At 72.9% G+C, this 110157-nt stretch carries 107 protein-coding genes and 4 tRNA genes (1 of these 111 only partly in view); 47 read left to right on the forward strand and 64 right to left on the reverse strand.

Annotation, left to right across the window (positions count from 1 at the left end; translation table 11 throughout):
* Positions 1-71: 71 nt before the first annotated feature.
* Positions 72-1331 (reverse strand): PQQ-dependent sugar dehydrogenase, encoded by a 1260-nt coding sequence (locus ACQZ2A_RS10785; RefSeq protein ID WP_430210636.1) that lies wholly within the window; start codon positions 1329-1331, stop codon positions 72-74.
* Positions 1332-1401: 70 nt separating this feature from the next.
* Positions 1402-1740: an MGMT family protein gene (locus ACQZ2A_RS10790; protein ID WP_430210639.1), complete on the reverse strand. Its 339-nt coding sequence runs from the start codon at positions 1738-1740 to the stop codon at positions 1402-1404.
* 72 nt (positions 1741-1812) lie between these two features.
* Between ACQZ2A_RS10790 and ACQZ2A_RS10795 the strand changes: the two genes are divergently transcribed.
* From ACQZ2A_RS10795 to ACQZ2A_RS10805, 3 genes are read left to right on the forward strand one after another with little or no spacing between them, the layout of a single operon-like run.
* Positions 1813-3030 carry a pyridoxal phosphate-dependent aminotransferase gene (locus ACQZ2A_RS10795; protein WP_430210640.1) on the forward strand — a complete coding sequence of 406 codons (1218 nt, stop codon included), beginning with the start codon at positions 1813-1815 and terminating at the stop codon, positions 3028-3030.
* 4 nt (positions 3031-3034) lie between these two features.
* Positions 3035-3445 carry a fluoride efflux transporter FluC gene (locus ACQZ2A_RS10800; protein ID WP_430210643.1) on the forward strand — a complete coding sequence of 137 codons (411 nt, stop codon included), beginning with the start codon at positions 3035-3037 and terminating at the stop codon, positions 3443-3445.
* Positions 3442-3801, forward strand: coding sequence for a fluoride efflux transporter FluC (locus ACQZ2A_RS10805; protein ID WP_430210645.1), 360 nt, complete (start codon positions 3442-3444; stop codon positions 3799-3801). Before ACQZ2A_RS10800 ends, ACQZ2A_RS10805 begins: the two co-directional genes overlap by 4 nt.
* A gap of 138 nt (positions 3802-3939) precedes the next feature.
* Here ACQZ2A_RS10805 and ACQZ2A_RS10810 read toward each other — a convergent pair whose 3' ends face one another.
* Together ACQZ2A_RS10810 and ACQZ2A_RS10815 are read right to left on the reverse strand one after the other, a co-directional pair.
* Entirely contained in the window at positions 3940-5679 is a 1740-nt protein-coding gene (locus ACQZ2A_RS10810; RefSeq protein ID WP_430210648.1) for a S8 family serine peptidase, read from the reverse strand.
* Between the two features lie 131 nt (positions 5680-5810).
* Positions 5811-6467, reverse strand: coding sequence for a hypothetical protein (locus tag ACQZ2A_RS10815; protein ID WP_430210650.1), 657 nt, complete (start codon positions 6465-6467; stop codon positions 5811-5813).
* A gap of 39 nt (positions 6468-6506) precedes the next feature.
* Between ACQZ2A_RS10815 and ACQZ2A_RS10820 the strand changes: the two genes are divergently transcribed.
* Positions 6507-6698 (forward strand): hypothetical protein, encoded by a 192-nt coding sequence (locus ACQZ2A_RS10820; RefSeq protein ID WP_430210653.1) that lies wholly within the window; start codon positions 6507-6509, stop codon positions 6696-6698.
* A 96-nt stretch (positions 6699-6794) separates the two neighbouring features.
* Here the strand turns inward: ACQZ2A_RS10820 and ACQZ2A_RS10825 are convergent, their stop codons facing one another.
* From ACQZ2A_RS10825 to ACQZ2A_RS10850, 6 genes are all read right to left on the reverse strand, one after another.
* On the reverse strand, positions 6795-7289 hold the full coding sequence (locus tag ACQZ2A_RS10825) for an SRPBCC family protein (RefSeq protein ID WP_430210656.1): 495 nt from the start codon (positions 7287-7289) through the stop codon (positions 6795-6797).
* The gene (locus tag ACQZ2A_RS10830) at positions 7286-7633 is read right to left on the reverse strand and encodes an ArsR/SmtB family transcription factor (RefSeq protein WP_430210657.1); all 348 of its coding nucleotides are present in this window, start codon (positions 7631-7633) and stop codon (positions 7286-7288) included. Before ACQZ2A_RS10830 ends, ACQZ2A_RS10825 begins: the two co-directional genes overlap by 4 nt.
* A gap of 140 nt (positions 7634-7773) precedes the next feature.
* Positions 7774-8400 (reverse strand): hypothetical protein, encoded by a 627-nt coding sequence (locus ACQZ2A_RS10835; protein ID WP_430210660.1) that lies wholly within the window; start codon positions 8398-8400, stop codon positions 7774-7776.
* Positions 8397-9272, reverse strand: a complete 876-nt coding sequence (folP, locus tag ACQZ2A_RS10840) for a dihydropteroate synthase (RefSeq protein WP_430210663.1) — start codon at positions 9270-9272, stop codon at positions 8397-8399. Before folP ends, ACQZ2A_RS10835 begins: the two co-directional genes overlap by 4 nt.
* Entirely contained in the window at positions 9269-10207 is a 939-nt protein-coding gene (locus ACQZ2A_RS10845; RefSeq protein WP_430210666.1) for a glucosyl-3-phosphoglycerate synthase, read from the reverse strand. The genes folP and ACQZ2A_RS10845 overlap by 4 nt, the downstream gene beginning before the upstream one ends.
* Positions 10207-10704, reverse strand: a complete 498-nt coding sequence (locus ACQZ2A_RS10850) for a DoxX family protein (RefSeq protein ID WP_430210669.1) — start codon at positions 10702-10704, stop codon at positions 10207-10209. The genes ACQZ2A_RS10845 and ACQZ2A_RS10850 overlap by 1 nt, the downstream gene beginning before the upstream one ends.
* Before the next feature lie 76 nt (positions 10705-10780).
* Between ACQZ2A_RS10850 and ACQZ2A_RS10855 the strand changes: the two genes are divergently transcribed.
* Positions 10781-11518, forward strand: coding sequence for a hypothetical protein (locus ACQZ2A_RS10855; protein WP_430210672.1), 738 nt, complete (start codon positions 10781-10783; stop codon positions 11516-11518).
* A gap of 19 nt (positions 11519-11537) precedes the next feature.
* Here ACQZ2A_RS10855 and ACQZ2A_RS10860 read toward each other — a convergent pair whose 3' ends face one another.
* Entirely contained in the window at positions 11538-11819 is a 282-nt protein-coding gene (locus ACQZ2A_RS10860) for a DUF427 domain-containing protein (protein WP_430210674.1), read from the reverse strand.
* Between the two features lie 114 nt (positions 11820-11933).
* Here ACQZ2A_RS10860 and ACQZ2A_RS10865 point away from each other — a divergent pair, with 114 nt between their 5' ends.
* On the forward strand, positions 11934-12716 hold the full coding sequence (locus tag ACQZ2A_RS10865) for an isocitrate lyase/PEP mutase family protein (RefSeq protein WP_430210676.1): 783 nt from the start codon (positions 11934-11936) through the stop codon (positions 12714-12716).
* Positions 12717-12734: 18 nt separating this feature from the next.
* Here the strand turns inward: ACQZ2A_RS10865 and ACQZ2A_RS10870 are convergent, their stop codons facing one another.
* The 4 genes from ACQZ2A_RS10870 to ACQZ2A_RS10885 all read right to left on the reverse strand — a co-directional run bounded on the left by ACQZ2A_RS10870 (position 12735) and on the right by ACQZ2A_RS10885 (position 15714).
* Entirely contained in the window at positions 12735-13034 is a 300-nt protein-coding gene (locus ACQZ2A_RS10870) for a putative quinol monooxygenase (protein WP_430210678.1), read from the reverse strand.
* A gap of 79 nt (positions 13035-13113) precedes the next feature.
* Positions 13114-13608 carry an SRPBCC family protein gene (locus tag ACQZ2A_RS10875; protein WP_430210680.1) on the reverse strand — a complete coding sequence of 165 codons (495 nt, stop codon included), beginning with the start codon at positions 13606-13608 and terminating at the stop codon, positions 13114-13116.
* 88 nt (positions 13609-13696) lie between these two features.
* Positions 13697-14569, reverse strand: coding sequence for a peptidase inhibitor family I36 protein (locus ACQZ2A_RS10880; RefSeq protein WP_430210682.1), 873 nt, complete (start codon positions 14567-14569; stop codon positions 13697-13699).
* Positions 14570-14778: 209 nt separating this feature from the next.
* The gene (locus tag ACQZ2A_RS10885; protein ID WP_430210685.1) at positions 14779-15714 is read right to left on the reverse strand and encodes an acyl-ACP desaturase; all 936 of its coding nucleotides are present in this window, start codon (positions 15712-15714) and stop codon (positions 14779-14781) included.
* Between the two features lie 152 nt (positions 15715-15866).
* Between ACQZ2A_RS10885 and ACQZ2A_RS10890 the strand changes: the two genes are divergently transcribed.
* Positions 15867-16310, forward strand: a complete 444-nt coding sequence (locus tag ACQZ2A_RS10890; RefSeq protein ID WP_430210686.1) for a ferritin-like domain-containing protein — start codon at positions 15867-15869, stop codon at positions 16308-16310.
* Positions 16311-16381: 71 nt separating this feature from the next.
* On the opposite strand, the gene ACQZ2A_RS10895 is transcribed toward ACQZ2A_RS10890, so the two are convergent.
* Genes ACQZ2A_RS10895 through ACQZ2A_RS10920 form a run of 6 tightly spaced genes read right to left on the reverse strand, consistent with a single transcriptional unit; the run spans position 16382 to position 21180 of the window.
* A complete protein-coding gene (locus ACQZ2A_RS10895; RefSeq protein WP_430210689.1) occupies positions 16382-17029 on the reverse strand; it encodes a GTP cyclohydrolase II in 648 nt (215 codons plus the stop codon).
* Positions 17019-17726, reverse strand: coding sequence for a RibD family protein (locus ACQZ2A_RS10900; protein WP_430210690.1), 708 nt, complete (start codon positions 17724-17726; stop codon positions 17019-17021). Before ACQZ2A_RS10900 ends, ACQZ2A_RS10895 begins: the two co-directional genes overlap by 11 nt.
* Positions 17723-18640 carry a lysylphosphatidylglycerol synthase domain-containing protein gene (locus ACQZ2A_RS10905; RefSeq protein ID WP_430210693.1) on the reverse strand — a complete coding sequence of 306 codons (918 nt, stop codon included), beginning with the start codon at positions 18638-18640 and terminating at the stop codon, positions 17723-17725. Before ACQZ2A_RS10905 ends, ACQZ2A_RS10900 begins: the two co-directional genes overlap by 4 nt.
* Before the next feature lie 19 nt (positions 18641-18659).
* Entirely contained in the window at positions 18660-19778 is a 1119-nt protein-coding gene (locus ACQZ2A_RS10910; protein WP_430210695.1) for a glycosyltransferase family 4 protein, read from the reverse strand.
* Between the two features lie 5 nt (positions 19779-19783).
* Positions 19784-20194, reverse strand: a complete 411-nt coding sequence (locus ACQZ2A_RS10915) for a 6-pyruvoyl trahydropterin synthase family protein (protein ID WP_430210698.1) — start codon at positions 20192-20194, stop codon at positions 19784-19786.
* The gene (locus ACQZ2A_RS10920; protein ID WP_430210699.1) at positions 20182-21180 is read right to left on the reverse strand and encodes a zinc-dependent alcohol dehydrogenase; all 999 of its coding nucleotides are present in this window, start codon (positions 21178-21180) and stop codon (positions 20182-20184) included. The genes ACQZ2A_RS10915 and ACQZ2A_RS10920 overlap by 13 nt, the downstream gene beginning before the upstream one ends.
* 95 nt (positions 21181-21275) lie before the next feature.
* On the opposite strand from ACQZ2A_RS10920, the gene ACQZ2A_RS10925 reads away from it, so the two are divergent.
* The 7 genes from ACQZ2A_RS10925 to ACQZ2A_RS10955 all read left to right on the forward strand — a co-directional run bounded on the left by ACQZ2A_RS10925 (position 21276) and on the right by ACQZ2A_RS10955 (position 28818).
* Positions 21276-23477 carry a CDP-alcohol phosphatidyltransferase family protein gene (locus tag ACQZ2A_RS10925; protein WP_430210702.1) on the forward strand — a complete coding sequence of 734 codons (2202 nt, stop codon included), beginning with the start codon at positions 21276-21278 and terminating at the stop codon, positions 23475-23477.
* Between the two features lie 77 nt (positions 23478-23554).
* The gene (locus ACQZ2A_RS10930; protein WP_430210705.1) at positions 23555-23953 is read left to right on the forward strand and encodes a hypothetical protein; all 399 of its coding nucleotides are present in this window, start codon (positions 23555-23557) and stop codon (positions 23951-23953) included.
* A gap of 34 nt (positions 23954-23987) precedes the next feature.
* Positions 23988-24500 carry a sigma-70 family RNA polymerase sigma factor gene (locus ACQZ2A_RS10935; protein WP_430210707.1) on the forward strand — a complete coding sequence of 171 codons (513 nt, stop codon included), beginning with the start codon at positions 23988-23990 and terminating at the stop codon, positions 24498-24500.
* The gene (locus tag ACQZ2A_RS10940) at positions 24497-25189 is read left to right on the forward strand and encodes an anti-sigma factor family protein (protein ID WP_430210709.1); all 693 of its coding nucleotides are present in this window, start codon (positions 24497-24499) and stop codon (positions 25187-25189) included. Before ACQZ2A_RS10935 ends, ACQZ2A_RS10940 begins: the two co-directional genes overlap by 4 nt.
* An 84-nt stretch (positions 25190-25273) precedes the next feature.
* A complete protein-coding gene (locus tag ACQZ2A_RS10945) occupies positions 25274-25726 on the forward strand; it encodes a hypothetical protein (RefSeq protein WP_430210711.1) in 453 nt (150 codons plus the stop codon).
* On the forward strand, positions 25723-26835 hold the full coding sequence (locus ACQZ2A_RS10950; protein WP_430210713.1) for an FAD-dependent monooxygenase: 1113 nt from the start codon (positions 25723-25725) through the stop codon (positions 26833-26835). The genes ACQZ2A_RS10945 and ACQZ2A_RS10950 overlap by 4 nt, the downstream gene beginning before the upstream one ends.
* An 81-nt stretch (positions 26836-26916) precedes the next feature.
* The gene (locus tag ACQZ2A_RS10955; RefSeq protein ID WP_430210715.1) at positions 26917-28818 is read left to right on the forward strand and encodes a potassium transporter Kup; all 1902 of its coding nucleotides are present in this window, start codon (positions 26917-26919) and stop codon (positions 28816-28818) included.
* 42 nt (positions 28819-28860) lie between these two features.
* Here the strand turns inward: ACQZ2A_RS10955 and ACQZ2A_RS10960 are convergent, their stop codons facing one another.
* Positions 28861-29205: an STAS domain-containing protein gene (locus ACQZ2A_RS10960; RefSeq protein ID WP_430210717.1), complete on the reverse strand. Its 345-nt coding sequence runs from the start codon at positions 29203-29205 to the stop codon at positions 28861-28863.
* Positions 29206-29480: 275 nt separating this feature from the next.
* Here ACQZ2A_RS10960 and ACQZ2A_RS10965 point away from each other — a divergent pair, with 275 nt between their 5' ends.
* The 3 genes from ACQZ2A_RS10965 (at position 29481) to ACQZ2A_RS10975 (ending at position 31768) form a co-directional block, all read left to right on the forward strand.
* Positions 29481-29885: an ATP-binding protein gene (locus ACQZ2A_RS10965; RefSeq protein ID WP_430210720.1), complete on the forward strand. Its 405-nt coding sequence runs from the start codon at positions 29481-29483 to the stop codon at positions 29883-29885.
* A 393-nt stretch (positions 29886-30278) separates the two neighbouring features.
* Complete coding sequence (locus ACQZ2A_RS10970) at positions 30279-30956, forward strand: helix-turn-helix domain-containing protein (RefSeq protein WP_430210722.1); 678 nt, start codon at positions 30279-30281, stop codon at positions 30954-30956.
* Positions 30953-31768, forward strand: coding sequence for a nucleotidyl transferase AbiEii/AbiGii toxin family protein (locus tag ACQZ2A_RS10975; RefSeq protein ID WP_430210723.1), 816 nt, complete (start codon positions 30953-30955; stop codon positions 31766-31768). The genes ACQZ2A_RS10970 and ACQZ2A_RS10975 overlap by 4 nt, the downstream gene beginning before the upstream one ends.
* A 672-nt stretch (positions 31769-32440) precedes the next feature.
* Here the strand turns inward: ACQZ2A_RS10975 and ACQZ2A_RS10980 are convergent.
* Positions 32441-33787 carry a hypothetical protein gene (locus ACQZ2A_RS10980; protein WP_430210726.1) on the reverse strand — a complete coding sequence of 449 codons (1347 nt, stop codon included), beginning with the start codon at positions 33785-33787 and terminating at the stop codon, positions 32441-32443.
* Between the two features lie 195 nt (positions 33788-33982).
* Here ACQZ2A_RS10980 and ACQZ2A_RS10985 point away from each other — a divergent pair, with 195 nt between their 5' ends.
* Positions 33983-35419 carry a hypothetical protein gene (locus tag ACQZ2A_RS10985; protein ID WP_430210728.1) on the forward strand — a complete coding sequence of 479 codons (1437 nt, stop codon included), beginning with the start codon at positions 33983-33985 and terminating at the stop codon, positions 35417-35419.
* 212 nt (positions 35420-35631) lie between these two features.
* On the opposite strand, the gene ACQZ2A_RS10990 is transcribed toward ACQZ2A_RS10985, so the two are convergent.
* Complete coding sequence (locus tag ACQZ2A_RS10990) at positions 35632-36876, reverse strand: DUF262 domain-containing protein (RefSeq protein WP_430210730.1); 1245 nt, start codon at positions 36874-36876, stop codon at positions 35632-35634.
* A complete protein-coding gene (locus ACQZ2A_RS10995) occupies positions 36866-37408 on the reverse strand; it encodes a hypothetical protein (protein ID WP_430210733.1) in 543 nt (180 codons plus the stop codon). Before ACQZ2A_RS10995 ends, ACQZ2A_RS10990 begins: the two co-directional genes overlap by 11 nt.
* Before the next feature lie 619 nt (positions 37409-38027).
* Between ACQZ2A_RS10995 and ACQZ2A_RS11000 the strand changes: the two genes are divergently transcribed.
* Both ACQZ2A_RS11000 and ACQZ2A_RS11005 read left to right on the forward strand, forming a co-directional pair.
* Positions 38028-39701 (forward strand): Eco57I restriction-modification methylase domain-containing protein, encoded by a 1674-nt coding sequence (locus tag ACQZ2A_RS11000; RefSeq protein ID WP_430210735.1) that lies wholly within the window; start codon positions 38028-38030, stop codon positions 39699-39701.
* A gap of 8 nt (positions 39702-39709) precedes the next feature.
* Positions 39710-40579 (forward strand): hypothetical protein, encoded by an 870-nt coding sequence (locus ACQZ2A_RS11005; protein ID WP_430210738.1) that lies wholly within the window; start codon positions 39710-39712, stop codon positions 40577-40579.
* 196 nt (positions 40580-40775) lie between these two features.
* Here ACQZ2A_RS11005 and ACQZ2A_RS11010 read toward each other — a convergent pair whose 3' ends face one another.
* From ACQZ2A_RS11010 to ACQZ2A_RS11020, 3 genes are all read right to left on the reverse strand, one after another.
* A complete protein-coding gene (locus tag ACQZ2A_RS11010) occupies positions 40776-42065 on the reverse strand; it encodes a tyrosine-type recombinase/integrase (RefSeq protein ID WP_430210741.1) in 1290 nt (429 codons plus the stop codon).
* Positions 42055-42252: a helix-turn-helix domain-containing protein gene (locus ACQZ2A_RS11015; protein ID WP_430210743.1), complete on the reverse strand. Its 198-nt coding sequence runs from the start codon at positions 42250-42252 to the stop codon at positions 42055-42057. The genes ACQZ2A_RS11010 and ACQZ2A_RS11015 overlap by 11 nt, the downstream gene beginning before the upstream one ends.
* A gap of 228 nt (positions 42253-42480) precedes the next feature.
* Positions 42481-42553 (reverse strand) — tRNA-Arg (locus ACQZ2A_RS11020).
* 250 nt (positions 42554-42803) lie between these two features.
* Between ACQZ2A_RS11020 and ACQZ2A_RS11025 the strand changes: the two genes are divergently transcribed.
* Positions 42804-44627, forward strand: a complete 1824-nt coding sequence (locus tag ACQZ2A_RS11025; RefSeq protein WP_430210745.1) for a phosphoenolpyruvate carboxykinase (GTP) — start codon at positions 42804-42806, stop codon at positions 44625-44627.
* A gap of 72 nt (positions 44628-44699) precedes the next feature.
* Here ACQZ2A_RS11025 and ACQZ2A_RS11030 read toward each other — a convergent pair whose 3' ends face one another.
* Entirely contained in the window at positions 44700-45332 is a 633-nt protein-coding gene (locus ACQZ2A_RS11030) for a hypothetical protein (protein WP_430210748.1), read from the reverse strand.
* Positions 45333-45501: 169 nt separating this feature from the next.
* Between ACQZ2A_RS11030 and ACQZ2A_RS11035 the strand changes: the two genes are divergently transcribed.
* Both ACQZ2A_RS11035 and ACQZ2A_RS11040 read left to right on the forward strand, forming a co-directional pair.
* A complete protein-coding gene (locus ACQZ2A_RS11035) occupies positions 45502-46245 on the forward strand; it encodes a response regulator transcription factor (RefSeq protein ID WP_430210750.1) in 744 nt (247 codons plus the stop codon).
* 13 nt (positions 46246-46258) lie between these two features.
* Positions 46259-47767 (forward strand): ATP-binding protein, encoded by a 1509-nt coding sequence (locus ACQZ2A_RS11040; protein WP_430210753.1) that lies wholly within the window; start codon positions 46259-46261, stop codon positions 47765-47767.
* A gap of 94 nt (positions 47768-47861) precedes the next feature.
* Here ACQZ2A_RS11040 and ACQZ2A_RS11045 read toward each other — a convergent pair whose 3' ends face one another.
* Complete coding sequence (locus tag ACQZ2A_RS11045) at positions 47862-48353, reverse strand: GNAT family N-acetyltransferase (RefSeq protein WP_430210755.1); 492 nt, start codon at positions 48351-48353, stop codon at positions 47862-47864.
* A gap of 82 nt (positions 48354-48435) precedes the next feature.
* Between ACQZ2A_RS11045 and ACQZ2A_RS11050 the strand changes: the two genes are divergently transcribed.
* Entirely contained in the window at positions 48436-50535 is a 2100-nt protein-coding gene (locus tag ACQZ2A_RS11050; RefSeq protein ID WP_430210757.1) for an ArnT family glycosyltransferase, read from the forward strand.
* Positions 50532-51032, forward strand: coding sequence for a GtrA family protein (locus ACQZ2A_RS11055; protein ID WP_430210760.1), 501 nt, complete (start codon positions 50532-50534; stop codon positions 51030-51032). The genes ACQZ2A_RS11050 and ACQZ2A_RS11055 overlap by 4 nt, the downstream gene beginning before the upstream one ends.
* Here the strand turns inward: ACQZ2A_RS11055 and ACQZ2A_RS11060 are convergent.
* Complete coding sequence (locus tag ACQZ2A_RS11060; protein ID WP_430210763.1) at positions 50987-51454, reverse strand: hypothetical protein; 468 nt, start codon at positions 51452-51454, stop codon at positions 50987-50989. The genes ACQZ2A_RS11055 and ACQZ2A_RS11060 overlap by 46 nt on opposite strands.
* A gap of 144 nt (positions 51455-51598) precedes the next feature.
* Between ACQZ2A_RS11060 and ACQZ2A_RS11065 the strand changes: the two genes are divergently transcribed.
* Positions 51599-51688, forward strand: a tRNA-Ser gene (locus tag ACQZ2A_RS11065).
* Between the two features lie 276 nt (positions 51689-51964).
* Here the strand turns inward: ACQZ2A_RS11065 and ACQZ2A_RS11070 are convergent.
* The 4 genes from ACQZ2A_RS11070 to ACQZ2A_RS11085 all read right to left on the reverse strand — a co-directional run bounded on the left by ACQZ2A_RS11070 (position 51965) and on the right by ACQZ2A_RS11085 (position 55957).
* On the reverse strand, positions 51965-52708 hold the full coding sequence (locus ACQZ2A_RS11070; RefSeq protein ID WP_430210766.1) for an SDR family oxidoreductase: 744 nt from the start codon (positions 52706-52708) through the stop codon (positions 51965-51967).
* Positions 52709-52742: 34 nt separating this feature from the next.
* On the reverse strand, positions 52743-53558 hold the full coding sequence (locus ACQZ2A_RS11075) for a carbohydrate ABC transporter permease (protein WP_430210769.1): 816 nt from the start codon (positions 53556-53558) through the stop codon (positions 52743-52745).
* The gene (locus tag ACQZ2A_RS11080) at positions 53555-54487 is read right to left on the reverse strand and encodes a carbohydrate ABC transporter permease (RefSeq protein WP_430210772.1); all 933 of its coding nucleotides are present in this window, start codon (positions 54485-54487) and stop codon (positions 53555-53557) included. The genes ACQZ2A_RS11075 and ACQZ2A_RS11080 overlap by 4 nt, the downstream gene beginning before the upstream one ends.
* Before the next feature lie 105 nt (positions 54488-54592).
* A complete protein-coding gene (locus ACQZ2A_RS11085) occupies positions 54593-55957 on the reverse strand; it encodes an ABC transporter substrate-binding protein (RefSeq protein WP_430210775.1) in 1365 nt (454 codons plus the stop codon).
* A gap of 263 nt (positions 55958-56220) precedes the next feature.
* On the opposite strand from ACQZ2A_RS11085, the gene ACQZ2A_RS11090 reads away from it, so the two are divergent.
* Complete coding sequence (locus ACQZ2A_RS11090; protein ID WP_430210778.1) at positions 56221-57252, forward strand: helix-turn-helix domain-containing protein; 1032 nt, start codon at positions 56221-56223, stop codon at positions 57250-57252.
* Between the two features lie 6 nt (positions 57253-57258).
* Here ACQZ2A_RS11090 and ACQZ2A_RS11095 read toward each other — a convergent pair whose 3' ends face one another.
* Together ACQZ2A_RS11095 and ACQZ2A_RS11100 are read right to left on the reverse strand one after the other, a co-directional pair.
* Positions 57259-58722 (reverse strand): mannitol dehydrogenase family protein, encoded by a 1464-nt coding sequence (locus tag ACQZ2A_RS11095; RefSeq protein WP_430210779.1) that lies wholly within the window; start codon positions 58720-58722, stop codon positions 57259-57261.
* 184 nt (positions 58723-58906) lie between these two features.
* Positions 58907-60358, reverse strand: a complete 1452-nt coding sequence (locus ACQZ2A_RS11100; RefSeq protein WP_430210782.1) for an LCP family protein — start codon at positions 60356-60358, stop codon at positions 58907-58909.
* 160 nt (positions 60359-60518) lie between these two features.
* On the opposite strand from ACQZ2A_RS11100, the gene ACQZ2A_RS11105 reads away from it, so the two are divergent.
* A complete protein-coding gene (locus ACQZ2A_RS11105) occupies positions 60519-62402 on the forward strand; it encodes a penicillin-binding transpeptidase domain-containing protein (RefSeq protein ID WP_430210785.1) in 1884 nt (627 codons plus the stop codon).
* A gap of 115 nt (positions 62403-62517) precedes the next feature.
* On the opposite strand, the gene ACQZ2A_RS11110 is transcribed toward ACQZ2A_RS11105, so the two are convergent.
* The 5 genes from ACQZ2A_RS11110 to ACQZ2A_RS11130 all read right to left on the reverse strand — a co-directional run bounded on the left by ACQZ2A_RS11110 (position 62518) and on the right by ACQZ2A_RS11130 (position 66466).
* Positions 62518-62721: a cold-shock protein gene (locus ACQZ2A_RS11110; RefSeq protein ID WP_430210788.1), complete on the reverse strand. Its 204-nt coding sequence runs from the start codon at positions 62719-62721 to the stop codon at positions 62518-62520.
* 195 nt (positions 62722-62916) lie between these two features.
* A complete protein-coding gene (locus ACQZ2A_RS11115; RefSeq protein WP_430210791.1) occupies positions 62917-63312 on the reverse strand; it encodes a universal stress protein in 396 nt (131 codons plus the stop codon).
* A gap of 109 nt (positions 63313-63421) precedes the next feature.
* Positions 63422-64255: an ATP-binding cassette domain-containing protein gene (locus ACQZ2A_RS11120; protein WP_430210794.1), complete on the reverse strand. Its 834-nt coding sequence runs from the start codon at positions 64253-64255 to the stop codon at positions 63422-63424.
* 79 nt (positions 64256-64334) lie between these two features.
* Entirely contained in the window at positions 64335-65360 is a 1026-nt protein-coding gene (locus ACQZ2A_RS11125) for an ABC transporter permease (protein ID WP_430210796.1), read from the reverse strand.
* 2 nt (positions 65361-65362) lie between these two features.
* Positions 65363-66466: a substrate-binding domain-containing protein gene (locus ACQZ2A_RS11130; RefSeq protein ID WP_430210797.1), complete on the reverse strand. Its 1104-nt coding sequence runs from the start codon at positions 66464-66466 to the stop codon at positions 65363-65365.
* Positions 66467-66634: 168 nt separating this feature from the next.
* Between ACQZ2A_RS11130 and ACQZ2A_RS11135 the strand changes: the two genes are divergently transcribed.
* A complete protein-coding gene (locus tag ACQZ2A_RS11135) occupies positions 66635-67636 on the forward strand; it encodes a LacI family DNA-binding transcriptional regulator (RefSeq protein WP_430210799.1) in 1002 nt (333 codons plus the stop codon).
* Positions 67637-67662: 26 nt separating this feature from the next.
* On the opposite strand, the gene ACQZ2A_RS11140 is transcribed toward ACQZ2A_RS11135, so the two are convergent.
* The 3 genes from ACQZ2A_RS11140 to ACQZ2A_RS11150 are packed head-to-tail and all read right to left on the reverse strand — an operon-like array spanning position 67663 to position 69472.
* On the reverse strand, positions 67663-68079 hold the full coding sequence (locus ACQZ2A_RS11140; protein WP_430210802.1) for a GNAT family N-acetyltransferase: 417 nt from the start codon (positions 68077-68079) through the stop codon (positions 67663-67665).
* 32 nt (positions 68080-68111) lie between these two features.
* Positions 68112-69080: a DUF1206 domain-containing protein gene (locus ACQZ2A_RS11145; protein WP_430210805.1), complete on the reverse strand. Its 969-nt coding sequence runs from the start codon at positions 69078-69080 to the stop codon at positions 68112-68114.
* Positions 69077-69472, reverse strand: coding sequence for a cupin domain-containing protein (locus ACQZ2A_RS11150; protein ID WP_430210807.1), 396 nt, complete (start codon positions 69470-69472; stop codon positions 69077-69079). The genes ACQZ2A_RS11145 and ACQZ2A_RS11150 overlap by 4 nt, the downstream gene beginning before the upstream one ends.
* Positions 69473-69571: 99 nt before the next feature.
* On the opposite strand from ACQZ2A_RS11150, the gene ACQZ2A_RS11155 reads away from it, so the two are divergent.
* Positions 69572-70939 (forward strand): SDR family NAD(P)-dependent oxidoreductase, encoded by a 1368-nt coding sequence (locus tag ACQZ2A_RS11155; protein ID WP_430210809.1) that lies wholly within the window; start codon positions 69572-69574, stop codon positions 70937-70939.
* Between the two features lie 102 nt (positions 70940-71041).
* On the opposite strand, the gene ACQZ2A_RS11160 is transcribed toward ACQZ2A_RS11155, so the two are convergent.
* From ACQZ2A_RS11160 to ACQZ2A_RS11170, 3 genes are all read right to left on the reverse strand, one after another.
* A complete protein-coding gene (locus ACQZ2A_RS11160) occupies positions 71042-72634 on the reverse strand; it encodes a phytoene desaturase family protein (RefSeq protein ID WP_430210811.1) in 1593 nt (530 codons plus the stop codon).
* A 31-nt stretch (positions 72635-72665) separates the two neighbouring features.
* Positions 72666-73862, reverse strand: a complete 1197-nt coding sequence (locus tag ACQZ2A_RS11165) for a zinc-dependent alcohol dehydrogenase (RefSeq protein WP_430210813.1) — start codon at positions 73860-73862, stop codon at positions 72666-72668.
* A 523-nt stretch (positions 73863-74385) separates the two neighbouring features.
* A tRNA-Ser gene (locus ACQZ2A_RS11170) sits at positions 74386-74472 on the reverse strand.
* Positions 74473-74568: 96 nt separating this feature from the next.
* Here ACQZ2A_RS11170 and ACQZ2A_RS11175 point away from each other — a divergent pair.
* The 6 genes from ACQZ2A_RS11175 (at position 74569) to ACQZ2A_RS11200 (ending at position 80966) form a co-directional block, all read left to right on the forward strand.
* The gene (locus ACQZ2A_RS11175; protein ID WP_430210815.1) at positions 74569-74946 is read left to right on the forward strand and encodes a hypothetical protein; all 378 of its coding nucleotides are present in this window, start codon (positions 74569-74571) and stop codon (positions 74944-74946) included.
* Positions 74947-75022: 76 nt separating this feature from the next.
* On the forward strand, positions 75023-75385 hold the full coding sequence (locus ACQZ2A_RS11180; RefSeq protein ID WP_430210817.1) for a protoporphyrinogen oxidase: 363 nt from the start codon (positions 75023-75025) through the stop codon (positions 75383-75385).
* A 183-nt stretch (positions 75386-75568) separates the two neighbouring features.
* Positions 75569-77350, forward strand: a complete 1782-nt coding sequence (locus tag ACQZ2A_RS11185) for a S8 family serine peptidase (RefSeq protein WP_430210818.1) — start codon at positions 75569-75571, stop codon at positions 77348-77350.
* A complete protein-coding gene (locus ACQZ2A_RS11190; RefSeq protein ID WP_430210820.1) occupies positions 77347-77934 on the forward strand; it encodes an RNA polymerase sigma factor in 588 nt (195 codons plus the stop codon). The genes ACQZ2A_RS11185 and ACQZ2A_RS11190 overlap by 4 nt, the downstream gene beginning before the upstream one ends.
* Positions 77931-78413, forward strand: a complete 483-nt coding sequence (locus ACQZ2A_RS11195; protein ID WP_430210821.1) for a carboxypeptidase regulatory-like domain-containing protein — start codon at positions 77931-77933, stop codon at positions 78411-78413. Before ACQZ2A_RS11190 ends, ACQZ2A_RS11195 begins: the two co-directional genes overlap by 4 nt.
* 78 nt (positions 78414-78491) lie before the next feature.
* A complete protein-coding gene (locus ACQZ2A_RS11200) occupies positions 78492-80966 on the forward strand; it encodes a CHAT domain-containing protein (RefSeq protein WP_430210822.1) in 2475 nt (824 codons plus the stop codon).
* Here the strand turns inward: ACQZ2A_RS11200 and cysE are convergent.
* Together cysE and cysK are read right to left on the reverse strand one after the other, a co-directional pair.
* Positions 80959-81555, reverse strand: coding sequence for a serine O-acetyltransferase (gene cysE, locus ACQZ2A_RS11205; protein WP_430210823.1), 597 nt, complete (start codon positions 81553-81555; stop codon positions 80959-80961). The genes ACQZ2A_RS11200 and cysE overlap by 8 nt on opposite strands.
* 2 nt (positions 81556-81557) lie before the next feature.
* Positions 81558-82487 carry a cysteine synthase A gene (gene cysK / locus ACQZ2A_RS11210; RefSeq protein ID WP_430210825.1) on the reverse strand — a complete coding sequence of 310 codons (930 nt, stop codon included), beginning with the start codon at positions 82485-82487 and terminating at the stop codon, positions 81558-81560.
* A 282-nt stretch (positions 82488-82769) separates the two neighbouring features.
* Here cysK and ACQZ2A_RS11215 point away from each other — a divergent pair, with 282 nt between their 5' ends.
* On the forward strand, positions 82770-86783 hold the full coding sequence (locus ACQZ2A_RS11215; RefSeq protein ID WP_430210827.1) for a heterodisulfide reductase-related iron-sulfur binding cluster: 4014 nt from the start codon (positions 82770-82772) through the stop codon (positions 86781-86783).
* A gap of 410 nt (positions 86784-87193) precedes the next feature.
* On the opposite strand, the gene ACQZ2A_RS11220 is transcribed toward ACQZ2A_RS11215, so the two are convergent.
* The 4 genes from ACQZ2A_RS11220 to ACQZ2A_RS11235 form a co-directional block, all read right to left on the reverse strand.
* Entirely contained in the window at positions 87194-88111 is a 918-nt protein-coding gene (locus ACQZ2A_RS11220) for an ABC transporter substrate-binding protein (protein WP_430210829.1), read from the reverse strand.
* Between the two features lie 127 nt (positions 88112-88238).
* Complete coding sequence (locus ACQZ2A_RS11225) at positions 88239-89006, reverse strand: ABC transporter permease (protein ID WP_430210830.1); 768 nt, start codon at positions 89004-89006, stop codon at positions 88239-88241.
* Complete coding sequence (locus ACQZ2A_RS11230; RefSeq protein ID WP_430210833.1) at positions 89003-89650, reverse strand: ABC transporter permease; 648 nt, start codon at positions 89648-89650, stop codon at positions 89003-89005. Before ACQZ2A_RS11230 ends, ACQZ2A_RS11225 begins: the two co-directional genes overlap by 4 nt.
* 1 nt (position 89651) lies before the next feature.
* Positions 89652-90791, reverse strand: coding sequence for an ABC transporter ATP-binding protein (locus ACQZ2A_RS11235; protein ID WP_430210836.1), 1140 nt, complete (start codon positions 90789-90791; stop codon positions 89652-89654).
* A 106-nt stretch (positions 90792-90897) separates the two neighbouring features.
* Here ACQZ2A_RS11235 and ACQZ2A_RS11240 point away from each other — a divergent pair, with 106 nt between their 5' ends.
* Positions 90898-92313 carry an MFS transporter gene (locus ACQZ2A_RS11240; protein WP_430210838.1) on the forward strand — a complete coding sequence of 472 codons (1416 nt, stop codon included), beginning with the start codon at positions 90898-90900 and terminating at the stop codon, positions 92311-92313.
* Here the strand turns inward: ACQZ2A_RS11240 and ACQZ2A_RS11245 are convergent.
* Together ACQZ2A_RS11245 and dcd are read right to left on the reverse strand one after the other, a co-directional pair.
* Positions 92276-93004 (reverse strand): alpha/beta hydrolase, encoded by a 729-nt coding sequence (locus ACQZ2A_RS11245; RefSeq protein ID WP_430210840.1) that lies wholly within the window; start codon positions 93002-93004, stop codon positions 92276-92278. The genes ACQZ2A_RS11240 and ACQZ2A_RS11245 overlap by 38 nt on opposite strands.
* Before the next feature lie 164 nt (positions 93005-93168).
* Complete coding sequence (gene dcd / locus ACQZ2A_RS11250) at positions 93169-93744, reverse strand: dCTP deaminase (RefSeq protein ID WP_430210843.1); 576 nt, start codon at positions 93742-93744, stop codon at positions 93169-93171.
* 107 nt (positions 93745-93851) lie between these two features.
* Between dcd and ACQZ2A_RS11255 the strand changes: the two genes are divergently transcribed.
* From ACQZ2A_RS11255 to ACQZ2A_RS11265, 3 genes are all read left to right on the forward strand, one after another.
* A tRNA-Gly gene (locus ACQZ2A_RS11255) sits at positions 93852-93922 on the forward strand.
* 536 nt (positions 93923-94458) lie between these two features.
* Positions 94459-94929 carry an anthrone oxygenase family protein gene (locus ACQZ2A_RS11260; RefSeq protein WP_430210846.1) on the forward strand — a complete coding sequence of 157 codons (471 nt, stop codon included), beginning with the start codon at positions 94459-94461 and terminating at the stop codon, positions 94927-94929.
* A gap of 120 nt (positions 94930-95049) precedes the next feature.
* The gene (locus ACQZ2A_RS11265; RefSeq protein ID WP_430210847.1) at positions 95050-96369 is read left to right on the forward strand and encodes a D-alanyl-D-alanine carboxypeptidase/D-alanyl-D-alanine-endopeptidase; all 1320 of its coding nucleotides are present in this window, start codon (positions 95050-95052) and stop codon (positions 96367-96369) included.
* 18 nt (positions 96370-96387) lie between these two features.
* On the opposite strand, the gene ACQZ2A_RS11270 is transcribed toward ACQZ2A_RS11265, so the two are convergent.
* A complete protein-coding gene (locus ACQZ2A_RS11270) occupies positions 96388-96924 on the reverse strand; it encodes a hypothetical protein (protein WP_430210849.1) in 537 nt (178 codons plus the stop codon).
* Positions 96921-98396 (reverse strand): DUF6177 family protein, encoded by a 1476-nt coding sequence (locus tag ACQZ2A_RS11275; RefSeq protein ID WP_430210851.1) that lies wholly within the window; start codon positions 98394-98396, stop codon positions 96921-96923. The genes ACQZ2A_RS11270 and ACQZ2A_RS11275 overlap by 4 nt, the downstream gene beginning before the upstream one ends.
* 126 nt (positions 98397-98522) lie before the next feature.
* Between ACQZ2A_RS11275 and ACQZ2A_RS11280 the strand changes: the two genes are divergently transcribed.
* The 6 genes from ACQZ2A_RS11280 to ACQZ2A_RS11305 are packed head-to-tail and all read left to right on the forward strand — an operon-like array spanning position 98523 to position 102600.
* On the forward strand, positions 98523-98858 hold the full coding sequence (locus ACQZ2A_RS11280; RefSeq protein ID WP_430210853.1) for a hypothetical protein: 336 nt from the start codon (positions 98523-98525) through the stop codon (positions 98856-98858).
* A 25-nt stretch (positions 98859-98883) separates the two neighbouring features.
* On the forward strand, positions 98884-99192 hold the full coding sequence (locus ACQZ2A_RS11285; protein WP_430210855.1) for a pore-forming ESAT-6 family protein: 309 nt from the start codon (positions 98884-98886) through the stop codon (positions 99190-99192).
* A 30-nt stretch (positions 99193-99222) separates the two neighbouring features.
* Positions 99223-99585: a DUF6507 family protein gene (locus ACQZ2A_RS11290; protein WP_430210858.1), complete on the forward strand. Its 363-nt coding sequence runs from the start codon at positions 99223-99225 to the stop codon at positions 99583-99585.
* Positions 99585-101546, forward strand: a complete 1962-nt coding sequence (locus ACQZ2A_RS11295; RefSeq protein ID WP_430210861.1) for a hypothetical protein — start codon at positions 99585-99587, stop codon at positions 101544-101546. Before ACQZ2A_RS11290 ends, ACQZ2A_RS11295 begins: the two co-directional genes overlap by 1 nt.
* A complete protein-coding gene (locus tag ACQZ2A_RS11300) occupies positions 101528-102085 on the forward strand; it encodes a hypothetical protein (RefSeq protein ID WP_430210864.1) in 558 nt (185 codons plus the stop codon). Before ACQZ2A_RS11295 ends, ACQZ2A_RS11300 begins: the two co-directional genes overlap by 19 nt.
* A 23-nt stretch (positions 102086-102108) precedes the next feature.
* Positions 102109-102600, forward strand: coding sequence for a DUF6301 family protein (locus tag ACQZ2A_RS11305; protein WP_430210867.1), 492 nt, complete (start codon positions 102109-102111; stop codon positions 102598-102600).
* 19 nt (positions 102601-102619) lie between these two features.
* Here ACQZ2A_RS11305 and ACQZ2A_RS11310 read toward each other — a convergent pair whose 3' ends face one another.
* The 6 genes in view from ACQZ2A_RS11310 to ACQZ2A_RS11335 are tightly spaced (at most 14 nt apart) and all read right to left on the reverse strand, a layout consistent with a single transcriptional unit that may run on beyond the window.
* The gene (locus ACQZ2A_RS11310; protein ID WP_430210869.1) at positions 102620-103585 is read right to left on the reverse strand and encodes an ADP-ribosylglycohydrolase family protein; all 966 of its coding nucleotides are present in this window, start codon (positions 103583-103585) and stop codon (positions 102620-102622) included.
* Entirely contained in the window at positions 103585-103977 is a 393-nt protein-coding gene (locus ACQZ2A_RS11315; protein ID WP_430210872.1) for a hypothetical protein, read from the reverse strand. The genes ACQZ2A_RS11310 and ACQZ2A_RS11315 overlap by 1 nt, the downstream gene beginning before the upstream one ends.
* 10 nt (positions 103978-103987) lie before the next feature.
* Positions 103988-107605 (reverse strand): type VII secretion protein EccCa, encoded by a 3618-nt coding sequence (eccCa, locus tag ACQZ2A_RS11320; protein WP_430210875.1) that lies wholly within the window; start codon positions 107603-107605, stop codon positions 103988-103990.
* Entirely contained in the window at positions 107602-108645 is a 1044-nt protein-coding gene (locus ACQZ2A_RS11325; RefSeq protein ID WP_430210878.1) for a hypothetical protein, read from the reverse strand. Before ACQZ2A_RS11325 ends, eccCa begins: the two co-directional genes overlap by 4 nt.
* 14 nt (positions 108646-108659) lie before the next feature.
* Positions 108660-109994, reverse strand: a complete 1335-nt coding sequence (locus ACQZ2A_RS11330) for an EsaB/YukD family protein (RefSeq protein ID WP_430210881.1) — start codon at positions 109992-109994, stop codon at positions 108660-108662.
* On the reverse strand, positions 109991-110157 hold the 3' portion of the coding sequence (locus tag ACQZ2A_RS11335; RefSeq protein WP_430210884.1) for a hypothetical protein. 148 nt of this gene lie beyond the right edge of the window; 167 of the gene's 315 nt are visible here — the last part of the coding sequence; the start codon falls outside the window, past its right edge; it ends in the stop codon at positions 109991-109993. Before ACQZ2A_RS11335 ends, ACQZ2A_RS11330 begins: the two co-directional genes overlap by 4 nt.

Raw genomic sequence — 110157 nt, forward strand, 5'->3', positions numbered from 1 at the left:
CCCCCCCCCCCCCCCCCCCCCCCCCCCCCCCCCCCCCCCCCCCCCGGAACAGCGGGGGCGCCGGCCCGGCGTCAGGTGCGGGGGGTGATGCGGAGCAGCTGGTCGTCGTCGCCGTTGCTGGTCGTCACGTACAGGGCGCCGTCGGGGCCGAGACGGGCCGCGCGCAGCCGGCCGAAGGGCCCGTTGGTCGCCTTCGGGATGGCGACGTCGGCGACCGACCCGTCCTCCTTCAACGTCAGCACGAGCATCTTGGCGCCCTTGAGCGCCGTGACCACGAGCGCGCCGTCGAAGGCCCCCCACTGCTCGCCCTCGAGGAACTCCGCCGCGCAGACCGCCTGCGTCGTGCGCCCCGACTGCCACACCGCGCCCACCGCCTTCGGGTAGCGCTTCGTGTCGGTCATCGGCACCGACTCGTCGTACCCGCCGACGCTGCCGCCCTGGGCGGGGTCCCAGCCGTAGTTCGCGCCCGCGCGGATGACGTTCACCTCGTCGTTGTTCGACGGCCCGTGCTCGGCCGTGAAGATCTTCCCGGTGCCCGGCTGGAGCGCGACCCCCTGGATGTTGCGGTGCCCGTAGCTGGTCAGGTACCGCTGGTTCTCGTTCTTCGCGTCGGCGAACGGGTTGTCCGGCATCGGTTTCCCGGTGTCGAGGTCGAGACGCAGGGTCTTGCCGCCGAGGCTCGTCAGGTCCTGGGGGATGCTCCCCACTGCGGTGTCTCCTGTGCCCACCACCAGGGCACCGGTGGCGTCCAGCTCGGGGCGGCACCCCGAGTGGCGACCGGTCGAGATCGGCAGCCCGTCGAGGAGCGTGCGCACCCGCTCGGCCGACCGACCGTTCGCGGCCAGCCGCCAGGTGACGAGCCGGATGTCGTCCGGCTCCCCGCCGCGGGCGTGGGTCTGGCAGGTCGTGAACTCGCGCGAGGAGGTGAAGTCGGGGTGCACGACCATCCCCATCAGGCCGCCCTCGCCGTTGACGTAGAGGTCGTCCAGGTCGGCGGACACCCGGGTGACCTTCGCCCCCTCGCGCAGCGACGACACGCGCGAGATGCGGCCCGAGCGCTCGGTCACCAGCGCCGTGCCGTCCGGCAGGAAGCCGATGTCCCAGCCGTTGTCGAGGCCGCCGGCGACCACCTCGACGTCGAGCGCCGGCACCGTCGTGCTGCGCGGGGCCGGGCTCGGTGAGGCCGGTGCGGGGCTGCTGGAGGAGGCGGTGGCGCTGGGCGCGGCGGGCACCTCGCCGTACCCGTCGTCGTCGCCGGACGAGCAGCCCGTGAGAGCGACCGCCCCCACGGCGAGGAGGGCGGCGGACCTGCGGACGGAGGGTCGACCCATGCCCCAGTCTCACATCCACGCGGCGTTGCCGGCGCCGGGAGGACCGGATGTTCGACGCCGCCGGCGCCGGTCAGCGCGGCAGGTCGGCGACGGCGCGCTCGTAGGCGGCGGCGAGCGCGCGCAGGTCGGCCCGGTGCTCGGCGATGCTGCAGCCGCGGCCGTTGCGCTTGAGGAGGATCCCCTCGTCGGCCCACGTCTGCCGGGCCTCGTCGAGCAGGTTCACCGGGAGGTCGCCGTAGCTGTTGGTCACCCGCCACCACGAGACGTTGCCGCCGAACGCCTTCATGATCGAGCCCACTTGGCGCGGCCCGATGCCGACCAGCGCCGCGACGTCGCCGTAGGACACGACGCGCCCGCGCGGCACCTGCTCCACGGCCCGCAGCACCCGCTCCACGACGACGTCGTCCACGGCCCGAGTCTGCCGGACCTGCCGGGGCGAAACGTCCGCGCGGGCCCCGCGCCCCCCTGACACACTGGCCCCATGCGTCGGATCGTCCAGAGCCAGAAGCTCCAGAACGTGCGGTACGACGTGCGGGGGCCCATCCTCGTCGAGGCCCAGCGGCTCGAGGCCGAGGGGCACAAGATCCTGAAGCTGAACATCGGCAACACCGCCCCGTTCGGCTTCGAGGCACCCGAGGCCATCGTCGCCGACATGGTGCACAACCTCCCCGAGAGCCAGGGCTACGCCGACTCGCGCGGCATCTACTCGGCCCGCACGGCCGTCGCGCAGTACTACCAGTCGCGAGGGTTGCGGGACACCGGCGTCGAGGACGTCTTCATCGGCAACGGTGTCTCCGAGCTCATCACGATGGTCCTCCAGGCCTTCGTCGACGACGGCAACGAGGTGCTCGTACCGGCGCCCGACTACCCGCTGTGGACCGGCGCGGTGTCCCTCTCCGGCGGCACCCCCGTGCACTACCGGTGCGACGAGTCGAACGGCTGGAACCCCGACCTCGAGGACATCGAGGCCAAGATCACCCCGAACACGCACGCCATCGTCGTCATCAACCCGAACAACCCCACCGGGGCGGTGTACTCGGAGGAGACGGTGCGCGCGCTCGTCGACATCGCGCGGCGCCACGACCTCGTCGTGATGGCCGACGAGATCTACGAGAAGATCCTCTTCGACGACGCCGTGCACCACCACGCCGCGACCTTCGCCGGCGACGACGTCCTCTGCCTCACCTTCAGCGGGCTGTCCAAGGCCTACCGCGTGTGCGGGTACCGCGCCGGCTGGGTGATGATCTCCGGGCCGAAGCACGTCGCCGAGGACTTCCTCGAGGGGCTGACGCTGCTGTCGAACATGCGGATGTGCGCCAACGTGCCTGCGCAGCACGCCATCCAGACCGCGCTCGGTGGGTACCAGTCGGTCAACGAGCTCATCGGTCCCGGCGGGCGGTTCCGCGAGCAGTCCAAGCTGGCGTGGCGGCTGCTCAACGAGATCCCGGGGGTGTCGTGCGTCGAGCCGCAGGGCGCGCTGTACTGCTTCCCGCGCCTCGACCCCGAGGTCTACCCCATCGAGTCGGACGAGGCGTTCGTCATCGACCTGCTGCGGGCCAAGAAGATCCTCGTGACCCACGGCACCGGCTTCAACTGGTTCGCGCCGGACCACTTCCGGCTCGTGACCCTGCCCGACGAGGAGGTGCTCACGGAGGCCATCGGCCGCATCGCAGAGCACCTCGCCACATTGCGGGCCTGACCGGATGGCCTCTGCCGCAGCGCTTCCCGATGCCCGGATGCTGGGTGTCGTGGCCGCCGGCGGCATCATCGGGTCGCTGGGGCGGTGGCTGGTCGGCCTGGCCCTGCCGCACCCGGCCGGCGGCTTCCCCTGGTCGACGTTCCTCGTCAACGTCACCGGCGCCCTCGCGATGGGGCTGCTCGTCGCCTACCTCGTCGACCGTCCGGGGGCGCACCGGCTGCTCCGCCCGTTCGTCGGCGTCGGCGTGCTCGGGGGATGGACGACGTTCTCGGCGCTGGCCGTCGACGCCGTGCAGCTGGCGGCCGGGAAGCACGTCCAGCTGGCTCTCCTCTACGTCGCGGCGACCTTCCTCGTCGGGACGCTGGCCGTCGCGGCGGGCATCGTCGGTGGTCGCAAGGTGTGGCCCGGGCCGTGACCGCCACCCACGCCCTGCTGGTCGCGCTCGGCGCCGCCGTCGGTGCCCCGTTGCGGCTCGTCGTCGCGCACTGGACCCGCGAGCGGCTCGGGGAGGCGCCACCCGTCGGCACGCTGGCCGTCAACGTCGTGGGGTCGCTCGTGCTCGGGGTGCTCGTGGGTGACGCCGTGGGCGGGGCGACGCTGGCCCTGGTCGGCACGGGGTTCTGCGGCGCCCTGACCACCTTCTCGACCCTGGCGCTCGAGCTGTGGGACGCCCTCGACGACGACCGCCCCGTCGCGGCCGCGACGACCCTCGGGCTCTCGCTCGTGCTCGGCATCGGGGCAGCCGCCCTCGGCTACGCCCTCACCACCTGACCCGTTCCGGGGTCGAGGGCGGAGGTGGTCGCCACAGCGACCACTTCCGCCCTCGACCCAGAGAGGAGCGGGGACGACCGAGAGCGCCGCCCGTCCCACGAGAGCGGGACGGGCGGCGCCGGTCAGAGCGGTCGGTCCTCAGTGGCCGTGCCCGTGGTGGTGGTCACGGGCGATGACCCCGGTCGCGCTGACGATGCCGGCGCCGTAGAAGGAGTTGAACTCCGTGGTGCCGTTGCAGGTGGCGGTGTACTCCGCGCTGCGGCCCACGTCCTCGTAGGACTGGACGCCACCCGCCGGGCAGGCGTGGTCGGTGGCGGTGCCCATGAGGATGCGGCGCACGGTGTCCGGGGCCAGCCCGAACTCGCCGTGCCGCTGCGAGCGCCCGTGCGCCGAGACGGCGAGCGCCGCGACGCCGGCCGCGTGCGGCGAGGCCATCGAGGTGCCCTGGAGGTACTGGTAGTACCCGCACACCTGCTTGCCCTTGACCTTCGCGCAGTCCTTCATCGTCCCGGCCGCCACGCCGTCCGGGGTGATGTTGCCGTCGGCGTCGACCTGGCCCTCGGCCTGCATCACGTTGAGCGGTGCGGTCGAGAGGATGAGGTTGCCGTTGGTGCGGTAGGTGTCGGTGCCGAGGCCGTCACGGAACCAGCCGCCCGGGGCCGCGACCTCGAGCTCGCCGGAGCGCAGGTCGGTCGCCCAGTTGGAGTAGTCCGCCTTGCGCGTCGACGGGCCGACGGAGGAGACGCCGATGACGTGCGGCCCCTCGACGGGCAGGTCGAAGCAGGTGGCGTTGTCGATGGTGCGCGGGTGCTCGGTGCCGCCGGGGTAGTCGGGGCTCGAGGTGTCGGTGCGCGGGTTCGAGATGTCGTCGTTGTCGTTGCCGAGCGCGCCGACCATCGTCACGCCCTTGCGGTGCGCGTAGTTGAGCGCCTTGGTCATCGACTTGATGATGAGGTCCTGCTCGGCGGCCTGCTCCGGGGTGTCCTCGGGGGCGCCGCCGATGCAGTTGTAGGCCCACGGGTCGACGTAGAACGACATGTTCACGACGTCGATGCCGGTGTCGCCGGCGTAGGTGAGCGCGTTGACGGTCGGGGTGAGGAAGAAGTAGCCGCTGTCCTGGCCGGCCCGGACGTTGACCAGGTCCACGTCGGGGGCGACACCGGAGACACCGATGCCGTTGAGCGCGGCGGCCATCGTGCCGGCGACGTGCGTGCCGTGGCCGTCGTCGTCGTGGTCGGCCGGGTCGACGCAGCCCGCGTACTCGCAGGGACCGTCGATGTCGGGCATGTCGGTGGTGAAGTTCCGCGACAGCCTCCGGTCGAAGTTCGCCGCGAGGTCGGGGTGGCTGCCGTCGACGCCCGTGTCGATGACCCCGACCTTGACGCGCTTGTCACCGAGCTCGGTGCGGTGGGCCTTGTCGGCTCCGATGAGCTTCATGCCCCAGAGGTAGGAGTCGAGGGGGTCGGCCTTGGCGCCCTTCGGACCCTTGCCGTGGTCGCGGTCAGAGCCCTTGCGGAGCTCGGAGGCGCGCTCGCGGGTGACGCGGTCCTTGGTCGGCGCGGCGTCGGGCGTGCGGCCGATCACGCCGTCGCGGGCCGCGGCGGCGACGCCGGGCATCGAGCGGGCCGAGGCCGCGAAACCGGCCCTGGTCGACTCGACCGAGACCAGGCCGATGTCCGTGTTCACCGACGTCACGGTGGCGCCGGCCTTCGTGAGCCGCTGGGCCAGGGCCTTGGCGTCCGTGCCGTCCGCGGCCAGGACCGCGTACCCGGTGCGCGCGGTCGTGCCCGTGGCCGCGGCCTCCTGGCCCGATGCCGTCGCGGTCGTCGCCGTGAGGGCGCTCGCGGCCAGGGCCACGGCACCGGTCAGGGCGACCATGCGAGATCGTCGCATTCGATGTCTCCTCCGTCGGGTGGGCGCGTCGTTGCGCCCGCCCCGAACCGTAGGCCCACCAGCGGGGCGGCGGGAAGATCGCGACGGCTGCGCCTCGAGCGATCCTGAGGGAGGTCTCAGCCGGCCGGGGAGGCCACCTCGACCTCCGTGCCGTAGGCCCAGCCGTCGGCGAGGGGGAGGCTGTCGCCGCTCCAGAACCGGCCCGGGTCGTACCAGTTCGTCGGCACGTCCGGCCGCAGGATGCCCATGTCCTCGAGGGTGGCGGCCACGACCTCGGCGCAGTACGCGTCTTCGGGTCGCAACCCCTTGCGGGACAGCGCCTTCTTGGACAGGTGGGCGTCCCGGCCGCGCAGCCAGCGCCAGCCGAGCCGAGCGGTCGAGGGGAAGGAGACGCCGTCGAGTCGGGCGATGGTGCGCAGGACGGCGTCCTCCTGCTCGCGGGCGGCTGAGGGCTCGAGCTGGCGGACCCACGCCCGCTGGCCGTAGCGCACCTGCCAGGTGGTGACCGCCTCGGCGAGGTCGTGCAGCTGGACCCCGCGGTGGTGGTCGCCGGTCCAGTGGTCGCGCATCGAGCGGCCGAGCTCGGCGTGCCACATCAGCGGCGGCAGGTCGTCGAGGACGACCGCCATCCCCACGTGGTTGACGGGGGCGTTGCTCGCGGCCTGGATGACCCGGTCGGCGACGGTGCCGCCGCGGAAGATCCACAGGTCGCCCGTGCGGGTGGCCGCGACGGCCTCGTCGAAGGGGACGACGGTGGGTCCGGTGCGCGCCATGGGGCCAGTGTGCCGGGTGCGGCTCGCTAGGGTGAGCGCGTGGACCCCAACCGCCGGTGGAAGCTGCTCGGACTGGCCGGCCTCGCCGGTGTCGTCGCGACGGGCGTGCTCGTGGCCCGCGACGAGCGGACCCGCCGCGCCTACACCCCCGACGAGGTCCGCGACCGGCTCCAGCAGCGCCTCGACGAGGCCCGCCGCTCCGACACCGACGGCGCCGACAGCAGCGCCTGACGCCTGGCCCCTCGCACCTCACCGTGAACGTGGGTGACATCCTTCGGCCGGCCGAAGGATGTCACCCACGTTCGCGCCGGGGGCGCTGATGGCGGGTCAGCGGGTGGCGTCGGCGCGCGCGTCGGCGAGGAGGGCGTCGAGCTTCTCGTAGCCCTCGGCCATCCCGCCCTCCATGCCCGAGTCGACCATCGCGTCCCGCCCCTCGACGGTGCGCCCGATGCTCCGCCCGTGCAGGCGCGTGCGCCCGCCGCCGAGGTCCTCGAAGTGGAGGAACTCGAGCGCGATCTCGTCGGGCATCCCCTCGAACTCGAAGGTCTGGACGATCAGCTCGTCGTCGCGGACGGTGTGGAAGGCGCCGCGGAAGGCGTACTCGCCGCCCTCCGGCGCGCGGTGGACGTACCGGTACCCGCCGCCGTCGGAGAAGTCCCAGTGCGGGACCTCCATCTCGTAGCCCTGCGGGCCCAGCCAGCGGCGGACCTTCTCCGGGTCGCGGTGCGCGTCGAAGACGGCGGCCACGGGGGCGTCGAACTCGCGGGTGAAGTCGATCCACGGCACGCCGGCCGGGACGTCGAGGGTGAGTGCGTTGCTCATCGTGCTGCTCCTCCGGTGTCGTCGCGCGGCTCGGCGAGCAGCGCGTCCAGGCGACGGAACGACTGCTCGTGGGCGAGCCGGTAGCCGTCGATCCACGCCGTGAGCCGCTCGAGGGCGTCCGGCGCGAGGTGGACGGGACGCCGTTGCGCCTCACGCCCCTTGGTGACCAGGCCCGCGTGCTCGAGGACCTGGATGTGCTTCGAGACGGCCTGGAGGGAGATCCCGAAGGGCTCGGCGAGCTCGTTGACCGTGGCCGGCCCGCGGCTGAGCCGGGCGATGATCGCCCGACGCACGGGGTCGGCGAGGGCTGCGAAGCCCCGGTCCACCAGCTCGTCGTCGTTCATGCCAATACTCAACCACACCGTTGATCAACCGTCAAGTTGATAAAGACTCGCCCGACACCCTTCGCCGGCGGACGTGTGTGGACTCGCCGCGGATTCACGGCGCGTTCACACACGTTCGCGGTGGGGGAGGTGCGGGGGCGTCAGGGGGTGGTGAGGACCGCGACGACGTGGAGGACGCCGAACGGGTCCTCGCTGTACACGTCCCCCGCGACGACCCCGGGCCGTTCCGCGAGGACCGCAGCGGCGACCTGGAGCGGGGCCCTGCCGTGGACGAGCAGCTCGGCGCAGAGCGCGGGGTCGAGCGCGAACAGGGCATCGGGATCGGCATCACGCAGGGCGCCCACGAGCGCCTCGTCGACCACGAGGGCCCGTTCGTCGAGGTGGCCCGGGGCCTTCTCGCCGCGGCGCGCACTGCCGTCGGCGACCACCACGAGCGTCGCGCCGGGGGATGCCGACGCGAGCTGCTGCCCGAGCGCCCGGCACTCCTCGAGCGAGGCATCCCAGGCGACGGTGACGACGTCGGCCACCCGCGCTCCGGTGAGCCCGGCCAGGTGGGTCCCGACCCGCTGGCCGAGGGGCGGGCGGGTCCCGCGCTGCTCACGGTCGGTGGCGACGACGAGGACGACACCGTCCGACCCATCGCCCTCCCCCGCCGACCGGATGGCCTCGACCGCCCTCTCCCGCAACGCCGCTGCGGCGTCGGTGCGCCCGGTGTACTCGGGCAGGAGCATCGGCGCACTGGGGACGAAGACCACCGAGCGGCTCACGCGAGCCCCCTCGTGGTGCGGGCCGGGGGCAGCTCGCCGGCGACGACGGACACCATGTCGAGGACCTGCCGTGTCTCGATGACCTCGTGCACGCGGTAGACCTGGGCCCCCTGCCAGGCGCACAGGGCGGTGGCCGCGAGGGTGCCGGTCAGCCGTTCCCCGACGGGGAGGTCGAGCGACTCACCCACGAAGTCCTTGTTGGACAACGAGACCAGCACCGGCCAGCCGAGCGACGTCAGCTCGTCGAGGCGCCGCGTCACCTCGAGCGAGTGCCAGGTGTTCTTGCCGAAGTCGTGCGCGGGGTCGATGACCACCCGCTCGCGCTCCACGCCCATCGCCACGGCCCGCTCGGCCTGGCGCAGGAGCGAGGCCCGGGCGTCGGCGACGACGTCGTCGTACTCGATGCGGTGCGGCCGGGTCCGCGGCGTGACGCCCCCCGTGTGCGTGCACACCAGAGCCGCACCGAACTCGGCTGCCACGGCGGGGAGCTCGGGGTCGGCACCACCCCAGGCGTCGTTGATGAGGTCCGCCCCGACCTCGCAGACGGCTCGCGCCACCTCGCTGCGCCAGGTGTCGACGCTGATGACGAGGTCGGGGTGCTCGGACCGGACCTGCTCGACGAACCCGACGACCCTGCGCTTCTCCTCCTCGGCGTCGATCTCGGCACCCGGCGCCGCCTTGATGCCCCCGATGTCGACGATATCGGCGCCCTGCTCGGCGACCATCCGCACCCGCTCGAGGGCGGCATCCTCGGCCCAGCTGACGCCCTTGTCGTAGAACGAGTCCGGCGTGCGGTTGACGATGGCCATCACGAGTCGGGCCGTGGCCGGGTACTCGTGCCGACCGAGCCGGAGCACCGCCCCGCGGGTCATGGCCGCACCGCCGTCGCCGGGTAGCCCTGCACCGACACGGCAGGAGGACGCTCGGAGAGGTCGACGTCGGTGGGTCGGGGCACGAACCCTTCCGGCGCGCGGTCGTACTGCGTGAGCGTCGCGCGGCGGGCCTGCTCCCCGGTCGGCCGTCCCAGCCGCGCCTCCACGGCAGCAAGCACCTGGACGGCCATCGGGCCGAGGGTGTCGTGCCGGTGGTGACGGTGCGTGCGCCGCCCGAGGTCGACCTGCGCCACGGCCTCGGCCCCGAACGCGGCCGCGGTGTCGACGAGAGCAGCGATCTCGACCCCGTAGCCGACCGGCAGGGAGAACCGCTCGAAGGCCGAGCGCCGCACCGCCCACTCCCCCGCGAGCGGCTGGACGAGGCCGGCCAGGTCCGGGTGGTGCAGCGCGAGCAACGGCCGGGCGACGAGCTCGGTCACGCGTCCGCCGGTCTCGGCCTCGCGGCCGTCGGCGTCGAGCAGCGGCCGGTCGTAGACGGCCTTGACCAGCGCGACACCGGGGTCGGTGAGCAGGGGTCCGAGCAGCCCACTGACGAAGTGCGTCCCCCACTCGATGAGGTCGGCGTCGAGGAAGACCAGCACGTCACCTGTGGTGACGTGCAACGACTTCCAGAGCGCCTCGCCCTTGCCCCGGGCCGCGCCCAGCTCCGGCAGCACCTCGGCCGCCGCGAACACCGTCGCGCCCGCGGCACGGGCCACCTCGGCGGTGCGGTCGGTGGAGTCGGAGTCGATGACGACCAGCTCGTCGACGAGCGGCACCTCGTCGACCCAGGCCCGGCGCACCCCTGCGACGACGTCGCCGACGGTCGCCTCCTCGTCGCGTGCCGGCACGACGACGGTGACGGTGGTCGAGCCCTTGGCCGCGAGGAGCTCCTCGGGCGCCGGCGCGGGGCCGGCGACGGTGCGGACCGGCATCAGGCCTCGTCGGCGACCGGTCGGCGGAACACGGCGAGCAGCCCACCGGCGGCGGCGAGCCCGCCGACCGCCGCGACCACACCCCAGACCGGGCCGGACAGCGGCAGCCCGAGGGCCTCGTCGAGCGACCAGGCCCCCGGCCCGGTCACGGCGAGCGCGACGGCGGCCATCGCGACGAGGAGCACGTACTCCCAGCCGCCCTTGAAGACGAAGTAGCCCTTGCCCCGGTGGTCGGTGAGGGCGGCGACGGCCATCAGCCCGACGAACGCGGCGGCGGCCGGGCCGGTGAGCAGGCCGAGGGTGACGAGCGAACCCGCCACGAGCTCGGTGCCGGCGGCGAGCCGGGCGTGCAGCCACCCCGGGCGCAGCCCGAGCGACTCGAACCACCCGGCGGTGCCCGAGAGCCCGCCCCCGCCCCACACCTTGTTGGCTCCGTGGAGCACGAGCATCGGGCCGAGGGCCAGCCGCAGCACGAGCATCCCGAGGTCGACGTCCATGGGGGCAACTGTAGGTCGCCGCCCCGCGCCTCCCGGACCGGCCGCCCCCGACCCTCGACACCGCTAGCGTGAGCCCATGGAGGAGGCCCGGACCCCGCGGCCCCGCGCGCCCGGCCGCGGCCTGGACCGGCTGCAGGCCGCACCGGTCATCGAGACCGTCGAGCGGCTGCACCGGCGGATCGACGCCCGCTTCGCCACCCGCGGACTCAGCGACGTCGCCGCCGAGCTCACCGTCCTCGCGCGCGACGTGGCCGAGGGGTCGGTGGCCATCCGTGGCCGGCTGCGCGTGACGCGGCTCGGCTCGCGCGTGCTCGTCGGGGTCGTCGCCGTGGCGGCGCTCGTCACCCTCTGGGTCGCCCTGCGCGACGCGGTGTCGGGCGGACCGGACCGCGGCTTCGAGTGGCTGCCCATCGTCGAGAGCGCCGTCAACGACCTGGTCTTCACCGCCATCGCGGTCTGGTTCCTCGTCGCGCTGCCCTCGCGGCTCGAGCGTGGGCGCCTCCTCGGCCTCCTGCACCGCCTGCGCTCGCTGGCGCACATCATCGACATGCACCAGCTGACCAAGGACCCGGAGCGGCTGCGCGACGGCTACGAGCCCACCGACGCGTCGGTCGACCCCGGGCTCGGACGCGCGGACATGGAGCACTACCTCGACTACTGCTCCGAGCTGCTCAGCCTCGTGGGCAAGACGGCGGCCCTGTGCGCCGAGGAGTCCCGCGACGACGTGGTCCTCGCGACGGTCGCGGGCGTCGAGCGGCTGACGACGGAGATGTCCAGCAAGATCTGGCAGAAGATCTCGCTGCTGCCCGACTGACGTCGGGCGCGGCGACGGGTCAGGCGGTGACCTCGACGCCCTTCCAGAACGCGTAGTGACCGGTGATCTCGCGGGCGGCGTCCTTCGGCTCGGGGTAGTACCAGGCGGCGTCGGCGTTCAGCTCGCCGTCGACCTCGATGCCCTGGTAGCTCGCCGTACCCTTCCACGGGCACACCGTGTGCGTGTCCGAGGGCCGCAGCAGGTCCCCCCGCACCGACTCGGCGGGGAAGTAGTGGTTGCCCTCGACGACGACCGTGTCGTCGCTCTCGGCGACGACGACGCCGTTCCAGATGGCCTTCATGTCGGCTCCTCACGTGGTGTCCGCACTGACTCCCCTGCCAACACCCGGGCCACCGGGCCTCTTCCCACCGCGCGCGGGGTTGTCCGCCGCCGCGTGCCGGGTGACGATGGCCCGGTGACCCAGGACACCGCCGCCCGCGCCTCCCACCTGCTCTCCCTCCACCGCGCCCCCGAGCTGCTCACCGTCGTCAACGTCTGGGACGTCGTGAGCGCCCGCGTCGTCGCCGACGTGCCGGGGACCGCCGCCCTCGCCACCGCGTCGCACTCGATCGCCGCGATGCTCGGCTACGAGGACGGCGAGAACATCCCGGTCGACGAGATGCTCGCCGCCGTCGACCGCATCGTGCGCGCCACCGACCTGCCCGTCACCGCCGACCTCGAGTCGGGGTACGGCGATGCCGGGGGCACCGTGCGCCGCGCCATCGACCTCGGGGTCGTCGGCGCCAACATCGAGGACGGGATGCGCCCGCTCGCGGACTCCGTGCGCGCCGTCGAGGCCGTGATGGAGGCCGCCCGCGACGCCGGCGTCCCCGACTTCTGCCTCAACGCCCGCACCGACGCGTTCGTCAAGGACGAGGGCCGTTCTCCCGAGGAGTGCCTCGACGTCGCGATCAAGCGGGGACGGGCCTACCTCGACGCCGGCGCGCCGATGGTGTTCGTGCCGCGCGCCGCCGAGCGGCCCCACGTCGAGGCCCTCGTCGAGGCCTTCGGGCCGCAGCGGCTCACCCTCATCGGCATCCCCGGCACCCTGCCGCTCGCCGAGCTGCAAGAGCTCGGGGTCGCGCGGGTCTCCTACGGGCCGTGGTCGCAGCGGGTGGCGCTCACCGCGCTGCAGCAGCTCGTCGAGGGCGTGCACGAGGGCCGCGGGCTCCCCGAGGGGACCCGCCCGCTCAACTGAGGCCCGGGTCGGTCCCGGTCAGTCCGCCACCACCGGCACGAGCGGGTGGATGGCGATGTCCCCCGCCAGCGCGCCGTCGGCGGCGGCCATGGCCGCGGCGATGTGCGGCGTGCCCATGTGCGCGTCGAGGGCGGCCTGGTCGGTCCAGCGCTCGACCGTGACGAACACGCCCGGCGCGGAGACCGACTCGTACAGGTCGTAGGCGAGGCACCCCTCCTCCGCGCGCGTGGCGGCGACGAGCGTCTCGAGCGCGGACCGGATGGCCTCGACGTGCTCGGGGGCGGCGGGGATGGTGGCGATGACGTGCAGCTCGCTCATCGGGGACCTCTCTGTCCGGGGCCCTCAGGGTAGGTCGCGCGGGGGCGCTGCGGACCTCTCCGGTCGGAGGATGCCCGGGTCAGGCCTGCTCGGCGAGCTCCTTGAAGGTCAGCAGCTGGCGGCGGGCCATCACGAGGTCACCGACCGCGACGAACGGCGCGAACGCCCTCCCCCGGCCCATGACGACCTTGAGCAGCAGCCGGGTCGAGCCGTCGGGCTGCGGCACGAGCCGGTAGGACATCAGCGCGCCGAGGATGCGGCCGGTGAGCTCGCGGCCCTCGTCGACGGCGACCACCTCACCCGTCGGGCGGCCGGCGGCGCGGGTGAACGGCTCGCCCACCTCCGGAGCAGGGAGGTCCAGCAGCGCTCGGGGAGAACGGCGCCCGAGGTTGTCGATCCAGTCGTAGGAGTAGGGCGCCACGCGGATCTGGCCGACCCAGGGCCACACGTGCTCCGCGGGTGCTGCCACGGTCACCCCGCGCCACGCGGCCAGGACGGGGCGGGGCACCAGGTCGTCGCAGCCGAACCGGAGGGCCACCTCCTCGTCGGTCACGCCCCAGCGGTCGCCGATCACCGCTCCATCGTCGCAGCCACGGGGTAACGGACGCACCGCGACCCGGGCTCCCCCCTCGAGAGCCCGGGCCGGTGGTGCGACCGGTGGGTCAGTTCACGGTGTAGCCGCGCGCCCGCCAGAAGCTGTTCGGGTTGGGGTTGTCCAGCGTCGGGTCGTTCACGCTCTTGGCCGCGAGGGTCTTGCGGCCGAGGCGCATCTCGACGTGGGTGTGCACCGCGGAGCCGGCACCGCGGGCCGCCTCGTCGGCGATGACCTGCCCCTTGGTGATGGCGTCGCCCGTGTCCACCGAGTCACGGGGGTTGGTGTGGAGGTAGATGATCGTCTTGTCGAACTGCGCGTTGTAGACGGCGATCGTCGACAGACCGGTGCCGCCCTCGACGACGTTCGTCACGGTGCCCCCGAGGAGTGCGCGCACGTCGGCACCGCTGCCCTTGGCGAAGTCGATGCCCTCGTGCCGTCCCGGCGTCGTGTGGTAGCCGTCGAACCCGGTGGTCAGGCGGCCACCGCCGCCCACGTAGAGGGCGGTGGACATGGCGACGGTGGTCGAGGTGCCGTCGTCGTTGAACCGGTGCGAGGCGTTCTGGTTCTTCAGCGTGGCGCTGAGGTTGACCTTCGCGCCCGCCGCGAACGTCTGGTGGGAGCCCGCGTAGCCGCTGTTGAAGTAGAGGGTCACCGGCTTGCCGGTGCGGTTCCAGGCGGCTGCGGCGTTGTTCTTGACGCACTGGTCCTTGCCGGCGCCGGCGCCCTTGAACTCGTAGCACCCCGGCTGCGACGCACCGTAGTCCGAGATCGACCCGGTGAAGTCCGAGACCGACCCCTGGTGGTCGCTGTTGTAGTAGAGGCAGAACTCCCCCGTCTGGCACACCCCGTCCCGGCCTGCGGCCTGCGCGGCGGGTGCGGCGGCGACGGCCGTCCCGACGATCGCGGCGGCGAGGCCGGCGTACGCGAGCTTGCTCCTCATGACGTCAACTCCTTCGGCACCCGGAGGGTCGGTGGCGCGACACAGCGCGCCGGCAGGGCCCCGGGTGCATCGTGATGTGTTCGCGCACAACGGTTTCCCCCACCGTTGTCGCGGCGGGTCCGGGGGTCCGGACCCGCACGACGATCGAACCACGGCCGTAGCGACGACGTCCACCGCCACGGATGGGGAGCACTCCCCGTACGGCAGGCTCAGCCGGTGCGGCGGGCCGCGAGCTTGGCCGCGCGCTCCTCGCGCTTCTCGACGAACCGGGTGGCCTCCGCGTCGAGGGCGGAGACCGCCGCCGCGAGCTCGTCGCGGGCCTTCTCGCCGTCGGCGTCCAGTCCTTCCAGCTCCCAGATCCCCCACTGCCGCAACAGCGGGGCGACGATGTCGTCGTGGTGGATGCGCAGGTCGTAGATGCCGGCCATCGCCATCTGCACCGCCTTGCGCCCGAAGCCGGGGATGATCGAGCCCGGCATCTGGAACGACACGACCTCGTCGGTGATGGCGCGCATCGTCTGGTTCGGGGTCAGCTCGAGGGCGGCCTGGATGATGTTGCGATAGAAGATCATGTGGAGGTTCTCGTCCTTGGCCACCCGGATGAGCAGCTTCTCCGCGACGGGCTCCTCGGTGAACCGACCCGTGTTGCGGTGCGACACACGGGTGGCCAGCTCCTGGAACGACACGTACGCGCAGACGTTGAGCAGCGGCTTGTCGCCGGAGTCGTAGCCGGTCTCCATCGTGTCCATGCGCGCCCGCTCGAGCTCGTCGGGGTCGACACCGCGCGTGACGAGGAGGTAGTCGCGGATGCAGAAGGCGTGCCGGCCCTCCTCCGCGGTCCACCGGTTGACCCAGGCGCCCCACGCGCTGTCCCGGCCGAAGGCGCGCTCGATCTCGCGGTGGTAGCTCGGCAGGTTGTCCTCGGTGAGCAGGTTGACCTCGAGGGCGGTGCGGGCGATGGGCGAGAGCTGGGACTGCTCGACCGACCAGGGCTCGCCGCCGAGCTCCTTGAAGTCGCGCCCGAGGGACCAGGGCACGTACTCGTGCGGCATCCACTCCTGGGCCGCGCCCAGGTGCCGGTTGAGGTTCTCCTCGACGGTGGGCTCGAGCGCGGCGAGCAGCCGGGCACTGTCGAGTGTGGCCATGGGTCCTCCTCGTCCGGCGAACGCGCGGGCCGCGCCCACCCCCTGCCTACACCCTCCCGACCCCCGGGGCCAGAGATGCGGACGTGTGGGAACGCCGGGGCAGTGGGTAGGGGGCCGGTGACCGTACCCACCGAAGGCAAGGAGCACGACAGATGTCGGCAGACGAGAACGTGGCCAAGGAGCTCGTGGAGACCCTCCGCGACGGCGAGAAGGGCTTCGCCTCCGCGGCGGAGAAGCTCCGCGACGGCGAGAACCCCGAGGTGGCGACGATGCTGCAGCGGTTGTCCGACCAGCGGGCCGGCTTCGCCCGCGAGATCGTCGAGCTGGGCCACGACTACGGCGACGACGTCGACGAGAGCGGCACCGCCACCGCTGCGCTGCACCGCGGCTGGCTCTCGCTCAAGGACGCCCTGACCGGTGACGACGCCTCGGGCGTCCTCGGCGCCGCCGCCACCGGTGAGGACCACGCCGTGTCCGAGTACGAGAAGGCCCTCGAGGCCGACCTCAGCGACGGCTTCCGCACCGTCGTGCAGCGCCAGCACGCGGCGGTGCTCGCCGCCCGCGACGAGGTCAAGGCGCTGCAGCAGGCCACCTGAGCGGAGGGGTGACGACGGCGGGCCGCATCGAAGCGGCCCGCCGTCGTCGTGTCCCGGCCGCGACGCCCCCGTCACCGGCCTCGGGCGCCGAGGACCGCCTCCCCCTCGCCGAGCGCGAGCGTGTGCTCGCCGCGGCGGGCCTTGGCCGTGAGGTACCGGGCGTTGTCGTCGGTCAGGTGCACACCGGTCGGGACCCGCCGGACGACCTCGACCCCGTGCGCGATCAGCTGGCGCGCCTTGTCCGGGTTGTTGCCGAGGAGGTCGAGCCGCCCCACCCCGACGGTGCGGAGCATCTGGGCGGCCACGGCGTAGTCGCGCTCGTCGGCACCGTGGCCGAGGGCGATGTTGGCGTCGTACGTGTCGAGCCCGAGGTCCTGGAGGACGTAGGCGTCGAGCTTCGTGTAGAGGCCGATGCCCCGCCCCTCCTGGCGCAGGTACAGCAGCCAGCCGCCGACGTCGGTGATGCGCAGCAGCGCCTCGGCGAGCTGCGGACCGCAGTCGCAGCGCCGGCTGCCGAGGGCGTCGCCGGTAAGGCACTCACTGTGGAGGCGCACCAGCGGTGTGCCGGAGGGGCTCCCAAGGCGCAGCGCGAGGTGCTCGCGACCGTCGACGAGGCCGTCGAAGGTGACGACGCGCGCCACCGTCGTCGACCCGTCGGCCAGCGCGACGGGCAGGTCGACCTCGGCCCGCACCAGGGCGGTGGGCAGCTCACGGGACACGTCCCACCTCCGGTTCCTCGCACCGCTCCGACAGCGCGTACCTCGACACCACGACGTCCCCCACGGCAGCGACCCCGACGAGTCGCGCGCGCCGGGCCGCGTCCCACGCGAACGCCCCGCCGCCGACGAACCGCGGACCGGTACCGGCGCCGACGAAGACCGGCGCCAGGGCCAGGTGCAGCTCGTCGGCGACCCCCTCGACGAGGCACTGCGTGAGGACCGAGCGACCGCCCTCGACGAGCAGCCGGGTGATGCCGCGCGCGTCGAGCGCGCGGGCGACCCCCTCCATCGAGACACGGTCCCCACCGTCGAGGACGGTGGCGCGCCCGCCGAGCCGGCGCCTCGCCCGCCCGACGACCGCGGAGGGGCACAGCACCAGCTTCTCGCCGCCGGTGGTGAAGAACGGTGCGTCGGGGTCGAGGTCGGCGCCCTCCGTGACGGTCACCTTGACAGGCGTCTCCGGCACCCCCCGCGCCACCCGGGCCGCGCGGCGTCCGGGGTCGCGGACGACGAGCCGCGGCCGGTCCATCCGCACCGTCCCCGCTCCGACGAGCACGGCGTCGCACCCGGCCCGGACCGCGTCGACCCGGTCGAGGTCCTCGGCGCCCGAGAGGACGAGCCGGTCCGGTCCCGGCGAGTCGAGGTGGCCGTCGAGGGACACGCAGGCGCTCAGGACGACGTAGGGCCGGTCGCTCACGTCGGCACCCCCGCCCGCACCGGAGCCGGCCGCTGGACGAGCACGGCCGCGCCCGGCAGCGCCGCGACGAGGGTGAGGACGCCGTGGACGGCCGCGACCGTGACCCCCGTGGCGGCACCGAGCCCGGCGGCCGCGAACAGCAGGGCCGCCGCCCCCTCGCGCGGGCCCCAGCCGGCGAGGTTGGCCGGCAGCGTGGAGGCGAGGAGGACGACCGCCAGCAGCGGGAGCGCCTGTGCCGTCCCGAGGTCCACCCCGACCGCGCGCAGCGCGGTGACCATCACGAGCAGGTGCCCGAGGACCGCCGCGACCGAGAGCGCGCCCACGGCCGGCAGCACGCCGGCGCGCCGAAGGGCACCGGCCTCCGCGGCCAGCACGCCGAGGCGAGGGGAGGCCGCCCGGCGTCGGACCACGAGGACGCCCGCCACTGCCAGCCCGACGAGGGCGCCCGCGACCAACCGTGACGTGGAGCCGCCGCGCAGGGGCGACGGCTCCACGAGCACCACGACGGCGGTGACGAGGACGAGCGCGGCGAAGCCGGCCGCCCTCTCCCACACCACGGCCCGGGCGGCGCGGCCACGGGCCTCGACCCGCGTCCCGTGGCGCCAGGCCCGCTGGACGTCCCCGAGGACGCCTCCCGGGAGGGTGACGTTGAGCAGCTGCGCGCGGAAGCACGCCGCCGTCGCCTCCCGCGCCTCGAGCGGCAGGCCGAGCGCCCGGGCCACGAGGACCCACCGTCGCGCGCAGGCGACGGTGACCGCGGACTCGACGACCAGCGCCACGACCACGGCGCCGGCGGTCGTGTGCGTCACCGCGTCCCGGAAGGGTGCGGCGCCGACCCGCGAGACGACGAGCGCCAGCACCCCGGCGGCCACGCCGAACCGGAGGGCACCCGTCACCGAGGGAGGCAGCGCCACCGTGACCCCTTTCCTCGTCCTACCCGCTCACCACGGCTGCGGGCGTCGTACGGTTCACCGGGGGTCGGGGCGCGGTCTCGCGCAGGACGTCGGCGACGGCGGCCGCCGTGGCCGCCCATCCCCCGAGCCCGTCGCGGCGCTCGAGCGCGGCCCGCCGCAACCGGTCACGCAGCGGGGCGTCGGTGAGCCAGGACCGGAGCGCGTCCGCGAGGGCATCGGGGTCCGCCGGCGGGACGAGCAGGCCGGGCACGGCACCGGACGGCGCCCGGCCCAGCGCCTCGGGGACCCCGCCGACGTCGCTCGCCATGACGGGGACCCCGCGCGCCAGCGCCTCGGTCGTGACCATGCCGTAGACCTCGCGGAGGGTGGGGTGCACGAGCAGGTCCGATGCGTCCAGCACGGCACCGACGGCGGCGCGTGGCATCGCCCCGGTCAGCCGCACGCGCCCGTCGAGGTCGTGCTCGTGCACGAGGCGCACCACCTCGCCGACGAACCCGGGGTCCCGCCCGAGCGGGCCGACGAGCCGGCAGGTCCAGTCGAGGTCGCGCACCCGCGCGAGGGCACGCACCAGCACGTCCTGTCCCTTCGCCGGGACCACCGCCGCCACGCAGGCCAGAGACCGGCCAGCAGGGGACTGCGGCGCGAGCGAGGAGCCGTGGACGCCCGGAGCGGCGGCGTGCACGGGGGTGTCGAGCCCGGGATGGCGCTCGCCGAGCCACCGGCGGGCCCACTCGCTCGTCGTGAGCACCGCCGCCGCGGCCCCGAGCATCCGCCGCTCGTCGTCGACCACCCCCGGTCCACCGCCGGCGAGGGACCGGGGCAGGTGGAGCAGCGGGACGATGCGCAGCCGGGGTGCCTCCCCCACGACCACGTCCTCGGCCCCGACGGTCAGCAGCCCGTCGACGAGCACGACCGAGCCCGCGGGCAGCGCGGCGAGGCACGATGCGAGCCCGCCGGTCCGCGCTGCCGCCGGACCCCCAGCGGGCACGCGGTGCCGGTGCAGCTCCCACCCGGCGGCCGCGAGCCCCCGCGCGAGCTCGACGTCGTAGACGTTGCCCCCGCTGGGGGCGGCCGGGTCATCGACCTCGGCGGGCACCACGAGGTGGGCCACCCGAGGCGGGTCGGCGGCGGCCGGCATCGGCGTCACTCCCCGTCGCGCAGCGACCGGCGGTAGCCCGCGCTCGCGACCGGCGACTCGCCGAGGACGACCTCGAGGTCCCGCAGGTGCCGCGTGTCCGGCCCCAGGCCCCCGGCCGCGACCCGCCCGGCGAGCCGGTCGGCCACGGTGCGCGCCAGCACCTCGGTGGTCGTCAGCACACCGGCGAAGGCGGGGTCGTCGTCGAGGTTGCGGTGGTCCAGGTCGGCGAGCACGGCACGCAGCTCGCGCGCCAGCGCCCCGATGTCGGCGACGACTCCGTGGGGGTCGAGGTCAGCGGCCCTCAGGGTCACGTCGACGACGTAGGTGGCGCCGTGGACCCGTTGCGCCGGACCGAAGAACGGGTCCGGGAGGCTGTGGGCGACCATCGTGTGGTCGCGGACGGTCAGGCTGAACACGACGGGTCCTCCCGGGCGTGACGGACGGTGTGCATCAGGCCGGGCAGCGTCCCGGCCGCGAGCCGGCGCACGACGTCGGGGAGCTCCTCGGCCACGGACTCCCCCGCCAGCAGGTGGTCGAAGACGCTGTCCCGCAACAGGTCCAGGGCGAGGGCCCGGCGGCCGGCGGGGTCCCACCGACGCCGCGCCCCGGGCGGGATGGTGCCGACCTGGCTGGAGCGCAGGTCGAGCCGCCGGGCGTGGAAGGCACCCCCGAGCGGGAGGCACACCTCGCGGTCCCCGTGCCAGCTCGCCTCGACGACGGTCGCGTCGGCGGCCGCGAGGTCGAGGGCGAGCCGCAGGCCCTCCGCCGTCCCGCTCGCGTGGACCACCACGTCGTGCTCGCGCGGGGCACCGGCCGCGAGGGCGAACCCCACGCCGAGCGCCGTCGCCACGGACGCCCGCGCGGGGTCGACGTCGACGAGGGTCACCCGCGTCCCGGGCGTGCGCGCCAGCAGGACGGCCACGCAGCAGCCGACCGGCCCGGCACCCACCACGGCCACCCGGTCCCCGGCCATCACGCCGGCGTCCCACAGCACCGTGACCGCGGTCTCGACGATGCCCGCGAGGACGGCCCGCCGGGTCGGCACGTCGTCCGGGACCACCGTCACTGCGGACGCCGGGACGACGAACCGGTCCTGGTGGGGGTGCAGCACGAAGACCCGCCGCCCCCGGAGGGCCGCCGGTCCGCACTCGGCGACCCCCACCGCGAGGTACCCGTACTTGACCGGCCACGGGAAGTCCCCGGCCTGGAACGGTGCCCGCATCCGCGTGTGCTCCGACGCCGGGACGGCGCCGCGCGCGACCAGCGCCTCCGTCCCGCGGCTCACGCCGGTGACGAGGGTCCGCACGAGCACGTCGTCGGGACCGGGGTCGGGGAGCCGCTCCATCCGCAGCTCGCCCCTGCCGGGCCCGGTCAGCCAGAACGCCCGCGCCTCGAGGACCACCGGGACTCCTCTCCTGGCCGATGACGGTGAACCGAGCGGGCACCGCCCCCGTCTCGCAGGTGGAGCGATGTCCTCACCCCCACGACGGAGGAAGCGTGCGACCGGTTCACCTCGGCCCGGCCGACCTCGTCACGGGCGTCCGCGCCCTCCTGACGCTGGTCGTGGCCGTGCTCGTGGCCGGGCCGCTGCTCGGTGTCGGCGCGGCCACGCCCCGGACCGCCGTCGTCGTGCTCGGCACCCTCGCGCTGCTGCTCGACGGCGTCGACGGCGCCGTGGCCCGGCGTACCGGCACCGTGACCCCGTTCGGCGCGCGCTTCGACATGGAGACCGATGCGGCCCTGGTGCTCGTCCTCAGCGTCCTCGCGGCGAGCGACCTCGGGCTGTGGGTCCTGCTCATCGGCCTGGCCCGCTACCTGCTCCTCGTCGCGCAGCGGCTCGTAGCCCGGCTGCGCTCCCCGCTGCGTCCCCGCTACTGGCGCAAGGTGGTCGCCGTTGCCCAGGGGGTCGCCCTGCTGGTGACGGTGAGCGGGCGGGTCGACCCGGTGCTCTCGGCGGCCCTTCTCGCCGCCGCGCTCGCCGCCCTCGGCGTCTCCTTCGGCACCGAGGCGGTCGAACGCCTCGGGTGGCGTCCTGGAGTGCGGCGCCCGTGGCTCGGGGCGCTCGGGTCGGGGGCGGCGGTCGTGGTGGTCTGGGCCGCCCTCGTGGCGCCGGCGGCGCTCGGGGTGGCGGGTGGTCGCGTCGCGTGGTCGTGGGGCGCGGCGGGCCTCCCCGTCGAGGGGCTCCTGCTCGTCCTCCTCGCCGTGCTGCTGCCGTGGCGGGCCGGCCGGGCCGTGGCCGCCGGGGCCGGCCTCGTCGCCGGGTCGCTCCTCGTCCTCACCGCCCTCGACGTCGCCTTCCCGCTCGTGCTCGACCGCCCCTTCGACCTCCTGGGCGACTGGGGATACCTCGTCTCGGCCGTGGGGGTGCTGGCCGCGTCGGAGGGAGCGGGAGCCGCCGGCGCGCTGCTCACCGGGGCGGCCCTGGCACTGCTCGGCGTCGTGGCGCTCGTCGTGGGCGCTGCCCTGCGGCTGGCCCGCGACGCCCACCGGGTGCGGCGCGGAGCGACCCCGTTCGTCGTCGGGCTGACCAGCATCGCGCTGGTCTCCGGCGGCGTCGCCACCGGCCCCGGTCGCTCGTGGCGGATGGTCACCGCGCCCACCGCCACCGCCGTCGCCGACCGCTCGGAGGCGCTGCTCTCGGCCCTCGGGGACCCGGCCCGGTTCGGGCGCGCGCTGGCCGCCGACCCCTGGGAGGGACGGCCCACGACCGGCCTGCTCGCCGGACTCGAGGGGCACGACGTCGTCGTCGTCTTCGTCGAGAGCTACGGCCGCATCGCCCTGCAGGACAGCACGATCGAGCCCGAGATCGATCGTGAGCTGGCCGGCGGCACCTCGCAGCTGGCCGCCTCCGGATGGTCCGCCCGCAGCGCCTACCTCACCTCGCCGACCTTCGGGGGCGGCAGCTGGCTGGCCCACTCGACGCTCGAGTCGGGGGCGTGGGTGGACAGCCAGCGGCGCTACGACCAGCTGACCCGCACGGGTCACCTGACGCTCGCGTCCGCGTTCCACCGGGCCGGGTGGCGCACCGTCATCGCCTCGCCGGCCACGACCCGGGACTGGCCCGAGGCGCGGTCGTTCTACGGCGTCGACGCCCTGTACGACGCACGCACCAGCGGCTACGCCGGTCCGACGTTCGGGTACGCCCCGGCGCCGGACCAGTACACGCTCGCCCACCTCTCGCGCACCGAGCTGACGCCGGGGCCCCGCACCCCGGTCATGGCCGAGGTCGACCTCGTCACGAGCCACCACCCCTGGTCGCCGGTCCCGCAGCTCGTGCCGTGGGCGGACGTCGGGGACGGCTCGGTCTTCGCCACGCAGGACACGAGCACGCACGACGTCCTCACCGACCCCGCGAGCGCCCGCCGCGCCTACGCCGACTCGCTCCGGTACAGCCTGCGGACCCTCACCTCGTGGCTCGGGACGGTCGTGGACGACGGCCTCGTCGTCGTGCTCGTCGGGGACCACCAGCCGCACCACCTCGTCAGCGGCCCCGACCCCGGCCGCGACGTCCCGGTGAGCGTCCTCGCCCGCGACCCCGCCGCCCTGCGGGCCCTCGACGGCTGGGGATGGCCCCACGCACTGCGTCCGCCGGACGACGCCCCCGTCGAGCGGATGGACGCCCTGCGCGACCGCATCCTGCGGACCTTCTCGCAGCCCCCCGCCGCTCCGCCCCCGCCGGCCTCCGGACCCGCGAGGTGAACCGCACGCCCCGCCACGACGTGTCCCCACCATGAGGTGTCCCACGTCCGGGACGCCCCCGGCGACGGGAGAAGGACATGACGGCACGATCGATCGGCGCCGCGGCGGCAGTGGTCTCCGCGGCCATCCACCTGTGGCTCTGGTTCGACGGGGTGCGCGAGCAGGGGGTCGTGGGGGCCCTGTTCCTCGTCAACGTCGTCGCCGGGGTGGCCATCGCGGTGATGCTGCTCCGCTCGGCGTCGTGGCTGCCGCTCCTGCTCCTCGGCGGCTTCGGGGCCGCGACCCTCGGGGCGTTCGTCATCGCCTCCACGGTCGGGCTGTTCGGCATCCACACCGAGTGGGCGGGGTTCGCCGTGTGGGTCGCCACCGTCTCGGAGTTCGCCTGCGTCGTCTGCGCCGCGCTCGCCGCGACGAAGGAGGGGCACATTGGGCACGCCGGGGTCCATCATGGTCACCGGGCCGGGACGGCCGGCTGACGCCCCGAACCCCCGGACCGTGGGACGGAGCACCGTGACCGACGACCAGGACGAGCTGATGCGCGCGTTGCACGCCGAGCACGCCTCCGCGCTGTGGGGGTACTGCCTGCGGCTCGTCGAGCACGACCACGCCCGGGCCCACGACATCTGCCAGGAGACCCTCGTGCGCGCGTGGCAGCACCCCGAGGTCCTCGAGCGCGGCCCGGGGCCGGTGCGCGGCTGGCTGTTCACCGTGGCGCGCAACCTCGTCATCGACGAGTGGCGGCACCGGAAGGTCCGTCCCGAGACCCTCACCGACACCCCGCCCGAGCCGGCCGATGACCAGGACCGGGTCGACGCGCTCCTGCAGGGCTGGGTGGTCGCCGAGGCGATGACCCACCTGTCGCAGGACCACCGCAGCGTGCTCCACGAGTGCTACCTCCAGGGTCGCTCGGTCGCCGACGCCGCGCGGCGCCTCGGGGTGCCCGAGGGAACCGTCAAGTCCCGCACCCACTACGCCCTGCGCGCGCTGCGGCTCGCGCTCGAGGAGATGGGGGTGACCGGATGAGCGGCGACCCCTTCGTCCACGACGACGCCGCCTACGTCCTCGGCGCGCTCGGCCCCGTCGAGCGCCGCGCCTTCGAGGAGCACCTGGCCGGCTGCGCCGACTGCACCCGCAGGGTCCGCGACATCGCGGGCCTGCCCGGGCTCCTCGCCACCCTGGATGCCTCCGCCTTCACCGGACCGGATGCCCCGCCGCCCGTCCCCGACACGCTGCTCCCGGCCCTGCTGCGGCGCGTGCACCGGCGGCGCCGGAGGGTCCGGCTGCTCCTCGGTGGTGCCGTCGCGGCGGCCGTCGCGCTCGCGGTCGCACTGGCCTGGAGCATCGTCAGCCCGTCCCCGGCGCCGGCTCCCCTCGCCGCCGCGCCCACACCGACGAGCTCGATGGCCCAGGTCGACCAGGACGGCCTGACCGCGACGGTCGGCCTCGAGCAGGTCGCGTGGGGCACGAAGCTGCGCATCGCCTGCGCCTACCGTCCCGGCGCGTGGGGATCCACGGACGTGGCCCCGTCGTACGCCCTCGTGGTGCGGACGCGTGACGGCGCCAGCCAGCAGGTCTCGACGTGGCGGGCGGTGCCGGGCAAGCAGACCCGGCTCGAGGCAGGGACCTCGGCCACGCCCGCGCAGATCGAGGCGGTCGACGTCGTGCTCACCGGTACCGACCGCCCGCTGCTCACCTGGCAGCCGGCCTCCTGACCGGGGCGCGGCCACGGCCGGTCGCGACCCGGTCCCAAGCGGCACCCAAGACCGGCTCAAGAGGCCCCGGACAGGCTCCGGGACATGAACACACTCATCGCCCGTACCGCCGCCTCCGCCGGCCTCGCCGCCTACCTGATGTCCGTCGCCCTCCAGGTCCACCGCGTGCGGCAGGACACGGGGCTCGACGTCGACCGCTTCGGCGCCTCCACCGCGCTGATGTACCTCGGCCTCCTCGCCCTCTCGGCGGCCGTGCTCACCGACCGCCGCTGGGTGTGGTGGGGCAACCTGCTCGTGTCCGCGTACGTCTTCCTCCAGGCGCCGTTCCTGTACTACCCCGAGGTCGCGGCGGTCCGCCCGCTCGACGTGTGGGACTGGCTCGAGGGCACCTGGTTCACGGGGCTGGTCCTCGTCGTCTGCGCCTGCTCCCTCTTCCGGCTCTTCGTGCTCGACCGGTCCGGACGGTCCGGCCGGTCGGGTCGGCCCTCGGACGAGCGCCGTCCTGCCCCGCGGGCCGCGGTCGGAGCGCACCGATGAGCGCGCCACGAGCATCCCGCCGCGTGCTCGTCGTCGGCGGCGGGGTGGCCGGCGCGACGGCGGCCACCCTCCTCGGCCGCGCCGGGAACGAGGTCACGCTCGTCGAGCGCGACCAGCACCGGCGCTCGAGCGGCAGCCCGGTCGACGTGCGCGGCAGCGCGGTCCCGGTCGTCCGCCGGCTGGGGCTCGAGGAACGTCTGCGGGCCCTCGACACCGGGGTGACGCGCCTCGAGTTCGTCGACGGTCGTGGGCGGGTCCGGGCGCGGGCCGCCGTACGGCGCAGCAGCGAGACCGACCTCGAGCTGGGGCGCAGCGCCCTGACCGGCGTGCTCCTCGAGGCCGCCGCGGAGGTCGCCAAGGTGCGGTTCGACACCAGCCCCCGCGCGCTGGTGCAGGACGAGGGCGGGGTCGAGGTCACCTTCGAGGGCGGCGGCACCTCGCGCTACGACCTCGTCGTCGGCGCCGACGGCCAGCACTCACGCACGCGGGCGCTCGTGCTCGGGCCGGAGCCGGGCTTCACGGCACCGGTCGGCCTGGGCATCGCCACGGTGCCGGTCGATGCCTCGCTCGTCGACGACCCCCGCACCGTGCGGCTCCACAACGTCCCCGGCGCGAGCCTCGGCATCCATCCCGCGGGCGGGCACCCCGTGTGCGCGTTCATCTTCCGCACCGACGCGTCGGCGCCGCCGCGCTCCCACGAGGACCAGGTCGCGATGGTGGAGCACCGGTACCGGAGCGCTGGGTGGCGTTCGGCCGAGATGCTTCAGCAGCTGGCGGCGGCCGACGACGTCTACCTCGACGTCGTGCAGCGTGTTGCCGTCCCGTCGTGGTCGCGCGGCCGCGTGGTGCTGCTCGGCGACGCCGCCTCGAGCATCACGATCCTCGGCGAGGGCTGCAGCATGGCCATCGCGGGTGCGGCCGTGCTCGCGGACGCGCTCGCGGCCACCCCCGACACCGCTGCGGCACTGGCGGACTACGAGCGCACCCACCGCCCCGAGGTGGAGCAGAAGCAGCGCGGCGCACGGCTCGGCGCCGCGGTCCTCGTCCCTCGCACGGCGGCCGGCATCGCCCTGCGCGACCTCGCGGTGGCGCTCGCACGGCGGGTCTGACGCCCGGTCGGCGGCCGAGGTCGTCGAAGGAGTCGCTGCCTACCCGGCTGCCGGGAGGTCGTGGGCCTAGGCTGACCGGCTGTGCAGGACTCCGGCCCGGAGGGCCATCGCAGCGGACGGGCAGCACTGGTGCTCGGCGCCCTCGGAGTCGTCTTCGGCGACATCGGGACGAGCCCGCTGTACGCGATGCAGACCGTCTTCGCCCTCGACGGCGGCATCGTCGAGCCCACCCGCGACAACGCGCTGGGCGTGGTGTCGACCATCGTCTGGGCGGTGACCCTCGTCGTGACCGTCAAGTACGTCCTCTTCGTCCTGCGGGCGGACAACGACGGCGAGGGCGGGGTGCTGTCGCTGGCGTTCCTCGCCCGCCGCTCGGTCCGCCCGGGGGGCAAGCGGTTCCGGCTCGTCATGGTGCTCGGGGTCATCGGCGCGGCCCTGTTCTACGGGGACTCGGTCATCACCCCGGCCATCTCGGTGATGTCGGCGATCGAGGGCCTCGAGGTCTCCGAGCCGGGGCTGGCCACGTGGGTCGTCCCGCTGGGCATCACCGTGATCACGGTGCTGTTCGTCGTGCAGCGGCACGGCACGGACCGGGTCGGGCGCCTCTTCGGGCCCGTGATGGTGGTCTGGTTCCTCACCCTCGCGGCGCTCGGCCTGCCGCACATCCTCGCCTACCCCCAGGCGCTCGAGGCGCTCAGCCCGCACCTGGCGGTGCAGTTCGCGCTGGCCCACCCGCTCGTCAGCTTCCTTGCGCTCGGCGCCGTCGTGCTGGCCATCACCGGCGCGGAGGCCCTCTACGCGGACATGGGCCACTTCGGGCGTCCCGCCATCGCGCGCGGATGGTTCTGGCTGGTCTTCCCGGCCCTGACGATCAACTACCTCGGCCAGGCCGAGCTCATCGTCAAGGACCCGTCGACCGCCTCACGGCCCTTCTTCCAGCTCGCCCCCACCTGGGCCACGATCCCCCTCGTCGTCCTCGCGACGGCCGCCACCGTGATCGCCTCGCAGGCGGTGATCTCCGGCGCCTTCTCGGTCTCCCGGCAGGCCGAGCGCCTCGACTTCCTCCCGCGCCTCACCGTGCGACAGACCTCCCAGCACGAGGGCGGCCAGATCTACGTGCCCGCGGTCAACTGGGTCCTCTTCGTCGGGGTGGTCGTCCTGATGCTGACCTTCCGCAGCAGCGAGCACCTCGCCGTCGCCTACGGGCTGGCCGTCACCGCCACCCTCTGCCTCACCACCTGCCTGTTCCTCGTGTACGCCGACGCCGCGCTCGGGTGGCCGCGGTGGCGGCTCTGGGCCTTCGGCGCCCTCTTCCTCTGGGTCGAGCTGAGCTTCGTCGCCGCCAACGCCACGAAGATCACCCACGGGGGCTGGCTCCCGATCCTCATGGCCGCGCTCATCGCCTTCGTGATGCTCACCTGGGGCACGGGCCAGCAGCTGGTCAAGGCCCGGCGTCGCAAGATCGAGCGGCCGCTCGCCGAGTTCCTCGACCAGGCGCACGGAGGCGGGCTGCACCGCGTGCCCGGGACGGCCGTGTTCCTCCACACCAGCGACGACACCGCCCCTCTGTCGCTGCGCGAGAACGTCGACTTCAACCGGGTCCTGCACGAGACGGTCATCATCACGAACACGCTGCGGATGAACGTCCCCCACGTGCCGGCCGAGGAGCGCGTCGAGATCGACCACCTGGGCGACCAGTGGGACGGCATCTGCCTGGTGCGGCTGCGCTTCGGCTTCGCGGACGAGCAGGACGTCCCGGCCGCCCTCGCCCTGGCCGCGCAGGGTCCGGACCTGACGTACGACCCCGACACCGCGCTGTACTTCCTGTCCCGCATCTCGGTCCACCCCGGCCGGCGCCCCGGGATGGCCCGATGGCGCAAGCGCGTCTACGTCGCGCTGTCCCACAACGCGGCCGACCCCACCCAGTACTTCCACCTGCCGATCGACCGGACCGTGGTCGTGGGCGCCCAGCTGCACCTCTGACCCCGGCCTCCCGGGGGCCCCGGCGTGGGGGCGCCGGGTCCGTCAGGCGAAGGCCAGGCGGTCCTTGACCCCCAGGATCTCGGCCACCCGGCGGACCAGCGGGGTCGCCCCTCGCGTGGCGAACGAGCGTCCGGAGCCGATGACGTCGGCAGCGAAGTCCGCGCAGCGGAGCACGCTGGCGACGTCGGAGAACGTCAGGCTCTCGAGGTCGAGCTCGACGCCGACCGCGGGCCCCAGGTCGGCGGAGGCGAGCTGCCGGTCGAGGGCGTCCCAGGAGCTCACGTCCGCCGCGCCGACGAGCCGGACGACCGTGCGGTCGGCCGTCGTGACGACGTGGACGGCGAGGTGTCGTGGACCAGGGTCCGAACCGGAGGTCGAGCTCAGCATCGTCCCTGCTTCCGCGGGCGCCGCCCTGCGGCACGTCCCAGTCGTCGGTACGCCGGGAACGGAGCGGTCTCTGGTGACCACGCTCGAGGAACTCTCGGTGCTCCATGTATAGCGCACGCACTCCCCGCGGGGCACTCGATGCGCCGCCGAGACGGCCCGCCCCCGGGGAAATGGCCTGTTCCTGCCGGTCCCGAGGGGGCTGCCGTCTGTGACACTTTCCGGTGGCAGGACCCGGCTCGAGAGGCGGCCGGCGACCGATACGGGGCGAGACGACGGTGGAATCGGCACAGCTCGGGCAGTGGACCCTGCCCGGTGACACCACGGCGCCCGCTCGCGCCCGTCATCTGGCCCGGGGAGCCACCGGCCACCTCCACGACGACGCCCGGGGCGTCCTCGAGCTCCTCGTGAGCGAGCTGGTCGCCAACGCGGTCGTGCACGGCGACGGGCCGGTCCACGTCACGCTCCACGCCCAGGGTCAGGTGCTGCGGGTCGCCGTCCATGACACGGGCTCCGGCCTGCCGCGCCCGGCACCCGCGTCGACGTCGACCGAGGGGGGCCGCGGCCTGCACATCGTCCGGGCGCTCGCGGAGGACTGGGGGTCCGACGTCGGCGGCGCCGGCGGCCCGGTCGGCAAGACCGTGTGGTGCACGGTGCGCGACGCACCCCTCGCCGTCGACTGACCCCCCTGCCCGGACGCTCGGGCCCCTTCGTCCCGGGGGGCGGGGGGGCGGACAGAGCAAGGCCCCGGCAGCGTCTCCGCCGGCCGGGGCCCGTCCTACTGTCTCAACACAGTGCGCGCCCGAAGGGATTCGAACCCCTAACCTTCTGATCCGTAGGCCCAATCCGGGCCTGACGAGCCCCGACCGGTGACGACGGTGAGCGCCTGGATTCGAGGTCTTTTCGCAGGTCAGAGCATGTGGAGCGTTCCGAGTCGGCATAGGTCGCATCGTTACGGAATCGAGACTGCGAGCGAATTTTGGGGCCCATTTTGGAGCCCAGAACCTCCGGCCGCTTCGGCTCGCCAGAGCCGCGGCAGTCTTTACAGATTAAGCGCGAAATGGAACATTATCTGTATGACTGTCGGTGCCTCCTTCGTCAGCACCCAGGACGCGGCGCGCGCCCTAGGTGTGACGGTGCAGCACGTCCGCCGGCTCGCTGACTCCGGAGACCTGGTCCGGGTGGCCCGCGGCCTGATCGACCGCGACTCCCTCGAGTCGTACATCGCCGAGCGCCACGGCGGACGCACCCGCGTCTGGGCCGAGCACACGGCGTGGGCCGCGGTGGCGATGCTCTCCGGTGTCTCCGTCGACTGGCTCGGGCCCTCTCAGACCTCGCGGCTGCGAGGCTCGCTGCGCGCCATCACGGACACTGCTGACCTCGTCACCCGGACCCGCGACCGCGCGCGCAACCGGACCTACCGGGCTCACCCTTCGGCGCTGCGGCGCTTGCACGACGAACTCGTCATCGTCGACACGACAGGTCTTGGGCTCGTGGGTGCCACGACGGACTCGGTGGACGGCTACCTGGACGTCGACCGGCTGGACTCCACTCTGGGCTCCTTCAGCCTGCAGCCCGACCCCTCCGGAAACGTCACGCTCCGCGCGACAGGCCTCGACCTCGGCGTCGTGCGCGACCTCGCCCTCCAAGGGGTAGTCCTCGCCGCCCTCGACGCCGCGGCGTCCCGCGACCCTCGAGAGCGAGGCGTCGGGGAGCGCGCACTGGCCGACGCGCTCGACCGGTTCCAGCGATGACGCCGCCAGCCGCGGACGGCCTCCAGAAGCGCCCACGTGCCACGGTCGAGGTGGCCACCCCAGTGGGGGGATGGCCACCTCCGTGGCCGAACGTCGCCGAGCTGGCTGCCGTTCTCCCCGCCGACAGGTGGACCCTCGTCGGCGGCCTGATGACGCAGCTGCACACCGCCCACCACGGCATCGGCGTCGTTCGCCCGACGAACGACGTCGACGTCGTGCTCCACGTCGAGACCATCCGCGGTGTCCCTGATGCGACCGCGACGGCGCTCGAGGGGCTCGGCTATCGCCTGCGCGAGACCGTCGACCCACGCAACAACACCGCCCACCGGTTCGTGCGCGGCACCAGCAACGTCGATGTCGTGTCCGGCGCGGCTGATGGCGACGTGGTCGACGTCCTGATGTCCGACCACGCCGCCCCCGCAGTGGTGGAGCGCCTCCGTGGTCGCGACATGGTGCGTATCGAAGGAGGTACCCAGGCGCTACGCCGCACAATGAACGCCGTCCTCGAGATCACCGACGCTGAGCGAAGGACAATCTCGGTGCCCAGCCCTCTGGGCGCGGTCATCCTCAAGGCCGCGGCCTACGCCACCGACAGTCGTGACCGCGACCGTCACCTCTTCGACGCCGCCGCTCTGCTCGCGTGCATTGCCGACCCGTTCGCCGACCGTGACGACCTCCGCGGCTCCGACCGCCGCCGCCTCACGACGTTGCGCAAGGCACTGTCCGACGACCACCCTGCCTGGCGCCAGCTCCCCCGAGACGACCGCGCCAACGCCGACGCCGCCCTGCGCATCCTGCTCTCCGACAACTGACCTCACCCTCGGCCGACCACAAGCCAACGTCACGCGCGCGACGCCGACGCAGAAACGCCAGAACCCATCAACCGCACACCTCATGCATTGCGGATCGCCGCACTCGTTGTCACGACTCGCGGCGCGTCCACCGGGAGACCGGTACGTGCCTTCGGAGTCATGACAACGACACGTTCACACGGGTCGAGTGAATCCGGCTCGGACAGATCCGGACCCGAGCAGCCGACACTGGTCGACTTCGACGACACGTCACCTTCGTTGCGGCTGAACGACACGACTCCGACCACGGCTCCACCTCCAAATGAGCTCAAGACCCGCCATCGCCCGAGCTCCCTCACGTGCCAGTGGTGCAGCAAAGGCTTTTCCGTGCCGGCACTGGGCCGGATCCCCAAGTGGTGCTCCGACAGCTGCAGACATCGAGCATGGGAACAGCGCCGCGCTGCCGCATCGGGGCTCTGCGCCGTCGACGTGGTCGAACGGGTGGTGGAGGTCGTCAGGACCCAACGGGTCGTCGAGCGAGTACCGATTGAGGTACCGGCAGCCGACCGCCCACGAGCCTCCGCCGACTACGCCACGTCCTGTTCGAGCTCTCTCTCCGGCTCGACACCGGACGCATCTACGACCGCGACCTGCCCTCCCTCGCCTCCGCGATGACGACACTCATCGATGCCTTCAACCGTCGCTGTCGCTGACCGTCTGGTCGGTGGGTTCCGCCTCATAGTCGGTGGTGACCTCGCCGCGGGAACGCCGCGGCAGCTTCATCGAGCGTTTGAGCCCCTTCATTGCCGTGACAGCTTGGCGCTCATCTGGGACTCCGTCTCCGTCGAGGTCGACGCTGCGGAACGGGCGAGCCAGGCGGCCCGCGGCGGAAGTGGCGTTCTTCAGCGCTGTGGCCGCTTGGGGTTCGTCGGGCACTCCATCACCGTCGAGGTCGACGTGGCGGAACGGCTTGGTCACAGCGCCAGCCGCGGTGGCTGCCCCTGTGCCCACGGCGGCCACCCCCGTCCCGAGGCGACCCCCTGCCGACTTTGCTGCTTCCTCGAGGGCGAGGAACGCGCGGCTTCGCTCCTTGTCGTGAACCTGTGTCGTCACGTCGATGTGCAGCGCTTGGGGGAATGCCCCAGGGGGCGCGGAGAACGCCTCTCGCGCAGCGTCGACGACCTGGCGGCCAAAGACGAACCGAGTGACGCCGCCGACGGCGGCGCCCATTCCGTACTCAGCAGCCGCGCTTTGACGACCCTTCATGGATGCTCGAACATCGTCCAAGGCGCTCAGCTCCATGCCGCGCACGAGCTCCTGCGCCTGCCCGCCCGGTAGTGACGAGGCGAGCGTCTCGGCCCAATGCCCCCAGTTGCCCCGGCCCTGTGCGATCGCGTGACCGACAGACGCGGGCTGGCGCCCATCCGTACTGGCCACGTCTGCGGCGACCTCCGCGATCCGTTCCTGGCTGAGGCGGCCGTTGGCCAAGCCATAGATGAGGGCTTGGCTCTGCTGGTCATCCAGCTCCATGCCGTGGATCTCGGCGAGCGCGAGGGCGAAGAGCCCGGTGATCTCGAACTGGATCTTGGCATCGCCGGCGGGCAACAGGCTGGCGCTCTTCTGGGCGCCCTGCTTGGCCGCGCTCAGCGCAGCCTTCTTGCCCGCTGTCTTCAGGGCCTCCCTCGCCGCCACCTTCGTCGCCGTCTTTGCGGCTACCTTCCCCCCGGTCTTGGCCGCCCCACCACCCGGGATGAGGTCGAGGCCGACGGTGACGGCGATCGAGCCGACGGTGACCGCGGCGCCGGCGGCGCTGATAGCCGTCACGTAGTGCCGTTCGAGTGTGCCGATGAGCTCGGTGGGGGTGGCCTCAGGCTGGCGCCGCCTCAACCACAGAACGTAGCGCCGAGCCGCACCTCTCCGACCGTCGACGGCCGTCGCGATCTCTGCCGCGGCTTCCTTTCCCGTGATGTCACTCGCGAGCGTTGTGCCATTCACCTCGTCCGTCGATGCAGATGCAGCCTCGGCGCCGTCATCAGTCATTCGATGCTCCCCCTCTAGGTCAGCGCCACGATAGGTGCAAGGACCCTGCGCCAACGCGAGACACGAGCATGAAGAGAAGCAGTCGCCGTGAGGCCGAGCAGCGCACGTGGAAGCGACCGAGGCGCGAGCAACATGAATTGCGTCCTCGGACTTCACCCGATGAACGTGTCGATGTTTCACCGAGGTCTGGGTACGGTGCAGGCCACCGCACACGTCACCAAGGGGAGCGACTGCGAGATGGTCGAGCAGGCATGGCACGAAGCACGTTTGATTCCAACCTCAGGCATCAACGGAGCGGAGGAGCAGGAGCGGCGAGCGACGTCAGCACTGCTCGCGGTCCTCAGCGCGGTCAAGGAGTTCAACCGCGCCGTGCTCAAGCCCTTCGGAGCGCCGGCCGGCGCGGTCGAGTGCTACATCGAGGTGCCGTTCCTGCTGGGCGAGAAGAAGGTCTATCCCGACGGACTGATCCGCGTCTCGCGCGGATCCAAGTCGTGGACTGCACTGGTGGAGGTCAAGACCGGGAGTAACGACCTCGCCACGGAGCAACTGGAGAACTACCTCGACGTCGCTCGCGAGCAGGGCTTCGACGCACTCCTAACGATCAGCAACGAAATTCCGCCGGTGGCGGGCCAGCACCCGACGAAGGTGGACAAGCGCAAACTGCGCAAGGTCGCGATCCACCACCTGTCTTGGTCTCAGGTGCTCGCCGAAGCAGTCATGCAGAAGGAGTTTCGCGGCGTCGCCGATCCCGATCAGGCGTGGATCCTCGGGGAGCTCATCCGCTACCTGGAGCACACCCGCAGCGGCGCCTTGGAGTTTGACGACATGGGGGAGTCCTGGACGGCCGTCCGCGACGCTGTCGCAGCCGGAACACTCAGAGCCTCGGACAAGGGCATCCCCACCGTCGTCTCCCGCTTCGACGCCCTCCTGCGTTTCGCCAGCCTCAGCCTCGGGCGCCGCCTCGGCACCGAAGTCGTCCCCGTCCTCTCGCGCAAGGAACAGGCCGACCCCACGCTCCGAGCAGGCGCACTGACGCAGCAGCTCGTTTCCTCTTCCCAGCTCTCCGGCACCATTCGAATCCCCGACACCGCGGGCCATCTCGTCATCACGGCCGACCTCCGCGCCGGCCAGGTCACCTGCCACGTCGACATCGACGCGCCCAGAGAGGGACGGCCCACAACTCGGGTCAACTGGCTCATCCGACAACTGAAGAACGCGCCCGATTCCACGCGCATCGAATGCATGACCGCCCACTCGAGGGGATCGTCGAGCGCCGAACTTCTACGGGCCGTGCGCGATAACCCGGCTCTACTAGTCACTGACCCCACTCGCGAGATTCGTTCCTTCCGCATCGCCCTCACCAGCCCGCTTGGGCCCAAGCGCGGGCGTGGGCGCGGAGCATTCATCGACTCGGTCCTTTCCGCGGTCGACGCGTTCTACGCGAACGTTTTGGGCGACCTCAAGACCTGGGCCGCAGCACCACCCAAACTGCGCCCGGGCTCCCCAAATGCCACCGACGAGAGGGAGCCCATCCACCCCGTCAGCCTCTCGTCGACCGACTTCTCGTCCCAAGACGGACCCAGCGAGAACCCGTCCATGGGAGAGAAGGCACCAACCGAGCCGGACGTCTGAGCACGATGGCGTGGCCGCTGGCGAAGGCGATGCCCAAATCGCGGCGCAATGACGCACCGGCTGGTTTGGCTGACGGCGTTGCCAAAGCCTCTAGCCAGCCATCAATGGCGCCATAGACATAATGGCTTCTCGAGGCTCATGGGTGCAGCGACGCATACATGTCCACACAAAATGCCTAACGCCGAACGCCCCCTGCGTCGCGCCGAGACAACTCAATCCTCGTCCTCGTCCGCTATTACGCGTTGGGCCTGCTCCAGTTCTGCATAGAGATCGACTGTGTCCTCGGGGCTCTGCGCTTGGTCGGCTGGTCCGCTCAGCCACGCCGCGTCCTCGTCGCGGAGTGGCGCCGAAGCCCCAGCAAGAAGCGGCTCCAAAACTGCCTCGAGCACCTCGTTGCGCCGAACACGGCTAAGCCGGTCGCTAGCTGCGCGCTCCACGGCGCGAAGGTATTTCGCCGCGTCTTTCCCGTGGGCCTCCTTGAGGATGTCTTCCGTTGCGCCGCCGGCGGACTCCGCGCGCTTGATTTTGTTGACCTGCTCGGACAATGCGCGGAGCGCTTCAACAAACGCTTCCTCGTCGCCTTCGGCCGCGGGGATGCGGTCCGCATAGTTGAGCAGGAAGTAGAGTAGCGAGTAGGCGTCGGACTTGTTCCTGAACCGCGTCCGCTTGAGGTAAGCGCCGTTTCGCTTGAGGAATTGATCCACGCGACCGAAGCGCCGAACAATGTCGTCGCGGATGTCGGAGGGGAATCCCTGCCGTTCGTAGGTCATATAGCTCTCGTCAAGCCCCTCCTTCTTGTTCGGCAGGGTTCCGAGCAGAACGGCAAATAGGACCTCAGACACGAACTCGTCGTGACGACGACGCAGCGCGTCGCGGGCAGTGAACACACCCAATTCGTCGAGGCCGTCGGTCTCGGCCGCGCGCTCCACCAGTTTGATGAAGGGCCCGGTGTAAGCAGCGTGGCGCAACTCCTGAGGCTCCAGCGCTTCCACGGTCCGGTTGAGCCTCCGAAAGATGTCGCGAAGCACCGCGTCACCTAGGTCGGGTAGCTGGCGCGCGACGAACACGAACCCGCGAAAGCGCGCCTTCAGCGGACCGTCGAGCTCGGAGAACCTCTTGCCACGCCACTCCGCATCGATCTCGTCTTCCGTAGACAGCGCGAAGCCGTCGAGTACGAAGTCGACGCACGCGCTGATCCGCTGCTGGCCGTCTACGACGACGATCTGGTCTTCGCCGTCCGCCGAGGTGTTGTTTTGGATGTAGACCTCGGGCACGGGGAGGCCCCGCAAGATGGTATCGACAAGGTAGCTGCGCTGGACATCGTTCCAAACCATGTTGCGCTGGAACGCTGGTCGCAGGACCAAGCTGGGCGGATCGCTCGTCCACGCCTTGACGAAGGCGTTGACTTTATACGCAAGCGGAGAGGTTGCCAACTGGGGGTCAAACTTAGTCGTCATCGAAGCTCCTCAACTTCTCCACGCACTTCTCTATCCCTTCGGCCACATAACTCCGGACACTCCAGTAGTCGCGGTAGACCCACAAATTCACTGTGCCGCTCAGACCCAAGCGGTCGCGCCACTCAAGTTGCAGCCGACGCCGATGAAGGCCCCACTGCGGTCCGAAGGTGAGGCGGCTCATGAGTTTGTTGGCAACGATCGCCCCGTCGAAGAGCCGCGACCGCTGGTGGTCGAGCTTGTCGCGGAGCGTTTTGCTGGCGGACGGCGTGTAGGCCGTGTGCGCCAGTACCCGCAGATCTCGCCACGCCTGGTCGAAGTGGAATTGGGATATCACTGCGATATCAAGATCGGACGTGCTCGCGAACGCTTTAAGGTGCCCGTCTCGAACGTTCCTTGGATTGCAGGAAAGGCCAACCGCGCCTGACCCGATGCAGTAGATGCCGTTGGGGTCGACCTCGAAGGCCTGAGCGGCGTCGTGCACAAACTCCGAGAAGAGGTTACCCGCGGTCGAATCGAAGGCGTACGGGTCCATGCGCAAGAAGTTGCGATCGATCCAATTTGGTAGATCGGCAACGGCCAGGAGGTCAGCCTCCGACGGATAGACGGAGCTCGACGAGACGGCAGGCGGAGGGGCTCCGGACACGTGCTTGACCATACGGGTCAAGAGGCGAACGGCGCATCAGGCGGGGCCCCGCGAGTAGCGTTTCGCATTGGATGAGGTTTCGCAGCGCAGAGCAGGGCCTGCGCCGGGCGTACTCAGGCTGACGCAGGCGGGCAGCGCAACGATCGAGGCCTTGATCGCATCTGTTCCCGAGGCACCACCGAATTCGGTTGCCATGACACAGGACCGCGAGGAGCGTGGAAGCGGCGGAATCGCCAGGTCCCCTTCGCAACCCACCTCCGCGCGGCAGTCCTACGACGCATGCTTTTTAGTGCCGGCAGACCAGCTCGCAGCCAGACAGGTCCAGCGCCTGGGTGACGCGACGCCCGACGACACGTCGATCGTGATTCGGGGCGGTGACAGCCCGCAGACAAGTGGGACCGGGCCGCGTCAGCCAGTGTCGGTGCCAAGCGGCATCCTGCTGGCAACTCACCGCGGGGTCCCGCGGGTCGCCCACGACCTAACCCTACGAGGGAGAGAGGATAGAGACATGAGCGAGGCATTGTCTGAGAGCGACCGCTACCTCGCGACGCTCGATCGTGACCTCCGCCGCGCCACGGGCGTCGTGTACACGCCCGACGCGATCGTCGAGCTGGTACTCGACCAGGAGTTTGGCCCAGGCGAGGCACCAACTGGGCCAGTCCTTGATCCGGCATGTGGGGCCGGCGCGTTCGTGACCGCGATCGTCGTCCGCATAGCCTCGCGTTTCGAGCGGCGAGGCATCAACATCCGCACGGTCCCGGGCCGGCGACGCTTCCTTACCGAGATCGAGCGACTTCTGTGGGCAGTGGATGTGGACTCTTGCGCTATCGAGGTGTCTCTGCGGGAGGTCCGGGCGCTAATCGAGCGGCTTGCTCCCGGACCCTTATCTGCGGACTACCTCGCTGGCAACATTGTCGCGGGCGACTTTCTTGGAGCAGATCCGCCGCTACCCGGTGCGCCTTACCGACATGTGGTGGGCAACCCACCGTACGTACCGGTAGACCGAATCGAGGCGCTAGCCAAGAGGGACTACCGGGAGCGGTTCTCTTCGGCAGCCGGTCGCACAGACCTCTACTACCTCTTCATGGAGCAGTCCACGCAAGTGCTCCAGGATGGTGGCTCATGGACGCTAATTACACCAAACAAGTTCTTAAGCAATCAAACCGGCTATTCCCTCCGCTCTCTCCTACTGGCCCGAGGATCTATCCGCACTCTTAGTCTGTTCACGAGCCACTCAATCTTTCGGGACGCCGCAACCATTCCCTGCATCACGACTTGGGCCAAAGGGGATATGACCGCCACGGAACAGCGGCGGGTTGAGATAACGACGACCGGGACCCCGCGGCTGACGGCTGACGCCTCAGTGCCTCGCGCGGCCTTTCAGAATGCGGCGTGGACCTTCCATTCCGCCCAAGCTGGCTCTTTACTGGCTGCCATCGTCGCTGATCATCCACGCCTGGCGGACCACGCGGAGCGCATCTCTGCGGGTCCGGCCACCGGGTACAACCCGGCATTCATCGTGGACGCAAGAACCGCGGCAAGCCTGGACGAGGAACTGGTGCACCCCACCGTCCGGGGTCGCGACGTGGGCCGTTTCAGGATCCAGGAGTCTGGATCATGGATGGTGGTCCCGTACGAGTGGGGAGCCGACGGCAGCGCCACTTTGGTCGATTTAGAGAGATTCCCCCGCACGCGCCGCTGGCTGGCGAAACACCGCGGCGAACTCGAGGGAAGGCATGCGGTTCGCAAGTGGGGCAAAGCCTGGTGGGACCTGCACGACCCGGTCACCCTGCCACTTCATGAGACTGCGAAGGTGCTGGTGCCAGACGTTGCCCGGCAGAACCGGTTCGCCCTTGACCGCGGAAAGTATGTTCCTCAGCACTCGGCCTACTACCTCATGCCACGTGGCGTCGACGCGGACGTCCTAACGGCTCTGCTCAACAGCGCACCTGTCGAACTGGTGATGCGCTCGACTGCCCCATTGGTGAAGGACGGGTTCAGCAGGTACCGCCGCCAGTACCTGCTCGACCTTCCCATCCCGACACCGACCCCTGCTCTTGCTGAACGGATCCGGGAAGCCGCTCGAGGCGAAGTTCCTGAAGCGGCTGCCGAACTGGCAGCGACACTGTTCAATGTCGACATCGCGGATGTCAGCCTCGCGATTAGCCGCCTCACGAGATAGGACACGCCTTGCCCCTCCCCGAGCTCGAGGAGTTTCGACGCGAGGTCGCCCTGCTCCGCGAGGACGTGGCCATCCAAGCGGTGCGGCGTTCGGATGGTCGCTACGCCCTCGCCAGCCTGTCCCTGGCGGACGTCGCCAGACTCCTACGTCAGGAGCCTGCCTATTATCTGCTGCTCTCGGCGGCGTCGCTGAACCGGACGTCCCTTCGGCACGCCACAGCAGAGGAGGAGGCTCAGCTGGTCTCACCTCGCCAAAGAAGGGCCTTTGCGGTTCGGACGCGGCTACCGGTGAGCGCTGACTTCGACGCCGTCATCTCGAACGCGGTGGCCTTGAGGATGGGCGACCTTCAACGCAAGGCCCGCGGCAAGACCGAGCAGGTTTTTCGCGAGCGGCTCGAAGATGAAGGCATTCCCTTATTCATGAGCCCACCCCGGAGAGTGGTGCCGGGCATCGTCATCGCTGGCCGGAAGCCAGATGGCGTTTGGCCGGACCCGGCCACAGGCGAGCCACCCGTGATCTATCTTGAGGTGAAGCGGATCCGTCGCGTGGCTGACGACATACAGAAACGTCTCTACGAGCTCGCGGAAGCGTCACTCGAGATGAAGCTCCTCTATGGTCAAGCTTCTCTGACCGGCCTCGGGATCAAGGACAACCGCGATGTTCGTGATGAGTCCACCGCGCAGCGCCTCCGCCAGCAGGTGGTTGGGGTGCGGCCCATAGTGATCGGACTATTCCTGTGTCCTCGGGCTGAGGCTGACCGGTACCGAGGCGGCGCACAAGCACTCATCGATCGGATCTTCTTCCAAGAAGAAATCGAGGAGTGCATCAACTTTATTTCTGAGACCATCACCCTTCACGTAAAGTCCGAGTCGCACTGATCAACTCCCCTCGCCGCGAACGCCAGGCATGCAAGGTAGACAATGCGTCGGAGGTACGGTCGGCCGCCTGGAACACTCATGGTGGCCTTCACGTGATCCCCGACAGCGGCCGGTGGATCTGTAGGGGCGCTGCCGCTTCGTCTTAACGGGCGAACTGCAGCAGACGCCTGCCCATGCGTCGGTCGCCTCCGCGGTCTCACTTCTCCGACGACGGGCGCTGAGGACGGCGCCCAGTGGGACGAACGTTGGGGTCGGCCCAAAGGGTCATGCCGATGCGGCGAGCGGCTTCGTGGCGGAGCTCGTCGACGGCGTGGACGTAGCGCTGGGCGGTGGCCATCTCGGTCCAGCCCATGATGGCCATGACCGTGCGGATGTCGACGCCCTGCAACAACAGCAAGGTGGCGGCGGTGTGGCGCGCATCGTGCAGTCTCACCTCCCGGACGCCGGCGTCGCGGAGCAGCTGCTTCCACTCGCGCTGGTCGGCGGCGGGGTCGACGGGGATCCCCCAGTCGGCGCTGAAGACGAGGTCGAGGGTGTGGTCCCAGGCGTTCGCCCGCTCGAGCTTGATGCGGTTCTGTGCCGCCCGGTGAGCGCGCAGCTCGGCGACGAGAGGCGCGGGCAGAGCCACGGAGCGGCGTGAGGCGCGCGTCTTCGGCTCGACCAGGACGAGGCCGCCGTCGCGGCGCTGCGGGCAGTCAGCCCCGCGCTTGTTGCCGCACGCCGGCTCCTTGCGAGCGCGTGGGCTGCAGCCATGCATCCACGTTCGGCGTTGGAGCGCGCGTCGCACCCGGAGGATCCCGGCGTCGAGGTCGATGTCGTCCCAAAGCAGACCGAGCGCCTCGCCCTGTCGCAGGCCGAGTGACAGGGCCACGGACCACCGGGCGCCGTTGAAGCGGCCCTGGGCGGCAGCGAGCACGGCACGACACTCCTCGACGTCGAGCGGCTCGATCTCGGTCCTCTCGACGCGGGGAGGGCGCGCCAGCGCCGCCGGGTTGCTGAGGATCCGTTGCCGCCGCACGGCCTCGGCCAGGCAGGACCGCAGGGTGCGGTGCACGCCGTGGACCACCTGAGTGGAGCGGCCCTCGTCGAGCAGCTCGCCGTAGAGCCGCTCGAGCGTCTCGGGACGCAGGTCCGTCAGCCGGGCGGTCCCGATGAACGGGAGGACGTGGACGCGGAGATGGCTGGTGTAGCCAGAGCGCGTCTTCCAGCGCACGGCGAGCGGGAGGATCTCGTCGAGCCAGTGCTCGACCCACTGCTCGACGGTGACGTTGTCGAGCAGCCACGGCCGCTGGCCCGAGTCTCGCGCGTTCTCGAGCTCTCGGATGGCCGCGTCGAGCTCGCGCTTGGTCCGGCGGCTGATGTGTCGTCGGTCGCGCTCGCCGTCGAGACGCCGCCCGACGGTGACCCGCGCGTGCCATCGGCCGTCGGCCCCTCGGTACCTGGTCGTCGCACTCTCGGTGGGCGACTCGCGCGGCCTACCCCGCATCCGCGTCCCTCAGCGAGGAGATGAACCGGTCGAGCTCGACCCGCTCGACGCGCACGGAGCGCCCGAGGTGGACGACGCGGAGTCGGCGGCCGGCGATCTGGCGCTCGACGCTGCGGCGCGTCCAGCGGAGCTGCGCCGCGACCTCGTTCAGGTTGAGCAGGAGGGTGGGCTGGGGCTGCGGTGTCATCGTCATGCCGCCCAAGGGCCTTTACCGGCGCCTCGGTGGTCGTGTCCGACCTGACGAGTCCTGCTCACGACCTCAGTGTCACCCGACGCGACAAGGGCGTCCCGCGGCGATTTTTGGGGCCCATTTTGGGGCCCAGGCCCTTGCCCTGGCAGTTCCAGCCTCTGGACAGAGCGGGGCCCCGGCAGCGTCTCCGCTGGCCGGGGCCCGTCCTACTGTCTCAACACAGTGCGCGCCCGAAGGGATTCGAACCCCTAACCTTCTGATCCGTAGTCAGATGCTCTATCCGTTGAGCTACGGGCGCCCGTCGCACGCTGAGGCGCAACGACTGAGCAGACTACCGGAGCCCCCGCCACCGCGAGAAATCGGCCCCGCCGGAGCACACCGGCACCCGACCGGCGGCCTCTTGTGAAGACTTTCACAAGCACCGTCCGGGCCGGAGCAGCGGTCCTACCGTGGAGGTGAGGCCCCCGCCCAGGGCGCCGAGGATCCGTCCCCCCGCCCGCCGCCCGGGTGCCGATCACCCACCGGGACACGGCGGAAGGACCACCGAGATGACCACCATCACCCACACCAGCCCCCGGACGACCCACACCGACCTGCAGTCCTGGGTCGACGAGGTCGCCGCCCTCACCGAGCCCGACGAGGTGGTGTGGTGCGACGGCACGACCGACGAGTGGGACCGCCTCACCACCCAGCTCGTCGAGAGCGGCACCTTCGTGCGCCTCGACCCGGCGAAGAAGCCGAACTCCTTCCTCTGCCGCTCCGACCCCGACGACGTCGCGCGCGTCGAGGACCGCACCTTCATCGCCTCCGAGCGCGAGGAGGACGCCGGCCCGACGAACAACTGGGTCGACCCCGACGAGCTCCGCGCCACGATGACCGACCTCTACCGCGGCTCGATGCGGGGCCGGACGATGTACGTCATCCCCTTCGTCATGGGGCATCTCGACGCCACGGTGCCGATGTTCGGCGTCGAGATCACCGACTCCGCGTACGTCGTGACGAACATGCGCATCATGGCGCGCATCGGCACGCCGGTGCTCGAGCGGATGGAGGCCCTCCAAGCCCCGTTCGTCAAGGGCCTGCACTCCGTCGGCGCCCCGCTCGTCGACGGCCGGCACGACGTGCCGTGGCCGTGCAGCGACACCAAGTACATCGCCCACTTCCCGGAGGCCCGCGAGATCTGGTCCTACGGAAGCGGGTACGGCGGCAACGCCCTCCTCGGCAAGAAGTGCTACGCGCTGCGCATCGCCTCGGCGATGGCCCGCGACGAGGATTGGATGGCCGAGCACATGCTCATCCTCAAGCTCACCTCGCCGCAGGGCACGACGCACTACGTGGCCGGCGCCTTCCCCAGCCAGTGCGGCAAGACCAACCTCGCGATGATCGAGCCGACCCTCGAGGGCTGGAGCGCCGAGATGGTCGGCGACGACATCGCCTGGCTGCGGTTCGGACCCGATGGCCGGCTCTACGCCGTCAACCCCGAGTTCGGGCTCTTCGGCGTCGCCCCCGGCACCGGGATGCACACCAACCCCCAGGCCGTGCGGACCATCGAGCAGGGCGGCTCCATCTTCACGAACGTCGCCCTCACCGACGACGGTGACGTCTGGTGGGAGGGGCTGACCGATGTCCCGCCGGCCCACCTCGTGGACTGGAAGGGCAACGACTGGACGCCGGACTCCGGTGTGCCGAGCAGCCACCCGAACAGCCGCTTCACGACCCCGGCGAAGCAGACCCCGATGATCGCCGCCGAGTACGACAACCCGGACGGCGTCCCCATCGACGCGATCCTGTTCGGCGGCCGCCGCAAGACGACCGTGCCCCTCGTCTACGAGTCGCGTGACTGGGCGCACGGCGTGTTCGTCGGCGCGACGCTCTCGTCCGAGACCACGGCCGCAGCCACCGGAGCGGTCGGCGTGGTCCGCCGTGACCCCATGGCGATGCTGCCCTTCATCGGCTACCACGCCGGCGACTACATGCAGCACTGGCTGGACATCGGTGCGCAGGCGGATCCCGAAAAGCTGCCGAAGGTGTTCCAGGTCAACTGGTTCCGCCGCGACGACCAGGACGGCTCGTTCCTCTGGCCGGGCTACGGCGAGAACGCGCGCGTCCTCAAGTGGGTCGTCGAGCGGCTCGACGGGACCGCCGAGGCCGTCGAGACCCCGGTCGGCCTCGTACCGGCACCGGGAGCCATCGACACCACGGGTCTGGAGATGACCGAGGAGCAGCTGGCCAAGGCGCTGCGCGTCGACCCCGAGGACTGGCGGGCCGAGCTGCCGCTCATCGAGGAGTGGTTCGCCCGCATCGGCGACAAGCTGCCGGCCGCACTGGCCGCCGAGCTCGCCACCCTCGAGGAGCACGTCGGGCAGGCCTGAGCCGCAGCGCGACCCGACGACCGGGCCCCGGCGGGAGTCACCCGCCGGGGCCCGGTCGTGCTCGGACACGGATCAGGTGGTCGGGGTGTCGGTGCCGTTCGCGTCACCGGGGTTCGTGCTGCCGTCCTGGCCGGCGCCTCCGTCCGGTCCGCCGAACCCGTGGTCACCGTCGCCGTCCCGGTCGCGCGGCCCGTGGTCGCCGTCGCCGTCACGGTCCGGGACGCCCTGTCCCCCACCGGGGAGCCCGCCCTGCCCACCACCGGGCTGCTGCCCGGGGCCGCCCGGGAACTGGCCCTGGCCGCCGCGCCCGAAGTCCCCGCGCCCACCACCGTCGGACTGGGCGATGGCGGCCGTGGCGCCGACGGCGCCCAGCACCCCGATGGCGAGCGCGGCCACGAGCGCCGCCACGGTGCGCGGCCCGGACCACTGCGACGGTGAGGACCAGCCCGACCACGGTCGGCGCCAGGAGAACTCGTCCTGCGCCCTGTACGCGGCGACGGGGGTGGCAGCGGACGCGGCCGGCACGCCGGCACCGGCGACCGGCGCTGCCGATGCGGCCGGCGCCGCCTCGGTGCTCACCCACGCCGGGGACTGCGTGGGCTCCGCCGGAGCCGCGGGCACCTCGTGGGTCTTGTCGGCGACCGGCAGGGCCGCCGTCTCGTCGGGGGTGGTGGGCTGCTGCCCGTCGTCGCGGCGCTCGCTCATCGGTCCTTCACTCTCGGGTCGGGGGGACACTCCCCCGCACCGTGACGACCCATCCTGTGCCGGACCTGTGGCGGACCCAGCACCGGGCTGGCAGCCTGAGACGGTGGCACACAGGAACCGCACAGGCGGCGCATCGGAACGGCCCAGTCCCGGCCGACACACTCTGTCCATGCCGACCCGCCAGCAGACCCCCGCCGTGGCCCCCGCCCTCGCCCGCCTCGACGGCAGCCCCGTCCGGGTCCTCGTCGTCGACGACGAGCCCAACCTCACCGAGCTGCTCTCGATGGCCCTGCGCTACGAGGGCTGGGAGGTGCGGACCGCCGCCAGCGGGATGCAGGCCGTGCGGGCCGCCAAGGAGTTCGGCCCCGACGCCGTCGTCCTCGACATGATGCTCCCCGACTTCGACGGCCTCGAGGTCCTGCGCCGGATGCGCGGCGACGACCCCCACGTGCCGGTCCTGTTCCTCACCGCCAAGGACGCCGTCGAGGACCGCGTCGCCGGTCTCACGGCGGGCGGCGACGACTACGTCACCAAGCCGTTCAGCCTCGAGGAGGTCGTCGCCCGCCTGCGGGCCCTGATGCGCCGCACCGCCGTGGCGGCCGACGACGCCGACTCGCTCCTCGTCGTCGGTGACCTGACGATGGACGAGGACAGCCACGAGGTGACGCGCGGCGGCACCGAGATCCAGCTGACCGCCACGGAGTTCGAGCTGCTGCGCTACCTCATGCGCAACCCGAAGCGCGTGCTGTCCAAGGCCCAGATCCTCGACCGGGTGTGGAACTACGACTTCGGAGGCCAGGCCAACGTCGTCGAGCTCTACATCTCCTACCTGCGCAAGAAGATCGACGTGGGGCGAACCCCGATGATCCACACGATGCGCGGCGTCGGCTACGTCCTCAAGCCCGCCGAGTGACCCGAGCGACCCGATGACCCCTCGCCCCCACCTCCCCGTGGCGGCCCACCGGCCCTCCCGCTGGACGCTGCGCACCCAGCTCCTCGCCGCCGTGCTGGCGCTGTTCACCGTCGTCATGCTCGCGACGAGCGCGCTGACCGTGCTCGAGACCCGGCGCTACCTTGATGGCCAGCTGACCCAGGACCTGCAGTCCGCGCTCGGGCGGGCCGGCGACCGCGGCGGTGTCTTCGACCAGGACGGCGACGGTGACGGCCGCGTCCCGCGGGGCGACCGGCCCCCCGGCGCACCGGGGTACGACGACGTCCTCGTGCTCGGGGTCACCTCGACCGGCGCGGTCGCCACCGACCCGCGCGGCGACACCCTCAACTCCGTCGCGATGGCCGACGGCGAGGACGGCACGCTCTCCGCCGCGCAGATCGACACCCTGCTGGGCGGGCTCGAGGGCGGCGAGGCGGTGCGCATCGACCTCGGCGACGGTCTCGGCGAGTACCTCGTGACCTCGCGCACCCTCTCGGACGGCGGCCGGTTCGTCGTTGGTGTCTCCACGGAGCCGGTCGACCGGCTGCTCTCGAAGCTGCTCGCCCTCGTCCTCGGCGGGACGGTCGTCGGGCTCGTCCTCGTCGGGGCCGGCGGGGCGGTCGTGGTCCGGCGCAGCCTGGCCCCCCTCGACCGGGTCGCGGCCACGGCACGCAAGGTGTCCGGCCTGCGGCTGGACTCCGGCGACGTCAGCCTCGGCGTCCGTGTGCCCGAGGCGGATGCGGACGGGCGGACCGAGGTGGGACAGGTCGGGCTGGCGCTCAACACGATGCTCGACGACGTCGAGTCCGCGCTGCGGTCACGCCAGGAGAGCGAGATGCGGGTGCGGCAGTTCGTCGCCGACGCCTCGCACGAGCTGCGCACGCCGCTGGCCTCCATCCGCGGCTACGCCGAGCTGACCCGTCGCGAGAGCGAGCCGGTCCCCGGAACGGTGACCCACGCCATCGGACGGGTGGAGTCGGAGGCGCTGCGGATGCAGGAGCTCGTCGAGGACCTGCTGCTGCTCGCCCGCCTCGACTCCGGGCGGCCGCTCGAGCGCGAGCCGGTCGACCTCTCCCTCCTCGCGATGAACGCCGTCAGCGACGCGCACGCCGCCTCGCCGGACCACGCGTGGGAGCTCGACCTGCCCGAGGAGCCCGTCGAGGTGACCGGTGACGGCGCCCGTCTGCACCAGATCCTCGCCAACCTGCTGGCCAACGCCCGCACGCACACGCCATCCGGCACGAAGGTCGTCACGCGCTTGCGCCCCGAGGGACCGATGGTGCGGATCTCCGTGTCCGACAACGGCCCGGGCATCCCGGACGCGTTGCAGCCCAAGGTGTTCGAGCGGTTCACGCGCGGCGACGACTCCCGCAGCCGCGAGAAGGGCTCGACCGGCCTCGGGCTCTCGATCGTCGCGGCGGTCGGGCAGGCGCACGGCGGCCGGGTCGAGGTCGAGTCGGCCCCCGGCGCCACGACCTTCTCGGTCCTCCTCCCCGCCACCTGACCCGACTTCTTGCGCATCCGCCACCTCGGGAGCGCTCCTAGGCGCCCCGCGAGGTGGCGGATGCGCAATCAGTGGGGTCGAGAGGGTCCGGGGGTCAGAGGTCGAGGCGGAAGGCCAGGAGGTCGACGTCGGGGCGGGGGCTCCAGTCGAGCTCCGGGGTGCGGACGAACCCCATCCGCCCGTACAGCCGGTGGGCGGCGTGCATCCACGAACCGCTCGAGAGGACCACGGCGGCGCAGCCGTCCTCACGCGCCCGGCGCACGCACTCGTCGCTGAGGACCCGCCCGACCCCGGCACCGCGGGCCGCGGGGTCGACGGCGAGCATCCGTACCTCGGCCTCGCCGGGACCGCCCACCTCGGCGAACGGCGTGCCGGGCCGGACGTAGGTGACCGTGCCGAGCAGCCGGCCGTCGGCCTCGACCGCGACGAGGAGCACGGCCTCGCGAGCGCGCGCATCGGCATCGAGCAGCGTTGCGGCGTAGGGATGCTCACGCGTCATCCCGTTGTCGGCGGAGTAGGCGGCGAGGGTCAGCTCACCGACGGCGACGAGCTCGTCGGGGCGGGCGGGACGGACGACGACAGGCACACGACGATCCTCGCACCGGGTCAGGCCGCCGCGACAGCATCGCCACAGGATGACCACAGCCGCCCCGGCGACCGTGGGAGGCATGGACACCGCCACCCTGCGCACCGCCCGCCCGACCGGCCCGACGCCGGCCCTCCCCTCCCCCTCCGCGAGCAACGCGCACCGGTCCGGACGCCTCGGCCGGGCGCTGCGCGGACCGGAGTCCGACCCGGCCTGGGCCCGCCCGGCCCTCGTCGCCCTCCTCGTCCTGACCGGTGCCGCCTACCTCTGGAACCTCACCGCGAGCGGCTGGGCGAACAGCTTCTACTCGGCGGCGGTGCAGGCGGGCAGCGTGTCGTGGAAGGCCTTCTTCTTCGGCAGCCTCGACGGCGGCAACGCCATCACCGTCGACAAGCCCCCCGCATCCCTCTGGGTCATGGCCCTGTCCGTGCGCCTCCTCGGGCTCTCCTCCTTCGCGATGCTCCTCCCCCAGGTGCTCATGGGCGTCGGCACCGTGGCCGTCGTCCACGCGTCGGTGCGCCGCTGGTTCGGGCACGGCGCGGCGCTGCTCGCGGGTGCGACGCTCGCCCTGACCCCGGTGGCCGTCCTGATGTTCCGCTTCAACAACCCCGATGCGCTGCTGACCCTCCTCATGGCCCTGGCCGTCTGGGCCACGCTGCGCGCGGTCGAGGCCGGCTCGTACCGCTGGATCGCCCTCGCCGGCGTGCTCACCGGCTTCGGCTTCCTCACGAAGTCCCTCCAGGTGCTGCTCGTCGTGCCGGCCGTGGCGCTCGTGTGGATGCTCTGCGCCGACACGACACTGCGGCGACGGGTGGTCGGCGGGCTGGTGTCCGCGGCGGCGTTCCTCGTGTCTGCGGGGTGGTGGGTCGCCGTCGTCGAGCTCGTTCCCGCCTCGGCGCGGCCGTACATCGGTGGGAGCCAGACGAACTCGTTCCTCGAGCTGACCTTCGGCTACAACGGCCTCGGCCGGCTCGACGGCTCCGAGGTCGGCAAGGTGGGCGGCGGGGGCGGTGGCGGTGCCGGCGGCTTCGCGAACGGCGTCGGCCTGACCCGGATGTTCGACTCCTCGGTGGGCGGTCAGATCTCGTGGCTCATCCCGGCGGCCCTGGTGTTCCTCGTCGGCGGCCTCGCACTGCGGGGGCGGGCCCCGCGGACCGACCGCCGGCGCGCCGCGTACCTCGCGATGGGGCTGTGGCTCGTGTCGACGGCGCTGGTCTTCTCCCTGATGCAGGGCATCTTCCACGAGTACTACACCGTGGCGCTGGCCCCGCCCATCGCCGCGCTGGTCGGGATGGGCGCCGGCGAGGCGTGGCAGCGCCGGCACGAGGCCCTGGGGGCCCTGACCCTCTCGGCCGGCACGGCGGCGGCCTCGGTGTGGGCGTTCGTCCTCCTCTCCCGGACGACGGCCTACGGCGACTGGGTGCGCTTCGGGGTGCTCGCCCTCGGCCTGACCGCGACGCTGCTGTTCCTCGTCGTGGGCCGGCTGCACCGCCGGGCTCTGGTTGCGGTCGCCGGGATGGCGGTCGTCACCGGACTCGCGGGGCCGGCCGCCTACGCCGCCACGACCCTGTCCACGGGACACAGCGGGTCGATCGTCACGGCCGGCCCGTCCACGGGTGGCCGGGGCGGCGGACCGGGCGGGATGCCCGGTGGCGGCGGCGCTCCCGGAGGCACGCCTCCGGGTGGGACGACCGCGACCAACCCCAACGGCGGGACGACGCCCTTCGGCGGCGGGAACGCCCAGGGTGGGGCCACGCAGGGCGGCACGACGACCGGTCGTGGCGGCGCCGCGGGCGGCGGGATGGGTGGCCTCCTCGACGGCACCACCCCCTCGGCCGAGGCCGTCGCGGCGCTCACGGCCGACGCCGACTCCTTCACCTGGGTCGCGGCCGCGGTCGGGTCGCAGAACGCGGCTGCGCTGCAGCTGGCCACCGAGCGGCCGGTCATGGCCATCGGAGGGTTCAACGGGTCCGACCCCTCGCCGACGCTGGCCGAGTTCCAGCAGGACGTGGCCGACGGGCGCATCCACTACCTCGCGGCCGGCGGCGGGTTCCGGGGGCAGCAGGGCGGGTCCGACGTGGCCGACCAGATCAACACCTGGGCCTCGGAGAACTTCACGGCGGTGACCCTCGGCGGGCAGACGTTCTACGACCTGACGCAGCCGACGGGCGCGGGGCAGTGAGCAGCCTCGCCGACCCCTCGCCGTCCGTCGTGGCGCCCGCGGGCCGGCCCCGGACCGCGCTGGCCCGTGAGCTCGTGGTCTTCGGGGTGGTCGGGGCGGCGAGCACCCTGGTGCACCTCGGCGGGTTCGTGGTCCTGCGGCACGCCCTCGGCGCCCCGCAGGTCGCCAACGCCGTGGCCCTGCTCGTCGCGGCGGTCTGGAACACCTGGGCGAACCGGCGCTGGACGTTCGGCATCCGCGGGCGCGAGGGAGTGGCCCGGCACCAGCTGCAGGGGCTGCTGGTGTTCGTCCTCACGCTGGGGATGACGTCCGGCGGGCTGGCCCTCCTGGCCGTCCTCGTACCGGGCGCCCCGACGTGGGTCCAGACGGCCGTGGTCGCCGTGACGACGGTGGCCGCGACGGCCGTCAAGTACGTCGCGATGCGCTGGTGGGTCTTCGCCCCCGAGGTGGTTCAGTCGACGAACGTGTCGTCCGGCGTGAACCAGTCGGCGCGGTAGCCGCCGTCCTCGTCGGTGAACCGCACGACGACGTAGGTCTCCTGCGCGGTGCAGACGACGGTCGTACCGTCCCGCACGTCACGCACGTCCGGGCAGGTGATGTCGCCGGCCTCGAACCCTGCCTCGCCCACCGTCGCTGCGATGTTGGCGCCGGAGACGAAGCCACCCCGCATCCGGGGGTCGGTGCCGGACAGGCTGCCCTGACCGCCCGGGCCCGTCATCGACCCCGGTCCCTCGAGGTCGAAGGGCTCGGCGGCGACACCGGCGAAGAGGAGCATCGGGGCCACGAACATCCCGAACGGGACGACGAGGGCGAGCACCGAGAGGACCAGCGCGACGATCGCGATGGTGCGCGTGGAGTCGCCGCGCGGCGCGGCCGGCGGTGGTGCGGACGGGTACCGCTGGGCTGCATCGACGCTCATGTCTCCCCCTCGGGTCCGGGCGCCGGCCCCGGCGCCCAGGGGGAGTGTGGCACCGGCAGGCGGCGCCCGGCGGCGGTTCGGCGGATCCCGCCGGGTGGTCGCTTTGCCCCGGCGGCGCGCCGCCCGTTACCCTGTGCAGGCGTTGGAGGCGTCGCCTAGTCCGGTCTATGGCGCCGCACTGCTAATGCGGTTTGGGTCTCAAGCCCATCGAGGGTTCAAATCCCTCCGCCTCCGCGGAACATCAAGAGGCCCCCACGAGCGCGCTCGTGGGGGCCTCTTGATGTTCCCGCCGGAGGCGGAGCGCCATCGGGTCCCTCCGCCGAAGCTCCGGTCGAACGACGAGGACATGCCGCGCGACCTCGAGTGCACGCGGCATGTCCTCGTCGTTCGACGGGTGGGGCCGGGGGCGCCGGGCAGGACGGAGCCCCCGAGGGGCCCAGTCGACCTCGGGGGCTCCGTGCTGCGTCCCGTCGGGCCCGGGCAGGGGATGGGGCCGACGGTGGCCGGGGCTCAGTGCTCCTCGGCCAGGCTCCACATGGTCCAGAGCTCGGTGCGCATCCGGCGCGGCTGCTGCAGCGTGTGCACCACCGCCCCGGCGATGTCGGCGGGCTCCATGAACGGCCCGCTCGACGGGTCGCCGTCCCCGAACCGTCCGTCGGCGGCGGCGAAGGCCGTGTTCACCCCGGCCGGCGCGATGACGGTGGTCCGGATGCCCTCCGCCCGCAGCTCGCGGTCCATGGCGTAGCCGAGGTTCACCTGGGCGCCCTTGGTGGCGGCGTAGACCGCCTCCTTGCCGCCGCCGATGAGCAGGCCGGCGACCGAGCCGATGACCACGATGTCGCCCCCGTCGCCCTGCTGCCGGAACTGCCGGACGGCGGCCCGGGCCAGCCAGATCGTGCCCTTGAGCGTGACGTCGACCATCAGCTCGACCTGCTCGGAGGAGTAGTCGAGCAGCCCGCCGTAGAACCCGACGGCGGCGTTGGCCACGACCGAGTCGACCCGCCCGAAGGCCTCGACCCCGGCGGCGACCAGCGCATCCGAGGTCGCCTCCTGGCGCACGTCCCCGAGGACGGTGACGACCCGGTCGGGCCCCCACTGCTCGGACAGCCCGCCGAGGGCGTCGGCGCGCAGGTCGCCGGCGACGACCCGCGCCCCGGCCTCGAGGGCCAGCGCGACGGTCGCCCCGCCGATGCCACCCCCCGCGCCGGTGACGACGACGACGGTGTCGGTGAGGTCGCGGGACGGGGCGGGCATCAGCGCGCCCCGTCCGCGACGAGGACCGCGCCGGTCACTTGATGGCTCCCATCGAGAGGCCGCGGACGAGCTGCTTCTGGGCGACCCAGCCGGCGATGATCACCGGCAGCGCGGCGATGGTGGCCGCCGCCGAGAGCACCGCGAGGAACTGCCCGCGGCCGTCGACGAACGAGCCGAGGAACGGCGGGGTGGTGCGGGCGGCCGAGGAGGTGAGCAGCGTGGCGAGGAAGTACTCGTTCCAGCTGAAGATGAACGTGATGAGCGCGGCCGACGCCACTCCCGGGAGCACCAGCGGCAGCGCGACCCGGAAGATCTCGCGGCCCAGCCCGGCGCCGTCGACGCGGGCGGCCTCGATGATCTCGAACGGCACCTCGAGGAAGAAGGAGCGCATCATCCACACCGCCACCGGCAGGTTCACCGCGCCGTAGACCACGGCCAGCATGTAGATGTTGTCCAGCAGCCCGAGGGACTTCAGGATCATGAACAGCGGCAGCACGACCGCCGCCAGCGGCATGAAGCGCGTCGAGATGAAGAACGACAGCGCGTTCTCGACGTTCTTGACCCGCCGGATCGAGAGGGCGTACGCCGCGGGGATGGCGAGCACGACCGCGATGATCGTGGCGGTCACCGATGCGGTGATCGAGTTGAGCAGGTAGCCCTTCATGCCGCGGTCCATCGCCAGCTGGTAGCCCTCGGTGGAGGGCGTGAAGAACACCTTGGGGTTGACCGAGGACGCGACCGACTCCGGCTTGAACCCGTTGATGATCATCCAGAACACGGGGAAGAAGAACGCGAGGACGAGCAGCCACGTCACGAGGGTGACGAGCGAGCCGCGCACGGAGCGGTTCATCGGGAGCCTCCTGCCATGAAGACCTTGAAGAGGGTGCGCAACGCCACGGTCGCCACGATGATCGTGAGGATGACCGTGACCACGCCGTAGGCCGCGGCCTGCCCGACGTCCAGGCCGATGAAGGCCCGCTCGTAGAGCAGGTAGGCCAGCGTCTTGGTGCCGCCGGTGCCCTTGGTGAGGATCGCGATCGGGTCGAAGACCTGCAGGATGATGACCGACCCCAGCAGCACGCCGATCTCGACGTACATCCGCAGGTGCGGCAGCGTGATCCAGGTGAAGGTGCGCCAGGTCCCGGCACCGTCGACCTGCGCCGCCTCCAGGATGCCCTTGTCCTGGCCCTGCAGGCCGGCCAGCAGGATGAGCATCATGAACGGGGTGAACTGCCACGTCAGGACGATGACCACCGAGAGCATCGGGTGCTCGGTGGACCACGACACGATGGGCAGCCCCAGCGTCCGCGAGAGCCAGTTCAGGATGCCGATGTTCGTGTCGAACATCGAGTACTTCCAGATGAGGGAGGCCGCGGCCGGCATCACCAGGAACGGGGTGATCATCAGCGTGCGGGCGATGGCCCGGCCCTTGAAGTCGCGGTCGAGCAGCAGCGCGAAGACCATGCCGATGACGACGGACAGGAAGACCGAGAAGGCCGTGATGAGGACGGTCGCCACGATCGAGGGCCAGAGGTCCCCCGAGGTGAGCGCGGACTTGTAGTTGTCGAAACCGGTGAAGCCACGGTCGTTCGGGTAGAGCAGGTTCCACTTCAGCGACGAGAAGACGATCGTCACCACGAACGGCACCTGCGTCAGCAGGATGAGGAAGATAACGGCCGGGAGCAACAGCCCGCGCGCGGACCGGAGCTCCTTCTTGTTCACCCGCCTCGGTTCGGTGGCGACCTCGGCCTGGACGGCGTCGAGCTCTTTGACGGACATGCGGGCACTCCCTTGTGCGAGCGGGTGGACGACGGTGTGGCAGCGGGTGCCGGGATCGGTCGCTCGGACCGGTCCCGGCACCCGCGGCTCACGGTGTGCTCGGGATCAGCCCTTCTGCTTGTCCCCGGCGGCCTGCGCCAGGGCCTGGCACTTCGAGAGGGCGTCGTCGACCGAGGAGCGGCCGGCGATGTAGTCCGCGACGAGCTGGGCGCACTGGTTGCCGACGTCCTGGAACTCCGGGATCGACACGTACTGGATGCCCGTCCACTTCTGCGGGTTGACGCCCGGCTGCTTCGGGTTGACCGAGCTCATGACCTCGAGCGTGATCGGGGCGTAGGCGGCCGCGGCCTCCTTGTACTCCGGGATCTCGTAGGTCGAGGTCCGCGAGCCCGGGGGCACGTTGGACCAGCCGATCTTCTCGCCGACGAGCTTGATGTAGTCCTTGCTCGTCGCCCACTTGACGAACTTCAGCGCGGCGTCCTTGTTCTTCGTGGACGACGGGATGGCGAGGTTCCAGCTCCAGAGCCAGCCGGACTGCTCGGTCTTGTTCACCGGCATGTGGGCGTAGCCCATCTTGCCCTTGACCGGGGAGTCGTCGGCCTCGAGGAGGGACGCGGCGACGGAGGCGTCGGCCCACATCGCGGCCTTGCCCTCCTTGAGGGCGGTGAGGCACTCGTTGAAGCTGTAGGACACCGGGTCCTTCTCACCGGACTGGTCGAGCATCGTCTTGTAGAAGGTGACGGCCTCCTTCCACTCCGGGGTGTCGACCGTGGCGTTCCACTGGTCGTCGTACCAGTTGCCGCCGAAGGTCTGCACGACCGTGGTCAGCGGCGCGAAGAGGTCGCCCCAGCCGGGCTTGCCGCGCATGCAGATGCCGGCGGTGGAGGCGGTGTTGACCTTCTTGGCGGCGTCCGCGACCTGCTGCCAGGTCGGGGTCTCGCCGAGGGTGACGCCGGCCTTGGAGAGGAGGTCCTTGTTGTACATGAGGATCGAGGACTCGCCGTAGAACGGCACCGCGAAGAGCTTGTTGTCGAACGTGTTGACGTCACGCACCGGGGGGAGGATGTCGTCGACGTCGTAGGCCGCGTCGGACTGCAGCTCGGGGGTGAGGTCGACGAGCCAGCCGTTCTTGCCCCACTGGGGCGTCTCGTAGGCCCCGATGGTCACCACGTCGTACTGGCCGGCGCCGCTCGCGACGTCCGCGGTGACGGCGGCGCGCAGGTCGCCCTCCTCCATCACCTGGAAGTTCACGGTGGTGCCGGGGTTCGCCTTCTCGTACTCGGTCTTGAGCTTCTCCATGTCCTTCATCTGGCCGTTGTTCACGGTGGCCAGGTTGAGGGTGACGTTGCCTCCGCCTCCGCCGCCGGACCCGCTGTCGGTGGAGACGTTCCCCGACGAGCAGGCCGCGAGGGCGAGGGCCGAAGCCAGCGCACCGGCGCCGAAGGTCAGGGCGCGCTTCGAGCTGAGCATGCCTAACTCCTTTGGTAGGTGTGCCCCCTCCTGCCACGGGAGGAGACGGGGTCCCGGATGCCTCCGGGGTGTTCCGCTGCGCTCTGCCGCCTGGAACACCGGCAATGTAGGAAGCCGCGGCACACGGCGACAAGCACCATCACCCCCGCTGTTTCGATACTATTTTTCCAGTGCTCACCCGTGCACACCCCGACACGGGTGAGCGAGGCCGCAGGAAGACCCGGTGGTGAGTCCCGCGGAGACGACGATGTCAACGAGGAGTGGTGACGATTTCGTATCAGTCCACGGGCACCCCGCGAGCACACCTCGCCGGCTTCCCCTCCCTGGTCGTCGAGGGGGTCGAGGGCGACCGCACGCTCGTCCGCGGCCCCTACCCCTCCGCCCCGCGGCGCGAGATCATCCCGCCGCACCCGCAGCACGCGGTGCGCACGCTCACCCACGACTTCCCGAGCGAGATCTGCGGATGGGGCGCCCACCCCGAGTACGAGATCCACCTCATCACCAAGTCGCACGGCAGCTTCATCGCCGGCGACCACGTGGGCACCTTCTCGCCGGGCCACGTGAGCATCATGGGCCCGAACCTCCCGCACGACTGGGTCAGCGACCTGCCGCCCGGGCAGGTGGCCGCCGACCGCGACGCCGTCATCCAGTTCACCGACGAGTGGATCCGCGGCTGCATGGAGCTCATCCCCGAGCTGCAGGAGGTCGGCGACGTCCTCCAGCAGTCCACGCGGGGGCTGGTGTTCTCGGGGGCCACCGCCTGGCGCGCGGCCGACACCATCCTCGACGTCGTGCGCTCCGAGGGCGCCGAGCAGGTGGCCCACCTCTTCAAGCTGCTCGCCCTCTTCGCCCGCTCACCCGCCGAGGACCGCGAGGTGGTCGCCAGCGAGTGGCTCGGGCGCCCCACCGACGCCAGCTCGCTGGGGGCGGTCGAGGCCGGGCTGTCCTACATCTTCGAGAACCTCACCGGCGACATCCGGCTCGCCACGGCCGCCCGGATGGCCTACATGTCCGAGCCCACGTTCTCGAAGTACTTCAAGTCCGCCACCGGGATGACGTTCAGCAACATGGTCAAGAAGCTGCGGATCGCCCACGCGCGCAGGCTCCTCGACACCACGGACCACGCCATCGCCCAGGTCGCCACGATGAGCGGCTTCCACAACATGGCGAACTTCAACCGGCAGTTCCTCTCCGAGGTGGGCACCACCCCGACGACCTACCGCAAGCTCGAGTCCTCGCAGAAGCCGCCTCCGGAGGTCTTCAGCCTCGGCCGTCGCGCCCCCGTCGACGACTGATGTAGGTCAGGCCAGGGCCTCGTCGAGCGTCGCGGCCACGCCCTCGGCCGAGAGTGCCGCGCGGGCCCGCAGGAACGCCTCCCGGAAGGTCGGGTCGGCACCCAGGTCCCCGAACACCGCCTCGAGGCCGAGGAAGGCCGCGGGGTCGTCGTCAGCGGCTGCCGCACGCATCGCGTCGGCGTGCACGTCCGGGGGGATCTCGCTGTCCGGCAACCCTCCTCGCGCGATCAGCGCCCAGTACTCGGCCCAAGCGGCCACCATCAGGGCACCGAGCGCGATGGGTCGGCCGGCCGCCAGGTTGGCCCGCACCGCGGGCAGCGTGAAGGTGGCCATCCGGTTCGCGCCGTCGGTCGCCAGCCGGACGAGGGTGTCGCGGATGCCCGGGTTGGCGAAGCGCTCGAGCAGGGTCGCCATGTAGCCGGGGAGGTCGATGCCGGGCAGCTCGCCGAGGGTCGGGGCGGCCTCGTCGGCCATGTAGCGCTCGAGGTACGTGCGGATGCGGCCGTCGCGCATCGTCTCGTCGACGAGCACGTACCCGAGCGGCGCTCCGAGGTAGGCGAGCGCCTGGTGGCTGGCGTTGAGCAGCCGCAGCTTCATCAGCTCGTAGGGCTCGACGTCGTCGACGAACTGGACGCCGACCTCCTCCAGCCGCGGTCTGCCGAGCGGGAACTCGTCCTCGACGATCCACTGGGTGAACGGCTCGGCCGGGACCGGCCAGCGGTCCTCGATGCCGAACTCGCGCGCCAGGGTCTCGCGGTCCGCGTCGGTGGTGGCCGGCGTGATCCGGTCGACCATGCAGCTGGGGAAGGCGACCTCGGCCTCGATCCAGTCCGCGAGCGCCGGGTCGACCAGGCGGGCGAACCCGACGATGGTCTGCCGCGCGACCTCGCCGTTGCCCTGCAGGTTGTCGCAGGAGAGGACGGTGAAGGGCGGCAGGCCGGCATCGCGGCGCCCGCGCAGACCCTCGACGACGTAGGCGAACGCGGTGCGGGGGTCGTCGGGGTGCGCGACGTCGTGCACGACGCTCGGGTCGGTGGGGTCGAACGCGCCGGTCGCGGCGTTCTTCAGGTAGCCGCCCTCGGTGACGGTGAGGCTGACGACGCGCACTGCCGGGTCGAGGAGGCGCTCCTGCACGGTGGCGGCGTCCTCCGGGCCGTGGAGGTACTCCAGGACCGACCCGACGACCCGGGGCTCCAGCGTGCCGTCCGGGTGCCGCACGACGAGGGTGAACAGGCAGTCCTGGGCGCGCATGGCGTCGCGCATCGCGGCGTCCTGCGGCAGCACGCCGACCCCGCAGATGCCCCAGTCCAGCCCCTCGCCGGTCTCCATGAGCCGGTCGAGGTACATCGCCTGGTGCGAGCGGTGGAAGTTGCCGAAGCCGAAGTGGACGATGCCCACCGTCGCCGCCGAGCGGTCGTAGGTGGGCGACGGCACGCCCTGGTCGGCTGCCGTCGTGGTGAGTGCGGTCACGGGCGGAGGTCCTTTCGCGCGGCCGGGGCCGCGTCACGCGCGGCCTCGCGGGTCCGACGGCATGAAACCAAGTTCCGGGGTCTTTGGGGAGACCCCGGCCGCGGACGGGAACGAAAGCATCGGGACCCGACGCTTTTGCATCGACCGGGCCGTCTCCCGGGGGTCCGACCGGCGTCCGGAGGGGTCAGGAGCAGATGTCCTGGTCGGCGGTGCGGGCCTCGATCGAGCCCGACGGCGCCGGCGCGGTGACCGACGGGGTGGGGATCGGGTCGTTGCCCAGGCGGTTCGGGATCTCCACGACGTTCGGCGCCCCCGACCCGACGACCACCTGGACGGAGTCCCCGAGCGCAGAGTCCTCGGTGACCCGTGCCCCGGGGAAGGCCGCGGCGACGGTGCGGGCGGCCTCGGCGCCGCCCGTGCCGTGGACGACCTCGACCCCGTTCGGCCGGTCCTCGGTGGAGGAGGTGGTCACCCGGGCGAAGCCCTGGACGCGCAGCGCATCGGCGACCTGGCGGGCCAGGCCACTGGTCCCCGTGCCGTTGACGACGACGACCGAGATCTTCGCGGGGCTGACGGTGGGAGGCGTGGGGGTGGCCGAGGGGGTGGCGCTGGGCTTCGGCTTCCCGGTGACCGGCTGGTCGGCACGGATCGCCTGCCACAGGGTGTCGGCGCCGGCGGTCCACTGCACCCGGTTCGCGTCCTCCGGGTAGGTCTCGACCGGCACGGTGACGAAGGCGACGTTCTTGACGCCGACGTTCTTCACCGAGTCCGCGATGTCCTTCATCGTGCCGAGGCCGAGGTCCTCGTCGGTGGTCAGTGACTTGGTCGCGGCGTCGAGGAAGCCGTAGAGCTTGTCCGGCCGCAGGAGGAGGGAGGTGCGGGTGGCCTCCTGGACGATGGAGGAGAGGAAGGCCTGCTGCCGCTTGATCCGGCCGAGGTCCGAGCCGTCGCCCTCGGTGTAGCGGACCCGGACGTACCCGAGGGCCTGCTTGCCGTTCAGCACGTGGCGCCCGGCGGCCAGCTTGAGGTGGGCCTTCGGGTCGTCGATGGCGACCGGGCTGCAGACCGGCACGCCGCCGAGCGCGTCGACCATCCCCCGGAAGCCGCCGAAGTCGACGACCGCGAAGTGGTTGATGAAGATGTCGGTGTTGCCCTCGATCGTGTTGATGAGGCAGGCCGGCCCGCCGAGGCTGAACGCCGCGTTGAACTGCTGCACCGGCCACTCGCTCTTGGGCACCTTGGCGTCGCAGTTCGGCGGCATCGGCACCATCGAGTCGCGCGGGATCGACACCATCGTCACGTGCTGGCGGTCGGCCGAGAGGTGGGCGATCAGCGTGGTGTCCGAGCGGGCGCCCGAGACCTGGGCGGCATCGGGCGAGTCCTGGCCGACGCGCGTGTCGGACCCGATGAGGAGGATGTTCAGCGGCCCCTCGGCGACCGTCGGCCGGTCGCTGGCCAGGGATCCGCTGATGTCGAGCCGGCTGATGTTGCCGTCCAGCCGCCACCACACCATGCCCGCGACGAGCCCGAGCACGACGACGAACACGGTGCCCACCACCGCGACCCGGCGCCGCCGCGAGCTGCGCGAGGCATCGGCACGGGCCTGGGTCCGGGTGCGCCGGGCGTTCTCCGACACGGCGGATCTCCTTCTGGTGGGGCCCCGCGGCGTGGTTCGGTGGCGAGAGGGCACGCGAGGACGACCGTCCGAGTGTACGGACCCATGCTGTGCGTTCGGTGGGAACGGGAAAGGCCGTCCCCGCGGGCCCGGCCGCGCCCCGTCGTGGAGGATGGGGCCCATGGGACGACGGTTCGGGTGGGTGGTGGGGGTTCTCCTCGTCGTGGGGGTGGCCGGTGGAGGTGCTTGGTGGTGGGCGCAGCGCGAGTCGGGACGTGACGACGACGCCGCCCGCACCGCGCTGACGCGCTACGCCGATGCCTGGCGCGGCAAGGACCTCGGGCGGGTCGGCTTCGCGGAGTCCGGTGTTGCGGCCGGCTTCACGGCGGCCGTCAAGGGACTGGGGTCGGCCACGGTGGTCGCCGAGCCCGGGGACGTGCGCCGCGACGGGGAGTCGGCGACGTCGTCGCTCGCCGTCACCTGGACGCTGCCCGGCGGGGCGGTGTGGAGGTACTCGACGCCCGTGCGCCTCGTCGAGCGGGACGGGCGCTGGCTGGTCTCCGGGCCGGGGGAGGGCTCGCCGTGGCACCCGCAGCTGCCGGCCGGGCAGACGATGGCCCTCGAGCGGACGGCGCCCGCGCGCGGTGACCTGCTCGACCGCGACGGCAAGGCCCTCATGCCGCAGGGCACGGTGTACCAGGTCCAGCTCGACCCGGTGCGCGCCGACGCCGCCGACGCCGCCGCCGTCGAGAAGGTCACCGGCGTGACGGCCGGCTCGGTCGTGAAGGCCCTCGCCGAGCGCAGGCGCACCGGCTCGCAGGCGCCCATCGCGGTCATCACCTACCGCGAGTCCGACTACGCGCCGCGGAAGGCGCGGCTGACGGCCATCACGGGGGTGATCGCTCCGACGGCCACGCAGCCGCTCGGGCCGACGCGCACGTTCGGGCAGCCGCTGCTCGGCACGGTCGGCGAGGTGACCGCGGAGATCGTGCAGAAGAGCGGGGGTCGGTACGCGGCGGGTGACCGGGCGGGTCGCAGCGGGCTGCAGGCGCAGTACGACACGACGCTCGCCGGCACACCGGGGCTGGCCGTCACGGCGAGCGGGGGCGGGACGCTGTTCTCGACCGAGCCCACCCCCGGCAAGGACGTGTCCACGACCCTGTCCCCGCGGGTGCAGGCGGCGGCCGAGAAGGCGCTCGCCGACGCCTCGCTCACCGTCCCCGGGGCGATCGTGGCGGTCGACGTGGCCACCGGCGAGGTCCTGGCGGCGGCGAACTCGCCGTCCAGCGGCTTCGACCGCGCGATCAGTGGGAAGTACCCGCCCGGCTCGACGTTCAAGATCGCGAGCACCTACGCGTACCTGACCAAGGGCCTGACCACGCCGTCGAGCACGGTCCCCTGCCCGAAGAAGGTGACCGTGGACGGGCGCTCGTTCCGCAACTACGCCGGCGAGTCCATCCCGGGTTCGGTGCCGTTCTCGCAGGACTTCGCGCACTCGTGCAACACGGCGTTCATCTCGCTCTCGCAGAAGCTCGGGACCACCGACCTCACGACGGCCGCGAAGGCGCTCGGCATCGGGGCCGGGTGGGCCGACTCGGTGGGTGTCTCCGGCGCCTTCGACGGCAGCATCCCCGAGACCCGCAAGGGCACCGACCAGGCGGCGGCGGTCATCGGGCAGGCCCGCACGGAGGTCTCGCCGCTCGCGCTGGCGACGATGTCGGCGAGCATCGGTCGGGGCACCTACCTGCCGCCGGTGCTCGTCCGGGGTGGTTCGGGCACACCGCGCCCGGCTCCGCTCGACGGTCAGGCGGTGGCCCAGATCCGCTCGATGATGTCGGAGGTCGTGACCTCCGGGACGGCGACGGTGCTGCGGGGCACCCCCGGCGGCACCGTGCGCGGCAAGACGGGCACCGCCGACCACGGCGTCGACGAGAAGCCGTACGTCTGGTTCACCGGCTACCAGGGTGGCGTGGCCTTCGCGGTGCTCGTCGAGCAGGGCGCGAGCGGCGGGAAGGTCGCGGCGCCCCTCACCAAGCGGTTCCTCACCGCGCTCGCCGGCCGCTGACCGTCACCCCGCGCCGTACGACAAGTGACACATTCGTCGATTCCTGCACGCCCGGATGCGGACGACCCCCGCCCGGAGCACCGGACGGGGGTCGCGAGACGCGGGGTTGCCGCGGTCAGAGGGGGCGGACCTGCTCGGCCTGCGGACCCTTCGGACCCTGGGTGACCTCGTACTCGACCTTCTGGTTCTCGTCCAGGCTGCGGTAGCCCTGGGTGTCGATCGCGGAGTAGTGGACGAACACGTCCGGGCCGCCGCCGTCCTGGGCGATGAACCCGAAGCCCTTCTCGGCGTTGAACCACTTCACGGTGCCCTGTGCCATGTGGGGGGTACTTCCTTTTCCTGTGTGTCACTCGACCGGCACCCTACGCACCGACCGTGGATGCGACTCCAGCCCCCTGTGGCGCGAGGGTAGTTCGACCTTCGAGGTACTGCTGTTGCTGCAACCGCCAGCGAACCTAGCACGGGAGGCTCGCTCGCGCCGGTCGCCGCGGAGGGCCGGTCCACGACCCGGTCCTCAGGGGTCCGGGAAGCGGACGACGAGCACGTCGCACCCGGCGAGCCGCAGCACCTCCCCGACCGTGCCGTCGGTCCCGCCGCCGAGCGGGCGACGGGGCCGGATGCCGATGACGAGGAGCCGGGCCGCACAGGCCTCGGCGGCCGTGACGAGCTCGTCGGCGGGCGCGAGCCCGCGCGCCGGTTGCCGGACCTCGTGCGGCACACCGGCGTCGGCGAGGGGCCGGCACACGGCGTCGATGTCGCGGGGGTCGGCCAGGGCGGCGCGGCGGGGGGAGCCGTCCGGCCCGGCGTTGACGACGACGAGGGGCTCGCAGGTGCGCACCGCCTCGGCCACCGCCGCCTCGAGGGCGGCGAGGCCGTCCCTCCGCGGCACGTAGCCGACGACGATGGTCATGGCGCACTCCGTTGTGGCACAGGGGATCACGCCCAGTGCTGCGGCTCGGGGGCGGGAGGGGAGGACGGGGCGCCGCACCCGGTCGTCCTCCGGGTGCGGCGCCCCGCGATCAGGTGGACGAGAGGGTCTTGGCGCCGGTCATGATGGCGACGCCCTCGCCCATGTCGTGCGACTGCGGGGTGATGACCCCGGCGCACCCGCCCAGCCGCTGGATGTGGATGCGGTCGGCGACGTCCCACACGTGCGGCATGTTGTGGCTGATGAGGATGACGGCGAGACCGCTGTCCCGCAGCTGCTTCACCATGTCGAGGACCATCCCCGACTCCTTGACGCCCAGTGCGGCGGTCGGCTCGTCGAGGACGACGACCTTGCTGCCGAACGCCGCGGCCCGGGCCACGGCCACGGCCTGGCGCTGGCCACCGGAGAGGGTCTCGACGGCCTGACCCATGTTCTGGATCGTCTGGATGCCGAGGCCCTGGACGGACTCGCCCGCCCGCTTCTCCATGCCGCCCTTGTCGAGCATCCGGAACACCGAGCCGAGCGGGCCCTTGCGGCGCTCCTCACGACCCAGGTACAGGTTGCTCGCGATGTCGAGCGCCGGGATGACCGCGAGCTGCTGGTACACGGTCTCGATGCCGGCCTCGCGGGCGTCCTGCGGGCGTCGGAAGCTCACCGGCTGTCCCTCGAGCCGGATGCTGCCCGAGCTGGGCTGGTAGGCACCGGTGAGGCACTTGATGAGCGTCGACTTGCCGGCGCCGTTGTCCCCGATGACCGCGAGCACCTCGCCCTTGTAGAGGTCGAGGTTGACCCCGTCGAGGCCGACGACCCGCCCGAAGGTGATGACGAGGTCGCGCGCCGACAGGACGGGCTCCGCGTCGTAGATGTGCCGCTTGGCCTCGGGGATGTGGTCCACCGAGAGCGGCAGCTTCTCCATGGTGCTCATCGGGGCCCCCGGAAAGTATCGGAGTCGGGTCCCATGCTCTGCATGGGCCGGAGGAGCGCAGAACTTCCTGGGGTGATGCTCATGCCTTGACCTTTCGGATCCACTGGTCGATGGCGACCGCGACGAGGATGAGCACGCCGATCGCGAGGACGCGCCACTGCTGGTTGACGCCCATGAGCGACAGCCCGAAGTCGAACGTCTGGACGATGAGCGCACCGATGAGCGTCCCGATGAGACGCCCGCGACCACCGAAGAGGCTGGTGCCGCCGATGACGACGGCGGTGATGCTGTCGAGGTTGGCGGTCGGGACGGCGTTCGGGGTGGCGGCGCCGGCGCGTCCGATGAGGACCCAGGCGGCGATGCCGTAGATGAGCCCCGCGACGGTGTAGACGCCGAGGAGGATCCGCTTGCTCGGCACACCGGAGAGGCGTGCCGACTCGGCGTCGTCACCGACCGCGTAGACGTACCGGCCCCACGCGGTCTGCGACAGGACGAACGACATGACGGCGTAGATCACGATGACCACGACGATGCCCCAGGTGAGGCGGAACCCTCCGATGCTGAAGCCGTCACCGAGGACGTTGAGCAGGTCGGGCAGCCGGTCGGCCTGGATGCTCGAGCCGCCCGAGTACAACAGCGCGATCGCCGTGAAGATGCTCAGCGTGCCGAGCGTGACGATGAACGGCGGCAGGTTGACCCGCGTGACGAGCACCCCGTTGAGGAGGCCGGCGGCGGTCGCGAGGGCCACGCCGATGAGGAGCGCGAGGAACGCGGGCAGGCCACCGTCGGCGGCCAGGGAGGCCATGACCATCATCGAGAGGACCATGATCGCGCCGACCGAGAGGTCGATGCCCGCCGTGAGGATGACGATCGTCTGACCGACGGCCAGGGCCGCCACGATCGCCGTCTGCTGCAGCAGGATCGACATCGAGTTCGGTGTGAGGAAGTTCGGCGTCGCGATGAAGAACGCCAGGAAGGTGACGAACAGCAGCGCCAGCGGACTGAGCCACGGACGCTTGTGCAGGAGGTTCTGCACCTGCTGGACCGGCGACTGCCGCCGCCGAGCGAACTCGGCGGCAGCAGCGGACGAACCGGTGGAGCTCATGCTCAGTTGCCCCAGCAGATGTCGGCGCCCTTGGTGGAGTCGATGCTCTCGACGCCGTCCACGGGCTTGTCGGTGACCAGCGCGACGCCGGTGTCGAAGAAGTCGAGACCCTCGGTGGTCTGCGGCTTCTCGCCACCACGGGCGATCTTGGCGATCGCCTCCATGCCGAGGGTCGCCATCTTCAGCGGGTACTGCTGGGCGGTGGCACCGATGACGCCGTCCTTGACCGACTTGACGCCGGCGCAGCCACCGTCGACGGAGACGATCGTGGCCTTCTTGCCGGCCGCCTGGAGGGCGGCGTTGGCGCCGACCGCGGCGGGCTCGTTGATCGTGTAGACGAGGTTGATGTTCGGGTTCTTCGCGAGGCACTTCTCCATCGCGGAGCGGCCGCCGTCCTCGGCGCCGTTGGACGCCTCGTTGCAGACGATCGTGTAGGTGCCGCCGGAGTAGTTCCCGGTCTTGGCCTCGTCGCCGTTCTTCTTGCCGTCGGCGACGTCGATGCCCATGCCCTCGAGGAAGCCCTGGTCGCGGTTGTAGTCGACCGAGACGACCTTGTCGTCGAACAGGTCGAGGAGGGCGATGACGGCCGGCTGCCCGTTGAGGGTCTTTGCGGCCCACTGCCCGTCGAGCTTGCCCGCGTTGCGGTTGTCGGTGGCGAAGGTGATGTCGACGGTGTCGGCCGGGTCCGGCGGGGTGTCGAGGGCGATGACGTAGAGGCCGGCGTCGCGGGCCTTCTTGATGGCGGCGTTGACGCCGGTGGACATCGGGGTGATGAGGATCCCCTTGTCCTGACGGGCGATGGCGTTCTCGATGGCCGTGATCTGGCCCTGGTCGTCACCCTCCTCCTTGCCGGAGGCGATGGTGAGCTTGACGTTGTTCTTGCTCGCGTCGGCCTGCGCACCCTTCTGCATGGCGACGAAGAACGGGTTCGTGGAGTCCTTGGTGATGAGGGTGACGCCGACGGCGGCCTCGCCGCCACCACCGCTCCCCGAGTCCGAGGCGCTCTCGCGGTTGCAGGCGGCTGCGGTGAGGGCGAGGCCGACGATGCCGACCGAGGCGACGACGCGGCGGGCCGCGCGCGTCGTGGAAACCTGACGGATGTGCATGATCCGTGACTCTCCTTTGAGTTCTGGGCTGGGCCGGACGACGCTGCCTCGTGACAACGTTGTCAGGGACTATTTGTAGCGTCCGCTTGCGCGCAGGTCAAGGGATCCGTTAAACATCGTGATGTGGCTGTGACATCGTTGTCAGACTCTGGCAAGTCCCGAGCGACGATGCGCGACGTCGCCGCGCTCGCCGGCGTGAGCCTCAAGACCGTCTCGCGGGTGGTCAACGAGGAGGCCGGGGTCTCCCCCGACGTGCGCGAGCGGGTCACCGCCGCGGTGCGCCGCCTCGACTACCGCCCGAACCTCGCCGCGAGCAACCTGCGCCGCACCGGCGCCCGCTCCGGGCTCGTCGGCGTCCTCGTCCAGGACATCTCCAACTCCTTCTCGGCCGGCGTGCTCCGCGCCCTCGAGGACGTCGCCCGCTCGCACCGGACCGCCGTCCTCGCGGCGAGCCTCGACGAAGGGGTCGACCGCGAGCAGGCCATCGTGCACGACCTCGTCACCCGACGCGTCGACGGCCTCGTCATCATGCCCGCGAGCCAGCGCCAGGACTACCTCGTCGCCGAGCTGCGCACCGGCACACCGGCCGTCTTCGTCGACCGTCCCCCGCGCGGGGTGGACGCCGACTCGGTGGTCGTCGACAACCTGCTCGGGGCGCGGCTGGCCACCGAGCACCTCCTGCAGCTCGGGCACCGCCGCATCGCCGGCCTGTTCCACCTGCCGCAGATCCCCACGGCGCACGACCGCATCGAGGGCTTCGCCGCGGCGCACACCGACCGGGGGGTCCGCCCGGACCCGCGGCTCGTCGTCGAGGGGATCGGCTCGACCGACGAGGCGACCGAGGTCGTCCACCGGCTCCTCGACCTCGACGACCCGCCCTCGGCCATCTTCGCCGGCCGCAACATCCTCGCGTCCGGAGCCGTGCGCGCCCTCGCCGAGCGCGGCCTGCGCCGGTCGGTCGCGCTCGTGAGCTTCGACGACTTCCCGATGGCCGACCTGCTCGACCCCGGGCTGACCGTCGTGCGGCAGGACGTCGGACGCATCGGCCGCACGGTGGGGCAGATGCTCTTCGAGCGGATCGGCGGCGAGAGCTCACCGCCGCGGCACGTCGTCGTCGAGCCGACGCTCGTCGTGCGGGGTTCCGGCGAGATCGCGCCCCCCGGGGCCTGAGCCGCCCGGGGCCCGAGCCGCCCGGGTCAGAGGTCCTTGCGCAGGTGCACGTCGGCGCTGCCGCGCTCGGGCACGTCCTCCCAGCGGAAGAGCTCGCGGTAGCCGGACCGCTCGTAGAAGGCGGGCGCCTGGAACGTGAACGACGTGACGTAGACGTGCGCGCAGCCCCGGCGGCGCGCTTCGTCCTCGAAGGCCTCGAGCAGACGCCGGCCGGTGCCGGTACCGCGCTGGTCCTCGCGCACCCACGTCATGCCGATGCCCGCCGCGACGCCCCACGTCCAGCCGGAGATGCCGGCCACCAGCTCGTCGTCGTCGTCGGTGACCCGCACCGTGAGCTCCTCGGCCGGAGCGAGCCCCGGTGTGGCGGAGGCGTTCACGCGGTCGAGCTCGTCAGAGAGCCGCTGGTCGAGGTCGGCGTCGGCGGTGCCGGTCGTCAGGCGCATCCGGCCATCCTCGCCGATGCCCGCCCGGGGCGTCAGCGGCGGAGGTGGCGGGCCCGGGTCATCAGGTAGACGCCGAAGGCGACCAGCCCGGCCGAGACCACGGCGAGCGCGTACCGCCCGGCCGGTGCGTCCTGGAGGAAGCGCAGCGCGCCGTCGATGCCGGTGGAGGCGCTGACGTCGTGGGTCCACGCGGCGATGACGAACAGCAGCCCGACGATGCCGAAGGCCACGCCGCGGGCGACGAACCCGACGATGCCGACGAGCACGAGGACCCGGCCGGGTCGGCGCGCGAGGTCGACGAGGAAGTCGCGCGAGAGCCCCGACCAGACGCTGAAGACCCCCACGCCGGCCACCGCCAGACCGGTGCCGATGACGAGCAGCACGCCTCCGGGGAGGGCCAGGAGGGAGCGGGTGATGCCGACCGTCGAGTCCCTGCTCGTCTGTCCCGCACCGATGGCGAAGGCGGCGGCCGCCCAGGCCACCGTGGCGTACGCGATGCCGTCGGCCGCGTGCTCGAGGCGCTTCAGCCGGGTGCGGCAGTGCCGCCCGGTCACGGCGCGCGCGAGGTTCCACACCGTGACCACGGCGAAGCCGACGAACCCCACCCAGAGCACCGCCCGGCCGCCGAGCGAGGTGGCGATGGAGGTCAAGGCGCCGGACTCGTCCGCGGTGCTGCCGCTGCGCCCGAGCCAGACGATCTGCAGGCCGGCCCAGCCCATCGCCGCGTGCAGCAGGCCGTCGAGGAAGAACCCCAGGCGTGCGCCGGTGCTCACCGCGGCGTGCGTCTCGGCCACCTCGGCCGCCGCCACGGTGACCTCGGCGACCTGGTGGGCCGTCTCGGCGACCGCCTCGACCGCGTCGTGGGCGGTTTCCACGGCGTCGTGCGCGGCGTCCGCGACCGGGGCCACGAGGTCCGCTGCGGCCTCCCGCACCCCGTCCAGCGCCGTCCGCTCCTCGGTGCCCGGGACGGCCGTGCCGCTCGCGGGCGTGTCGGTGCTCATCCCCGTCCCCGGTGGGGCGCCGGCGCCTCCGCGACGTTGACGGTCGGGATGCCGGTGCCGGCACGGGCGATGACGGCGAGCGAGGGCTCGCGGCCGGGGTTGGACTCGCGGTGCACGGTGAGCGGCGGGACGTGCACGTAGCTGCCGGCCGTCGCGTCGACCCAGCCCTCGACGCCCTCGCACTCGAGGCGGAGGACGCCGCGCACGACGTAGAGGACGCTGCGGTTCGTGTCGTGGTGGTGCCACCCGGAGACGGCGCCGGGATCGGTGACCACCTGCCCCGCCCAGAGCCCGGGGACCTCGAGCGCGCGGCGGCGGAGCATCCCGGACGTCGGGTCGGCCTCGACGAGCTCGTCGTCGCGCACGACGCGCACGGGTTCCCGGTCGACCATCCCGCCACGGTAGACCCGAGCGGGCCGGTGGTCGGGGGAACGGGTTCGGCGGGCGCCCGGCGGGTAGGGGACGGGCACCGACGAGAGGAGGGACGCCCCGTGCGTCCGACCACCACCCCGACCACCGGGGCGCTCGTGACCGGCGCCTCGAGCGGCATCGGCCGCGCCACCGCCGTGCGCCTGGCGCGAGACGGTGTCGAGGTCGTCGCGACCGGGCGCGACCTCGCCGCCCTGGCACCCGTCGTCGACGCCTGCCGGGAGGCCGGGGGCACCGCCCGCGCCGAGGTCCTCGACGTCCGTGACGACGCCGCCGTGCGCCGGGTGGTCGACGAGGCCGCGGCCCGGCACGGACGCGGACTGGCCGTCGTGCACAGCGCCGCCGTCGTGGCGTACGGGCACTTCGAGGAGGTCCCGCCGGACGTCCTCGCCGACGTCGTCGACACCGACGTGCTCGGGACCGTCCACGTGGCCCGGGCGGCGCTGCAGGCGTTCCGGCGCACGGGCGGCGGTCACCTCGTCGTGGTCGGCTCGCTGCTCGGGCAGATCGCCACCCCCTACATGAGCCCGTACGTCCTCTCGAAGTGGGCCGTGCACGGCCTCGTCCGCACCCTGCAGATCGAGACCCGTGACCGCGTCGGGACCGAGGTCTCGCTCATCGCGCCGGGCGGCATCGACACCCCCGTCTACCGGCAGGCCGCGACGGTGCTGGGCCGGCACGGGTCGCCACCACCGCCCGTCCGCTCCGACGACGCCGTCGCCGCCCGGGTCGCGCGCGTCCTGCGCCGCCCGCGCCGGCTGACCCACGTCGGACCCGGCAACCCCGTGGCCGTCGCCGGCTTCCGGATGATGCCCGGCGTCTTCGACGTGCTCGTCACCCCGCTGATGCGCACCCTCGGCCTCTCGACCTGGACCGGGCTGGAGCCCACGCCCGGCAACGTCCACAGCCCCCGGCACCCCGCGCCGCCCGACCCCGAGGAGCACCCCGTGACCGACCGGCAGCTGCACCGGCCCCGCGTCTCGCGCACCGTCACCGCCCCTGCGGAGGCGGTGTGGAAGGTCCTCGCCGACGGCTGGCAGTATCCGCTGTGGGTCGTCGGCGCGGCCCGGGCCCGCGACGTCGACCGCTCCTGGCCCGAGCCGGGGAGCCGCATCCACCACAGCGTCGGCACGTGGCCGCTCACCATCTCGGACTCCACCGTCGTCGAGGAGGCCAGGGCGCCGCACCACCTGGTCCTCACGGCTCGGGGCTGGCCGGCCGGTGAGGCGCGGGTGGAGATCGAGATCGTGCCCGACGGGCCCGAGACCTGCACGGTCTCCATCGCCGAGGACGCCTCGAGCGGGCCGGGGAGGCTCGTGCCGATGCCGGTGCGGCAGGCGGGCATCCTGCCCCGCAACCGGGAGACCCTCCTGCGGCTGGCGCTGCTGGCCGAGGGTCGGTACCGCGAGGAGCTCGCCGACCGCGGCTGAGCGCCAGCCGGGTCGAGGTGATGTCGGCCCGCCGGACGGCCCGGGATCACCTCGATGCGGTGCGCTTCACGACGTGTCGAGGTGATGTCGGCCCGCCGGCCGTCACTCCTCGCGAAGGACCCGCGCCCACGCGGTGCGCACCAGCGCCCGCTTCGCCGGTCCCAGCACCCCGTGCTGGCCGAGCGCCGCGACCGCCGCGTTCCACCCGCACGCCCCGTGCACCCCGCCACCGGGGTGCGCCGAGGCACTGGCGAGGAAGAGCCCGGGGATCGGCGTCTCGGGCCGGCCGAGCCCGCGGGTGGGGCGCATCACGAGCTGCTGGCTGAGTGCGGCGGTCCCGCCGTTGAGGGCACCGGCGCTGAGGCTGGCGTCGGCCGACTCGAGGTCGTCGGGTCGCTGGACGAACCGGCCGCGCACGGAGTCCGCGAACCCCGGGGCGACCTCCTCGACGACGTCCTCGACCCGCGCGACCTGGCGGTCCACCGCCGCCGCGTCGCCCGCGAGGGAGCGCGGGAGGTGCGTGTACGCCCAGGCCGTCTCGGCCCCCTCCGGGGCGCGCGAGGGGTCGGCGGTGGCCATCTGCCCGAAGAGGACGAAGGGACGCTCGGGCATCCGGCCGGTCGACAGGGCGGCGGCGACGTCGACGAGGCCGTCGTCATCGGTGCCGAGGTGGACCGTGCCCGACCCGGCGAGCGCCGGGTTCGCCCACGGCACGGGACGGTCGAGGGCCCAGTTGAGCTTGAGCGTGGAGGCGTCCCACTCGAAGCGGGCGAGGTCGGCCAGCAGGCGCGGCGGGACGTGCCGGGCGTCGAGCAGGTCGGTGTAGAGCATCGGGGCGGAGACGTCCGCGAGCACCGCGCGGCGGGCGCGGACGACGCTGCCGTCGGCGAGCCGCACGCCACGCGCGCGACCGCCGGAGACCTCGACGGCGGACACGGCTGTGCCGCAACGTACCTGGACACCCACGGACTCGGCGCGCCGGCGCATCGCCGCGGCCAGCTCACCCGCGCCGCCGACCGGTACGGGGAAGCCGACGTCCTGCGCGAGCATCACCAGGAGCCAGCCGAAGAGGGCGCTGCCGGCGCCGTCGGGCGAGACGTCGCTGTGCATCGCGTTGCCGGAGAAGAGGACCCGCGCCTCCTCGCTGTCGAACTGCTCGTGGCCGAGGCGCCGGACGGACAGCAGCGCGAGCCGGGCGAGGTCGAGCGCACCGCCGACACCGGTGCGGCGCAACAGGCGTGCCACCGGGCGGGCGGCGGGCAACGGGGTGAAGAGCGCATCGAGCAGCGGGTCGCGCACGCGGTCCCACTGCGCGACCATCCGCAGCCAGGCGTCGCCGTCACCGGGGGCGATGGCGTCCAGCCCGACCGCGGTGTCCTCGGCCGAGGAGCGCAGGACCGACGCGCGCCCGTCGGGGAACGCGTGCCCGACGGGGTCCGCGGACCGGCTCCAGCGCAGCCCGTGCGACTCGAGGTCGAGGTCCCGGACCACCGGGCTCGCCGCGGCCAGCGGGTAGAAGGCACTGAAGAGGTCGGTGACGAAGCCCGGCGCGCAGACCTCGGCGCTGCGGACGGCGCCGCCCACCTCGTCCTGCGCCTCGACGAGGACGACGTCCCAGCCGGCGTCGCCCAGCGCCGCCGCGGCGACGAGCCCGTTGGGCCCGCCGCCGACGACGACCGCGTCGCAGGTGGTCACCGACCACCCACCGTGGGAAGCGCGTGTGGGCTCACGCGGCCACGCCGTGCGGGTCGAGGACGACCTTGACCATGCCGTCCTCCTTGGCCTGGAAGGTGCGGTACGCCTCCGGGGCGGCGTCGATCGGGAGGTGGTGGGTGGCGAAGCCGTCGACGCCCAACGGGTCGTCGTCGGTGAGCAGCGGGAGGATGTCGTCGACCCAGCGCTTGACGTTGGCCTGGCCCATCCGGATCTGCACCTGCTTGTCGAAGAGCGTCATCATCGGCATCGGGTCGGTCATCCCTCCGTAGACACCACTGAGGGAGATCGTGCCACCTCGGCGCACCGCGTCGATGGCGGAGTAGAAGGCGGCGAGCCGGTCGACGCCGACGGTGGTCATCAGCGGCTTGGCGACGGCGTCGGGGAGCAGCCCGACGACCTTGTGGGCGGCCTTCGACACCGGCGAGCCGTGCGCCTCCATCCCGACCGCGTCGACCACCGCGTCGGCGCCGCGGCCGCCGGTCAGCTCGCGCACGGCGTCGCCGACGTCGTCGACGTCGCGCAGGTCGACCGTCGTGACGCCGCGCTCGCGGGCCCGGGCCAGGCGCGCATCGACCCGGTCCACGCCGATGACCCGCCCCACGCCGCGCTGCAGCGCGATGCGGCAGGCCATGTCGCCGATCGGACCGAGTCCCAGGACGAGCAGGGTGCCGCCCGGCTCGGGGTCGGCGTAGGCGACGGCCTGCCACGCGGTGGGGAGGACGTCGGAGAGGTAGACGAAGCGGTCGTCGGACGGGCCCTCGGGGACCTTGACGTGCGTGTACTGCGCCTGCGGGACGCGCAGGTACTGCGCCTGGCCGCCGGGGAGCGAGCCGTACAGCTCGGAGTACCCGAACAGCGTTGCGCCGGTGCCCTGGTCGTGGTTCTGGGTGGTCTCGCACTGGCTCTGCAGGCCGTGCTCGCACATCCAGCAGTGCCCGCAGCAGACCTGGAACGGGATGACGACGCGGTCGCCGACGGCGAGGTTCGACACCTCGGAGCCGACCTCCTCGACGATGCCCATCGACTCGTGGCCGAGGACGTCGCCGGGGTTCATGAACGCACCGAGCGGCTCGTACAGGTGCAGGTCGGACCCGCAGATGTTGGTGCTCGTCACCCGGATGACGGCGTCGGTCGCCTGCTCGATGCGCGGGTCCGGGACCTCGTCCACGCGGACGTCCTTCGTGCCGTGCCACACGACTGCCTTCACGGTGTACCTCCTGGGTCGGTGTCCAGGAGCCCTACCCCGGGTCCGCCGGGCACACACCCGCCGTCGAGGCCGGGCGGCGGCGACACCGGTTCGCCCGGCGCAGGGACGGCCGACGTCGGGCGGCACCGGTGTCGTGCGCACGACGTCCATGTGCTCCGAGATGTGAGCCATGTCCCGGACACCGGAGCACCCGGACACCTGCTCCGGGTGCCGGGCCATGGCCCAGATGCTGGAGCACACGGACGTCCGCGCACGACTGTGAGCCGTGTGGGCCCCTCCCACGCCGCCCTGGGCGCTTCGCGCCCGAGCGCGCCGCGGAGGGCGTGGGACCCCGTCGGGGCTCGTTCCTCGCACCTTCTCCCGAATCCCGCGTTCTCAATTCGCGAGAACCGGACGGACCTCGTTCCTCGCCCGTCCGAACCCCGCGAACGGAGGGCGTGGGACTCCGGCTGTCACTCCGTTCGAGCCTCCCCGTCATCCTTCGCCCTCCGCTGCGCCCAGCGCTCCGCGCCCACGGGCGCAGCGGAGGGCGTGGGATTCGAACCCACGATGACGTTGCCGCCATAGCGGTTTTCAAGACCGCCGCACTAGGCCACTATGCGAGCCCTCCATCGGTCCGCGCCCGGGCTGCGGGCGCGGACCGCCCGCCCAGCGTAGGGGTCGTCCGTCGCACCCCGCGCCCAGCCTCGGGTGGGAGCATCCGGGCGTGAGGACGTTCGCGATGCCCGACCCCGGCCCGGTGCTCGGGGCACTCCTCGCCGGCGCCGCGCTCGGCCGACCGGCCGTCGTCCTCACCGAGGACCACCTCGAGGTCCGCCTCGGCCTCGGGTGGCGCTCCACAGTCCCGCGCGCCGACATCGTGGCGGCCGGCCACGACCCCCGGCACCCCATCAGCATCGGCGCCCACGGGTGGCGCGGCGACTGGCTCGTCAACACGAGCGGGCACGGCCTGGTCCGCATTGATCTCGACCCACCGGGGCGCGGCCGCGTCTTCGGCGTCCCGGTGCGGCTGCGCACGCTGCGCCTCAGCCTCGCCGACCCCGACGCCTTCCTCGCCGCCCTCGGGGCCCCGTCGGGCCGCTGACCGGCGCCGGGCCGTCACGCCCGGCATGGCCCGCACCATCAGTGGGTAAGGTCGGAGGCCGACGAAAGGAGCCCCCATGGGCAAGCTGTCCTTCCTCGCCGGCATGGCTGCCGGCTACGTCCTCGGGGCCAAGGCGGGAACACAGCGCTACGAGCAGATCCGCCGCACCTCCGGCAAGGTCTGGAACTCGCAGCCGGTGCAGAACCAGGTGGCCAACGCCAAGGAGGTCGCGCGCACGAAGGCGGCCCCGGTCGTCGCCGACATGGTGGCCGACGCCGCCCGCGCCACCGCGACCACGCTCCGCCAGGGACGCACCGTCGCCTCCGAGGCGATCCACCACGGCTCGTCGTCCAACGCGTCGGCCGAGGGCACCCCTGCGACTCCGTCCCGTCACGAGGAGGCCTGGGCGGCCGCGACCCGCCCCACCACCACCGACTGACGCGCGAGCTCCCCGGAGCGCCTCCACCTCTGCGACCACGAACGGCCGGCCCCACCCCGGTCGGCCGTCACCTGCGTGTATCAGGCCTGCGCGAAATCCCTCCTGACGTGTGACGCCCAGATCACTACGCTGTGCGAGGAGCACCCTTCCTTGCTCGGTGACACGCCACGCCAGGAGACGCCCATGGAAGGTCCGACCGCGCCACGGCCCCCCGCCGACGGGAGCAGGCCGCCGCGCCGGTACCCCGATCCGGAGGACCCGAAGGGCTCGGGCGCGCCGGCGCCTCCCGTGCCGCCGACCCCGGGGATTCCCGAGGCCGTGCTGCGCGCGTTCGGGGCCCGGGTCCTCGACCCCCTGACCGCTGTCACGGCACCGGGCGTCGCCCCGCCGCAGCCGACGGCCTACATCGGCTCGACCCTGCTGGTCCGCGGGCTGCCCGATGCCGGCCTGGGGGGCCACGCCGCCGTCGAGGAGATCAAGGGTCTCGCCGAGGAGATGGGTCTGGTCGCCGACGTCTCCGAGGGCGATGCCGCGCTCCGCCGGCTGGCCGACGACGCCGAGCTCGAGGTGCTCGACCAGGTCTGGCAGACCCAGGTCGTCCTCCGCCGGCAGACCCGGGACGAGGCGCTGGCCTCCGCCGCGCGTCGCGCCGAGGCCCGCGGCGAGGAGCCCCCCAGCGAGCCACCCGCCGCGCCGCCCCCCGATGCCTGGCGCGTCCTGCAGGCCCTGACCTCGCGCCGCGGCAGCCGCCCGGAGGACGTCGCCCTCGAGCACCTCCTGCTCAGCGCGGGTGGCTTCGAGCCCGTCGGCCAGTGGGGCTCGGTCGGCGAGTGGGGCTCGGTCGGGCAGTGGGGATCCGTGGGCCAGTGGGGCTCGGTCGGCCAGTGGGGCTCGGTCGGGCAGTGGGGATCCGTGGGCCAGTGGGGCTCGGTCGGCCAGTGGGGATCCGTCGGCGCCGCCGACCAGTACGGCGTGCCCGGCCTCGGCGGTCGCACACCCGTCGTCTGGCAGGGAGTGGACCCCTACCGTCCCGCCGCGGGCAAGCGCGCCCCGGTGGTGGCGATCCTCGACACCGCGGTCGGGCCGCACCCCTGGCTCACCGAGAAGAAGGGCGTCACGACGATGTCCCTGCCCGGCCGCCCGCTCGTGGCGCCCGGACAGGGGTTGACCGTCGAGCTCGACGGCCTGCTCGCCGGCGAGGCCGGCCACGGCACCTTCGTGGCGGGCATCATCCGCCAGCGGTGCCCGGAGGCACAGATCCTCGTGCTCCCGGTGGTGCCGTTCGCGGGCGCCGCGGCCGAGAAGGACGTCCACGACGCCCTGGCCCTGCTCCTGGCCCGGCAGCTCTGGGCGACCCGCACCGGACGGCACGACGCGCTGGTCGACGTCGTCAACCTCTCGCTCGGGTACTACCACGAGACCCCCGAGGACGCCTGGACCCAGGACCCGCCGCTCAAGAAGCTGCTCGGCCTGCTGGCCGACGCCGGCGTCGCGGTCGTCGCCGCCGCCGGCAACGACGGCACCTCGGCCAAGTTCTACCCGGCCGGGTTCGCCCTGGAGCGCACGGCGACCATCGGGTCGCAGAAGTACGTGCCGCTCGTCAGCGTGGGCGCCTACAACCCCGGCGACTCCACGGTGGCCCTGTTCTCCAACAGCGGCCTCTGGGTCACCACCCACCGCCCCGGAGCCGCCGTCGTCAGCACCGTCCCCACGACCATGCGGGGCTCGATGCAGGCCGGCGTGCACACCCAGCGCAACGACCCCACCGACCGCGCCCTCATCGACCCGGACGACTTCAGCACCGGGTTCGCCTCGTGGAGCGGCACGTCCTTCGCGGCGCCCGTGCTGGCGGCCGAGATCGCTGCGGCCCTTCCCACGGACGAGACGTTGTGCGACACCGCAACCGACGCCTGCGTCGCCCGCGCGAAGCACGCGGTGGCCACGGCCCTGGGGGTGACGTCATGACCCAGGTCGAGGCCGGCAGCAGCGAGAGCCTCGCCGTCCGCGCCGGCACCGCGTTCGAGGCCTACCGCGACGGCGACCACCACCGGATGGACACCCTCGTCGACCTGCTGACGCCCGTGCTGTGGCACACCGCCCGCGGGCAGGGCCTCGACTCCGCGAGCGCCTCCGACGTCGTCCAGACGGCGTGGATGCGCCTGGTGGAGAACGCCGACCGCATCACCGATCCGCGCGCGGTCCTCGGCTGGCTGGTCGTCACCGTCCGCCGCGAGTCGTGGCGCGTCGTCAAGGCGCACGGTCGGGAGGTGGGCGAGGTCAGCGCGGAGGTCGTGGCCACCACACCGGACCCGGCCACGGTCACCGTCACCGGCGACCGGGACCGGATGCTCTGGCGCCACTTCTCGGCCCTCACCCCGCGCTGCCAGGCGCTGCTGCGGGTCATCGCCTTCTCCGACCGCCCCGACTACGCCGCCGTCTCGGAGGCGCTCGGGATGCCGGTCGGGAGCATCGGGCCCACCCGGGGTCGGTGCCTGGCCAAGCTGCGAGAGGCGCTGGGTCAGGACCCGGCGTGGGGAGGTGCATCATGACCGACGACCTGGCCACCGAGCCGCTCGACGACGTCGACGCCGTCGTCCTGAAGGCCCTGCGCGAGCTGCACGCACGCCTCGACCCCGTCCCCGCCGGTCTCACCGACGACGTGAAGTTCGCCCTCACGGTGCAGGCCCTCCACGCCGAGGTCGCCGAGCTGACCCGGGTGGGGGCCGACGAGGCCCTCGTCCGCAGCGTCGACTACACCCGCGCCGAGACGCTGACCTTCACCGGCGGACCGTTCACCGCGATGGTCTCCGTCGTCGCCACCGGCCCGGACGAGGTCCGCATCGACGGGTGGGTGACCGGCGGACCGGTGCGCGTCGAGCTGCGCGAGCGCGACTCCTCGACCACGGTCGACGTCGGCGCCGAGGGCCGCTTCGTCCTCGACGGTGTGCGCCGGGGCCTCGTGCAGTTCGTGCTCCACCCCGTCGACGGCTCCACCAAGCCGGTCATCACCCCCGCCATCGAGCTCTGAGGACGCCGCACGACCGCCACGAGGACCCCGTCCGAGCTGGTCGCCGAAGGCCTGCGTGCCAACGCATCCGGCCGACCGGTGGATGCCGAGCGCCTGCTGCGGCGTGCCGTCGACCTCCTCGACGGCACGCCCGGCGTGGCGGCCGACCGGATGCGGGCCCGGGCGATGGTGACGCTCGCGGTGCCGATCTTCGAGCGCCAGGGGCTCGCTGCGGCGCTGGGCATGCTCGGGACGGCCGAGAAGGTGGCGGGATCGGGGCCCGCCGGTGACTCGTTGCGCGCCCTGGCGGCCATTCAGCGGGCCGGCTTCCTCGCGCGCTCGGGGCGCTGGGCCGACGCCGTCGCCGCCCTCGAGGGCGTGCGGGACGACGGCGACCTCGTCGGGCACCGCGAGCTCGCCGTCGCGCTGCTCAACCGGGGCCTGGCCCGGCAGTACCTCGGGCAGTTCCGCCAGTCGGCCGCCGACCTCGACCGTGCCTCGGCCGTCGCCGAGGCCGGCGGGGACACCGACGTGCGCGCGATGGCGGTGCACGACCTGGGATGCCTGGCCCTCCTGCGCGGCGAGGTCCCGGAGGCGCTGCGGCTGCTCGCCGAGGCCCACCGGATCGACCCCGAGATGTCGGTGGCCACGACGATGCTGGACCAGGCCCGGGCCCACATCGAGGCCGGTCTCGTCGAGGAGGCCGGCGTGCTGCTCGGCGACGCGTTGGCCGTGGCCACCTCCCGCGGGCTCGGGCGCGTGCGGGGAGAGGTGCTCCTCGAGGTGGCGCGCTGTGCCGTGCTGCGCGGCGAGCCGTCCCGTGCGGTCGGACCGGCCACGGAGGCGGCCCGCTTCTTCGCCGGGCGCGACGCCACGGCGTGGCGCCTGCACGCGGACGTCGCGATCGCGCGCGCCCGGTTGGCCGCCGGGGAGTCGGGCCACCGGCTGCGGGCGAGTATCGAGCGGCTCGACGCCGACGGCGCCGGCTCGCCCGTGCTGCACCACCACGTGGCGGTGCTGCGGGCCGAGGCCGCTGTCGACGCCGGCGACCTCGCGGCGGCGCGCGAGCACCTGGCCGCATCGGTGCGGCTCCACCGCGCGGTGCTCAGCGACCGGCTGCACCACGACCTCGTGGCCGCCCGCATCGCGAACGCGGCCGGTGACGCCACCGGGCGGTCGCGGGCGCTGGGCCGGGCCTCGCTGCGGCTCGCCCACGGCTCGGCCGCGTACACCAGCCTGGACATCCGCGCCGCGGTCGCGCTGCACGGGCGACGGCTGGCGGCCCTCGACCTCGATGCCGCGTGGGCCTCCGGCCGGCCGGCCGCCGTCTACGCCGCGACCGAGCGGTGGCGCGCCCTCAGCCTGCGCCTGCCGGGGGCGCGGGCCGCCCGCGACGACGAGACTCTGGCCGACCTGCTCACCGAGCTCCGCCTCGTCCGTCGTCGCCTGCTGGACGCCGGTGGCGAGGACGCGGAACCGTTGCGGGAGGAGGCGGTCCGGCTCGAGCGCGAGGTTGCGCACCGGGAGCGCGAGCTCGACGCGAGGACGCCCTCGGACACGAGGTCGGCCCGTCCGGCCTCCCACGCCGAGGTGCGTCGGGCGCTGTCAGAGCGCGACACCGGGGTGGTCGCCCTCTTCTCGCACGGCTCCCGGCTCCGCGCGGTCACCCTGTCCCGCAACGCGACCCGCGTGCACGACCTCGGGTCGGTCAGCGACGCCGTCGAGCTGTCCCGCCGCCTGAGGGCCGACCTGCGCGCCCTGTCCACCGCTCCCGTCCCGGCACTCGCCGAGGCCGTCCGCCGCTCGCTCACCGCCGGGCTCGGGCAGCTCGGGACGCTGCTCGCACCCGTCCTCGAGCTCGACGCCCGACGGCTCGTCCTCATCCCGTCGATGTCCCTGCAGTCGGTGCCGTGGCGGCTCGTCCCGGGCGTCGACGGACGCCCGCTCGTGGTCGCGGGGTCGGCGACCTCGTGGCTGCGGCGCAGCGGCACCGGCCCGGCCTCCCGGGTGGTGGCCGTGGGCGGGCCCGGGCTGGCGAGTGCCGACGCCGAGGTCGCTTCCGTGCTGGACGCCTGGGGCCGGGGGCGTGCCCTCGTGGACGGCGCGGCCACGGCCGCGTCCCTGACCGACGCAATGGCCCACACCGACGTCGTCCACGTCGCCGCGCACGGCACCCACCACGACGAGTCGCCGCTCTTCTCCTCGGTGCGCCTGCACGACGGCCCGGTCTTCGCCCACGAGCTGCACCGCCGCGGCGTCGGTGCCGGGCACGTGGTGCTCGCCTCGTGCGACGTCGGCAGCGCGCACCTGAGACCGGGCGACGAGGCGCTCGGGCTCACCGCGGCGCTGCTGGCGTCCGGGGCGCGCGCCGTCCTGGCCTCGGTCGCCCCGGTGCGGGACGAGGTCGCCCACGCCGTGACGGTGGCCCACCACCGCGGCCTGCGGGCGGGGCTGGACGCGGCGTCGGCGCTCGAGGCGGCCTCGGCGGGCACACCGGACGCCGGGTTGTTCGCGGTCTACGGGGCCGACTGGGCGGCCGACCCCGAGGGACGGCGCGCCTCAGGGGTCAGATGAAGATGGCCGGCTCGGCGAAGAGCGCGTCGTAGGGGTCCTCCTGCGGCGTCTGCGGGAAGCGGACGACGGCGGGGATGCCGGTGGCCACCGCGCCGGCCGGGACGTCCTTGACGACGACGGAGTTGGCCCCGATCTGCACGTCGTCCCCGATGTCGAGGTCACCGAGCACGCGCGCGCCGGCACCGACGGTGACGCGGTCGCCGAGGGTGGGGTGGCGCTTGACGCCGCGCTGCAGCGACCGGCCACCGAGGGTGACGCCGTGGTAGAGCATCACGTCGTCACCGACCACCGCGGTGGCACCGATGACCACACCCATCCCGTGGTCGATGAAGAAGCGCCGCCCGATCCGTGCACCGGGGTGGATCTCCACTCCGGTGACGGCGCGGGTCAGCGTGGACAGCAGGCGCGCGGCCGGACGCCACTGGGGACCCTTGTCCCACAGGCGATGTGCGAGTCGGTAGGACCAGATCGCGTGCAGCCCGGGGGAGTTGAACGCGACGTCGGCGCGAGACTCCGCGGCCGGGTCGCGGCGCATCGCGGCGTCGAGATCCTCACGAACCGCCGAACGCACCTGTCGGAGAACGGACATGGTCAGTCGACGAGGCCCTCGAACAGGATCGTCGAGAGGTAGCGCTCGCCGAAGCTCGGGATGATGACGACGATCGTCTTGCCGGCGTTCTCCGGGCGCGAGGCGACCTGGTTGGCGGCGGCCAGCGCTGCGCCGGAGGAGATCCCGACGAGCAGGCCCTCCTCGGTGGCGGCCCTGCGGGCCCACTCGACCGAGGTCTGCGCGTTGACGTCGATGACCTCGTCGTAGACCTCGCGGTCGAGGATCTCGGGGACGAAGTTCGCGCCGATGCCCTGGATCTTGTGCGGGCCGGGCTGGCCGCCGTTGAGGATCGGCGACTCCTCGGGCTCGACGGCGACGATCTTCACCTCGGGCTTGCGCGACTTGAGCACCTGGCCGACGCCGGTGATGGTGCCGCCGGTGCCGATGCCCGCGACGACGATGTCGACCGCGCCGTCGGTGTCCTTCCAGATCTCCTCCGCGGTGGTCCTCCGGTGGATCTCGGGGTTGGCGGCGTTGGCGAACTGACGGGCGAGGACGGCCCCCTCGCGCTCGGCGACGATCTCGTCGGCCTTGGCGACAGCGCCCTTCATGCCGGTGGAGGGGTCGGTGAGGATGAGCTCGGCGCCGTACGCGCGCAGGAGGGCGCGGCGCTCCTTGCTCATCGACTCGGGCATCGCGAGGACGACCTTGTAGCCGCGCGCCGCGCCGACCATCGCCAGGGCGATGCCGGTGTTGCCCGAGGTGGCCTCGACGATGGTGCCGCCGGGCGGGAGCTGCCCGGACGCCTCGGCGGCGTCGACGATCGCGACACCGATGCGGTCCTTGACCGAGCTCGCCGGGTTGTAGAACTCCAGCTTGGCCGCCACCGTGGCATCGCCGTCGATGATGCGGTTGAGCCGCACCAGCGGGGTGTTGCCGACGGCCTGGGTCACGTCGTCGAGGATGGGCATCGCGTCGCCTTTCGGTCGGGCGCCGACCGCCCGGCCGGGCGAGGGCGCGCTGCATCGGTCCTGCTGTCGAGGCCAACCCCCGACTCCTTATGCGTATTCCAACAGAGAGTTATCCATGAGACAACGGGGTCTCGAGAGCACCGCAGCCGGCGGACCCACCGGAGTCGAGTGCGGACGTGGTCGCCCCGGCGGCCGCGAGCGCCCTCGACTCCGCCGACCAGGCCTGTTGACGGTCGTCACAGACCGGTGAGCGCTCGCTTACCGGGCAGTAGGCTGCACCGCATGCCTGCTGCCTTCGCCCCTGCCCTGGCCGGCGACGTCCTCCCGTCGTTCGACGACCGGTTCGGCGGGGTCACGGCCCTGCAGGTCGTGGCCGTCGTCCTCTGCCTCGTCGTGCCGACCATCGGGTGGGCGCTGCTGTTCCGGCAGGTGGGCCGGTTCGTCTCGCTCTACCGGCTCGGGCAGTCCGACGGCTCGCGCACCGACGCGCCCGCAGCGCGCACCTGGACCCTGGCCAAGGAGTTCCTCGGCCACACCCGGATGTCCCGGCTGCGCGTCGTCGCGGCAGCGCACTGGTTCACCGCGCTGGCCTTCCTCATCCTCTTCACGACCCTCGTCAACGCCTTCTTCCAGCTCGTCCAGCCGGACTACCGGCTGCCGCTCATCGGCCACTTCGCGCCGTTCGAGTGGGTCGTCGAGCTGTTCGCGTGGGGCGGGCTGGTGGGCATCGTGGTGCTCATGGCGATCCGCCAGAAGAACCACCCGCGCCGGGCGGCCGGGGAGGGTGGGCGGTACTCGCGCTTCTTCGGGTCCACCTTCTGGCAGGCCTACTACGTCGAGCTGACGATCCTGTTCGTCACGTTCTGCATCCTCCTGCTGCGCGGGCTCGAGGCCGCGATGGTGCAGCGCTTCGAGCCGGACACCTCGCTCGTCGCGCACTTTCCCCTGACCGGGTGGATGGCCGGCTGGTGGGCGGGCACGTCGCCGGCCGGGCTGGCCGCGTGGGTGCAGGTCGTCGCGACGGTCAAGATCCTCATCTCCTTCGCGTGGATGATCACCATCTCGCTGCAGCCGACGATGGGCGTCGCCTGGCACCGCTTCCTCGCGTTCCCGAACATCTGGTTCAAGCGCGAGTCCTCGGGGCGCACCGCGCTCGGCGCCGCGAAGCCGATGACGGTGGGCGGCAAGGCGTTCGACCTCGAGGCCATGGAGGAGATGGAGGAGGGCGACGTCCTCGGCGTCGGCAAGGTCGAGGACTTCACGTGGAAGGGCCTGCTCGACTTCTCGACCTGCACCGAGTGCGGCCGCTGCCAGAGCCAGTGCCCCGCCTGGAACACCGAGAAGCCGTTGTCCCCCAAGCTGTTGATGATGACGCTGCGCGACCACGCGGACGCGAAGGCGCCGTACCTGCGGGCGCTGTCCGAGGCCGAGGGCGACACCGAGAAGGCGATGGCCTCGGTCACCGCCGCGGCGCAGACCGTGCCGACCGACGGCATCGAGCCGGCCGGCTCGGTCGACGTCGTCGACTGGACCTCGATGTCGCTCGTCGGGGAGACCGGGTACGACGCGTCGGCGCCGCTGTCGGCGTACAACCCGCACGGGCCGGACGCCGTCATCGACCAGGACGTCCTCTGGTCGTGCACCACGTGCGGCGCGTGCGTCGAGCAGTGCCCCGTCGACATCGAGCACGTCGACCACATCATCGACATGCGCCGGTACGCGACCCTCATCGAGTCCGCGTTCCCGAACGAGCTCGGCGGCCTGTTCAAGAACCTCGAGGGCAAGGGCAACCCATGGGGCATGGGCGCCCGGGCGCGCCTCGACTGGGCCAAGGACCTGCCGTTCGACGTCAAGGTGCTCGGGCAGGACGTGGAGCAGGCGTCCGAGGTCGAGTGGCTGTTCTGGGTCGGCTGCGCCGGTGCCTACGAGGACCGCGCCAAGAAGACCTCGCGCGCGGTCGCCGAACTGCTCGACACGGCGGGCGTCTCGTTCGCGGTGCTGGGCGACGGCGAGACGTGCACCGGCGACTCGGCCCGCCGCGCGGGCAACGAGCTGCTCTTCCAGACCCTCGCCGCGCAGAACGTCGAGACCTTCGGCGAGTTCGGCGTGACCAAGATCGTCGTCACCTGCGCGCACTGCTTCAACACCATCAAGAACGAGTACCCGCAGCTGGGTGGCTCGTACGAGGTGGTCCACCACACCCAGCTGCTCAACCGGCTGGTCCGCGAGAAGAAGCTGACTCCGGTGGCCCGCCCCGACGAGGCGCCAGGGATGTCCTCGGCGAAGAACGTCGCGTCGACGGCGCCGTCGGTGACGTACCACGACCCCTGCTACCTCGGCCGGCACAACGGCGTCTACGCCCCGCCGCGTGAGCTCATCGGCGCCCTGCCGGGCGTCGAGCTGCGCGAGATGCCGCGCTCCGGCGAGACCTCGTTCTGCTGCGGCGCCGGCGGCGCCCGGATGTGGATGGAGGAGAAGCTCGGCACGCGCATCAACACCAACCGCACCGACGAGGCGCTGGCCACCGGCGCCGAGCGGATCGCCATCGGCTGCCCGTTCTGCCGCGTGATGATCTCCGACGGCCTGACCGCCAAGCAGGCCGAGGGCGTCGGCGACGAGGTCGAGGTCGTCGACGTCGCGCAGATGCTGCTCGCCGCCGTGCGCCGGGGCCAGGAGACGCCGAATGCTCCTGTCGACGAGCCGGCGACGCCCGCCGATGAGGCGGCGCCGGCAGCGGCTGCCGCGGGTGCTGCTGCTGCGACGGTGTCGGCGACCGTGACCGAGGCTCCGGTAGAGAAGGCACCGGCAGAGGAGGCTCCCGCCGAGCAGGCCGCGCCCACCACCGAGGACGAGGGCAACGACCCCTGGGACGAGCCCGCAGGCCCGACCGACTCGGGCGCGGCACCCGCCGCGCCCGCCCCCGCCGCCCCGGCCGACGACGCGGGCGACGACCCTTGGGACGAGCCCGCCGCACCGGCGAGCACCGGCTCCGCACCGGACGCTGCCGTGGCCATCGACGACGACACCGCCGAGGCCGTGGAGTCCGGGACCGAGCCCGACCCGTGGGACGAGCCGGCCGCCGTCGCGGACCCGGCGCCCGGTCGCTCGCAGGGCGAGCCGTCCGAGGAGAAGGCCAAGGCCGACGCCGCGGCGTCCACCGACAAGGTCGACCCGTGGGACGAGCCCGCCGACACCGCAGCACCCACGCCGGCGCAGGCAGAGCCCGAGACGACCGACGAGACCCCGGCCTCATCTGCTCCCACCGACGAAGCCCCGGCCCCATCGACCGCCCCATCGGACGACGACGTCGACCCCTGGGACGAGCCGGCCGACACCGCAGCACCCACGCCGGCGCAGGCAGAGCCCGCGACGACCGACGAGACCCCGGCCTCATCTGCTCCCACCGACGAAGCCCCGGCTTCATCGACCGCCCCATCGGACGACGACGTCGACCCCTGGGACGAGCCCGCCGACACCGCCCCCGCGGAGCCGAACGCTGCCGAGCCAGAGCCCGAGCCCGAGACGACCGACGAGACCCCGGCCTCATCTGCTCCCACCGACGAAGCCCCGGCTTCATCGACCGTCCCGTCGGACGACGACGTCGACCCCTGGGACGAGCCCGCCGACACCGCGGCGCCCGCCCCGGTCGCCACGCCGGAGCCGGTGCAGGCAGAGCCCGGGACGACCGACGAGACCCCGGCCTCATCTGCTCCCACCGACGAAGCCCCGGCTTCATCGACCGCCCCGTCGGACGACGACGTCGACCCCTGGGACGAGCCCGCCGACACCGCCTCCGCGGAGCCGAAGGCTGCCGAGCCAGAGCCAGAGCCGGAGCCGGAGTCCGAGCCCGAGAAGACCGCCGAGCCGGAGCCCGAGACGCCGGCAGCGGTTCAGCCGGAGCCGGCCACGGAGCCTTCGGGTTCCGGGGAGTCGGGGTCCTTCGGCGGCGACTCCTCTCTGCTCGACGAGCCCGACCCCTGGGACGAGCCCGCAGAGCAGGGTGCTCCCGCGCCCACCTCCGAGGCGCCCACCGAACCGGAGCCCGAGGCAGCCGCGCAGCCCGAGGCCACGTCCGAGGCCTCCGTCGAGTCCCAGCCGGAGGACGCCGCCACCGCGCAGCCCGAGCCCGAGAAGGAGCCCGAGCCCGAACCCGAGCCCGAGCCCGAGCCCGAGCCCGCGAAGGACGCTGCCGCCGAGCCGCCGACGGCGCCATCGCCGGAGAAGCCGGCCGCGAAGGCATCCGGCGAGTTCGGCGGCGACGCGAGCCTGCTCGACGAGCCCGACCCCTGGGACTGACCCCACCCACCCGACTGATTGCCCATTCACCACCTCCGACGCCCCGAGAACGGGCCGGCGAGGTGGTGGATGGGCAAGAAGTCGCCTGCCGCGCGGGCGGACAGGGCGCGATCGGAGGATCGCTCGGGTCCCCACCCGGACGATCCTCCGGCGAGGCCGTCCGCTCAACCGGCTGACCCCACCCACCCGACTGACCGCCCGACGCGAGCCTGCTCGACGAGCCCGACCCCTGGGCCTGACCCCACCCACCCGACTTATTGCCCATCCGCCACCTCATGCACCCCGAGAACGCCCCGGCGAGGTGGCGGATGGGCAATAAGTCGCCACACCAAGACGCCTCGGGACAGCGCGACGCCCCGGCCCCCACGCAGGGGACCGGGGCGTCGTCGCGTCGCGCCGCAGCGAGGGCGTCAGCCCAGGCCGTTGGCCTTGAGGAACTCCTCGGCGACGGCCTTGGGGTCCTTCTTGTCGATGTCGGTCTGCTTGAGCATCTGCGTGACCGCGTCGGTGGTCAGCTTGGCCGAGACCGCGTTGAGCGCGTCCTTGACCTGGTCGGCCTTGTCGGCGCGCACGAGCGGCACGATGTTCTGCGAGCCGAACACCTTCTTGGTGTCCTCGAGCACGACGAGGTTGTTCGCCGCGATGCCGGGGTCGGTGGAGAACACGTTAGCGACGTCGGCCTGCCCGTTGACGACGGCCTGGAGCACCGCCTGCCCCGTGAGCGGCCGGAAGGTCCCGAACGTCACGCCGTAGACCTTCTCGAGGCCGACGACACCCTGCGGACGCTGCTTGAACTCCGGCTGCGCGGCGAGCGTCATGTCGCCGGAGACGGCCTTGAGGTCCTCGATGGTCTTGAGGTTCTTGGAGTCGGCGGTCTCCTTCGTCACGGCGAGGGAGTCGACGTCCTCGGCGGCGGACTTGTCGAGCACCGTCAGGGTGTCGGGGATGACCTCCTGCGCCTTCTTGTAGACCTCGTCGGGGTCGGTACCCGAGTAGGACTTGTCGTAGAAGACGGCGAGCGCACCGGTGTACTCGGGGAAGACCTGCACCGAGTTGTCCTCGAGGGCACGCAGGTAGATCTCACGCGCACCGATGTTGGTCTTCGTCGTGGCGTCGATGCCCTTGGCGCGCAGCGCGCCGGCGTACACCTCGGCGAGGAGGGTGGACTCGGAGAAGTCGGCGCCGCCGACGACGATCGAGCCGGAGGAGCCACCCGAGGCGCCGGCGGACGGCGCGTCGGACGCGAGCGGGTCGCTGCCGCCACCGCAGGCCGACAGCCCGAGAGCGGCGGCGACGGCGACGGTGCTGAGGACGGTTCTGCGCTTCATCGGGTCGGTCCCTTTCGTGGTGGCCGGGCTCGGGGGCCGGGGCCGGTGTGCGGTCGGTGCAACGGGGTCGGGGGCGCCACGTCGTGGCGTCCGGATGGCTCGGTCGGGCGGGCGGTCGGCGAGCGCCTCACGTCATCCCACCCGGACCAACAGGTGTCCGGGCGTTTACTTCCGCCGTCGCGGCATCGTCATCGTTTCGTGACCCACCGACAGCGCGGCGCGCACCGCCCAGCCCGGGCGAGACGAGCCGCCGCTGGAGCAGCGCGAGCAGCCCCTCGAGCAGCACCGCCAGCACCGCGACCAGCAGCGCACCGGCCGCGGCCTGCGGGTAGTCACCGAACGCGATGCCGTCGACGAGCAGCCGGCCCAGACCCCCCAGCCCGATGAACGCCGCGATGGTGGCCGTCGCCACCACCTGCAACGACGCGGTGCGTACCCCGGACATCAGGAGGGGCAGCGCGCACGGCAGCTCGACCTGGCGCAGCACCTGCCAGCCGGTCATGCCGACCCCCCGAGCGGCGTCGCGGGCCGCCGGGTCGACGGCCTCCACCCCCGCGTACGTCCCGGCGAGGAGCGGCGGCACGGCGAGCAGCACGAGCACGATGGTCGCCGGCACGAGGAAGGCGAGGTCGCCCTTCAGCGAGGGGCCGAGCCAGAGCGCGAACGCGAAGAGCAGGCCGAGCGTCGGCACGGCGCGCGCCGCGTTCGTCGCGGTGACGAGCCAGCGCAGCCGCCCGGTGTGGCCGATGTACAGCCCCAGCGGGAGCGCGACCAGCAGCGCCAGCACCATCGCGAGGATGCTGTACCAGAGGTGCTCGAACAGCCGGTTGAGGACGCCGTCCGGTCCCGACCAGTGGGCGGGGTCGGCCAGCCAGGAGAAGAGCGAGCCGATCATGCGCGGGCTCCCGTCGCCCGGCGCCACGGCGTGAGGCCGCGGGCCACGAGCTGGATGACGAGGTCGAGCAGGAGCGCCAGCACCATCGTCGCGACGATGCCCGTGAGGAGCTCGCCCCAGATGATCCGGCGGTAGCCGTCGACGAGGAGGTTGCCGAGCTGCGAGACCCCGACCACGGAGGCGATGGAGACGATCGAGACGTTGGAGACGGCGGCCACGCGCAGACCGGCAGCGATGACCGGCACCGCGAGCGGCAGCTCGACCCCGAAGAGCCGGCGCAGCCCGCGGTAGCCCATCGCGGTGGCCGCCTGCTCGACGTGGTCGGGCACGGAGATCAGGCCGTCGGCGACGGTGCGCGCGAGCAGGGCGACCGTGTAGATGGTCATCGCGACGACGACGTTGGCCGGGTCGAGGATCTTGGTGCCGAGGATGAGCGGCATGATGACGAACAGGGCGAGCGAGGGGATCGTGTAGAGCAGACCCGTCGAGGTGACGACGGCCGGGTAGGCCCCGCGCCAGCGCTTGGCCGCCCATCCCAACGGCACCGACAGCACGAGCCCGATGAGCAGCGGCAGCCCCGCGAGGTACAGGTGCGACCCGGCGAGGTCGATGACCGTGCGCCAGTTGGCGGTCAGCCAGTCCACGTCAGGCCTCGTCGCCCGCGACGCTCATCGCGCCGCCGCGCACGGGGTCGGCCTCGTCGCGCTCCGGGCGGTCGGTGTCCTCGATGGCGCTGAGCACCTCGTGGGCCAGCACGGTCCCGACGAGCGAGCCGCTGCCGTCGACGACCACGCCGCGGCGCGACGGCGAGGAGAGGGCGGCGTCGAGGGCGCCGCGCAGCGAGCCGTCGGCCCGGGCCACCGTGCCGCCGCGGTGCAGGTCGGCGTCCTCGACGGCCCGCCCCGCGAGGCGCGCGGGCTCGACCCATCCGAGCGGGTGCCGGTCGTCGTCGACGACGAGCAGCCACGACGCCCGGTGCTCCGGCGTCTCCCCGATGACGACCGTCGGCTCCGGACGCAGCGGCAGGCGCGGCGTCGGCTGGAACTGCAGCGCGCGGTACCCGCGGTCGCGCCCGACGAAGTCGGCGACGAAGTCGTCGGCCGGGTGCGCGAGCAGGTAGGCCGGCTCGGCCACCTGGGCGAGCGTGCCGCCGACCCGCAGCACCGCCACCTGGTCGCCGAGCTTGACCGCCTCGTCGATGTCGTGGGTGACGAAGACGATGGTCTTGCCGAGCTCGTCCTGGAGGCGCAGGAACTCGTCCTGCAGCTGGTCGCGCACGACGGGGTCGACGGCCGAGAACGGCTCGTCCATGAGCATGACGGGCGGGTCGGCGGCCAGCGCCCGGGCCACCCCCACGCGCTGCTGCTGCCCGCCCGAGAGCTGGGCCGGGTACCGGTCGCCGAGATGCGCGTCCAGACCAACCCGCTCGATCAGCTCGCGCGAGCGGTCGTGGACCTTCTTCCGGTCCCAGCCGAGCAGCCGCGGCACCGTGCCGATGTTGTCGAGGACCGTGCGGTGCGGGAAGAGGCCGGCGTGCTGGATGACGTAGCCGATGCCGCGCCGCAGCTCGGCCTGGTCCATCCGCCCGGTGTCCTGGCCGTCGAGGAAGATCGAGCCGCGGGTGGGTTCGATCATCCGGTTGACCATGCGCAGGCTCGTGGTCTTGCCACAGCCGGACGGCCCCACGAGGACGGTGATCTTGCCCGTCGGCGCCGTGAGGCTGAGGTCGTCGACGGCGACCGTGCCGTCCGGGTACTGCTTGGTGACGCCGTCGAAGCGGATCATCCGTCGACCCTAACGGGCCCCGGTGCGGCCGGACCGCCTTGCCGGTCGGCCTTTCACGACACCGTGACCGCTCCGTGACCAGCGCCGCGGGCCCTAACGTGAGGGCGTGACGGGTGATGCGGGGTCGGTCGAGGTCGGCGAGCACCTCGACCGTGCATCGATGCGGGGGCGGATGGTCCTCGCGGGCCTCACCCTCGGCACCGGGGTGGCGATCCTCGACGGCAGCGTGGTCAACGTGGCCCTCCGGAGCATCGGCACCGACCTCGATGCCTCGCTCGCCCAGCTCCAGTGGGTCGTCAACGGGTACCTGCTGGCACTCGCCGCGCTCGTCCTCGTCGGGGGTGGCATCGGGGACCGGCTCGGGCGGAAACGGGTGTACCTCACCGGGGTCGGCTGGTTCGCCGCGGCCTCGGCGCTGTGCGCCCTCGCGCAGAGGCCGGCCCAGCTGGTCGGGCTGCGGGTGCTGCAGGGGGTGGGCGCCGCGCTGCTCACGCCGGGGGCGCTGGCCGTCATCCGGACCTCGTTCCGGCCGGAGGACCGGGCGGCGGCCATCGGCACGTGGGCGGGGTTCTCCGGCGTGGCGGCGGCGCTCGGGCCGCTCGTGGGCGGGTGGCTGGTCGACCACGCGTCGTGGCGATGGGTGTTCGGCCTCAACGTGCCGCTGTGCGCGGCCGTCGTCGCGCTGACCCTTCGAACGGCTCCGGAGAGCCGGGACCCGGATGCCGCCGGTCGACGGTTCGACGTGCCCGGGGCGGTGCTCACGGCGGTGTCGCTGGGCTCGCTCACCTACGTGCTGACGGCGGCCGGGACGCTGCCGCCGTGGGGAACGGCGGCTGGCTGGGTACTGGCCGTGGGTGCCGCGGTGGCCTTCGTCGTCGTCGAGCGGCGCTCGGCCCATCCGCTGGTCCCGTTGTCCCTCTTCGGTTCCCGCGTCTTCTCGGCCGCCAACGCGATGACCCTGCTCGTCTACGGAGCGCTCGGGTCGGTGACCGTCTTCGTCGTCCTCGAGTTCCAGGTGGCCGGGTGGAGCGCGTTGTCCGCCGGGCTGTCGAGCCTCCCGATCACCGTGGCGCTGATGCTGCTGTCGTCGCGCTCGGCGCGGCTGGCCGAGCGGGCGGGGCCCCGGCTGCCGATGACCGTCGGCCCGCTCGTGTGCGCGGCGGGCGCGCTGCTGCTCCTGCGCGTCGGCACGGACGCGGGGTGGGCCGACGTGCTCCCGGGCATGGTCGTCTTCGCCCTCGGGCTCGCGACGCTGGTCTCCCCGCTGACGGCGGCCGTGCTCGCGGCCTCTCCCGACAGCCGCGCCGGCGTGGCCAGCGGCGTGAACAACGCTGTCGCGCGAGCCGGTTCGCTGCTCGCGGTGGCCGCGCTGCCCGGCCTGGTGGGGCTCGCCGGTACCGACTACCTGGATCCCGACGCGATGACGGCCGGGTACCGCGCGGCGATGCTGTGGTGCGCCGGGCTGCTGGCAGCGGGCGGCATCGTCAGCTGGTTCGGCCTGTCCCGAGGAGGGCCTCGGTGACGAAGTCGGTCACCGTGCGGTGCCAGTAGGAGGCGCGGCGGAGCATCGCGTGCTTCTCCCCCGGGACCCGCAGGTGGGTGACGTCGGCGCCGGACTCCTCCCACCGCTGGGCGATGACGGCGGTGCGGCGCGGGTCGGTCATCCGGTCCCCGCTGCCGTGCATGAGGAGGACGGGGACGCCGGCGCGCGGCCGGCGGGCATCCCCTTCGACCCAGGGGGCGAGGGCGGCGACGGCGGCGACACCGGGCTCGGCCGCCAGCTGGAGGGCCACGCGCCCGCCCATCGAGTGGCCGACGAGGGCGACCGGCACGCCCGGGAGGACGCGGCGGATGCGGTCGAGGGCCCAGCGGGCGTCGTGCACGGGGTCCTGCTCGTGCCCGTTCCAGCCGCGGACCCGGTTCTTCAGGCGCAGCACCGCGAGCGAGCCGTCACCCGCGTGCTGGAGCGCGGTGGCGAAGGGGAGCATCCGCACGACCGAGAGGCGTCGCCACGTGACGCGCTCGTGGCTGCGCTCGGCCCCGCCGTGGAGGACGAGGACGACACCCACCGGGTCGTCGGGCACGTGGCCGCGCAGCTCGGCGCCGCCCCCGCCGTCGCGGGAGAGCAGGGCGTCGGCGAGCGCCAGCGGGGAGCCGGCCTCGTCGTCGTGGTGACCGGCGGCATCGGCGCTGCTCGCAGGGCGTTCGGGCATCAGGGGCCTCCGAGTCGGTACGGAGCGGTCTGCGGCGGACCGTCGTCCGCACCTGCGATGCGTACCCTGCGTCGGCACCGCGGGCGTGGACGGAGACCGTCACCGGCGTGTCGTGGAGGCGTTCGGCGCAGGTGGGGCGCCCGGATGGGTGGCGCCGACGACGCTCAGACGTCGGCGCGGTGGAAGTTCTGGAAGCTGCGGCTGGCGGTGGGGCCGCGCTGGCCCTGGTAGTGCGAGCCGTAGCCCTCGGAGCCGTAGGGGCTCTCGGCCGGGCTGCTCAGACGGAAGAAGGCGAGCTGGCCGATCTTCATGCCGGGCCAGAGCATGATCGGCAGGGTCGCGACGTTGCTGAGCTCGAGGGTGACGTGGCCGGTGAAGCCGGGGTCGACGAAGCCGGCGGTGGCGTGGGTCAGCAGGCCGAGGCGGCCGAGGCTGGACTTGCCCTCGACGCGGGCGGCGAGGTCGTCGGGGAGGCTGACTGTCTCGAGGGTGGAGCCGAGGACGAACTCGCCGGGGTGGAGGACGAAGCCCTCCTGCGGCTCGACCTCGACGAGGCGGGTGAGGTCGGCCTGGTCCTGGCTCGGGTCGATGACCTGGTACTTGTGGTTGTCGAAGAGCCGGAAGAACTTGTCGAGGCGCACGTCGACGCTGCTCGGCTGGATCATGTCGGGGTCCCACGGGTCGAGGACGACCCGTCCGGCCTCGATCTCGGCACGGATGTCGCGGTCGGAGAGCAGCACGGCGTCAGGCTACCGGTGGGGGTCCGGGGTGGGTGCGGTGCCGGGGTGCGGTTCGGCTAGACTTCCCGGCGCCGGGGAGGTCGCTCGTGTGGATCTCGACCCGGCACGCCGATGTAGCTCAATGGTAGAGCGCCAGCTTCCCAAGCTGGACACGCGGGTTCGATTCCCGTCATCGGCTCTGACGCAGAACGGACCGGGCAACGCTTTTCCGCCCGGTCCGTTCTGCGTCACTGGTGAGGTGGCCGGGAATCGGCGGGTCGCATGCTCTGCATGGGCGGAGCCGCCGGCGCGAAGCGCCCCCACGCGACGGATCCCGTCATCGGCTCTGACGCAGAACGGACCGGGCAACGCTTCTCCGCCCGGTCCGTTCTGCGTCACTGGTGAGGTGGCCGGGAATCGGCGGGTCCCATGCTCTGCATGGGCGGAGCCGCCGGCGCGAAGCGCCCCCACGCGACGGATCCCGTCATCGGCCCGAGCATCCGCTGGGAGCCCGAGCATCCGCGTGGGGCCCGAGCACGCCGGTCGAGGTGAAACCGGACCCTGAGGGGGCCCAGTTTCACCTCGACCGAGAGGACCACGCGGGCTTGAGCAACTCGTTCGAGGTGATAGCGCACCACCAGACGGTCCAGATTCACCTCGAACCACGAGGAGGTGTCGGCCCCGGCCACGCCGAGGGGATGGCCGCGACGGCACGGGTCTCACTACGCTCGCCGGATGGCGGCCCGTCTCCTCCTTCTCGCGGCGACCGTCTGCGCGGGACTCGTCGCGGGGGTGTACCTCTTCTACGCGCACACCGTCCTGCCGGCCCTGCGCGCGGCGGGTGACACGACCTTCGTCGCCGCCTACGCCGCCCTCGACCGCCGGATCGTCAACCCCTGGTTCCTCCTCACCTCCTTCCTCGGCGCCCCGCTCCTCGCCGGCGCGGCCCTGGCCGTCACCTGGGGCGACCCCGCGGCACCCTGGGTGGCCGCCGCACTCGTCCTCCACCTCGTGACCACGGCCGTGACCGCCATCGTCCACCTCCCCCGCAACGACCGGCTCAAGGCCCTCGCCGGCGACCCCGCCTCCACGGCAGCCGCCCGCGCGGCCCTCGAGGAGCACACCTGGGTGCGGTGGAACCTCGTGCGCGTGGCGACGTCCGTCGGCGCACTGGCGTGCGTCGCCTGGGGTCTGACCCTGGCGTAGGCCCTGCTCGGTCACGGCTCGCGCGTCCACCGGGCCGGCACGGGTCCGCGGGAGTAGCCTCCTCCCACCGCATGCAGGGGCAGCGGACGTCTCTGTCGTCCCGTCTTCCGAGGATCTCCGATGCACCTCCCCTCCCGCTCGGTCCGCACCGCACTCGTCGTCTCCGTCGCGGCCGCCCTCGCCGCCGGCGCCCCGACCGCCGGCGCCGTCACCGGCCCGCGCGCCTCCTCACCGGCCACCGCCGCGGCCGTGGCCCCGGCCGCCGCCCCGGCAGCCGCCGCCGCGTACACGTACACGGCCGCCGACCTGCGGCTGAACAGGGCCCTCAAGAGCAGGGTCACCACCGCCCGGTTCGGCACCGCGTTCTCCGGCACCGTCCTCGACGCCGGGAGCAACACGTTGATCTGGACGAGAGGTGGGTCGACGGCCCTGATGCCGGCCTCCACGACCAAGCTCGTGACCGCCCACAACGCCCTGACGGTCTTCGGCCCGGACGCTCGCTGGACGACCCGGGTGCGCACGATGCCGACGCGCGGTGACGTCGTCGTCGAGGCCACCGGTGACCCCGGCCTCTCGAGCGCCCAGCTCGACGCCATGGCCCGCCTGACGGCCGCCTGGCTGAAGGAGCAGGGCATCACCTCGTCCCGCGTGTGGGTCGACGACGACGTGTTCCCCACGCCGAGCCTTGCCCCCGGCTGGAAGGCCAGCTACGTCCCCGACTCGATCGCCCCGGTGCGGGGCCTGGTCCGCGACCAGCGCGGCTTCTCCGACACCTCCCTCGACGTCGGCGTGTACTTCCGCGACCGGCTCCGGGCGCGGGGCATCCCCACCGCCTCCTACGCGGGCCGCGCGAACGCAGCCCCCACCTCGACGACCATCGTGCTGAGCCGCGGCCAGACCGTGGCGACCCTCGTCAGCCGGATGCTCCTGGGCAGCGACAACGAGATCGCCGAGGCGCTGCACAAGCTGGTCGGGATCAAGCAGGGGACCGGGGCCTCGTGGACCGGCGCCCGCACCGCCCAGTCGAAGGTGCTCCAGGGCCAGGGGCTCGCGCTCACCGCGCTGTACGACGGCTCGGGCCTCTCCCGCTCCGACCGGCTCTCCAGCGTCCAGATCGCCCGCATCGTCGACCGCGGCATCGACAGCCGCTACCCGAAGCTCGCCCCGATGCGGCTGGTCGCCGCGATGCCCACGGCCGGCCGGACCGGCACGCTGGCGGCCAAGTACTCCCGCTTCACCACATCACCGTCGAAGTGCGCCGCGGGCAAGGTGTGGGCCAAGACCGGGCGCCTGGCCGACGTCGTCTCGCTCGCCGGGTTCACCCGCGCCGAGGACGGTCGCGTCAAGGTGTTCGCGTTCGTCGTCAACGGCAAGGAGTCGACGCTGCGCCTCCGCCAGGACGTCGACATGCTGGCCGCCACCGTGAACGGTTGCTACTGAGCCGAACCCGCGCGGGCGTCACGCATTGGGGAAGATCCAGCCCAGCACGGTGACCACGCCGATGACCGCCGCCACGACGAACAGCGCGGCCAGGATCCATCCGATGACCTGGGCGGCGTCCACGCCCTGGGCCGTTTCCTCGCCGTCCTCGTCGTCGACGAGCTCACCGGCCCGCACGAGCGGCTCGGGGGCGTCGTCGAGCCGCGGGTCGACGTCACGGGCCCGGGTGTGCAGGGCCTCGATGCGCGCCGCGCGCGGCTCGGAGCGCACCGGCGACGGCAGCGAGCGCCACATCACGGCGAAGTCGTCGGCGCACTGCTCGCGCCACGCGGCGACGGCCTCGTCGGCCTCCGGGCCCTTGGCGCCGGCGGCGAACCACACGGCGCCGGCACGGGGCAGGTCCCCCATCCCGTGGAGCACGTGCCCGAGGAAGGTGAGCGCCTCGGTGTCGTCCTCGACCTCGACGTGCGCCGCGAGCAGGTCACGGGCCTTCCACGACCGGCCGGCCTCGACGTGCCGGCGCGCCTCGTCGAGGACGTCCTGCGCGCTGCTCACCTGCCCGAGTATGCCCCTCCACGCGTCCCGTCCGGCGCTGCCGCGGCCCGCGCGGCGAGCGAGTCCTCGGCACGCAGGAGGGCGAGGGCGGCGTGCCACTGCTCGAGGGTCCGGCGGGACTCCTCCGGTTCGAGGCCGTCGGGCGCGGGGAAGACCATGACCTCCGGACGATGGGCGCCCAGCCCCGGGACGGCCTCGGCGAGACGCTCGGCCGTGAGCCCCGGGAAGCGTGCCGGGTGGGCGACGAGCAGGGCCGGGAGCACGGCGCCGTTCGACCCCGCCCCGAGGAGACGGGACGCGTTCGCGGACCGGTAGCCGACGATGCCGAGCTGGACGCCGGCATCGAGCAGCGCCTCCCCGAGCGAGCGCAGCGCGGCGGCGTCGCGAGGGGCGTCTCCGGCCTCGGCGAGCAGCTCGACCCGCTCGAGGACCCCGCCGGGCTGGGGCAGCACCGAGAGGGTGCCGTCGGCGCCGTCCCCGGCGACGGCGAGGCGCGTGTTCTCCGGGGACCGGTCCCGCGCCAGCTCGGTGAGCGTCTCCACGGACCAGGGCGCCTCACCCGGCTCCATCAGCCCCGCCTCGCCCAGCGGCGGGAGGCCGAGGGCGGCGACGAGCGCCTCGGCGGTGCGGCCGACGGCGGGGTCGTCGTACGCGAGGAGGGTCTCGGTCTCGCAGTGCAGGGCCCAGCCGGCGTCCACCCCGATCGGGAGAGACTCCTCCGCGTCCCCGCCCTCCCCCACGACGTCGACCATCGCGTCCCCGTCCCAGCGCACGGGCGCCCGTCGGTGCACCTCGACGGCCCGGTCGCCGTCGTCGACGACCCAGCGCAGCGCGCCGTGGTGGACCAAGCGGTCGAGGACCGGGGTGAGGCGGGTCGCGGGCGGGGTGACGACGACCAGCCGCCGACCGTCCTCGCTCGCGGTGAGCAGGGCGTGGGTCAGCCACGGCCCGAGACCCAGCACGGGCCGGCGCTGCACGAGGACGCACTCGGTCTCGCCGGCGGCGTCGAAGGGCGCGGGCGGCGAGGAGGCCGGCCCGGCCCCGGCGGCCGGACCCGGGACCTCAGGGAGGTCCACGGCATCCGTCCGGTCCGGGACGTCCGCCGGCACACCATCGGCCGACGTGACGTCGACGACCCGCCCGCCGGCCGACCCGACGAGCCGCTCGGCCAGCGCCCGCGCGAACGGCAGGTCGCCCCGCTCGCGCACGCAGAGCTCGGTCCAGGACGACTCGTCGTCGGTCAGCACCCCGAGCCCCAGCCGCCGCGCCTGCGCGACCGGTCGCTGCACCGACCGCGTGGGTCCGACCCACACGAGCTCGCGCCCGTCACCGTCGCGCACGGCGACCACCCGGCGGCCGCGGTCGGCATCGATGGTCGGCGAAAGGCCCTCGGGCGCAACCTCGTCCACGGCGAGGAGGAGGTCGGTGGGGTCGATGTCGCGCCGGGTGGCGACGACGAGGTCGAACGACATGGCGGCCATCGTGGCAGACGCCGGCCCGTGGCACGGGGTTGCCGTTCGTCACGAGGTGAGGTGTGATGGAGGACAGGGGTGGGGCCCGGAGGGACCGCGGTTCGCCCGCACGAAGGGGAGGTCGACATGAAGTTCGACATGGGAGACGCGACGCTCAGCACGCTGTCGAAGGGCACGGAGGGCTCGCACCAGGACCTCGGCGCGCTCGTCAAGCAGCTCGTCGCGGCTGTCGAGCCGCTCGAGGGGAAGTTCAACGGCGCCGGTCGACGCGCCTTCGACGCCTTCAAGGCCCGCACCGACGAGGTCGCCGCCGAGCTGAACGGCTCGCTGGGGATGATCCTCCAGGGCCAGGGCGGGATGGACACCGCCTTCCAGACCGGCGACCTCGAGGCCGGCGACAACGCGAGCCAGGCGCAGGGCCAGGCCAACTTCGACGGCGCACGCTTCTCGTCGCGCGCCTGAGCCACCCGGACCGAGGAGGAGAACCATGCCCAGCAGCGACCGCATCTCGTTCGACACCGGCGTCTCCGGCGCCGTCCAGTCCGACATCGGCTCGATCATCGGCCGCCTCGAGGCCCTGATGGCCCAGCGCGACGCCCAGGTGAACGCGGCGATGTCGGACTTCCAGGCCGACGGCGTGTCCGAGGAGTACCAGCACGTCGAGCAGCGCTGGCGCCAGGCCTCGGGCGAGGTCCGCGGCATCATCGACCTCGTCCGCAGCACGCTCGGGCGCAACGACGAGACCGCGGTGGCGGCCCAGGGGCGGGCCCGCTCGGCGGTCCAGAACATCGGCTGACCCGCACGGGTCCGACCGCGGGGGGACTCCGTGACGACGTGGGACATCGACGTGCCCGGAGCCGGGCGCGTCATCCAGCGTGCCGCCGACACCGCGGCCGCGTACGAGGCCGACCTCGGCGGGGTCGACGCCGCCACCGAGGCCGCCGTGTCCGCGCTGCCGAACAGCCCGCTCGTGGTGCAACGGCTCGGCGAGTTCGTGCAGGAGGCGGCCCAACCGCACCTGGAGCGCATCGTGGGGCACACGCACTCGGCGTTGCAGGGCACGACCGATGCCGTGTCGTTCTACGTCGCCGGTGACCAGGAGATGGCCGCGCGTGCCCAGCGCAACGCGGCGCTGGCGGCCTACCCCACCGACACCCCCGGCGTCGCGGCCCACGGGGTGACGCGCTGATGGACACCGCCGGACTCGTCCAGCTCGACGACCCCGGGGCGGTCCGGGCCTCGGGCACCGAGGTCGTCGCCGCGTTCCGGGCCGTGCGCGACCGCTCCCGCGAGGTCCGTGCGTCATGGCTCGGCCTCGTCGGCTACTACACGGCGCCCGAGCAGGGTGAGGTCCTCGCGGCGATGGAGGTGCCGGTCACCGAGGCCGACGCCGCCGCCGACAAGGCCGCCGTGGTGGCCCGGGCCCTCAGCGCCTACGGCGACCGGCTCGAGCAGCTGCGGGCCCAGCGCCAGGCCCTCGTCGCCGACATGGACGCCTTCACCGCGGACCGGGCGAGCATCGACGCCGAGGACCGGGACAACAACGTCCTGGAGTCGGCGTGGGACGCGATCACCGGGGAGCAGGAGCAGCTGCTCCACCGCGAGAACGCGCTCAACGAGCGGGCCGCGCAGCTCCTGGCGGACAAGGAGGCGGCCGAGCGCGACTGTGCCAACGCGATCGGGGACATCTGGGGCGGTGAGCACTACGAGGCCGGCGGCGAGACGTGGGCCGGCGACACGACGACCTACGGGATGACCGCCGAGGCCTACGTCGCGATGTCGCGCTCCGGCGACGCCCCGTGGGGGCACCCGGTGATGTGGGACAGCGACAACTGGCTGGTGCGCACGAACATGCTGCTCGGCGGGGCGTCCGAGTCGGTCACGGGGGCGGTCGGCTTCTTCGGCGATCTCTTCGGAGCCGACGGGAGTGGCCGGGCGAAGGCGGGCTGGTCCGGGCTGTGGCAGCTCGCACAGGACGCGAGCCGCTTCGCGTCACCCGGCAGCGCGATGGGCTCCTTCGCCTCCGACCCGCAGGGCAGCATGGAGGCATCGCAGCGACTGCTGACCGTGGGCAAGGGCATCGTCGCCTGGGACGACTGGGACACCTCCGGCTGGTACGCCGGCGGGAGCGTCGGCCTCGACGTCATCACGGCGATCGGCACCGGCGGGTCCGCCGCAGCGGTCAAGGGCGGGATCAAGGGCGCCGCCGCGACCCGCTTCGCCCGCCTTTTGGAGGTCGGCGCCGCGGTCGACGTGCGAGCCGCCGCGGCGGCGTCCCGGGTGCGTCTCGGCAGCGTCCTGTCCGCCCGCCTCGACGACTTCTCCGCCCTCGGGGAGCGCGCCGCGTCCCGGCTGCGGCTGCCCGGGCTCGAGCCGGCCGGCGTCCCGCGCTCGCTGCTCGACGACACCTCGGCGATGCGCCGCGAGGCCGATGCCCCGGCCCACCCCCGCACCGACCACCCCGACCTGACCAGCCGCGGCCCGGGCGCTCCCGACCACCCGACCACCCGGCCCTTCAGTGACCATCCGGCCCCGCACGACGCCACCCCCGAGGCGCCCACCCACCCCGACGGGCCGGCCGACGGCACCGGCCCGCGCACCACGCCCACCTCGGTCGACACGGTCGATGACGCGCCGTACCGCAGTCACCTGTACGACCCCGACAACCCGTACGCGGTCGACAACCTCATCACCGATGCCACCAGGGACCTCGAACCTTGGCGACAGCGGATGGAAGCCGGGCAGGAGTTCAACCGGATCAACCACGACCGCTACCCCGTCAACGAGCTGCGGCTCGACAACGGCAAGGTCCTGGACTCCTACGACCCCGCGTCTGAACGCATCGTCTCGCGCAAGCACACCGACCTGTCCTTCGTGCGCTTCGAGACCGCCAAGGGCTACCTCGACGAGGTCAAGGCCAAGTACGACACCGGTGAGACCATCGCCGACACACCTGCCAACCACGCGATGCTGCGCCGCGCCGGCCTCGAGGACCTCATCGGCACAAAGCTCGACGGCGCGCTGCAGCTCGAGGTGCCACCCCACACCCGGATCCCCGACGACGTCCTGCGCTATTCGGACCAGATCGAGGTCGATATCGTGGACGTGACTGGCCGCAACTACACCCAGGAATGGAGCGCTTTGCAGTGATCTACCGGTACGGCCAGCGATGGAACTCCCGGCGGGCGCACCCGGTGGACGAGATCGACGAGGACACCGCCAGGGCGTGGTTCGAGGCGAAGGAGCCGTGGTTCTCGGTCACCGCCCTGGACACCCCCGAGTCAAGGGTGCCGCGCTACACCCTGGAGATCGCCCCGGCCAAGGCGTTCGTGCGAGTACACACCTACTACCCCAGCGGGTCCCTCCTGGCTGGGCACGACTACGACGGCGGGCACGACCCGCACGGACAGCGGATGTTCTTGGAGACCGCGACGTTCTACAGCTACCCCGACATTGCGACCTTGTACAACCGCACGGACATGTCGGCGAAGGTGCAGTACCGCACCCGACCCGACGGGTACGTCCGCGTCGGGGCCTACCGCGCCGACACCCGCCGCGAAGAGGTCACCGAGTACCGCGACGTCCCGGTCGACGACCTCTGGGTGCCCGCGCTCACCGAGTTCGGCGACTGGGACCGCTTCGAGGTCGCCCCCGGCGCAGCCCCGGGCCCGGCCACCAAGACCGGATGATCCCTGATCCCCTCCTCCCCCAGATGGGCACCATGACCTGGCGCGCGATCGCCCCTGAGGAGACCCTGCGGATCCTCACCGTCATCGACGCCCTGCCCTGGCCGCTGTCGAAGGCTGATGCCAAGCAGCACTTGGTCGGCCGGCTCGGCTGGACGCTCAACGACGAAGGATTCATGCGCAACCACGCCGCCGGCCTGAACTGGCCCAACGTTTCGGTCAACGCGTCGCCATCCGGCACTTCAGACGTGGGGTTCAACATCAGCGACCTCGAACGCGAACACCACGACAGCCCCGAGTGGCTGGCCTGGCGCGATGACCATTTCACCCTCACCGTGCGCCACCTAGCACAGGCCTGGGGTCCGTACCGGATGATGGACGAGGACAGCGACTACCCCCAGGCACGGTGGGACCTACCCAGCGGCGGACGGGTCAACATCGTCAAGTACCGCAAGTCCCTCAAAGCCGGGTACGTCACCCCGCACATGGCCGCCATCGAACGCCGCCGGGGGTACTGACCCGGGCTCGCTGCATCGCTCAGGTGCCGGGGTCCCCACACAGCGTCTCGGCCCCGTGCGTGAGCTCGTCGGCGAACTGGAGCAGCCGGACCCACCGGTCGGGGACGGCGGCTGCGCCGTCCCGGGCACCGAGCAGCCCACCCGCGATCGCTGCGTTCGAGTCGGTGTCGCGCCCGATCCGCACGACGTCGACCAGAACCGGTTCGAGCGGACGGGGGTCGAGCACCGCGGCCACGGCGATCTGCAACGAGTCCAGCACGAACCCCCCTCCGTCGCCGGCGAGCCGGGCCCGACCGGACACGAGGTCGGGGACCGACGGCCGCCGAGCGTCCTCGAGGATCTCGACGACCTCGTCGACGCCCAAGCCCCGGGCCGTCTCCACGGCGACCTCGAGGGCGATCACGGGCTCCGCACCATCGAGCAGCGCCGCGACCATCTCGACGTAGGCGGCACACGACGCGGTGCACCGCGGGTCGTCGTGCGTCACCGCCGAGATCTCCACGGCGAGCCGGACGCGACGGCGCGCGTCACGCTCGGCGAGGGCTGTCGGGACGCAGCGCATCAGCGACCCGTTTCCGGCCTGTCCCGGGCCCGACCCGGCCCGCCGCGGGTCGCCGGAGGCGCGGTAGCGCGTCAGCCCGGTCCGGGTCGCGCCGCCGATGTCACGCGGTGGGACGCCGACGACACGTCCGGGCCACCGCCCCTCGAACCAGTCGAGCATGTGGTCGGCCGCGGCGCGCACGACGTCGTCCGGCCGGTCGAGGTGGGCCAGCAGGACCGCGCGGGTCAGGTCGGTGTCGTCGGTCGCATGGCCGACCGGCCAGTCGAACGGGCCGCCGCCGACGATGTCCCACAGCCCGTCGGGGTAGCGGTCGAGGATCTCCTCGCGCGAGGAGAACTCGACCGCCGCGCCGAGGGAGTCACCCGCGTGCACCCCCAGCAACGCCCCCACGGCGCGGTCGAGCCGACCCCCGTGCCCCACCATCAGTCCGTCATCCCGAAGCCGTGGCCCTCGAGCGGCTCCTCGGCATCCTCCGGGAGCGCCACCTGCACCGTGATGACCGGCTCCCCCGTGCGCACCAGCTGCGCCCGGCCGGTGGGCAGCCGGGCCGGGCGCACCGTCCCGATGAGCTGGCCCTCGGACCGGTCACCGGAGAAGAGCAGCCCGACCGAGCCGGAGTCCCGCACCGCCGAGAACGCCGGCTCGAAGACGCCCCTGGATGCCCCCGCCGTGCGGCGGGCCAGCACGACGTGCAGGTTCACCTCGCCGGCCATCGCGACGAACGGGACGAGCGCCTGCAGCGGCGACCCTCCACCCGCCGTGACGACCTCGTAGTCATCGACCACGACGACGATCTTCGGTTGCGGCACAGCCACATCCGAATCCTCACCGCCGTGCGGGACCCGGGACGTCAGCTCCGGGACGAGGGCCGCGACGAGCCGCTCGGCCATCGTCGAGGACCCTGCGTACGCCCCGAGGTAGTCCTCGGGCACCTCGCCCTTGAGGACGCGGCGCGGGTCGACCACCGCGAAGACGAGCTCGTCCGGCCCGTACTGCCCCACCAGCGTCCGGATGACGTGCCGCAGCATCGAGGTCCGACCGGTCTGCGTCGCCGATGGCGACCACGTGCCGGTCCAGGCCCTCGAGGTCGAGGGCGACGGTCTCGAGCGTCGACTCGCTGAGGCCCAGCGGGACCAGGCCACGACGCCCGGCACGCTCGAGCGCGGAGGCGGGCACGACCGGGGGCAGCAGCCGCACCCGTTGCGCGGTGCCGACCGCCGTGTCGCGTGCCAGCGCGACGAGCTCGGCCAGACCCTCGGCCGCCGACACGCGGTCGGCCCGACCGTCGACCCGCGGCAGGGCGACCTGCGCGAAGAGCGCGGTGGGCAGCAGCACCCGACCGGGCGGGGCGTCGCGGAGGGTCTCGCTGAGCGCCCGCCCGACCGCGGACTCCGTCGGGTCACCGAGCCGCAGCTCGAGCTTGGTCCCGAAGAACGACTGCTGCGCGAGCCGCACCTCGTTCCAGCGGCTCACCGTGGCGACGACGTGGAGGCCGAGGCCGGCCCCGCGCCGCACGACCTGCTGCAGGAGCCGCTCGACCTCCTCGAACTCCTCCGCGAGCTGGCCGTAGCCGTCGACGAGGAGCACGACGTCGGCGAGCATCACGCCGTCGGGCACCCGGCCCTCGCGCTGCGCGACCCGGGCGGCCGGCAGCCCGTCGAGGCGCAGCTCGTGGAAGAGCTGCTCGCGCGCGGCGAGCACGGCCGACACCTCCTCCACGGTGCGCCGCACCACCTCCGGGTCACTCCGCACCCCGATGCCCGCGACGTTCGGCAGCGCGTCGAGGGCCTGGAGGCTGGAGCCCAGCAGGTCCACGCCGAACACGACGGCATCCAGCGGCGAGTGGGTGAGCGCGAGCGAGGCCGCCAGGGTGCGCAGGACGGTCGTGCGACCCGTGCGCGGACCGCCGACGACGAGCACGTGCCCACCGGCCGCCGAGAGGTCGATCTCCCACGCAGCCTGCGCCTGGCGCCGTGGGTCGTCGAGGAGACCCATCGGGACCCTGAGGTGGCCGGCGTGCGGGATGCGCGCGCCCGCCGAGGTCGCCGACGGCCGGCCCGCGACGTCGTCGAGGGTCAGCTGCGCCGGCAGCGGCGGCAGCCACACCGCCTGCCCGGTCGCCGGGCGGCGGGCGATCTGGCCGACCATCGTGCCGAGCAGCGTCGGCCCGCTCGGGCCCTCGTCGCCGTCACCGTCGTCCTCGGGCGGGCGGGCCACGCCCACCTCGTCCTCGTCGACCGGCGTGCCGTAGGCGGGCACCGGGAGCACCTGCGGCGCGACGTCGACGTCCTCCTGCTCCTCGGGGAGCGGCCCGGACACGTACCCGGACCGGAAGCGAGAGTAGATCGTCGTGTCGACCTTGAGGTACCCGTACCCGGGCAGCGCCGGCAGCGAGAAGGCATCGGGGGTGTCGAGGATGGTGCGGCTCTCGGCCTCTGACAGCGTGCGCAGGCCGATCCGGTACGACAGGTAGGTGTCGAGACCGCGCAGCTTGCCGCCCTCGATGCGCTGGCTGCTGAGGAGCAGGTGCACCCCGATGGACCGCCCGATGCGACCGATCGAGAGGAACAGCTCGATGAAGTCCGGTCTCGCGGTGAGCAGCTCGCCGAACTCGTCGATGACGACGAGGAGGTGCGGCAGCGGGGGCAGGGACTCGCCGGCCTGGGCGCGCTCGCGGCGCAGGCGCCGGTACGCGGTGACGTCGGCGAGGTTGCCGGCGTCCTTGAGCACCTGCTGGCGGCGCTCCACCTCGCCCGACAGGCTCGCGTACACCCGCTCGACGAGCGTCGCGTCGTCGGAGAGGTTGGTGATGACGCCCGAGACCTGGGGCGCGTCGGCGAAGGGCGCGAACGTCGCGCCGCCCTTGTAGTCGACGAGGACCATCGCCAGGTCGTCCGGACCGTGCGAGGCGAGCAGGGCCAGGACGAGCATCCGCAACAGCTCGGACTTGCCCGAGCCGGTCGCCCCGACGCACAGGCCGTGCGGCCCCATCCCGAACTGCGCCGCCTCCTTGAGGTCGAGCATCACCGGCTCGCCCTGGTCGTCGGTGCCGATCGGCACCCGGAGGAAGGAGGTGCGGGTGCGCGGCCCCCACAGCCGGTCGAGGTCGAGGCGCTCCGGGTCCTCGACGTCGAGCAGCCCGGTGATCGCGTTGGTGCGGGTCGACACGTCGTGCTCGAGGGAGTCCGGGGAGAGCCGGAGCCCGGCGAGGTGGCGGGTCAACGTGTCGCACTCGGACACCGACCAGTCGTCGAGCACGACCGCGCGCCGGCTCGGCGGGGCATCACGGCGCTCGTAGTGGTGCACCTCGGCCCGGTCGGGGTCCTCGCCGGACTGGAGGATGCGCAGCCGGACGTCCTCGGGCTCCTGGCGCCGGTCGTCGACGAGGTGGACGAGCGTGACGCCGAGGTCGGCCGCGCCGTGCTCGCGGTCGCCGAGGGTGATGACGCGCGAGTCCTCGTCGACGTCGAGCAGCACGACGAGCGTGGGCTCGCGGCCCGCCCGGTCCCCTGACAGGTAGTTGCGGCGGGCCTCGGCGGCCCGACCCAGCCGGCGCCGCAGGTCCTCGCGGAGCATCCGGTCGAGGGTGACGACGTCGGGCGCGAGCCGGCGCAGCGGCCCGAGCGGGGTGGTGTGCCGCTGGTCGGCCAGGTGCGGCAGCCAGGCCAGCCAGTCCCAGCGACCACGTCGGGCGGGGGCGACGGCGGCCGCGAGGTGGAGGTCCTCGGGAGAGACGAACGTCGCGGCCTGCGCGACGAGGATGCGCGCCACCCGCTGCCGGAACTCGGCGTCCCCGACGACGCTCACCGACCCGACACCGTCGAGGGGCACCCGCACCGGCAGCTCGTCGAGGGTCGAGAAGCGGCCCTCGAGGAGCTCGAGCTCACCGTGCATGAACTCGTCGGTCTCGGTGAGGGCGTCGGTGTCGCCCTGCCGCGTGAACTCGCGGACCCGGACGCTGCCCGTGCCGAGGCGGACCGCGAGGAAGTCGGCGTCCCCGCGGCGGCGCTCCCAGAGGCGCGTGCCCTCGCGGACCAGGGGCAGCAGGAGGGCCGGGTGCGGGTCGGCCTCGCGCGCCGCCTCGACGAGGGCGTCCTCGCCGTCGCGCAGCCCGGACCGCGTGCGCTCGAGGTAGCCGAGGTAGGCCTCGCGGCGGCGGACGCGCGCCCGGGTCGCCTTGCCGCGCTGCGAGACCACCATGACGACCGAGGCCAGCAGCGTCACGACCATCATCAGCGCGCCGACCGCCGCCAGCCCGGAGCCGCGGAAGAGCATCATCACCGTCATCGAGGCGCCGGCGCCCAGCAGCGGCACGAGGGTCAGCAGCCCCTGGAGGCCGCCCCGACCCTCCGGCATCACGGGCGGGCGCTCGACGACGTGCGCAGAGGGGCCCGGCGGGCTGGCCGTCGTGCGGGCCGCCCGGTGGACCAGGCGGACGCTCACGGCCGCGCCACCGCGGTACGGACCGCCCACGCCGCGATGCGCGCGACGTCGACGGTGGTCTGCGGAGCCAGCAGGGTCGGGTCGAGTGCCGCCGCCCCGGCGAGGTGCCGGTCGTGGTGCAGCACCAGGCCGGTGACCCCGAAGGTGTCGACGGCCCGCAGGGCCTTGGCCGGCGAGACCCCCGAGGTCGGCGTCGACTTGGAGACGACGACGAGGACCCGCTCGGGGGTCCATCCGTCGCGCAGCGCCTCCTCGAGGACGACCGCCGCCGCGCCCAGCCCGCGCACGCTGCACTCGCCGACGACGAGGAGCGCCTCGACCCGGGCCGCGGGCTCCGGGAGCCGCTGGCCGCCGTCGGTGAGGGTCATGCCGGCGACCCGGCGCAGGTCCGTGGCGAGGCGCTCGCCCTCGCCCGCGACCGCGGAGGCCGGCGCGTAGGCGAGCAGCGACCGCGACCGTTCGTGGCGCTGGCGCGACCCGGTGGTGACATCGGCGTGCGGCGGCCGCACGAGGCGGTCGGCGAGGCCGATCCGGCCGGGGGCGTCGTCGACGAGGGCCACACCGTCGAGGCGGCGGGCCTGCAGCTCGTGGGCCAGGCAGGCCGCGAGGGTCGTGGCCCCGGCCCCGCCGTGCCCGCCGACCACCCACAGCCGCCGCCCGGTGGAGACCGGCGCCTGCTCCTGCTCCCACGCCTGGGTCAGCTCGCTCGGGGCGGCGTCGGTGCCGACGAGGGCGCCGAGGTGGGCGGCGACCCGGCCCGCCGCCGACCGGGCCGGGCGCCGGGAGAGCTCGTCGTAGAGGGCCGCCGGACGGCTCCGGCGGGAAGGGCCGGAGGGGTCGGTGGGCTCGGACGGCGCGTCGGGCGCGGATCCGGCCGGCGGGGCCTCGACACCGGCGGTCTCGGGATCGAGCTCGGCCCCGGCGGAGGGGTCGGCCGCGGCCGAGGGCTCCAGTGGGGCGGACGGCTCGGCATCGACGCGTGCCGGTGGGCGCAAGGTCGACGGGGTCCACTCCGTGGGGGTCGGGTCGCTGGGGCTCATGCTGCTCCTCCCGCTCAGAAGGTGGTCAGGAGGTCGGCGTAGGCACCGAAGGCGCCGACGAGGAGGGGCAGGCCGGCGAGGACCGCGACGGTCTCGACCCGGGCCGCCCAGCGCCGGCCCGTCGCGGCCGCGAGCGCGCCGGGCGGGCGCGCGACCATCCCGAGCGCGACGACGGCTCCGGCCACGAGGACGACGACGACGGGGACCGCGCCCACCGACCAGCGCTCGACCCCGACGGCGGCCAGCCCCCCGAGGCCGAGCAGGCCCGCGGCGAGGACGACGACCCGCTCGAGCACCAACGGGAAGTGGCGGGTGCGCACCAGCCACGCGACGCCCTGGGAGCCGACGAGGGCGAGGACCCACGGGTCGGCCGGCGCCGACAGGGCGGCGGTGCAGAGCGCGGCGCCGCCCGTGGCCGCCGTGAGCACGACCGCACCGGCCAGGGACAGGTGCGCTGCGGTGACCGCCCGGACCACCCGCCGGCTGCGCAGGTCCAGCCCGCGGCCGAGGTCGGTGTCGACGGCGAACGCCCCGGTGGTCGCCAGGGCGAGTCGCGGCAGCAGGCCGAGCACGGCCGTCGCCGCGACCGCCACGACCGCCGCCGTGCTGCCGACGTCGCCCGTGACCACCCACGTCACGCCGCCGGAGACGACGAAGAGCAGCCACGCCGCCAGCGAGGCCAGCCCGGCGCGGGGCTCGTCGAGGCACCACGCCGCGCTCAGCCCGACGAGGGGCAGGGCCAGCACGAGCCAGCCGACCGGCCAGGCGCCCTCCGCGAGGGTGGTGAGGACGGCGGCGACGGCGAACGCCGCCCAGGCCGCCCCGAAGCCCACCCAGGCGGCGGCGCGCGTGGACCACCGGGCAGCAGCGAGGGAGGCCGCGAGCGCGAGCATCCCGACGGTGGCGAACACCGCCGCACGGTCGACGCCCCCGGCCGAGGCCGCCACCGCCGCCGCCGTCCCGAGCAGGAGCGCGGCGACGAGGGCGAGGCCCCACACCCGGTTCGTGGCGTCCCAGGCCCCGGCCGGCCGCTCCTCCTCGACGGCGTCGACGAGGTCGTAGACCACGGGGTCGGACGGGGCCTCGGCCGCGGCGACGACCCGCAGCTGGACGCCGTCGCGCAGGCCTGCCTCCCCGAGCGGGCGGGCCGCGGCGAGCACCCGGCCGTCGAGCGTCGCGACGTGCCGGAGGGTGCCGTCGTCGGGATGGCCGAGCAGCTCGAGGACGACCGGGACGAGGGCGGCGACCGGCCGGTCGGTGGGGAGGACGACATCGACCGCCCGGCCCTCGGCGAGGACGGTGGCGCGCAGGAAGGGGCCGACGACGTGGTCGGTCGGGGAGGCGCTCACGAGGGGCTCCCGGTCGTGGTCGGCGTGGGCTGCACGGACGGCGGGGACGTCGGCGTGGTCGTGGCGGGCGTGGGCAGGCCCGCGCGCGACCGGCCGATCGCCGGGTCGTCGGCGAGCAGGTGCACGACGAAGGCGACGGCGACGCAGACCGCGCAGCCGAGCA

This window comes from Phycicoccus avicenniae (genome assembly GCF_050496545.1).
GTDB classification, from domain to species: domain Bacteria; phylum Actinomycetota; class Actinomycetes; order Actinomycetales; family Dermatophilaceae; genus Phycicoccus; species Phycicoccus avicenniae_A.

Coding starts and splice junctions, on each gene's coding strand:
- ACQZ2A_RS11025 (WP_430210745.1), top strand. CDS start 42,804: ATGACCACCATCACCCACACCAGCCCCCGGACGACCCACACCGACCTG.
- ACQZ2A_RS11235 (WP_430210836.1), bottom strand. CDS start 90,791: ATGATCCGCTTCGACGGCGTCACCAAGCAGTACCCGGACGGCACGGTC.
- ACQZ2A_RS10995 (WP_430210733.1), bottom strand. CDS start 37,408: ATGGACCCGTACGCCTTCGATTCGACCGCGGGTAACCTCTTCTCGGAG.
- ACQZ2A_RS10880 (WP_430210682.1), bottom strand. CDS start 14,569: ATGAGGAGCAAGCTCGCGTACGCCGGCCTCGCCGCCGCGATCGTCGGG.
- ACQZ2A_RS10975 (WP_430210723.1), top strand. CDS start 30,953: ATGACGCCGCCAGCCGCGGACGGCCTCCAGAAGCGCCCACGTGCCACG.
- cysK (WP_430210825.1), bottom strand. CDS start 82,487: ATGCCCATCCTCGACGACGTGACCCAGGCCGTCGGCAACACCCCGCTG.
- ACQZ2A_RS11220 (WP_430210829.1), bottom strand. CDS start 88,111: ATGAAGCGCAGAACCGTCCTCAGCACCGTCGCCGTCGCCGCCGCTCTC.
- ACQZ2A_RS11310 (WP_430210869.1), bottom strand. CDS start 103,585: ATGGTGGGGCACGGGGGTCGGCTCGACCGCGCCGTGGGGGCGTTGCTG.
- ACQZ2A_RS11000 (WP_430210735.1), top strand. CDS start 38,028: ATGAGCGAGGCATTGTCTGAGAGCGACCGCTACCTCGCGACGCTCGAT.
- ACQZ2A_RS11305 (WP_430210867.1), top strand. CDS start 102,109: ATGGGCACCATGACCTGGCGCGCGATCGCCCCTGAGGAGACCCTGCGG.
- ACQZ2A_RS10850 (WP_430210669.1), bottom strand. CDS start 10,704: ATGGACGTCGACCTCGGGATGCTCGTGCTGCGGCTGGCCCTCGGCCCG.
- ACQZ2A_RS11010 (WP_430210741.1), bottom strand. CDS start 42,065: ATGCGGGGTAGGCCGCGCGAGTCGCCCACCGAGAGTGCGACGACCAGG.
- ACQZ2A_RS11190 (WP_430210820.1), top strand. CDS start 77,347: ATGACCCAGGTCGAGGCCGGCAGCAGCGAGAGCCTCGCCGTCCGCGCC.
- ACQZ2A_RS10885 (WP_430210685.1), bottom strand. CDS start 15,714: ATGGCCACACTCGACAGTGCCCGGCTGCTCGCCGCGCTCGAGCCCACC.
- ACQZ2A_RS10870 (WP_430210678.1), bottom strand. CDS start 13,034: ATGAGCGAGCTGCACGTCATCGCCACCATCCCCGCCGCCCCCGAGCAC.
- ACQZ2A_RS11225 (WP_430210830.1), bottom strand. CDS start 89,006: ATGATCGGCTCGCTCTTCTCCTGGCTGGCCGACCCCGCCCACTGGTCG.
- ACQZ2A_RS10845 (WP_430210666.1), bottom strand. CDS start 10,207: ATGCCGGTCCGCACCGTCGCCGGCCCCGCGCCGGCGCCCGAGGAGCTC.
- ACQZ2A_RS10910 (WP_430210695.1), bottom strand. CDS start 19,778: ATGCCGGCCGCCGCCGACCCGCCTCGGGTGGCCCACCTCGTGGTGCCC.
- ACQZ2A_RS11075 (WP_430210769.1), bottom strand. CDS start 53,558: ATGAACCGCTCCGTGCGCGGCTCGCTCGTCACCCTCGTGACGTGGCTG.
- ACQZ2A_RS10960 (WP_430210717.1), bottom strand. CDS start 29,205: ATGCTGAGCTCGACCTCCGGTTCGGACCCTGGTCCACGACACCTCGCC.
- ACQZ2A_RS10990 (WP_430210730.1), bottom strand. CDS start 36,876: ATGACGACTAAGTTTGACCCCCAGTTGGCAACCTCTCCGCTTGCGTAT.
- ACQZ2A_RS10810 (WP_430210648.1), bottom strand. CDS start 5,679: ATGGTCGCCCTGACCGGTGCCGTGGCCCTGGCCGCGAGCGCCCTCACG.
- ACQZ2A_RS11050 (WP_430210757.1), top strand. CDS start 48,436: ATGGACACCGCCACCCTGCGCACCGCCCGCCCGACCGGCCCGACGCCG.
- ACQZ2A_RS11245 (WP_430210840.1), bottom strand. CDS start 93,004: ATGCCCGAACGCCCTGCGAGCAGCGCCGATGCCGCCGGTCACCACGAC.
- ACQZ2A_RS11070 (WP_430210766.1), bottom strand. CDS start 52,708: ATGCCCGCCCCGTCCCGCGACCTCACCGACACCGTCGTCGTCGTCACC.
- folP (WP_430210663.1), bottom strand. CDS start 9,272: ATGACCCGCGGGGCGGTGCTCCGGCTCGGTCGGCACGAGTACCCGGCC.
- ACQZ2A_RS11265 (WP_430210847.1), top strand. CDS start 95,050: ATGCACCTCCCCTCCCGCTCGGTCCGCACCGCACTCGTCGTCTCCGTC.
- ACQZ2A_RS11125 (WP_430210796.1), bottom strand. CDS start 65,360: ATGAGCTCCACCGGTTCGTCCGCTGCTGCCGCCGAGTTCGCTCGGCGG.
- ACQZ2A_RS10930 (WP_430210705.1), top strand. CDS start 23,555: ATGACGGCACGATCGATCGGCGCCGCGGCGGCAGTGGTCTCCGCGGCC.
- ACQZ2A_RS10860 (WP_430210674.1), bottom strand. CDS start 11,819: ATGAAGGCCATCTGGAACGGCGTCGTCGTCGCCGAGAGCGACGACACG.
- ACQZ2A_RS10830 (WP_430210657.1), bottom strand. CDS start 7,633: ATGAACGACGACGAGCTGGTGGACCGGGGCTTCGCAGCCCTCGCCGAC.
- ACQZ2A_RS11120 (WP_430210794.1), bottom strand. CDS start 64,255: ATGAGCACCATGGAGAAGCTGCCGCTCTCGGTGGACCACATCCCCGAG.
- ACQZ2A_RS10795 (WP_430210640.1), top strand. CDS start 1,813: ATGCGTCGGATCGTCCAGAGCCAGAAGCTCCAGAACGTGCGGTACGAC.
- ACQZ2A_RS10815 (WP_430210650.1), bottom strand. CDS start 6,467: ATGGCGCGCACCGGACCCACCGTCGTCCCCTTCGACGAGGCCGTCGCG.
- ACQZ2A_RS10970 (WP_430210722.1), top strand. CDS start 30,279: ATGACTGTCGGTGCCTCCTTCGTCAGCACCCAGGACGCGGCGCGCGCC.
- ACQZ2A_RS11150 (WP_430210807.1), bottom strand. CDS start 69,472: ATGGTCGACCGGGAACCCGTGCGCGTCGTGCGCGACGACGAGCTCGTC.
- ACQZ2A_RS11040 (WP_430210753.1), top strand. CDS start 46,259: ATGACCCCTCGCCCCCACCTCCCCGTGGCGGCCCACCGGCCCTCCCGC.
- ACQZ2A_RS11035 (WP_430210750.1), top strand. CDS start 45,502: ATGCCGACCCGCCAGCAGACCCCCGCCGTGGCCCCCGCCCTCGCCCGC.
- ACQZ2A_RS10945 (WP_430210711.1), top strand. CDS start 25,274: ATGAACACACTCATCGCCCGTACCGCCGCCTCCGCCGGCCTCGCCGCC.
- ACQZ2A_RS11325 (WP_430210878.1), bottom strand. CDS start 108,645: ATGAGCCCCAGCGACCCGACCCCCACGGAGTGGACCCCGTCGACCTTG.
- ACQZ2A_RS11260 (WP_430210846.1), top strand. CDS start 94,459: ATGGCGGCCCGTCTCCTCCTTCTCGCGGCGACCGTCTGCGCGGGACTC.
- ACQZ2A_RS11285 (WP_430210855.1), top strand. CDS start 98,884: ATGCCCAGCAGCGACCGCATCTCGTTCGACACCGGCGTCTCCGGCGCC.
- ACQZ2A_RS11145 (WP_430210805.1), bottom strand. CDS start 69,080: ATGAGCACCGACACGCCCGCGAGCGGCACGGCCGTCCCGGGCACCGAG.
- ACQZ2A_RS11300 (WP_430210864.1), top strand. CDS start 101,528: ATGGAGCGCTTTGCAGTGATCTACCGGTACGGCCAGCGATGGAACTCC.
- ACQZ2A_RS10855 (WP_430210672.1), top strand. CDS start 10,781: ATGGAGGAGGCCCGGACCCCGCGGCCCCGCGCGCCCGGCCGCGGCCTG.
- ACQZ2A_RS11115 (WP_430210791.1), bottom strand. CDS start 63,312: ATGACCATCGTCGTCGGCTACGTGCCGCGGAGGGACGGCCTCGCCGCC.
- ACQZ2A_RS11080 (WP_430210772.1), bottom strand. CDS start 54,487: ATGTCCGTCAAAGAGCTCGACGCCGTCCAGGCCGAGGTCGCCACCGAA.
- ACQZ2A_RS10800 (WP_430210643.1), top strand. CDS start 3,035: ATGGCCTCTGCCGCAGCGCTTCCCGATGCCCGGATGCTGGGTGTCGTG.
- ACQZ2A_RS11015 (WP_430210743.1), bottom strand. CDS start 42,252: ATGACACCGCAGCCCCAGCCCACCCTCCTGCTCAACCTGAACGAGGTC.
- ACQZ2A_RS11140 (WP_430210802.1), bottom strand. CDS start 68,079: ATGCGCCTGACGACCGGCACCGCCGACGCCGACCTCGACCAGCGGCTC.
- ACQZ2A_RS10980 (WP_430210726.1), bottom strand. CDS start 33,787: ATGACTGATGACGGCGCCGAGGCTGCATCTGCATCGACGGACGAGGTG.
- ACQZ2A_RS11280 (WP_430210853.1), top strand. CDS start 98,523: ATGAAGTTCGACATGGGAGACGCGACGCTCAGCACGCTGTCGAAGGGC.
- ACQZ2A_RS11130 (WP_430210797.1), bottom strand. CDS start 66,466: ATGCACATCCGTCAGGTTTCCACGACGCGCGCGGCCCGCCGCGTCGTC.
- ACQZ2A_RS11105 (WP_430210785.1), top strand. CDS start 60,519: ATGGGACGACGGTTCGGGTGGGTGGTGGGGGTTCTCCTCGTCGTGGGG.
- ACQZ2A_RS11085 (WP_430210775.1), bottom strand. CDS start 55,957: ATGCTCAGCTCGAAGCGCGCCCTGACCTTCGGCGCCGGTGCGCTGGCT.
- ACQZ2A_RS11110 (WP_430210788.1), bottom strand. CDS start 62,721: ATGGCACAGGGCACCGTGAAGTGGTTCAACGCCGAGAAGGGCTTCGGG.
- ACQZ2A_RS10950 (WP_430210713.1), top strand. CDS start 25,723: ATGAGCGCGCCACGAGCATCCCGCCGCGTGCTCGTCGTCGGCGGCGGG.
- ACQZ2A_RS11135 (WP_430210799.1), top strand. CDS start 66,635: ATGCGCGACGTCGCCGCGCTCGCCGGCGTGAGCCTCAAGACCGTCTCG.
- ACQZ2A_RS11030 (WP_430210748.1), bottom strand. CDS start 45,332: ATGAGCGAGCGCCGCGACGACGGGCAGCAGCCCACCACCCCCGACGAG.
- ACQZ2A_RS10940 (WP_430210709.1), top strand. CDS start 24,497: ATGAGCGGCGACCCCTTCGTCCACGACGACGCCGCCTACGTCCTCGGC.
- ACQZ2A_RS11275 (WP_430210851.1), bottom strand. CDS start 98,396: ATGTCGTTCGACCTCGTCGTCGCCACCCGGCGCGACATCGACCCCACC.
- ACQZ2A_RS11215 (WP_430210827.1), top strand. CDS start 82,770: ATGCCTGCTGCCTTCGCCCCTGCCCTGGCCGGCGACGTCCTCCCGTCG.
- ACQZ2A_RS11180 (WP_430210817.1), top strand. CDS start 75,023: ATGGGCAAGCTGTCCTTCCTCGCCGGCATGGCTGCCGGCTACGTCCTC.
- ACQZ2A_RS10785 (WP_430210636.1), bottom strand. CDS start 1,331: ATGGGTCGACCCTCCGTCCGCAGGTCCGCCGCCCTCCTCGCCGTGGGG.
- ACQZ2A_RS11185 (WP_430210818.1), top strand. CDS start 75,569: ATGGAAGGTCCGACCGCGCCACGGCCCCCCGCCGACGGGAGCAGGCCG.
- ACQZ2A_RS11195 (WP_430210821.1), top strand. CDS start 77,931: ATGACCGACGACCTGGCCACCGAGCCGCTCGACGACGTCGACGCCGTC.
- ACQZ2A_RS11295 (WP_430210861.1), top strand. CDS start 99,585: ATGGACACCGCCGGACTCGTCCAGCTCGACGACCCCGGGGCGGTCCGG.
- ACQZ2A_RS10825 (WP_430210656.1), bottom strand. CDS start 7,289: ATGAGCAACGCACTCACCCTCGACGTCCCGGCCGGCGTGCCGTGGATC.
- ACQZ2A_RS11060 (WP_430210763.1), bottom strand. CDS start 51,454: ATGAGCGTCGATGCAGCCCAGCGGTACCCGTCCGCACCACCGCCGGCC.
- cysE (WP_430210823.1), bottom strand. CDS start 81,555: ATGTCCGTTCTCCGACAGGTGCGTTCGGCGGTTCGTGAGGATCTCGAC.
- ACQZ2A_RS10890 (WP_430210686.1), top strand. CDS start 15,867: ATGTCGGCAGACGAGAACGTGGCCAAGGAGCTCGTGGAGACCCTCCGC.